This window comes from Blautia sp. 1033sp1_1033st1_G9_1033SCRN_220408 (genome assembly GCF_040929965.1).
In the GTDB taxonomy this organism is placed as follows: domain Bacteria; phylum Bacillota; class Clostridia; order Lachnospirales; family Lachnospiraceae; genus Blautia_A; species Blautia_A ammoniilytica.
The window spans coordinates 1-115,343 of record NZ_JBFKZO010000009.1; the positions used below are offsets into that span (position 1 = coordinate 1).

General features: G+C 43.1%; 94 protein-coding genes, 1 tRNA gene, 1 riboswitch and 1 other annotated feature (1 of these 97 running past the window's edge). Of the genes, 72 read left to right on the forward strand and 23 right to left on the reverse strand.

Translation table 11 applies throughout. The features are described from left to right. The first annotated feature begins 228 nt into the window (after nt 1–228). The 11 genes from AB5916_RS08435 to AB5916_RS08485 all read left to right on the forward strand — a co-directional run bounded on the left by AB5916_RS08435 (nt 229) and on the right by AB5916_RS08485 (nt 15,754). Entirely contained in the window at nt 229–1,710 is a 1,482-nt protein-coding gene (locus AB5916_RS08435; protein WP_368190289.1) for a hypothetical protein, read from the forward strand. A 21-nt stretch (nt 1,711–1,731) separates the two neighbouring features. Continuing rightward, nucleotides 1,732–2,457: a hypothetical protein gene (locus AB5916_RS08440; RefSeq protein ID WP_368190291.1), complete on the forward strand. Its 726-nt coding sequence runs from the start codon at nt 1,732–1,734 to the stop codon at nt 2,455–2,457. 1,159 nt (nt 2,458–3,616) lie between these two features. After that, the gene (locus AB5916_RS08445) at nt 3,617–4,183 is read left to right on the forward strand and encodes a hypothetical protein (protein WP_368190292.1); all 567 of its coding nucleotides are present in this window, start codon (nt 3,617–3,619) and stop codon (nt 4,181–4,183) included. A 137-nt stretch (nt 4,184–4,320) separates the two neighbouring features. Continuing rightward, the gene (locus AB5916_RS08450) at nt 4,321–6,114 is read left to right on the forward strand and encodes a hypothetical protein (protein ID WP_368190294.1); all 1,794 of its coding nucleotides are present in this window, start codon (nt 4,321–4,323) and stop codon (nt 6,112–6,114) included. A gap of 13 nt (nt 6,115–6,127) precedes the next feature. Next, nucleotides 6,128–7,399: an ABC transporter substrate-binding protein gene (locus AB5916_RS08455; RefSeq protein ID WP_158421942.1), complete on the forward strand. Its 1,272-nt coding sequence runs from the start codon at nt 6,128–6,130 to the stop codon at nt 7,397–7,399. A 24-nt stretch (nt 7,400–7,423) separates the two neighbouring features. Then, nucleotides 7,424–8,290 (forward strand): carbohydrate ABC transporter permease, encoded by an 867-nt coding sequence (locus AB5916_RS08460; RefSeq protein ID WP_368190296.1) that lies wholly within the window; start codon nt 7,424–7,426, stop codon nt 8,288–8,290. Next, the gene (locus AB5916_RS08465; RefSeq protein WP_158421943.1) at nt 8,290–9,117 is read left to right on the forward strand and encodes a carbohydrate ABC transporter permease; all 828 of its coding nucleotides are present in this window, start codon (nt 8,290–8,292) and stop codon (nt 9,115–9,117) included. Before AB5916_RS08460 ends, AB5916_RS08465 begins: the two co-directional genes overlap by 1 nt. A gap of 19 nt (nt 9,118–9,136) precedes the next feature. After that, the gene (locus tag AB5916_RS08470) at nt 9,137–9,976 is read left to right on the forward strand and encodes a MerR family transcriptional regulator (protein WP_368190297.1); all 840 of its coding nucleotides are present in this window, start codon (nt 9,137–9,139) and stop codon (nt 9,974–9,976) included. Nucleotides 9,977–10,136: 160 nt separating this feature from the next. Beyond that, nucleotides 10,137–11,486: an MATE family efflux transporter gene (locus AB5916_RS08475; RefSeq protein ID WP_368190299.1), complete on the forward strand. Its 1,350-nt coding sequence runs from the start codon at nt 10,137–10,139 to the stop codon at nt 11,484–11,486. A gap of 127 nt (nt 11,487–11,613) precedes the next feature. Further along, nucleotides 11,614–11,857, forward strand: a binding site (T-box leader). Between the two features lie 81 nt (nt 11,858–11,938). Then, the gene (locus AB5916_RS08480; protein WP_173729060.1) at nt 11,939–12,436 is read left to right on the forward strand and encodes a TRAP transporter small permease; all 498 of its coding nucleotides are present in this window, start codon (nt 11,939–11,941) and stop codon (nt 12,434–12,436) included. Then, nucleotides 12,437–15,754 (forward strand): TRAP transporter large permease subunit, encoded by a 3,318-nt coding sequence (locus AB5916_RS08485; protein WP_368190301.1) that lies wholly within the window; start codon nt 12,437–12,439, stop codon nt 15,752–15,754. It abuts the gene before it with no gap. A 45-nt stretch (nt 15,755–15,799) separates the two neighbouring features. Here the strand turns inward: AB5916_RS08485 and AB5916_RS08490 are convergent, their stop codons facing one another. Then, nucleotides 15,800–16,393: a LysE family transporter gene (locus AB5916_RS08490; protein ID WP_368190303.1), complete on the reverse strand. Its 594-nt coding sequence runs from the start codon at nt 16,391–16,393 to the stop codon at nt 15,800–15,802. 186 nt (nt 16,394–16,579) lie between these two features. On the opposite strand from AB5916_RS08490, the gene AB5916_RS08495 reads away from it, so the two are divergent. Together AB5916_RS08495 and AB5916_RS08500 are read left to right on the forward strand one after the other, a co-directional pair. Then, a complete protein-coding gene (locus AB5916_RS08495; RefSeq protein WP_368190304.1) occupies nt 16,580–17,680 on the forward strand; it encodes a glycerol dehydrogenase in 1,101 nt (366 codons plus the stop codon). A gap of 626 nt (nt 17,681–18,306) precedes the next feature. After that, a complete protein-coding gene (locus AB5916_RS08500; RefSeq protein ID WP_173729056.1) occupies nt 18,307–20,433 on the forward strand; it encodes a sodium-translocating pyrophosphatase in 2,127 nt (708 codons plus the stop codon). Here AB5916_RS08500 and AB5916_RS08505 read toward each other — a convergent pair. After that, complete coding sequence (locus AB5916_RS08505) at nt 20,430–20,633, reverse strand: hypothetical protein (protein WP_368190306.1); 204 nt, start codon at nt 20,631–20,633, stop codon at nt 20,430–20,432. The two genes, AB5916_RS08500 and AB5916_RS08505, sit on opposite strands and share 4 nt — an antisense overlap. A 654-nt stretch (nt 20,634–21,287) precedes the next feature. Between AB5916_RS08505 and rsmH the strand changes: the two genes are divergently transcribed. Beyond that, nucleotides 21,288–22,340: a 16S rRNA (cytosine(1402)-N(4))-methyltransferase RsmH gene (rsmH, locus tag AB5916_RS08510; protein ID WP_368190308.1), complete on the forward strand. Its 1,053-nt coding sequence runs from the start codon at nt 21,288–21,290 to the stop codon at nt 22,338–22,340. A gap of 223 nt (nt 22,341–22,563) precedes the next feature. Then, a complete protein-coding gene (locus AB5916_RS08515; RefSeq protein WP_368190310.1) occupies nt 22,564–23,352 on the forward strand; it encodes a hypothetical protein in 789 nt (262 codons plus the stop codon). 384 nt (nt 23,353–23,736) lie between these two features. On the opposite strand, the gene AB5916_RS08520 is transcribed toward AB5916_RS08515, so the two are convergent. The 7 genes from AB5916_RS08520 to AB5916_RS08550 form a co-directional block, all read right to left on the reverse strand. Further along, nucleotides 23,737–25,326, reverse strand: a complete 1,590-nt coding sequence (locus AB5916_RS08520) for an ABC transporter substrate-binding protein (RefSeq protein WP_368190311.1) — start codon at nt 25,324–25,326, stop codon at nt 23,737–23,739. Then, nucleotides 25,323–26,198 carry a carbohydrate ABC transporter permease gene (locus AB5916_RS08525; protein WP_158421953.1) on the reverse strand — a complete coding sequence of 292 codons (876 nt, stop codon included), beginning with the start codon at nt 26,196–26,198 and terminating at the stop codon, nt 25,323–25,325. The genes AB5916_RS08520 and AB5916_RS08525 overlap by 4 nt, the downstream gene beginning before the upstream one ends. 2 nt (nt 26,199–26,200) lie before the next feature. Next, nucleotides 26,201–27,091 carry a carbohydrate ABC transporter permease gene (locus AB5916_RS08530; protein ID WP_158421954.1) on the reverse strand — a complete coding sequence of 297 codons (891 nt, stop codon included), beginning with the start codon at nt 27,089–27,091 and terminating at the stop codon, nt 26,201–26,203. Between the two features lie 12 nt (nt 27,092–27,103). Further along, entirely contained in the window at nt 27,104–28,207 is a 1,104-nt protein-coding gene (locus AB5916_RS08535; RefSeq protein ID WP_368190314.1) for an ABC transporter ATP-binding protein, read from the reverse strand. A 160-nt stretch (nt 28,208–28,367) separates the two neighbouring features. Next, nucleotides 28,368–28,934: a flavodoxin family protein gene (locus AB5916_RS08540; RefSeq protein WP_368190316.1), complete on the reverse strand. Its 567-nt coding sequence runs from the start codon at nt 28,932–28,934 to the stop codon at nt 28,368–28,370. 53 nt (nt 28,935–28,987) lie between these two features. Next, nucleotides 28,988–29,464, reverse strand: a complete 477-nt coding sequence (locus tag AB5916_RS08545; protein WP_368190318.1) for a COG2426 family protein — start codon at nt 29,462–29,464, stop codon at nt 28,988–28,990. 129 nt (nt 29,465–29,593) lie between these two features. Further along, entirely contained in the window at nt 29,594–30,130 is a 537-nt protein-coding gene (locus AB5916_RS08550) for a TetR/AcrR family transcriptional regulator (RefSeq protein WP_173727689.1), read from the reverse strand. A gap of 303 nt (nt 30,131–30,433) precedes the next feature. On the opposite strand from AB5916_RS08550, the gene AB5916_RS08555 reads away from it, so the two are divergent. Then, the gene (locus AB5916_RS08555; protein WP_368190320.1) at nt 30,434–31,321 is read left to right on the forward strand and encodes a DegV family protein; all 888 of its coding nucleotides are present in this window, start codon (nt 30,434–30,436) and stop codon (nt 31,319–31,321) included. A 92-nt stretch (nt 31,322–31,413) separates the two neighbouring features. Next, nucleotides 31,414–31,604, forward strand: a riboswitch (cobalamin riboswitch). 318 nt (nt 31,605–31,922) lie between these two features. After that, nucleotides 31,923–36,068, forward strand: coding sequence for an Ig-like domain-containing protein (locus tag AB5916_RS08560; RefSeq protein ID WP_368190322.1), 4,146 nt, complete (start codon nt 31,923–31,925; stop codon nt 36,066–36,068). Nucleotides 36,069–36,155: 87 nt separating this feature from the next. On the opposite strand, the gene AB5916_RS08565 is transcribed toward AB5916_RS08560, so the two are convergent. Beyond that, on the reverse strand, nt 36,156–36,740 hold the full coding sequence (locus tag AB5916_RS08565) for a manganese efflux pump MntP family protein (protein WP_368190324.1): 585 nt from the start codon (nt 36,738–36,740) through the stop codon (nt 36,156–36,158). Nucleotides 36,741–37,111: 371 nt separating this feature from the next. Between AB5916_RS08565 and feoB the strand changes: the two genes are divergently transcribed. From feoB to AB5916_RS08640, 15 genes are all read left to right on the forward strand, one after another. Beyond that, a complete protein-coding gene (gene feoB, locus AB5916_RS08570; RefSeq protein ID WP_368190325.1) occupies nt 37,112–39,457 on the forward strand; it encodes a ferrous iron transport protein B in 2,346 nt (781 codons plus the stop codon). 99 nt (nt 39,458–39,556) lie between these two features. Beyond that, entirely contained in the window at nt 39,557–41,641 is a 2,085-nt protein-coding gene (locus AB5916_RS08575; protein ID WP_368190327.1) for an RND family transporter, read from the forward strand. Between the two features lie 353 nt (nt 41,642–41,994). After that, entirely contained in the window at nt 41,995–42,747 is a 753-nt protein-coding gene (larB, locus tag AB5916_RS08580; RefSeq protein ID WP_158421986.1) for a nickel pincer cofactor biosynthesis protein LarB, read from the forward strand. 96 nt (nt 42,748–42,843) lie between these two features. Further along, nucleotides 42,844–43,620, forward strand: coding sequence for an ABC transporter permease (locus AB5916_RS08585; RefSeq protein ID WP_368190329.1), 777 nt, complete (start codon nt 42,844–42,846; stop codon nt 43,618–43,620). A gap of 20 nt (nt 43,621–43,640) precedes the next feature. Continuing rightward, nucleotides 43,641–44,384, forward strand: a complete 744-nt coding sequence (locus tag AB5916_RS08590; RefSeq protein WP_158421967.1) for an ABC transporter ATP-binding protein — start codon at nt 43,641–43,643, stop codon at nt 44,382–44,384. A 39-nt stretch (nt 44,385–44,423) separates the two neighbouring features. After that, nucleotides 44,424–45,518, forward strand: a complete 1,095-nt coding sequence (locus AB5916_RS08595; RefSeq protein ID WP_368190331.1) for an acyltransferase family protein — start codon at nt 44,424–44,426, stop codon at nt 45,516–45,518. Next, a complete protein-coding gene (locus AB5916_RS08600; RefSeq protein ID WP_368190333.1) occupies nt 45,515–46,612 on the forward strand; it encodes a glycosyltransferase family 1 protein in 1,098 nt (365 codons plus the stop codon). The genes AB5916_RS08595 and AB5916_RS08600 overlap by 4 nt, the downstream gene beginning before the upstream one ends. 46 nt (nt 46,613–46,658) lie before the next feature. Continuing rightward, nucleotides 46,659–47,651, forward strand: coding sequence for a stealth family protein (locus tag AB5916_RS08605; protein ID WP_368190335.1), 993 nt, complete (start codon nt 46,659–46,661; stop codon nt 47,649–47,651). A 9-nt stretch (nt 47,652–47,660) separates the two neighbouring features. Further along, nucleotides 47,661–48,941, forward strand: coding sequence for a CDP-glycerol glycerophosphotransferase family protein (locus tag AB5916_RS08610; protein ID WP_173727709.1), 1,281 nt, complete (start codon nt 47,661–47,663; stop codon nt 48,939–48,941). 20 nt (nt 48,942–48,961) lie between these two features. Beyond that, a complete protein-coding gene (locus AB5916_RS08615) occupies nt 48,962–49,378 on the forward strand; it encodes an adenylyltransferase/cytidyltransferase family protein (RefSeq protein WP_173727711.1) in 417 nt (138 codons plus the stop codon). A 54-nt stretch (nt 49,379–49,432) separates the two neighbouring features. After that, complete coding sequence (locus tag AB5916_RS08620) at nt 49,433–50,707, forward strand: CDP-glycerol glycerophosphotransferase family protein (RefSeq protein ID WP_368190336.1); 1,275 nt, start codon at nt 49,433–49,435, stop codon at nt 50,705–50,707. Nucleotides 50,708–50,716: 9 nt separating this feature from the next. Continuing rightward, the gene (locus tag AB5916_RS08625) at nt 50,717–51,907 is read left to right on the forward strand and encodes a glycosyltransferase (protein WP_368190338.1); all 1,191 of its coding nucleotides are present in this window, start codon (nt 50,717–50,719) and stop codon (nt 51,905–51,907) included. 11 nt (nt 51,908–51,918) lie between these two features. Next, nucleotides 51,919–54,198, forward strand: a complete 2,280-nt coding sequence (locus AB5916_RS08630) for a CDP-glycerol glycerophosphotransferase family protein (RefSeq protein ID WP_368190340.1) — start codon at nt 51,919–51,921, stop codon at nt 54,196–54,198. Continuing rightward, nucleotides 54,195–55,868, forward strand: coding sequence for a hypothetical protein (locus tag AB5916_RS08635; protein ID WP_368190341.1), 1,674 nt, complete (start codon nt 54,195–54,197; stop codon nt 55,866–55,868). Before AB5916_RS08630 ends, AB5916_RS08635 begins: the two co-directional genes overlap by 4 nt. Next, nucleotides 55,865–56,830 (forward strand): RluA family pseudouridine synthase, encoded by a 966-nt coding sequence (locus AB5916_RS08640; RefSeq protein WP_368190342.1) that lies wholly within the window; start codon nt 55,865–55,867, stop codon nt 56,828–56,830. The genes AB5916_RS08635 and AB5916_RS08640 overlap by 4 nt, the downstream gene beginning before the upstream one ends. Here the strand turns inward: AB5916_RS08640 and sigG are convergent. Both sigG and AB5916_RS08650 read right to left on the reverse strand, forming a co-directional pair. Then, the gene (gene sigG, locus AB5916_RS08645) at nt 56,818–57,594 is read right to left on the reverse strand and encodes an RNA polymerase sporulation sigma factor SigG (protein WP_368190344.1); all 777 of its coding nucleotides are present in this window, start codon (nt 57,592–57,594) and stop codon (nt 56,818–56,820) included. The two genes, AB5916_RS08640 and sigG, sit on opposite strands and share 13 nt — an antisense overlap. Before the next feature lie 125 nt (nt 57,595–57,719). Continuing rightward, nucleotides 57,720–57,974, reverse strand: coding sequence for a PRC-barrel domain-containing protein (locus AB5916_RS08650; protein WP_368190346.1), 255 nt, complete (start codon nt 57,972–57,974; stop codon nt 57,720–57,722). Nucleotides 57,975–58,177: 203 nt separating this feature from the next. On the opposite strand from AB5916_RS08650, the gene nrdR reads away from it, so the two are divergent. The 8 genes from nrdR (at nt 58,178) to AB5916_RS08690 (ending at nt 64,877) form a co-directional block, all read left to right on the forward strand. Then, complete coding sequence (nrdR, locus tag AB5916_RS08655; protein WP_158421980.1) at nt 58,178–58,627, forward strand: transcriptional regulator NrdR; 450 nt, start codon at nt 58,178–58,180, stop codon at nt 58,625–58,627. 152 nt (nt 58,628–58,779) lie between these two features. Next, nucleotides 58,780–59,751, forward strand: coding sequence for a DUF3878 family protein (locus AB5916_RS08660; RefSeq protein ID WP_368190348.1), 972 nt, complete (start codon nt 58,780–58,782; stop codon nt 59,749–59,751). A gap of 90 nt (nt 59,752–59,841) precedes the next feature. Then, a complete protein-coding gene (locus AB5916_RS08665; protein ID WP_368190349.1) occupies nt 59,842–60,387 on the forward strand; it encodes a hypothetical protein in 546 nt (181 codons plus the stop codon). 240 nt (nt 60,388–60,627) lie between these two features. Next, on the forward strand, nt 60,628–60,768 hold the full coding sequence (locus AB5916_RS08670) for a hypothetical protein (RefSeq protein ID WP_368190351.1): 141 nt from the start codon (nt 60,628–60,630) through the stop codon (nt 60,766–60,768). Between the two features lie 282 nt (nt 60,769–61,050). Next, nucleotides 61,051–61,668, forward strand: a complete 618-nt coding sequence (hisH, locus tag AB5916_RS08675; RefSeq protein ID WP_368190352.1) for an imidazole glycerol phosphate synthase subunit HisH — start codon at nt 61,051–61,053, stop codon at nt 61,666–61,668. 3 nt (nt 61,669–61,671) lie between these two features. After that, the gene (gene hisF / locus AB5916_RS08680) at nt 61,672–62,430 is read left to right on the forward strand and encodes an imidazole glycerol phosphate synthase subunit HisF (RefSeq protein WP_158420231.1); all 759 of its coding nucleotides are present in this window, start codon (nt 61,672–61,674) and stop codon (nt 62,428–62,430) included. 116 nt (nt 62,431–62,546) lie between these two features. After that, a complete protein-coding gene (ung, locus tag AB5916_RS08685) occupies nt 62,547–63,233 on the forward strand; it encodes a uracil-DNA glycosylase (protein ID WP_158420232.1) in 687 nt (228 codons plus the stop codon). 21 nt (nt 63,234–63,254) lie between these two features. Further along, nucleotides 63,255–64,877, forward strand: coding sequence for an oligosaccharide flippase family protein (locus tag AB5916_RS08690; RefSeq protein WP_368190355.1), 1,623 nt, complete (start codon nt 63,255–63,257; stop codon nt 64,875–64,877). An 85-nt stretch (nt 64,878–64,962) separates the two neighbouring features. Here AB5916_RS08690 and AB5916_RS08695 read toward each other — a convergent pair whose 3' ends face one another. Both AB5916_RS08695 and fliB read right to left on the reverse strand, forming a co-directional pair. Continuing rightward, a complete protein-coding gene (locus tag AB5916_RS08695) occupies nt 64,963–69,204 on the reverse strand; it encodes an acyl-CoA dehydratase activase-related protein (protein WP_368190357.1) in 4,242 nt (1,413 codons plus the stop codon). A 211-nt stretch (nt 69,205–69,415) separates the two neighbouring features. Further along, nucleotides 69,416–70,564, reverse strand: a complete 1,149-nt coding sequence (gene fliB, locus AB5916_RS08700; protein WP_368190358.1) for a flagellin lysine-N-methylase — start codon at nt 70,562–70,564, stop codon at nt 69,416–69,418. A 187-nt stretch (nt 70,565–70,751) separates the two neighbouring features. On the opposite strand from fliB, the gene tgt reads away from it, so the two are divergent. The 9 genes from tgt to AB5916_RS08745 all read left to right on the forward strand — a co-directional run bounded on the left by tgt (nt 70,752) and on the right by AB5916_RS08745 (nt 81,071). Next, nucleotides 70,752–71,906: a tRNA guanosine(34) transglycosylase Tgt gene (gene tgt, locus AB5916_RS08705; RefSeq protein WP_368190359.1), complete on the forward strand. Its 1,155-nt coding sequence runs from the start codon at nt 70,752–70,754 to the stop codon at nt 71,904–71,906. 161 nt (nt 71,907–72,067) lie between these two features. Further along, nucleotides 72,068–72,364 carry a preprotein translocase subunit YajC gene (yajC, locus tag AB5916_RS08710; protein ID WP_158420237.1) on the forward strand — a complete coding sequence of 99 codons (297 nt, stop codon included), beginning with the start codon at nt 72,068–72,070 and terminating at the stop codon, nt 72,362–72,364. Between the two features lie 209 nt (nt 72,365–72,573). Continuing rightward, the gene (leuB, locus tag AB5916_RS08715; protein WP_173727740.1) at nt 72,574–73,659 is read left to right on the forward strand and encodes a 3-isopropylmalate dehydrogenase; all 1,086 of its coding nucleotides are present in this window, start codon (nt 72,574–72,576) and stop codon (nt 73,657–73,659) included. A gap of 27 nt (nt 73,660–73,686) precedes the next feature. Then, complete coding sequence (ilvD, locus tag AB5916_RS08720) at nt 73,687–75,360, forward strand: dihydroxy-acid dehydratase (protein WP_368190361.1); 1,674 nt, start codon at nt 73,687–73,689, stop codon at nt 75,358–75,360. A 33-nt stretch (nt 75,361–75,393) separates the two neighbouring features. Continuing rightward, nucleotides 75,394–77,085 carry a biosynthetic-type acetolactate synthase large subunit gene (gene ilvB, locus AB5916_RS08725; protein WP_158420240.1) on the forward strand — a complete coding sequence of 564 codons (1,692 nt, stop codon included), beginning with the start codon at nt 75,394–75,396 and terminating at the stop codon, nt 77,083–77,085. Beyond that, complete coding sequence (serC, locus tag AB5916_RS08730) at nt 77,069–78,151, forward strand: 3-phosphoserine/phosphohydroxythreonine transaminase (protein ID WP_158420241.1); 1,083 nt, start codon at nt 77,069–77,071, stop codon at nt 78,149–78,151. Before ilvB ends, serC begins: the two co-directional genes overlap by 17 nt. After that, on the forward strand, nt 78,151–79,314 hold the full coding sequence (locus AB5916_RS08735) for a phosphoglycerate dehydrogenase (RefSeq protein WP_158420242.1): 1,164 nt from the start codon (nt 78,151–78,153) through the stop codon (nt 79,312–79,314). The genes serC and AB5916_RS08735 overlap by 1 nt, the downstream gene beginning before the upstream one ends. 3 nt (nt 79,315–79,317) lie before the next feature. Continuing rightward, nucleotides 79,318–80,451 carry a M20/M25/M40 family metallo-hydrolase gene (locus AB5916_RS08740; RefSeq protein WP_368190363.1) on the forward strand — a complete coding sequence of 378 codons (1,134 nt, stop codon included), beginning with the start codon at nt 79,318–79,320 and terminating at the stop codon, nt 80,449–80,451. Then, nucleotides 80,448–81,071, forward strand: a complete 624-nt coding sequence (locus tag AB5916_RS08745; protein WP_158420244.1) for a peptidase C39 — start codon at nt 80,448–80,450, stop codon at nt 81,069–81,071. Before AB5916_RS08740 ends, AB5916_RS08745 begins: the two co-directional genes overlap by 4 nt. Nucleotides 81,072–81,164: 93 nt before the next feature. On the opposite strand, the gene AB5916_RS08750 is transcribed toward AB5916_RS08745, so the two are convergent. Beyond that, nucleotides 81,165–82,139, reverse strand: a complete 975-nt coding sequence (locus AB5916_RS08750) for a carbohydrate kinase (protein ID WP_158420245.1) — start codon at nt 82,137–82,139, stop codon at nt 81,165–81,167. A gap of 273 nt (nt 82,140–82,412) precedes the next feature. On the opposite strand from AB5916_RS08750, the gene glgB reads away from it, so the two are divergent. Continuing rightward, nucleotides 82,413–84,644: a 1,4-alpha-glucan branching enzyme gene (glgB, locus tag AB5916_RS08755; protein ID WP_368190364.1), complete on the forward strand. Its 2,232-nt coding sequence runs from the start codon at nt 82,413–82,415 to the stop codon at nt 84,642–84,644. Between the two features lie 237 nt (nt 84,645–84,881). Here glgB and AB5916_RS08760 read toward each other — a convergent pair whose 3' ends face one another. Further along, complete coding sequence (locus AB5916_RS08760; RefSeq protein WP_368190366.1) at nt 84,882–86,003, reverse strand: endonuclease/exonuclease/phosphatase family protein; 1,122 nt, start codon at nt 86,001–86,003, stop codon at nt 84,882–84,884. 338 nt (nt 86,004–86,341) lie between these two features. Between AB5916_RS08760 and AB5916_RS08765 the strand changes: the two genes are divergently transcribed. From AB5916_RS08765 to AB5916_RS08815, 11 genes are all read left to right on the forward strand, one after another. Beyond that, nucleotides 86,342–86,414 (forward strand) — tRNA-Thr (locus AB5916_RS08765). Between the two features lie 172 nt (nt 86,415–86,586). After that, the gene (locus AB5916_RS08770) at nt 86,587–86,802 is read left to right on the forward strand and encodes a hypothetical protein (RefSeq protein WP_173726667.1); all 216 of its coding nucleotides are present in this window, start codon (nt 86,587–86,589) and stop codon (nt 86,800–86,802) included. Between the two features lie 86 nt (nt 86,803–86,888). After that, entirely contained in the window at nt 86,889–87,977 is a 1,089-nt protein-coding gene (locus AB5916_RS08775) for an ABC transporter ATP-binding protein (protein ID WP_158420249.1), read from the forward strand. Continuing rightward, nucleotides 87,964–88,845, forward strand: coding sequence for an ABC transporter permease (locus AB5916_RS08780; protein ID WP_173726665.1), 882 nt, complete (start codon nt 87,964–87,966; stop codon nt 88,843–88,845). The genes AB5916_RS08775 and AB5916_RS08780 overlap by 14 nt, the downstream gene beginning before the upstream one ends. Then, entirely contained in the window at nt 88,842–89,627 is a 786-nt protein-coding gene (locus AB5916_RS08785) for an ABC transporter permease (protein ID WP_368190368.1), read from the forward strand. Before AB5916_RS08780 ends, AB5916_RS08785 begins: the two co-directional genes overlap by 4 nt. A 66-nt stretch (nt 89,628–89,693) precedes the next feature. Beyond that, complete coding sequence (gene potA / locus AB5916_RS08790; RefSeq protein WP_158420251.1) at nt 89,694–90,737, forward strand: spermidine/putrescine ABC transporter ATP-binding protein; 1,044 nt, start codon at nt 89,694–89,696, stop codon at nt 90,735–90,737. Then, nucleotides 90,737–91,555 (forward strand): ABC transporter permease, encoded by an 819-nt coding sequence (locus AB5916_RS08795; RefSeq protein WP_368190370.1) that lies wholly within the window; start codon nt 90,737–90,739, stop codon nt 91,553–91,555. The genes potA and AB5916_RS08795 overlap by 1 nt, the downstream gene beginning before the upstream one ends. Nucleotides 91,556–91,565: 10 nt before the next feature. After that, nucleotides 91,566–93,413: an extracellular solute-binding protein gene (locus tag AB5916_RS08800; protein ID WP_368190372.1), complete on the forward strand. Its 1,848-nt coding sequence runs from the start codon at nt 91,566–91,568 to the stop codon at nt 93,411–93,413. Between the two features lie 74 nt (nt 93,414–93,487). After that, nucleotides 93,488–94,516 (forward strand): PotD/PotF family extracellular solute-binding protein, encoded by a 1,029-nt coding sequence (locus AB5916_RS08805; protein ID WP_173726660.1) that lies wholly within the window; start codon nt 93,488–93,490, stop codon nt 94,514–94,516. A 15-nt stretch (nt 94,517–94,531) separates the two neighbouring features. After that, on the forward strand, nt 94,532–96,154 hold the full coding sequence (gene ptsP / locus AB5916_RS08810) for a phosphoenolpyruvate--protein phosphotransferase (protein ID WP_368190374.1): 1,623 nt from the start codon (nt 94,532–94,534) through the stop codon (nt 96,152–96,154). Between the two features lie 3 nt (nt 96,155–96,157). Continuing rightward, a complete protein-coding gene (locus tag AB5916_RS08815) occupies nt 96,158–97,300 on the forward strand; it encodes a DUF362 domain-containing protein (RefSeq protein ID WP_368190375.1) in 1,143 nt (380 codons plus the stop codon). A gap of 11 nt (nt 97,301–97,311) precedes the next feature. Here the strand turns inward: AB5916_RS08815 and AB5916_RS08820 are convergent, their stop codons facing one another. Beyond that, the gene (locus AB5916_RS08820) at nt 97,312–98,187 is read right to left on the reverse strand and encodes a homocysteine S-methyltransferase family protein (protein ID WP_368190377.1); all 876 of its coding nucleotides are present in this window, start codon (nt 98,185–98,187) and stop codon (nt 97,312–97,314) included. Between the two features lie 208 nt (nt 98,188–98,395). Here AB5916_RS08820 and AB5916_RS08825 point away from each other — a divergent pair, with 208 nt between their 5' ends. Continuing rightward, nucleotides 98,396–100,030, forward strand: a complete 1,635-nt coding sequence (locus AB5916_RS08825; protein ID WP_368190378.1) for an LCP family protein — start codon at nt 98,396–98,398, stop codon at nt 100,028–100,030. A 105-nt stretch (nt 100,031–100,135) separates the two neighbouring features. On the opposite strand, the gene rfbD is transcribed toward AB5916_RS08825, so the two are convergent. The 4 genes from rfbD to AB5916_RS08845 all read right to left on the reverse strand — a co-directional run bounded on the left by rfbD (nt 100,136) and on the right by AB5916_RS08845 (nt 104,328). Beyond that, nucleotides 100,136–101,077 (reverse strand): dTDP-4-dehydrorhamnose reductase, encoded by a 942-nt coding sequence (gene rfbD, locus AB5916_RS08830; RefSeq protein WP_173726656.1) that lies wholly within the window; start codon nt 101,075–101,077, stop codon nt 100,136–100,138. Between the two features lie 24 nt (nt 101,078–101,101). Then, complete coding sequence (rfbB, locus tag AB5916_RS08835; RefSeq protein ID WP_158420260.1) at nt 101,102–102,121, reverse strand: dTDP-glucose 4,6-dehydratase; 1,020 nt, start codon at nt 102,119–102,121, stop codon at nt 101,102–101,104. A 16-nt stretch (nt 102,122–102,137) separates the two neighbouring features. Next, on the reverse strand, nt 102,138–103,034 hold the full coding sequence (gene rfbA, locus AB5916_RS08840) for a glucose-1-phosphate thymidylyltransferase RfbA (protein WP_173726655.1): 897 nt from the start codon (nt 103,032–103,034) through the stop codon (nt 102,138–102,140). A 91-nt stretch (nt 103,035–103,125) separates the two neighbouring features. Next, a complete protein-coding gene (locus AB5916_RS08845; RefSeq protein ID WP_368190381.1) occupies nt 103,126–104,328 on the reverse strand; it encodes a methyltransferase domain-containing protein in 1,203 nt (400 codons plus the stop codon). Nucleotides 104,329–104,525: 197 nt separating this feature from the next. Between AB5916_RS08845 and AB5916_RS08850 the strand changes: the two genes are divergently transcribed. Then, nucleotides 104,526–105,242, forward strand: coding sequence for a hypothetical protein (locus AB5916_RS08850; protein WP_368190382.1), 717 nt, complete (start codon nt 104,526–104,528; stop codon nt 105,240–105,242). A 21-nt stretch (nt 105,243–105,263) separates the two neighbouring features. Here the strand turns inward: AB5916_RS08850 and AB5916_RS08855 are convergent, their stop codons facing one another. Further along, nucleotides 105,264–106,058 (reverse strand): ABC transporter permease, encoded by a 795-nt coding sequence (locus AB5916_RS08855; RefSeq protein WP_158420264.1) that lies wholly within the window; start codon nt 106,056–106,058, stop codon nt 105,264–105,266. Continuing rightward, nucleotides 106,051–106,818 (reverse strand): ABC transporter ATP-binding protein, encoded by a 768-nt coding sequence (locus AB5916_RS08860; RefSeq protein ID WP_173726652.1) that lies wholly within the window; start codon nt 106,816–106,818, stop codon nt 106,051–106,053. Before AB5916_RS08860 ends, AB5916_RS08855 begins: the two co-directional genes overlap by 8 nt. A 98-nt stretch (nt 106,819–106,916) precedes the next feature. Here AB5916_RS08860 and AB5916_RS08865 point away from each other — a divergent pair, with 98 nt between their 5' ends. The 9 genes from AB5916_RS08865 to AB5916_RS08905 all read left to right on the forward strand — a co-directional run. Next, nucleotides 106,917–107,966 carry a lysylphosphatidylglycerol synthase transmembrane domain-containing protein gene (locus AB5916_RS08865; protein WP_158420266.1) on the forward strand — a complete coding sequence of 350 codons (1,050 nt, stop codon included), beginning with the start codon at nt 106,917–106,919 and terminating at the stop codon, nt 107,964–107,966. After that, complete coding sequence (locus AB5916_RS08870) at nt 107,960–108,577, forward strand: phosphatidylcholine/phosphatidylserine synthase (RefSeq protein ID WP_158420267.1); 618 nt, start codon at nt 107,960–107,962, stop codon at nt 108,575–108,577. Before AB5916_RS08865 ends, AB5916_RS08870 begins: the two co-directional genes overlap by 7 nt. Before the next feature lie 104 nt (nt 108,578–108,681). Then, nucleotides 108,682–109,575, forward strand: a complete 894-nt coding sequence (locus AB5916_RS08875) for a phosphatidylserine decarboxylase (protein ID WP_173726651.1) — start codon at nt 108,682–108,684, stop codon at nt 109,573–109,575. After that, on the forward strand, nt 109,532–110,176 hold the full coding sequence (locus tag AB5916_RS08880) for an epoxyqueuosine reductase QueH (protein ID WP_158420269.1): 645 nt from the start codon (nt 109,532–109,534) through the stop codon (nt 110,174–110,176). Before AB5916_RS08875 ends, AB5916_RS08880 begins: the two co-directional genes overlap by 44 nt. A gap of 93 nt (nt 110,177–110,269) precedes the next feature. Then, nucleotides 110,270–111,649 (forward strand): argininosuccinate lyase, encoded by a 1,380-nt coding sequence (gene argH, locus AB5916_RS08885; RefSeq protein WP_368190384.1) that lies wholly within the window; start codon nt 110,270–110,272, stop codon nt 111,647–111,649. A 136-nt stretch (nt 111,650–111,785) separates the two neighbouring features. Then, nucleotides 111,786–112,871, forward strand: coding sequence for an aspartate-semialdehyde dehydrogenase (asd, locus tag AB5916_RS08890; protein ID WP_158420271.1), 1,086 nt, complete (start codon nt 111,786–111,788; stop codon nt 112,869–112,871). Between the two features lie 15 nt (nt 112,872–112,886). Continuing rightward, nucleotides 112,887–113,933, forward strand: a complete 1,047-nt coding sequence (gene selD, locus AB5916_RS08895; protein ID WP_368190386.1) for a selenide, water dikinase SelD — start codon at nt 112,887–112,889, stop codon at nt 113,931–113,933. A 174-nt stretch (nt 113,934–114,107) separates the two neighbouring features. Continuing rightward, a complete protein-coding gene (locus AB5916_RS08900) occupies nt 114,108–114,863 on the forward strand; it encodes a formate/nitrite transporter family protein (RefSeq protein ID WP_158420273.1) in 756 nt (251 codons plus the stop codon). Beyond that, a protein-coding gene (locus AB5916_RS08905; protein WP_368190388.1) for a DNA topoisomerase crosses the window boundary here: on the forward strand, nt 114,863–115,343 show its start. 1,601 nt of this gene lie beyond the right edge of the window; 481 of the gene's 2,082 nt are visible here — the first part of the coding sequence; the start codon lies at nt 114,863–114,865; its stop codon lies off the right edge, out of view. The genes AB5916_RS08900 and AB5916_RS08905 overlap by 1 nt, the downstream gene beginning before the upstream one ends.

A 115,343-nucleotide genomic window follows, 5' to 3' on the forward strand; every position in this document is an offset into this window, starting at 1 on the left:
TGCATCTGCAACTACCATCTGCGGATTCAGTTTAGATATCTTATCGTATAATGCTTTAAAAGTACGACTGTCATGCTTATTACCAGGATGAAGAGACAGCGTCTTTTAGAACTGCTTCAGGAAACAACTAACCATTAGTTAATTGGAGTTTGCAGGAATCCATCATATACTTTATATATGATGGGTTTCTTTATATTTGTGAAAAATAAAAGAACAGGAGGAACGCATATGAAGAGAAAAACATTTACATCAATTATGATCCTTACACTGACCGGAACTGCTTTTGGAGTAATACCATGCAATTTCACATTTGCAGAAGAAACAGAATATGCTCAGGAAGAGAATGATGTGGATTTTGCCAAAATTGCAGGCATATGGCGAAATGAAAATAATTCCGGTGAAGAAATCCTTACGCTGACAGAAGATGGAATGTTTGTATATCAGATGGAAGAAGACACGGTACAGGGATATTTGAAGTATACAGATGAGTATGGGGACGGGAATGGCAGATATGATATGTTTAACAGGGTTGGCATCTGGATCGCCGGATTTTATCTTGATTCCGAAACCAGTCTTCATATGGGAAATGTAGATGGAGCGATTTTTTACAAAGAATCCAATGAAGATGCGGATGCTGCTGAGTCTGAAAGTGAAAATGTATATGAAAATCCTTCTGTTTATGTGCTTATGTCATCTAAAAGGTATACTGGTCTGCAGCCGCTTTATAATGATTCCAACTGGGAAGGCGGTTATTTTTACTCAGATATGACTGCAGACGGAATGACCGTAATTGTCAACTGCAGTGCAAAAAATGATGCTGTTTCAGATAAAGATGAGAAGGAAATCAGGAAGAAGTTTGCGGAACTTGTCAGCGCCTGCGAGATATCAGGTTATAAAGAAAAGAAAAACAAAAAGCTTACAAAAAAATTCAGTTATCCGGTGTATAATCTGAGCTTTAAAACTGGTGCAAATGAAGATACCTGTCTGTGGAAAATGGTTTATATCCAGACGGATGACAGTACCTATGGCTATGCATATAAGATGAATATAGACTGGGCAGACGAAATGCTGGAGGAGTATAAAAATGCAATCAATTCTTTGGAATTGACAGAAATTCTTAATATGGATAATACAGGCAATAACACAGGCACAGGAACGGGCACTGGCACAGAGTATGATCCAAGTGCAGAAGGGCAGAGTCTGGAAGTGTTTATTGCGTATTTTGACAGTTGGTATCAGTATGGAGATCTTAATGCAATGAATCTCAGGCTTTATGGAGAAGGAACCTGGGAAATTTACAATTCCAGAAATACAGATGGAAGCGGAGGATATCTTTTTGACAGTGGAACTTTTGAAACTTCCGGAACTACGGCACTGCAGCTTTTTTCTTTGGATGGAAATCATGTGGCAGATGTCAGTCTTGACGGAAACGGAGATCTTTTTATTTATCCGGTTCAGAAAGGATATGGAAATATCTATGCAGAAGCTGCCTTTTCAAGAGAATCTGATTCGATTGCTTATGAAGCACAGACAGCGGGAGATGATTATGTAGAGAACAGTGATCCGGGAGATGGTGATTACTCGGGAACTCCCTATTACTGGTACGATGGAGAAGGAAATGTAATGTATTTTGACGGTGTGGAAGACTTGTATATGGGAACGGATGATGTGTTTTACATTGATGAGGAAGGACACTTATGTCAGTATTAAAAGTTGAGGAGGGAATCTCAGATGAAAAAAAGAAAGATGTTATCCTTCATTCTGATGGGATTGTTTCTGTTACAGTCAGCATTGCCTGTCGCTGCTTCTGAACCATTGACTGAGGAAGAAAGTCTGATAGCAGAACTGAATCAGGGTGATACTTTGGAATTACTGTTTTTTGGAAAAACCATTTGGAACGATGAGGAAAAATATGAGGATCTGAAAGACATTATTTCTGAAATGCTGCTGGAGTTTCTGATTAATACAGGAGCAGCAGATGAAGAAACACAGTCGGAAGAGATAAAAGACCTGATTGAGTACGCTTATGAAATTGGAATTTCCGAAGATGTTTTCAGCATTGCTGCAGATAGCGTAGGAGTGGATTACCAAAGCTACCAGGATGCAGTGCGGAAGGTTTTTCGAAGTCAGGCTCTGAAAAATCTGGATGAAGAGTTCCTTTTGCTGGAAGCCGGAGGAATTCCGGAACTTACATTAATGTACAAGGATGAATGGTATGGAGAACGGACGGATGACAGCAGAATTGCCCTGGCTTCTTCCATTCTGGAAGTTCTGGAAGGAATGGGACAGGAAACGAAAGGTTATAATGGAAATACACTAGCACAGGCAATCAATGACAGGTATGATGAGGATGCAGGGGACAGTGTGTTGTATCTGGCACTGGATATTTTGCAGGAAGAGGATTACTATTATACCATGATCAGCGGTGTTATGGCTTGTCTTGGAGATATCGAATAGTGTGAAAGCAGATGTTCTGTACCTTCTAATACTGCCTTGAATCATCTTCAATAATGGTGGCGTGCTGTCCTGTGATCTGGGTATAAATCTGTTCAAAAAGAGCTGGAATGTCCACGTCATTATTAAAAGTCATAATAGAAAAACCAGCACCGAAAAAAGTGGCCAGACATGCGAAAATTACTTTGCACCATCTTATAAAATAGACAGTTCTAAGAGAGGGAGGGTGTGACTCATACCGAGTCACACCCTTCCCAAATTTTTTACCATAAAAAGAAAAAAAGATGGCTAACGACAACCATCTTTCTCTCCGTTACATGTTATAAAGTAATGTTATTGACCTCATGAGATGTCACCGACTTGCTCACATGAATTGTCATCAGACTGTTTAACTTCCTGTCGCCAGTCCTTATAGGGCTGCCGCCTGTATTCAGGTGGCGATAAAGTTTATGTAGTCATGGTTCCAAGCATTTCATGTTCTACAACATACTTAATCATATAATCATCAATCAGAGAAAGGCTTCAGATACCACTGCTGCATCAAGGAATTATAGTTGAAGACCAACCAACAGAAGAGGCTGACTCGGATACAGATGATAATGAAAACCAGGGGGATTTTTCAGAAGAAATTGAAGAAGAGAATCCTGAATCTAGTTCACAAAATGAAGATTATCCGGGAGAGGATGTAGTTGAAATCATAAATCTGCAGGGAGAAACAACAACTGTTTATAAGTTAGTGGATGGCCGTTACATGGATCGCACTAATACTGTCTATATTTATGATGGAAAAGACACATAGACAGATACAAATGGTGTGGAGTGGAATCAGGAAGTGAAGTAAAAAAATGTGAGTAGGAGGGGAACTGAATATAGCAGTAGGTTATTAGTGAAGATCTTCCAGAGCATGGAGAAAGAAAGGATAAGGTAACTATAGGGTTTCTTACGTATTTTTTTGCTCCTGTTTTCCGAAAAGTGACAAAAATTTTAAAAAAATGCTTATAATATAGGGCGTATTCAAAATTTGACTATTAAGATTTAGAATGAAAGTGGTTATAATGACGAGGAAAAATAATTTTTAAATATTTTCATTATAGCTATTGACTATATAGCTACTATATACTGTATACTTTGGTTCATGAAGAGAGAAAAACAAATCACATGTATGAAAATCATGGCCGCTGTGGCGGTCTGCGCGGCTGGCGTTGCGCTTTTAGTTCTGGCAGACTGGGGATTGGATCCCTTGACGAATTTTGAATATGCCTTATCCCGGAAACTGCATATTTCGTTGGGGAAAGCCTCGATGCTGTTTGAAGGGCTGACCTTTTTTCTTTTCTTTTTTTCGAATCGGAAGCTGGTAAAATTTGGCTCTTTTGCATTTTGTTTCGGGATAGGTCCCTGTATTGATTTCTGGGGATATGTGTTTGGTTTTCTGGAAGGGCAGGGAGGATTTGCTTTTCGTATGAGCTGCCTCCTTTTAGGAAGCCTTTTGATCATCCTTAGTTTTGCTTACTACATACCGCTGAATTATGGCTTGCAGTCACTGGACATGTATAGTGTGTCGATAGCTTCTCTCTTAAAAAAACAGTATGGAGTGGGTCTGACGATTACATACTGTACATTGATTTTGCTGGCCGCATTGTTGGGCGTCCGACCGGGAGTCGTCACATTTGTGGCTACATTTGCTTATGGAGCTGCGATTGACGGAGTCAGAAAGCTGTTTAAATGGTAAATATAAATTATATTTTAAAATTATATTTTAAGGTAGAACCGTTGGAAAGGAGGACATGAAAAAATACGGATTTGCCGGTTTTATCAGTTTACATATCAGATTGAAACAAAAAATAATAGTGATGTTAGGGAGGAAATATGAAAATCACAGGATTAGATATCAGTAAAGTACCATTTTCAATGAGAAAGTCCTATATGGCAGTAAATTATTTGTTTGAGGATTATTATAGCGGATATACAAGCTGTACAGGTTTTTCGAGTAATCTGGATAAAATGCCATTCGTGTCTACCCCTGGATTGTATCTGCGTTCTGTTTGCACAAAGGGACAGAATAACAATATGGAAATGATTCGTTTCATTCCGCTGTATAATGGGCAAGAGGTTCCCTACGAGATACATGCAGGATATGAGAAAGTGGAACTTATCTGTCAGGAAGGGAAAATAGCATTTTGCTATGCGGATGAAAACAGACTGCTTATCAGAGGTGAAGGTGAAAAACTGGGATTGCGTCTGGATTGCGTTATAGAAGGCCGCTCCAGTTTCCTGGTTCAGATTCCGGTAAAGGGCGGAAGAAGCTATCATAAACTGACAAATCATATTTCATTTGATAATTACGGAATATTTACATCCTTGGGAACTGTAAAAGTTTACCAGGAATGGGAAGCAGATCATCTTTTGAACACCGCATGTCTGTATGATATCACAGCAGAAGACGGTGCATTTCAGTGTATGATCAAGGAATTACGCACATATGTCTGGGCGAATGTGGAAAAAGAAGGCTGTGTTGATTTTGAACAGACGGTACGCAATACAAAAAATGCATTTGATGAGTTTTGCTCAAAGCTGCCGGAGGTTCCCCAAGAGTACAAAGAGGCACAGAAACTGGCTACATATCTCTGTTGGTCTGGTTCTGTAGCTGAACGTGGATATCTGAAACGAGAATCCATTTATATGACAAAAAATATTCTGTGCGCTGTATGGGCATATGAAAGCTGGCTGATAGCGGCTGGTTTGTGTGAGACAGACAGCGAACTTGCATACGATCAGTTAATGACTATGCTGGATAGCCAGGACGAGTTGGGAGGAATTCCTAATTTCAAAGGCGAAGGAATGGAAAGCTATGAGGCCAGTATGCCGCCAAATCTGGGCTGGATCGTGATGAAGATGCTGGATAAAATCCAGTTTACGAAAAATCAGCTGGATGAAATATATGACAAGATGAGAAAATACACTTACTTCTATCTGAATCATATGGATGAACAGGAAAGTGGTGTGTTTGAGTATCATCACGGATATGACGCGTGCGGAGACGATGACACAGTTTTCCGTAAGGAATTGAATATTTTGAGCCCTGATTTGACAACTTTAATGATCTTACAGATGGATTGCCTTGCAATGCTTGCTGAGAAGCTGGATAAGAAGGTTGAGGAGAAACAGTGGAAAGATCTGGCTGACAGGAGTCTGAAAGGACTGATCAATACATTGTTTGACGAAAAGAATCTGCCATTTGCCAGAAATAACATTACAGGCGAAAGAATTTACGCTCAAAGTCCGATCCTTTTTACTCCTTTGATGCTGGGAGAACGTCTTCCTTTGGAAATCAGAACCAGTATTATAAACGAGTTGAAAAATGGAAAGTACATTACAGAATACGGGTTGGCATCTGAAAGCCTTGACAGTAAATATTATCATGCAGACGGATTCTTCCGCGGGCCGATTTGGTTTACCATGACACTTACGCTGATAGAAGGACTGACGAAGTGCGGTGAGCAGGAGATGGCAGATGACCTGACCGTTAAATATTGTAATCTGATACGCAACGGAGGCTGTGCGGAGTGCTATAATGCAGAGACTGGAGCACCATTGAATAACAAGGGGTATACATCTACAGCAGGGACATTTTTGATACTTTTACATTATTATTTGAGATAAAGGAGAAAAGTATATGAAACAGAAAGCTGGAAAATTATCATTTATAATACTTGCCATGACTATGACAATGGGGTTGATGACAGGCTGTTCGGGAAAGAGCAGTGAGAAGAGTGAGAGCAACGATGATAAAATTACATTGAATGCAATCAGCTTTATGGGAGAAGATACGAAAAGAAATGGGTTCAATAAAGTAATAGAAGCTTATGAAAAAGCTAATCCCGGCGTAGAGATTAAAATTCAGAACCTGGATTACGGAACCTTTACTACAACGCTTCAGACTAGAATTGGAGCCAATGACGCACCGGATTTGATTTTCGGAACAGCTATTTTGAATCAGGAGTTGGTAAAATCCGGGCAGATAGAGATTCTGAATGATTATGATATTCTGGATCAGTTTACAGAGGATCAGCTGTCCTGTATGACAATAGAGGGCAATACCTATGGTGTGCCGTTGGACAGAATGGTAATTTGTGCCTTTTACAATAAAGATATGTTTGAAGAATATCATGTGGAAGTGCCTTCAACATTAAGCGAGTTTTACGAAGTGTGTCAGACTTTTGAGGAAGCGGGAGTTACTCCGTTTATCCGTCCTTACAAGGACGCAGCGTATATTCAGTATGATTTAGACACTCAGTTATATCCGATTATTGACAAAATAGATGATGTTGGTTTCTTTACGGATCTGGAATCTGGGAAAACGTCATTTTCTTCTTCAAAGGAAATGAAAGAAGCTTTGGAGTTATTTGCCAAGAGATTGTCTTATTTGTCGGGAGACGATTTAGGAACAGACCCGGCTGTAAGCAGTCAGCTGTTTGCGGCGGGAGAGAGTCCAATGTATATCAATGGAAGTTGGACAGTAGGTGATATTCTGGCAAATAATCCTGATGGAAATTTTGGAATTTTTGCTGTTCCGATTTCAGACAACGAGGATGAAAATAAGATGTATGCGGCGGTTGACGATGCCTGGATGGTAAGTTCTAAGAGTAAGCACAAAGAAAACGCAATTGACTTTTTGAAATTCTTAACATCTAAGGAAGGCCTGCAGATATGGTCGGAAAATGCGAAAGCAATCCCAATTAACGGCATGGAGGTAAAGAGTCTCGATCCGTTGCTTCAGGAGGTTTCGGAATATATCCAGTCGGGAAAGATTGTCAATGTTGATAAATACGTATTCTTTTCCGGAGAGGCTACAGACAAATTTAATAAGAATATGCAGTTGTTTGTAAATGATCCAGATGTGGAAAAAACACTGAAAACACTGGATTCTGAATTCCAGATTCAATAAATCAACAGAATAGGGGGAAACGGAATGATAAGAAATTTAAAAAATTCATCAAAGCGAAAGTTGTGCAATGTTCTCTTCCTGCTTCCGGCCTGTATTGTATTTGCAGTTTTTGTGCTGGTTCCGTTTCTTCAGGGAATTCCGCTGTCACTTTATCAGTGGGACGGATACAGTGATACAAGAACTTTTGTAGGTCTTTCAAACTATTTACAGGTTTTTAAGGATCCGAATATAACGGAGGTTGTGGGGAATACATTGTTCTTTACATTGCTCTATCTGATTGGCTGTAATGTGATAGGGTTGCTTCTGGCACTGCTGGTGAAGAAGACGTCAAAGCTGAATGCAGTGTTGAGAACGATTTTCTTTATGCCTTTTGTACTTAGTATGATTCTTGCGAGTTTTATGTTTACATATATATATTCGGATGTATTTTATGCATTACTTGGAATTAAAAGCTTTTTGGGCAATGTAAACTATGTAAATCCGGCAATTGCGGCGATTGCAATCTGGAAGGATAGCGGTTACTGTATGATTATTTACATTGCTTCATTGCAGATGGTGCCGAATGAGTATTATGAAGCTGCAAGGATAGAAGGGTGCAGTGCAATCAAGTCATTTTTCAATATCACAATGCCGTTGATTGTTCCGGCGTTTACAGCTAATATCACGTTGATTCTTGCTTGGGGAATGCAGGCATTCGACTATCAGATGGCGGCCACCGGAGGAGGGCCAGGTCATGCTTCGGAGACAGTGGGAATGTATATTTATAAAAATATATTCGTTTACCATAATGCGGGATATGGCCAGGCAATTGGAATTCTCTTGACAGCTGGGCTGGCGGTTCTGACCATTCTGCTGACCAGTTATCTGCGAAGAAAGGAGGTCGAGATGTGATGTCAAAAGTAAAGACAAAACAAATCGTCATTAGCATGGTTGCGATTTTATTTGCACTGATTATGCTATCTCCATTTTACATTGGAATCATTTATTCCTTTAAGACAAAACAGGAAATTACACTCACGGGGCTAAGCCTTCCAACACATTTTGATTTTCAGAATTATGTGGCGGTTCTGGAGGATGGAAGTTTTTTTAAAGGAATGCTTAACAGCATTTATACTACGATTCCATCTGTTATCCTGCTTATGATTATATGTCCTATGGCTTCATATGTGTTTGCCAGAAATAAGAAAAGGATTTATAATGTTTTATATTCCTTATTTCTGGTTGCAATGCTGATACCATACCAGTCAGTGTTGCTTCCGATTTATGCAGATATGAGAGACTGGGGAATGTTAAACACATTTGCAGGCAATGTATTTGTGAAGGTAGGGTTTCAGCTCTCCCTGAGTATTTTGATCTGTACAGGATTTGTAAAAGGGATTCCGAGAGACCTGGAAGAAGCAGCTTATATAGATGGGATGGGATATTTCGGAACCTTTTGGCGGATTGTATTTCCATTGATGAAATCTGTGCTGATATCCATTTTGATTATCAATGCATTATTTGCATGGAATGATTTTCAGTTGTCCACAGTAACACTCATCAGCGAGGAAGTACAGACGCTTCCGCAGTTGCTGTACCGATATTTCGGCGTACATTCTGTAGATTTGAACCAGGCATTCGCAGCGTTTAACCTTGCGATGCTTCCACTGATCATTCTCTATCTCTTGTTGCAGAAATATATTACGGACGGAGTAATGGCTGGATCTGTGAAAGGCTAATTCCGGGAAAGGCATAAAAGTGGTTAGAAATTATATAAAGCCAGGAGAATTTGCGAAAATGGTAGGGGTGAATAAGCAGACGTTGCTGTACTATGATAAAATTCATCTGTTTTCACCTGAATATGTAGACGATATGGGATATCGTTATTATACATTCACGCAGCTGGATTGTTTTTATGCCATAATGACTTTGAAGACTATCGGAATGTCACTGGAGGAAATAAAAGAATACTTTGATACAAGGGATGCCGAAAGAACAGCAAAGCTTCTGCAAAAAGGCATTTTGGAAACAAAGAAGAAAGTTGCGGAGCTTGTTACGTTGTCCAAAGAAATGAATAAGAGGATTGAGTTGCTTGAAAAGGCAAATCATGTGACCTGTGGGAAAATATACATAGAGCACCATGAGACGCAATACCTGTATTGCACGAAATATATTTCCATGGATGCAAAGGAAATCGAGAGACAAGAAATCTATGGAAAGATGATCGGGTATCGTGTTTTGCATCAGCTTCACTGTGGACCGGCGATCGGAGGAATGGTGGAAAATAAATTTCTGATGAATCCGGTTGGCAATACTACGCTGTATTGCAGGTATTATACCATAGTAGACGAGCCTTGCGAGGAAGATACTGAGGATGGTGAGTACCTGGAAAAACCGGAGGGGAACTATCTGGTTCTGTATTATAAGGGAGCGTATGATACTACCTATAAGGCGTATTCCCAGATATTGGAATATGGGAGAAAACATCATTTTCGGCTGGGAGAGTTTTCTTATGAGGAAAGCTTTATTGATGAGGTGTCTGAGAATAATCCGGATAATTACGTGACCCAGATTACCGTTCCGTTTCAGTTTGAGTGAGGTAATACTTGTAAAGTTGTTTGTTTTAGAGCAATCGGGGTGCCTGAAGTTTATTCAGACACCCCGATTTAATGCGTTATAGCGCCCATTGGTCTGAAATTATAAGCGCATGATGCAGCGGCAATATAGGGCAGAGGGAAGAGTTTTTATAAAACAAATAATGAAACAAAAAAAGGAATCATTTTATAAACAGTTTTTTTCAATTTATATATTATTAGTTTTGCAAAATGTTATTACTTTAAGTGTGAATTTGACAGATAATGTAATGTTGGGAAGTTATAGTGAAACTGCATTAGCAGGAGCGGCAGCTGTAAATCAGATTCAGTTTATTTTTCAACAGTGTTTAGTTGGACTGGGAGATGGAGTAGTAATTATTTGCAGTCAATATTGGGGTCGAAAAGAAGTAAAAAATATGAAGAAATTTTCAGCGATTGCCATGAGCAGTGCAATTTGTCTCGCTTTTTTATTGTTTGTATTTACCAGCACTGCTCCTGATCATGCGGTTGGCTTTTTTACTTCAGATCATATGATTATTAAAGAGGGAATGGATTATCTTGCTATTATCCGTTTTACATATGTGCTTTTTGCTATAATCCAGATTCTTCTTGCAACTCTTCGTAGTGTTGAAGTTGTAAAAATAGCATTCCGTTTGTCAGTGCTGGCATTTTTTCTTAATTGTGGAATAAATTATTTGCTTATTTTTGGAAAATTTGGCTTTCCAGAGTTGGGAATCAAAGGTGCTGCAGTAGGAACATTGTGTTCACGTATTGTTGAATTTATTGTTCTGCTCATGTTTATATGGAAGAAAGAGACGAAATTAAAGCTTAGGCTTGCAGATTATAAATGTTTAGATAAAAGTTTTTGCAAGGACTATTTCCGTATTACAGGCCCTTTGTTGATCACTCAGGGGCTGTGGGGATTGAATACAGCGTTGCAGACTTTTGTTTTAGGGCATATGAACTCAGCGGCAATTGCAGCAAACAGCGTTTCGTCCACATTATTTCTTTTGATTAAGTCAGCTTCTGTAGGAGCAGCAGCATCAGCAACTGTTATAATCGGAACAATCATCGGAACAGGCGAAATAGAATTGGTAAAACGCTATGCTAAAAAAATGCAGAAGATATTTTTATGCATAGGGTTGTGTTCCGGTTTAGCTCTCTTTTGCTTAAAGGGACCTTTTTTGAGTCTGTATAATTTGCAACCGGAAACAATGAAAATGACAAATACATTTTTAAATATATTATGTATTGTGGTTGTTGGAATGTCTTATCAAATGCCAACAAACAGTGGAATCATCCGCGGAGGCGGCAGTGTGAATTTTGTTGTGAAAATGGATTTGATAAGTATATGGGCGATTGTTATTCCGTTGTCATTTTTTATGGCTTTTGTTGTTAAGGTATCTCCTGTTGTAGTATTTGTCTGTTTAAATTTGGATCAGTTATTTAAATGTGTTCCTGCTTTCTTGAAAGTAAACTACGGAAATTGGATAAAAAAGCTGACAAAGGATTAATAGAATGGCAATGGTTGTTGTTAAAAAACGAAATATATCATGAATAGAAAGGAAAATTTTTCTTGACTTCTGAATATTTTGGTAGTAAAATTACTTCAGTTCGTTAAACAACTAAAACTTCAAAGAAACAAATTCCTTGAAGGGAAAAAGTAGGAGCAGAAAACCTGTCTACAGAGAGCTGCATTTGGTGGAAAGCAGTGTCAGGCCTGTTTTGAAGATCATCCCTGAGAAGAGAAATCGAACGTTATTGTGACAAGTAGATTTCCCCGGCTGTTCCCCGTTATCGGAATCGCGTATGTCAGTACGTTGTCTTTTCGTACTTGTTTCAAAGGAGAAACAGGGTGGTTGCGGCTTATATATCCGTCCCTAGTTTAGGGGCGGATTTTTTTATGTAAATAACGCAATCGTATAAAAGGCTAAAATCCTGACAAGTAGCCAAAGGAGGAAACATCATGAAAGTCTTTAAAAAAATCATGAATGCAGTAGCAGCAGTGGAAAAATTTATTCTTGTAGTATCTACTTTGCTGATACTGATCTTGACTGTAGGAAATGTATTTTCCCGTAAAGTCATCCATCGTTCCTGGTCCTTTACCGAGGAACTTGTGGTTGCAGTCTTTGTACTTGTTACATTGATGGCTGCCGCATTAGCATGTCGGGAAGGGGAATTGGTCAACCTGTCGCTGGTTACAGACCGTCTTCCTGAAAAAATGAAAAAACCGTCAGTGATTCTGAGCACTATCCTGTGTGTGATTTTTACTGCCATTTTATTCAGGTTTGGCATGGATAAGGTCCTCACGCAGCTTGCAAATGGAAAACGTACCTTTGTATTGAACTGGCCGGAGTGGATCTTCTGGTCTTTTGTTCCCATTGGATCTGGATGTATGATTTTACATTTTATAGAATTTTGCATTGATTTTTGTACTGATAAAAATAAAAAGGAGGATAAATAAATGATAAGTGCGGTTTTATTTGTTTCATTTTTTATTTTCCTGATCATGGGCGTGCCTATTGCGATCTGTCTGGGACTGTCTTCTGTGTGTGCAATCCTGTATTCAGGAACATCGCTGACCATAGTAGCGACCAATATGTATGCCGGAATCAGTAAATTCCTGCTTCTGGCTATTCCGTTTTTCGTACTCTCCGGAAATATTATGGCAAAAGCCGGAATTTCCAAAAGACTTGTTAAATTTGTAGATACTTGCGTAGGACATAGAAGAGGCGGTATTGCTATTGTGTGTGTTATTGTTGCCTGCTTTTTCGGAGCAATTTCCGGATCCGGTCCGGCTACGGTAGCAGCACTTGGTGCAGTTCTGATTCCTGCTATGGTGGAAAGAGGCGGCTTTAGTGCTCCCTTTTCTACAGCATTAATGGCAACCGCAAGTTCGATCGCCATTGTTATACCACCAAGCATTGCATTCGTTGTTTATGCTTCTATTACAGGCGTATCCATTGCGGATATGTTTATGGCAGGTATTGTTCCTGGCATCCTGATGGGTTTTGCTCTTGTGATCGTGGTTATGGTAGAAGCCAGAAGAAAGGGCATTCAGCCTGAACAGAAGAAAGCGAGTGCTAAGGAAAGATGGGCAGCCTTTAAAGATGCATTCTGGGGATTCCTGATGCCAGTGATTATCCTTGGTGGTATTTACGGTGGTATTTTTACTCCTACGGAAGCAGCGGCAGTATCCGTTGTATATGGACTTTTCGTTGGTATGGTGATCTACCGGGAAGTGAAGCTGAAGGATCTGTTTGATATTTGTGTGGAATCAGCAAAAACAACCGGCGGAATCATGTTGATTGTTGCATGTGCGTCTCTGTTTTCTTACGTATGCACCAAGTTTGGTATTGCAGATGCAGCTTCCCAGCTTCTTGGCAGTATTGCACATAATCAGTTTACCTTCCTTCTGATCGTAAACATTATTTTCCTGATTGCAGGATGCTTCATTGATGCAAACTCTGCAATGTATATTTTTATCCCGGTAATGCTTCCGGTGTGCAAAGCACTTGGTTATGACCTGGTTGCTTTTGGTGTTATGGCAACTGTCAATTTGGCAATCGGACAGGTAACACCTCCAGTTGGAGTAAACCTGTTTGTGGCGATTGGAATTAAGATCAAAAAAGGTTTGGAAGTTACTCTTCAGCAGATATCCAAAGCAGTTATGCCGATGCTGGCAGCCTGTGTAGCCGTACTTCTGGTAGTAACTTATGTTCCGGCTGTATCTGTGGCTCTTCCAAAAGCCCTTGCAAAAAACGGCTCTTATTCAGGAGATCCGGAATCAGGAGACAGCGGTTCTTCCGCAGCATCAGCAGCAGGAGATGAGGATCATTCTTTTAATGAGATCGGGGATTACAGTGATCTTGGATGGGAAGAAACTACCTGGAACTTTGCTTGCTCCACAACAGAAACATCTACCTGGGCAGACGGTGGCCGTAAGTTTGGCGAACTGATGGAAAAAGCTACAGGCGGAAAGGTGAAAGTTAACGTATATGCAGCAGATCAGCTGACAAACGGCAATCAGTCTGAAGGTATCCAGGCATTGATGAACGGAGACCCGGTACAGATTTCCATGCATTCCAATCTGATCTATTCTGCATTTGACCCAAGATTTAATGTAGTATCTCTGCCGTTTATTTATGATTCTGTAGAAGATGCAGATGCAAAATTTGACGGAGAAGCCGGAGAGAAATTAAAAGAAATCCTTAGCGAGTACGGACTTCATTGCATGGGAATTGCGGAGAATGGTTTCCGTGAGCTGACCAACAGTGTGCGGGAAGTAAAATCTGTAGATGACATGAAAAACCTGAAGATCCGTGTAGCAGGTTCTAACCTTCTTATGGAATGCTATAAGAGATGGGGTGCAGATGCAACCAATATGAACTGGTCTGAGACGTATACCGCACTTCAGCAGAATACGGTAGAAGGACAGGAGAATCCGCTGCCGGCAATTGATGCGGCCAGCGTGCAGGAGGTTCAGCCGTACTGCTCCATGTGGGACGCAATTTATGACTGTCTATTTTTCTGTATCAACCAGGAAATTTATGACGGACTGACTCCACAGCAGCAGGCTGTTGTAGACGAGGCAGGCCAGAAAGCAGTAGAGTATGAGCGTTATATCAACCGTTCCGGCGATGAAGAGATCATGAACCGCTGGGCAGAGAAAAATGGTGTAACCTTTACTGCAAAAGAGGATATGGACATTGATTCCTTTAAAGAAGCTGTGGATGGTGTAGACGAGTGGTTTATTGAAGAACTGAAAGGCCAGGGCTATGATGATGCTGAAGAACTGGTAGAAGCATTTACCGGCATTGGAGATTACAGTGATCTTGGCTGGGAGGAAACTACCTGGAATTTCGCATGCTCCACAACAGAAACTTCTACCTGGGCAGAGGGTGGCCGTAAGTTCGGTGAATTGATGGAAAAAGCTACAGGCGGAAAGGTAAAAGTCAACGTATATGCAGCAGATCAGCTGACAAACGGTAATCAGTCTGAAGGAATCCAGGCATTGATGAATGGAGATCCGGTACAGATTTCCATGCATTCCAATCTGATCTATTCTGCATTTGATCCAAGATTTAATGTGGTATCCTTGCCGTTCATTTATGATTCTGTAGAAGATGCAGATGCCAAATTTGATGGTAAAGCAGGAGAAAAAATGAAGGAAATCCTCAGCGAGTATGGACTTCATTGTATGGGTATTGCGGAGAATGGTTTCCGTGAGCTGACTAACAGTGTACGTGAAGTGAAATCTGTGGATGATATGAAAAATCTGAAGATCCGTGTGGCAGGCTCTAATCTTCTTATGGAATGCTACAAGAGATGGGGTGCAGATGCAACCAATATGAACTGGTCTGAGACATATACTGCGCTTCAGCAGAATACGGTAGAGGGACAGGAAAATCCGCTGCCGGCAATTGATGCAGCCAGTGTGCAGGAGGTTCAGCCATATTGTTCTATGTGGGATGCAATCTATGATTGTCTGTTCTTCTGTATTAACCAGGAAATTTATGATGGACTGACTCCGCAGCAGCAGGAAGTAGTAGATAAAGCCGGAAGAATGGCAGTAGAGTATGAGCGCTACATCAACCGTTCTGGCGATACAGAGATCATGAACCGCTGGGCAGAAAAAAACGGCGTAACATTTACAACAAAAGAAGACATGGATATTGATTCCTTTAAAGAAGCTGTAGATGGCGTAGACGATTGGTTTGTAGAAGAATTGAAGAACCAGGGCTATGAGGATGGTCAGGAGCTGGTGGACGCATTCAAATAAATTTCCGGTTCAGATTAAAAGTAAAATCAGAAATCAGCGAATGACTCAGAAAAGACCGGTGATCCGCAGGGAACACCATACCAGCAGCAGAGCCATAATGTTGTTCATAAGTTTATAATGGCTGCTGTAGAAGTGCTTCAGAATGTTTCCTGCAAAAGCCCAGATCAGGTTTCCGAGGGCACCAAGGAACATCAGATATAAAGCAAAAAGAAACAGCATAAAAACACCGGATTCGTAGGGCAGGATATATGCGGAGAACATAGTCAGCCCATAGATAATGATCTTTATATTAATAAGCTGCAGAAAAAAGCCCATCAGCCATGTGGGCTTTTTTTCGTGGCTGCTTTGCGTCGGCGGCTGTCTTTTGAAGGTCTGCCAGGCAAGGTAAAGCACGTAAGCAGCTCCAAGATATTTCATTACAGGTTGAATCCCAGGAACAATGCTAGACAGAGCAGTACAAAATATTCCGGAAAGACACATTAATGTAAGGGAACCGGTCCAAATGCCGGTCATAAAAGGCAGATTTTTGGAAAAACCATATTTACTGGCAGTGGACAAAAGCAGAATGTTATTGGGACCTGGTGACCATACGGTCAGGATGGCAGAAAGGGTCATTTCAATAAAAATGGATAATGGCATGAAAAAACCTCCTTTTGGAATAATAGTAAAATGATAACACAAATAATGGAATTAATCAAAAATCATATTGCAAAAATTGGTTATAATCAATATAATGAAAGCGGATTCTGAAACAAGAAGGAATCCTGACGCAAAAGCCAGAAGCGGAGTCTGACTTCTAAGCACAAAGAAAAGGAGAATGGGAAAATGGCAAAAATTTTAATTAGCCCTTCAAAATATGTACAGGGCGCAGGCGAAATGAAAAAACTTGGCACCTATGCTGCAAATTGCGGAAAAAAGGCACTGGTTCTGATCAGTGCAGGCGGTTATAAAAGGATTGGAAAGCTGGTAGAAGACAGCTTTGCAAACAACAGCTGTGAAGTGGTTTTTGACTATTTTAACGGAGAATGCTGCAATAGCGAGATTGATCGTCTTGTGCAGGTTGTTAAAAATAATAATTGTGACCTTACCATCGGTATTGGCGGAGGAAAGATCTTTGATACAGCAAAAGCAGTGGCATATTATGCCGGAACTCCTGTATTTATCTGTCCTACTATCGCATCTACAGATGCACCATGCAGTGCTTTATCTGTAATTTATACAGCAGAAGGTGTATTTGAGAAGTACCTGTTCCTTCCGGCGAATCCTAATATGGTTCTGATGGACACAGATATTATTGCAAAATCACCGGTTCGTCTTACAGTAGCCGGTATGGGAGATGCACTTGCAACATATTTTGAGGCAAGGGCATGCAAAAGAAGCGGGGCAACTTCCTGTGCAGGCGGGAAAACAACAGAGGCAGCCATGGCACTGGCAGAGCTTTGTTTTAATACCTTGATGGAAGAAGGCGTAAAGGCAAAACTTGCACTGGAGACGGGTGTATGCACTCCTGCAGTTGAGAAGGTGATTGAAGCGAATACACTTCTTTCAGGGATTGGTTTTGAAAGCGCAGGACTTGCGGGTGCTCACGCTATTCACAATGGATTCACAGTACTGGAAGAGTGCCATCATATGTATCATGGTGAAAAGGTTGCGTTTGGTACTCTCACCCAGCTGGTACTGGAGAATATCCCACAGGAAGAACTGGAGGATATTATTTTGTGGTGTATTGAAGTAGGTCTTCCTGTAACTCTGGCAGAGCTTGGTGCGGATCAGGTGACCGACGAGCAGCTGATGGAGGTTGCCAAAACTGCATGTGCAGAAACAGATACTCTTCATAATATGCCTTTTCAGGTTACACCTGAAACAGTATTTGCTGCGATCAAGGCAGCAGATGCTTATGGCAGATATTATCTGGGGGAAGAGTAATTTTATTAAAAAATGTATAATGATGTATAAAAATACAGCCTTGTCAAAAACAGGGCTGTATTTTTATTTACGCGAGCAACGAGCCAAAGTCCGTGCTTGCACGAGACCTTGGCGACTGCCGCGATAACTTGAGAAACTCGCGGAGCGTGTTTCTCATAGTTGGAACAGTGCGTGGTGGAAGCTGTTTGATGCAGAAGGCAATCTTACTTGTCAGGGTTTCTTTTGAAGGATTTTTAGAAAAGTTTTGTGAGAAAATGATTAATAATTAAAATAGATGACTGTGAAAAATATAACAAAATCGGATCGAGAATATTATGCTGAACTGTGCGAAAACACAAAATATAAAGTTCATGCAAAAAACTATACAGGTAAAAATATACAAGTAAAATAAAAAACTACCTTGCATAATAGGGAAAAATATGATATCCTTATGCTAAATTGGGAAAGAAGTTGAACCTGTTGGATATGACAGTGCTTTTCAGGGGTGTTTGGCATATGGATCCGGCAGGGAGAAGGTATTTTAAAGGGTGCATATATGGTACAGGGAATACGTTTCCTAAGGCTGAGATAGGTGACGCATGACAGCAGTATCATTTGCAAAATATTATATAATGGGGGTGGAACTAATGAATAGTTCACTTATCTGGTACGCAGTATTGGTTGTAGTAGTTGCTGCGTTCGTCTTTGTATTCTTCAATTACGTGAAGGTTAAGAAGCTTGAAGAAGGAACAGACGAGATGGTAGAGATGGCCGGGATCATCCGCAGTGGAGCCGGTACATTTCTGAAAGCGGAGTTTAAGGTGATCGCCATTATCGGGATTATTATTGCTCTGGTATTTAGTTTATTTGTAGAAGCAACAAGTGGTATTACTTTTCTTATGGGTGGTCTGATGAGCAGTCTTGTCTGCATCATTGGTATGAAGAGTGCCACTTATGCAAATGTGCGTACTGCAAATAAAGCACGCGAGTCACTTTCCATCGGTGAGACCGTAAAGGTTGCACTTTGTGGTGGAAGTGTGAGTGGTATCGCAGTTCAGGCTTTTGGTATGTTCGGCCTTCTCCTGGTGCTGATCATCTGGGGGATTGATGCAGATGCTACCGGTCATGGACTTATTGCGAACATGAACTGTAATCCTTCTATTATGAGAGTTACAACATATTCTCTGGGATGCTCCATTGTTGCCATGTTTAACAGGGTTGCAGGCGGTAACTATACCAAGGCTGCAGATATTTCTTCTGATATCCTTGCTAAGATCCGTCATGACATGCCTGAAGATGACAGCCGTGTACCCAACGTAATCGCAGACTTTATTGGTGACAATGTTAATGATATTGCAGGTAACTGCTCTGACCTTCTGGAGAGTTTTGTAGCTACTATCGCTGCCTCCATTATGATTGCTGTCACTCTGTTTGTAAATGATATTGTAACCATTCCGGAAGAAACATTCACACGGATGATTCTTTTCCCAGTGATCCTTGCAGGAGTGGGGCTGATCGGATGCCTGATCGGACTTACCTATGCCTCTGTTCGTAAGATGGGTAATGATCCATCAAGAGAGCTGAATCTTGCTACATGGATTTCTGCGGGACTTACGGTTATTCTCAGCCTGATTGCATCTTATGTATTATTTGGAAATGTTGAACTGTATTCTGAAATGAAAGCCGGATGGGCTTCTCCGTGGATCTCCAGTATCCTGGGCATCATCAGTGGTATTGCCATTGGAAGTATTACAGAATACTATACAAGTGACAAATACAAACCAACCCAGGAACTTGCCAAGATGGCTACAGAGGGCGAGGCATTTGTTATCACCAAAGGTGATGCGATTGGTTCCCGTTCTGCACTGTTCCCAATCCTGATTATTGGTGTTGCATTGTTTGTCTCAGGTAAGATCAGCGGTACATATGGTATTGCTATTTCTGCACTTGGTATGCTTTCTTTCGTAGGTGCTACTGTTTCTATTGATGCATTTGGTCCTATCGCAGATAATGCAGGCGGGCTGGCAGAGTCCTGCCACCTGGAGCATAAGGTCAGGGTGATTACAGATAAGCTTGATTCTGTAGGTAATACTACAGCAGCTATCGGTAAAGGTTTCGCTATCGGTTCTGCTGCATTTGCAACTGTTTCCCTGATCGTTGCCTATGTTGGTAATTATACTGCAAATGGGGAGGAGCCGGTTCTGAATATCGCTTCCTTTATCGTTGTTGCAGGTGGATTGATCGGTGGTGCACTGATCGAGTATTTCTCAGCTATGCTTACTGACAATACCATCGAATCTGCTAAGCTGATGGCAGATGAGGGTGACAAGATGCTGTCTATTCCTGGCGTTTTGGAAGGCAAAGTAAAACCGGATTACAACAAGCTGATCAGTATGGCTGCTAACCAGGCTTTGAAGAAAATGGTAGTGCCATCTATTATGGCTCTTTGCATTCCTGTGATCGGTGGATTTGTTTTCGGTGTACAGTTTGTTGGCGGTATTCTGGTAGGTGCAACTATCGTTGCTATTCCAAGAGCACTGTTTATGGGTAATTCCGGTGGTGCATTTGATAATGCTAAGAAGTATATTGAGAGTGAAGCTCTGCCGGGCCACGGCAAAGGTTCTGCAGCGCATAAGGCAGCTGTTACTGGTGATACAGTTGGTGATACAAGAAAGGACGTTGTAGGTGTTGCTCTGGATATCTTTATTAAGAGTATGTCTACAGTAGCCAATACACTTGCCTCCCTGTTTTCAACCATTACTTTGATCCGCTAAAAGAAAAGAATAGGTGCAGGGGTATCCCTGAAGAAGAGGCCTTCATCCGTCTGGGTGGAGGCCTTTTTGAGGGTGGGGAAATACAGGAAAATAATAATTGACAAATTGAGTATGTTGCTGTTGCAGGTTGCAGAAAAGATATGTTTATATATCAGGGCTTCGTTTTCGGATTTCTCCCGTGCGCTTATTATCTCTGTCATTTGCCAAACTCACGCCTTCGGCGTTCAGACACGGCAAATAACAGAGAAGCTAGCCCGATCGAAATCTGCGAAAGCCTCGCATGATATATAACCAAGATCTTTTCTGCCCTGCAACGAACGATACTCTTTTGTCAGTTGTTGTTTTCCTACTCTTTTTTGGAGACCAATCTCTATAAGCGAAATAAATTGACATTATTTGCAGGTTAGCTTACAATTCATAGTGAATTAGTGGATGAAAATCATGTTTTTTAGAAGAAAAGTAATTTGAGATATGGAATCCCAATCAATTAGGCAGGTGGACGTTGTAGAAAAGCCTAAAAATTTCAAAATCTATAGCGGTAAATACATCAAGAAGCCGCATAAGGAAATTAATGATCAGTGAGTAAAAATAAGGTGGTAAACGATGATTACAGGTGCAATTAAAAACAAGGTGGATAAGATTTGGACAGATATTTGGGCGGGAGGTATTACCAATCCATTGACTGTTATTGAATAGTTGACATACCTGATGTTTATCCGTTCTTTGGTGATGAAGACAATTAAGGATGTAAAAGATAATGCGGTAAGCATAGCAGGGTAAAACTTGAAAAAGAGAATTTTAAAAAGTATGCTGAATAATAAGTTGTGATGCCGCATAGAAAGGAGCATGAAAAAATGACACAGGAATCACAGACACCGCATAAGAGGCGGGTTCGATATAAAGGAAAATACCCAAGGAAATTTGAGGAGAAATATAAGGAGCTGCAGCCGGAAAAATATCAGGATACGGTTCAGCATGTGATCCAGAAAGGAAATACACCGGCAGGGATGCATATTTCTATTATGGTAAATGAGATTCTGGACTTTTTGCAGATCCAGCCCGGGCAGACTGGCTTTGATGCTACATTGGGATATGGAGGTCATACCAAGGCTATGCTTAAGTGCCTGAATGGACAAGGCCATATTTATGCTACAGATGTAGATCATGAAGAGGCTGCAAAAACAAAAAAGAGACTGGAAGAGCAGGGATTTGGAGAAGATCTGCTTACGATACGTTTGCAGAATTTCTGTACGATTGATCAGATTGCAAAGGAAGCAGGCGGTTTTGATTTTATTCTGGCTGACCTGGGTGTGTCTTCCATGCAGATCGATAATCCGAAAAGAGGTTTTTCTTTTAAAACAGATGGTCCGCTGGATCTGCGCCTGAACCAGGAAGCGGGGATCAGTGCAGCACAGCGACTGGATACAATTACAAAAGAAGAACTGGCTGGTATGCTTGAAGAAAATGCAGATGAACCATATTGTGAGGAAATCGCAAAGGCTATTACGGATGAGGTGAGAAAGGGAAATCATATAGATACTACTTTTAAGCTTCGACAGGTAATCGAGAAAACCTTGTCTTTTATTCCTGAGAAGGACAGAAAGGAAACAGTGAAGAAAACCTGTCAGAGGACGTTTCAGGCTTTAAGGATCGATGTTAATAATGAATTTGAAGTTTTATATGAGTTTATGGAAAAGCTTCCCGGTGCGTTAAAGCCAGGCGGAAGGGCTGCGATCCTTACATTCCATTCTGGAGAGGATAAGCTGGTGAAGAGGGCTTTGAAGGAGGGATACAAGGCTGGGATTTATGAGGATTATTCCAGGGATGTGGTGCGTCCATCTGCAAAAGAGTGTGCCGGGAATCCAAGAGCACATTCTACTAAAATGCGCTGGACGGTGAAGCGGTAGTTTTGGCTTTGCCAAGAAAAAATCAGCCTGAGAAGATATCAGCCTGAGAAGAAATAAGTCAGGAAAGTAATGGGCCCTGTATGGAAGAAATGATTGTTGATTTTCCTGGATTATAGGGTATAATAGACACAGGGTCTTTTTGAAAAGACACAGTAACTGCCGGGAAGTAAGACAGTTACAAGACACCAACATATCCGTGTAAAACGGGCCAAAGGAGGATATTATGAAGAGACGTATTGCTGTACTGTTAGCACTTTCATTAACAGCTGCACTGCCGTGTACAGTTATGGCTGAGGACACAGCTGAGGAGGCAACAGAAGCACAGGAAACTGATGCAGAAGCACAGGATGAGGCTGCAGAGGAGAAGTCTGAAGGCGTAATGACTTATCAGGAGTACATGGATGCTGACCTGGATTCAGAGGTTACTGTAGAGACTTATGTTCAGGCAAAGCAGAGCTGGTGGGAAGATAAGGCAACCGTTTATACACAGGACAAAGACGGTGCTTACTTTGTTTACAATATGGCCTGCTCTGAAGAAGATTATGATAAGCTGGTTCCTGGAACAAAGATCAAGGTTACAGGATATAAGGCTGAGTGGTCAGGAGAAGTGGAGATCACAGATGCGACCTTTGAGATCGAGGATGGAGAATATGTGGCAGAAGCTCTTGATGTTACAGATCTTCTTGGAAAAGATGAGCTGATCGACCATCAGAATGAGTATGTATCTTTTAAAGGCATGACAGTAGAGGCTTCTCAGCTTGATGGTGAGGATGTAGCTTTCCTTTACAACTATGATGGATCCGGAAGCCAGGGTGATGACCTGTATTTTAATGTTTCTTACAATGGAGAGACATATACATTTACTGTCGAGTCTTATCTTTGCGACAAGGATTCTGATGTATACAAGGCAGTTGAGGGTCTGAAGATCGGTGACAAGATCGATATGGAAGGCTTCCTGTACTGGTATGAGGGTGTGAATCCACACATCATCTCTGTTACACCTGCAGAATAATTGAGGCGGATGATCTCGCTTATCAGGTGATAGCAGAAGGATAAAAAGATATATCAGCTGGGAGATGACTCCCACCTCTATAGGTGGTGAGCAACAAGCTGGTATCAGTGATGGGAGTCAATCCCCCAGCTGATATAGCCTCCGGCAGGATTGCAGAGGTGCGCAGGAGAAGTATGTCATGCAATTGCATGACGCGCACCTCGCAGCAAGAATGCCGAGGCATTCTTGAATTGTAAAAAGAATCTAACAAACAAGAATTAAGATAATAATAAGAATAGAAATCCCGCAGCTGTGGCAGTTATGTCAGGCTGCGGGATTTTAGTCATTCAGAAAAGGTGCAGGCAGGCTGTTAACGCTGCCTGGTATATGAAATCCCTGTAGGGATTACTTGCTTTTGCAAAAATGGCGGAGCAGCAGATATATAAGAATCAGGATCCAGGCGGCTGCCAGGGAACCAAGAAGCAGCATGGCGGTGCCTGGCAGTGGTCCCAGATCTTTTTTACCTCCGGAAGCGCTATCTGCCTGGTCCAGATGATACAGGGAAGAAACGTCACTGTACAGCTTCTTTATGAAATCATCATTGACTTCCTGCTTCCTGCGGACAGATTTGGTAACAGTTTCGATCAGCTGTCCTGCAGCATCTCTAAGAGAAGCAGAGCCGTTAAATACCGGGGTGATAAAGGTGTTAGCCATGTTGTCAAGAAGCAGCCTGGAGGCCTGGATCTTAATTTTATAGTGGGCGTTATTATCCTCACCAGCTCGGGACAGATAATCCTGGTATTGGTCACTGTTCTGGGCTTTGGATGTAACCGGAACATAACCTTCTGTTTCAGAATAGGCAGTTTGCACATCATTGGTCAGAAGATATTGGGTGAACAGCCAGGAAGCCAGTACCTCCTGGGGATCTTTTTTGTTAAAGATACATATCGAAGGCCCCTGGGAGATCATGGAAGGATGATCAGGGTCAAACTGTGGAATGGTCATTACTTCTGTGTCAAAGTCTACCAGTGCACTGTCGCTGATATCACACAATGGAGCATTGGTACCCATCCAGGTAGAGCCTGCAGTGGAATCCACAGCAAAAATACACTGGCCTGCATTCAGGAAATTGGCTGGGTAGCTGGAAATCTTAAATGTGGAGAAAGCACCTGTTTTGGCATGGGCTGCTATAGTATTTAACAGTTCTTTGGTTGTGTCGTTAAACAGATCGATCTCACCATCAGAAGTGGAATATCCTGCCCCTTTTTGCTTCAGCATCTGGATCATCATATTATCCGTAGACTTGTATATGAAAGGAATCATCACATCCTGTCCGTTGATCAGAAACTTTCCGTCTGAATCCTTTTTCATAGCTGCTTCGGACACTTCCCATACAAAATCCCAGGTCAGAGTTTCGGGAAGAGTATAGCCAAGGGCTTCCACATAGGTCTTATTTACATAGCAGGCTTCTGTGGAGCGCATAAAAGGCAGTGCATAATAATGGCCGTCAAAAGAGCATTCATCCAGGAATTTTGGGATGATCTCATCACTGGATGGAGAATCAAAGGCCAGTTCGCTGCCGCCCAGGCCGTAATTTTGATCTGCGATCAGGTCATCCAGAGGGACTACTGTACCTTGTCCGGTGAGATAAGTGGCAATATGGTCAGGGTAAGTGATACATACATCCGGGGTAGTGTCTGTGGCAATATTGGTGATCACATCATTGTAGATTTTGCCGTAATCTGTATACAGACGGATGTTTACAGTAATATTGGGATACAGCTCCTGAAAATCAGAGATGGCTTTTTTATAAATATCGGTCTGGGTTTTGTTGGTATCATTTTTGGCCCAGAACGTGATCTCATAATCCTTGGAGGTATCAAAGGCTTCCGGTACAGAGAAGGAAGTTTGTTCTTTGGAGCCGTGGCAGCCTGCAAAAAGAAGCAGACAGGCTGTCAGTGTAAGAAGAAGCAGGGGCTTTGTATGTAATTTCATCCTTTGATTCCTCCTTTCGATACACCGGACATGATCTTTTTGCGGAATACAAGGAATAAAAGGATCAAGGGCAGGGAAATGACCACAACCGCCGCCATCATGGCTGGAATATTTTCGCGGCCAAAGCCGTTTTCGCGGATTTCCTGGATCCCGTTGGAAACAAGATAGTAATCCGGATTATCTGTGATCAGTCTGGGCCATACATAGGAATTCCAACACTCGATCACTTTCAGTACCCCAATGGTAACCATAGTAGGCTTGCAGATGGGGATCATGACTTTGCAAAGATATTTCAGATCTGATGTACCATCCACCTTGGCTGCTCTGTACAGCTCGTCCGGAACCTGCTGGAAATTTTCTTTCAGCAGATAAATATAGAATACCGATGTGATAGAGGGCAGGATCAGTCCGGCAAAGGTATTACGCATATCCAGGTTTGTGATCGTAACAAAGTTGGTGATGATCACAAGTTCATTGGGAATCATCATCAGGGAAAGAAACAGGGTGAACATCAGGTTTTTGCCTGGAAAGGACAGTCTGGCAAAAGCAAAGGCCGCCAATGTGATCACGATCATCATGATCCCTGTGGTTACAATTGTGAAAAACAGGGTGTTTCCCAGATACCGTGCCAGTGGAACTGAGGTAAATGCATCTTTATAGTTCTGAAGGGTAGGCGACAGAGTAAAGAAAGCGGGAATATGTTCACTGTTATAGGAATTATAATTTTTTACTGAAGTTAGAAGCATCCAGTAAAATGGAAAAAGTACGATCAGTCCCCAGATGCTAAGCAGTGTATACAGGCATATCTGGCTGAATCTACGTCTGCGCCTGGCAGAAGCTTTGATTTTTATGTAGTCAATCTGATTTTTCATGGTTATATCCTCTTTTTGCTGGAACTTACAAGCAGGTTGATGCAGGTGATGGTGAGCACGATCACAAAAAGGATGATGGCTGCGGCTGAAGCATAGGATGGATAACCGCCTCCATTGCCGTATAGCATGTCATAAACATATCCTACAATGGTATTCATACCTGCTGCGTTCAGATCCGTACCAAACAAGGCAACTGCATCGCTATAGGCCTTAAAAGCACCGATAAATCCGGTGATTACCAGATAAAACACCGTAGGTGAGATCATGGGAAGGGTGATCCTTATAAAAGTACGGAATCTGGAAGTGCCGTCTACCCGAGCTGCATTATAGTAGTTTTTGTCTACAGAAGCCAGGGCGCCTGTCAGGATCAGGACCTTAAAAGGCATAACAACCCAGATGGTGTAAAAGCATAGCACAAACATTTTTGCCCAATAAGGGCCGTCAATGAAATCCACAGGCCCTTTGCCGAACCAGGCCAGCATCAGGTTGATCAGGCCGTCTGTGTAGGCTGTTTTTTTGAAAAGGATCATAAATACAAGTCCCACTGCCAGAGTGTTGGTCACATAAGGCAGGAAATAAACGGTTTGGAACAGGTTTTTCAGTGCCTTGATACTGCTTACTGCCATGGAGATCAGCAGTGACAAAAGCGTGGACAAAGGTACAGTGATGATCACAAGGATAAAGGTGTTTTTCACTGCCTGCAAAAAATAGGTGTCGTGAAGCACGTAGGAATAATTATATAAGCCTGTGCCATAATAGGTCTGGGAGGCAGAGTTATAACCCTCTTCAAAGGAGTAAATAAATACATCGATGAGAGGATATACCATAAAAACGCCAAGGAATAATATGGCAGGCAGAAGGTACAGCCAACCTTTATAATTTCTTTTTTTCATAGCTGCCTCCTGTCATGCCAGATCTGCAGGGATCCGCGCGTCGGTCGCCCGGTCAAACAGAAAGACCTTGCCTGGTTTTAATGCAAAATGAACCACAGAAGAAGAAAGATCCACCTTGTTTTCTGCACTGATAATGGATCGGATGGCCTGATTTTCACAGGCCGGATGTGTGGATACCACACTGATATCTCTGCCCATCACTTCTATTCCCGAAAGCTGGCAGGAGAGAGGTCCATCCTCCCTGAGGGTAAATCCTTCCGGCCGGATCCCTATATATAGCTCCTGATCCGGCAGGTTCTTTGCAGAAAGGATTTTCTGATCATTCAGATAAATGCCTCCGTCTTTGCTGAAGCCCTTAAATACATTGATCTGAGGAGTTCCGAGAAATCTGGCAACAAAAAGATTGCAGGGGTCATCGTATACCTGCTGAGGCTTGCCGGTCTGCTGCACAAGGCCATCTTTCATTACTACGATACAGTCAGAAATGCTCATGGCTTCTTCCTGATCATGGGTAACGAAAACAGTGGTGATCTTTGTAGCCTTCTGGATCTTGCGGATCTCTTCTCTTGTCTGGAGACGGAGACGGGCATCAAGGTTGGAAAGGGGCTCATCTAGAAGAAGGACATGAGGCATTTTTACAAGTGCCCGGGCAATGGCAACCCTTTGCTGCTGCCCACCGGACAGCTCTCCTGGCTTACGGTCCATCAATTCCTGGATCTGTACCAGACGTGCAGCTTCCTGGGCACGATTTAACATTTCCTGCTTGGACAGCTTGTTTTTTCCTTTCAGATTCTGAAGGGGAAAGAGAATATTCTGCAGTACGGTAAGATGTGGGTAAAGGGCATAGTTCTGAAAGACCATGCCTACACCACGGTTTTCAGGAGGCAGGCTGGTCACATCCTGATCTCCGAAAAAAATCTGTCCTTCTGTAGGTGTTTCCAGTCCGCAGATCATATTCAGGGTAGTGCTTTTGCCGCAGCCGGAAGGTCCTAAAAGTCCGATCAGCTGTCCGTCCGGAATCTCAAAGCTGAAATGATCCACAGCAGTAACCGGAGTATGGACGCGGCGTGATCTGGAAGGAAAGGTTTTGGTGATGTTTTTTAAGATAATTTTCATATGGGAACTCTCCTGTAGAAAAATGTGGGTAACTGTCCGGAAAATATAGTAAATGTACAGAACAGTTATAAATATGAAAAGAAAGGGAAGGTTGTGTGCATACAACATTCCCTTTTTTCAAATACCTGGTATATGGATCTTTGCTGATATGCAGATCACATTATCGGATAAAGTTGGTCATTATCTTCTTTTCTGTTTCCGGGTGGTGGATCCCTGCTTTTTTGCCTGCCTCAATACAATTTAAAAGCCAGGTCATATTCTGACCCAGATTACGCATGATCTGAAGACCTTCTGCATCTTTACGTACTTCATCCGGGGTATTGCCGTGAACCATAGGCCAATAATTGGAAGAAACCACTGGCATTTGGTGATAGGAGAAATATTTCAGCAGTACGTCCAGGGTAGCGGTGGTGCCGGCTCTTCTGGCAGATGCAACAGCTGCAGCAGGCTTGAACAGCAGATCTTTGCCTGCAAGGGAGCAAAGCTTATCCATAAACTGGATGATCTGTCCGCTTGGGGAAGCCCAATATACTGGGGAGCCAACTACAAGTCCATCGGATTCTTTTAATTTCTGAGCAGCAGCTTTTACGTTTTCCTGGGAAGGATCTCCAGCCTGGAAAATCTCTGTTTCAATGCCATTTGCATTTAAAACGTCGGCTACTTCACAAAGTGCGGTGTAAGTACAGCCTTCTTTTCTTGGACTGCCATTTAAAAGTAAAACTTTCATTTGTGATACATCCTTTCTTATATATAGTAGCAAAATATTTATAGTCTCTGTTCTTAACTGAAAATAGCACCTGCAGCACCAAACAGACCGGCACTGGCAGCACCCATGATCACACTTGCAATCAATACACCCAGCATAACTGCCAGAATACTGGATTTAAAATCCATGTCAAGAAGACTGGCTGCAAGGGTACCGGTCCATGCACCTGTACCAGGAAGTGGGATGCCTACGAAAAGCATAAGCGCAATAAAAAGTCCTCTTCCAGCTTTTTCCTGAAGCTTTTTCCCGCCTTTTTCACCTTTTTCAAGGCAAAAAGTGAAAAACTTACCGATCACTGGTTTATCCTTTCCCCAGATCAGGATCTTACGGGCAAACAGATAAATAAATGGCACAGGAAGCATGTTCCCGATAATTGCAATGATGTAGGATGGCACAAGAGGAAGACCAAATCCAACAGCATAAGGAATGGCACCTCGAAGCTCGATCAGGGGAAGCATGGAAATCAGAAACACAATAAGATAATTTTTCATGGAAATCTCCTTTTTATAATATTTTCTGCCAAAGATCTGTGTGGCAGCAGTCTTTTCCTTTATGATTATCTGACCGCTATTATACGCCAGGGACAGTGAATTTTCAAGTGAAAAGGGGCAGGATCAGCCTTATGTGTCTGCGAATACAAGGCGAAGTGCCTTTGCCATTTCTTCAGGAGATTCTCTGGCACCACCCAAAGACCAGTGGATGTAGGAATTGTAAAGTGCACCGCTGAAAGCATGAAGTCTGTAAATATGGTCCAGGCTGTCATCCTCTTTCTTCCAGCGATACATCACATATTGATCAATGGCATTCAGGAAAAGGTGACCATATCCGCATTTGAAAAGATTGTCCAGAAATTCATGGTGTTTTTTAACGTAGGTAAAATAATGGGTCAGATTGGATACATCATAGTAATTTCCCTTAATGGGAAGGGCTTGGATATCTTTATCATAGAAGATCAGGGCATCCTCCAGGTAGGCCTCAAAAATATCTTCCTTGGAAGAGTAATTCCGGTAATAGGTCATTCTGGAAACACCAGCTTTCTTGGTAAGTTCGGAAACCGTGATGGAAGAAAAACTCTTTTCTTTCAGAAGCTGACTAAGGGCAGCTGCAATACACTTCCGCGCTAATAAGTTGGATGGGTTCTTTTTATGGATATTCATGAACAAATCTCCTTACATTGTCACAGTTTGAAAAAAAGAATTGAATCTTTATTTGGAAAGTGTTACAATTCGTCACATGTGATTATTTGTAATCAAAAGCCAGCACCGAAGGTGTTTTGGAATGCATTTTCCTGATAGGTAATTGCAAGGTACTGAACGGTTAGGATTATTTTGATTATATCGAATGCAGGAAAATTTGCAAGATGTTAGATGAGAAGTTAAACCTAATGATAACTTACTCCTTAGAGAAGAGTAGTCTTCCTGGTGGAGAGAGCAGAAGGGTTTTGGAAGGGAGCTTAAGGTATGAAAACTGCCGTAATGACAGACAGTAACAGCGGTATCACTAAAGAAGAAGCAGACAGGCTGGGGATATTTTTACTTCCTATGCCGGTGATCATTGACGAACAAACATATTATGAAGGAATCAATCTGGAGCAACGCTTTTTTTATGAAAGTCTTATAGAAGGTCATGATGTATCTACATCCCAGCCTTCCCCTGGTGATGTGATGGATATGTGGAAGCAGATCCTGTCTAAGGGCTATGATGAGATCATCCATATTCCCATGTCCAGTGGTTTAAGCAGTTCCTGTGCTACTGCCATTGGACTTGCAGAGGATTTTCAGGGAAAGGTACAGGTAGCAGATAACCATCGTATTTCTGTTACTATGCGTATTGCTGTAATGGAAGCACTGCATATGGCAAACGAGGGCAGATCTGCCAGAGAGATCCGTGAGGATCTGGAAAAAAGAGCCTATGATTCCAGCATTTTTCTTGCAGTTGATGATCTGAAATATCTGAAAAAGGGAGGCAGGATCACGCCTGCAGCTGCTGCTCTTGGTACTGTGTTTCATATCAAGCCGGTACTTACGATTCAGGGAGAGAAGCTGGATGCCTTTGCCAAAACACGAGGCATGAAGAAGGCAAAAGCCATCATGCTGAAGGCACTGAAAGAGGATCTGGAAAAACGTTTTCCAGGGATCGATCCTAAATATGTAAGGATCGGGGCAGCAGGGTCAGGTCTGAGTCTGGAAGAGTCCAGAGAATGGCAGGCTATGCTCCAGGAGATGTTCCCTGAGGTACAGGTTTATTACGATCATTTGTCCTTCAGTGTAGGTAGCCACACCGGCCCGGGAGTATACGGTATGGGATTCAGCATTGTACAGGATCCATCCATTGTTTACAAAGTGTAAATGTAATTACTTACACTTTAATTGATCATAGATTTATGTATAAAATTTGGTTTTATGACTTGATTTTTGGTTAGAAGTTGCTATCATATGAGATGAATATATATGTTTTCAGTGCCTACGCAGATTAACTGTGAAGGGTAAAAGAGAATCAGGTGGAAATCCTGAGCGATCCGGTCACTGTAAGCAGGGAGCAATGCCAGTAAATCCATTGGACGACAGTCTGAGAAGGGGGCAAAGCGATGAACTGCAAGCCAGGAAACCTGCTGGAAATATCCGATGAAAAGCTTCCGATGAAAGCACTTTCACCCAAATAATCAGATCAAAAGGTGGCAGGGGGATTTTTATGCGCCCTGGTACAAGTATTTTTGTATTGCAATAAATCCCCTATTGCAGCTTAAATACCACAGAGAAAGATTAAGGATTGAAGGAAGTCTGTTTTCAAATGAAAGCAGGCTTTTTTGTGTGTAAGAGGAGATTACTTTGTAATGTTCCTATTTCACTAAAATTCCACGCAAAGCACAGAAACGTGTATATCCGATGTAAGCGGACTCCTGCCTCTACAAGCAGCGAGTACCTAATTTTATCAAAGGAGGAAGTAGCAATGAGGAAAAAGTCAAATGCTCTTTTAGCACTTTTGCTAACAGGAGCAATGACCGTAACATCTATATCTCCTGCATTTGCAGCAGAGGAATTTTCAGCAGATGCAGAGGCACAGAATGTTCTGGATATTCAGGATGTGGACGAGGAGGAATCTGACGCTGATGTTTCAGATGTGCAGGGTCAAGATGACCTGGGCGAAGTGGAGGATGTATTTACCAGCGGTGAAGAACCTTCTGATCCGGATACCGGGGATGCGTCTTTCGAGTTGACAGATGGTAATACAGAGGAATATGTACAGGATGACCTTCTGCTGGCTGCCAGTTCTGCAGAAAAATATCAGGACGGAACCTATACTCCAGAATCCTTTACTTTCCAAGGCGGTTCAGGAAAAGTTACGATTACCTGCCCGAAGGTGACCATTACAAGAGGAAAAGTAACTGCAACAGTGGTTTTTTCCAGCAGCAGCTATAATAAACTGGTTGTAGATGGAGATGAGTATCTGCCGGTTTCAGGTACAGAATATACAGGATCTGTTTTTCAGGTTCCTGCAGTTCTCAACCAGGATATGGAGATCACAGGAACTACTGTGGCAATGACAGCTGCTCATGATATTACTTATACCATTCATATTAAGCTGAATGTGCCTATGGTAACGCCAGCTCCGGACAGACTGGAGGATGGTACCTACCAGGCAGCTGTAAAGGCAGATAGCGGATTTCCGGCAGAAGCCTGCACCCTGCTTGTAAAGGATGGAGAGATTGATGCAGTTGTCACACTGAAAAACGGGGATTATGACAGACTGTATGTGGGGGATGCACTGGATGCAGTCAATGAAAAGGATGATAAGCTGATCGCTTACAGACCATCGGAGGATGGTACAAAGCATATTTTCTGGCCGTTGGCGGTAGATAAACTGGATACCCTGTTCCAGGTAGCTGCCCGAAAAACAGATAAAACCTGGACAGACCATTATGTGAAGATCCTTTCTTCTTCAGTAACCAAGGTAAGCGATGAAGTTCAGGCACCGGACCAGGCTGCTGAGGCTGCAAAATTCCTTTACAGGAATTATGTGGATGATGTGATTTCAACAACAGGCGGAGTTACAAAAGATGGAAGCACCTATCATGTTGCATATTACAATAGCTACAAGAGTGCTGTTTCTGGCATCAGCCTAAAAAGACCAAGTGCAAAAGAGTATAAGAGCGGATGGTTCTTCTCAGACTGGAGCATTTTTAAATCTACTGTTAAACAGCAGCCAGCAAAATCCCAGACGTATTCTCTGGATACATCAAAGAGAACCCAGGAGCAGCAGGTAACTGCCACGCTGAAGCTGTATGACCCTTCTGTGGAGGATGCAGCCATCAATGATAACAGTGCACAGCCTCTGGCTGAGTACACCTACAGGCTTGTGTTTGCAGCAAAACCCGATACCTGTCAGGTGACTTTCCGCGCAGTAAACAGTAAGACTGGTGAGGTGATTCCGGAAGCTCAGATCACAGTCACAAACAATACCACCAAGGAAGAAGTGACAGGTACAGAAGGCATCTATCAGCTGAAATCCGGACAGAAATATACTGTTCAGGCACAAAGCGAAGGCTATATTGCAGCAGGCACAAAGGGGGATGCTGCTGCAAAGCAGACTTCCTTTACTGCTGCCTTTGATGAAACAGTTGATCTTTCCCTGACTGCAGAGGCAGACAGCAAGCATAAGGTTACCTTTAAGATCGTAGATGCAGAAGGCAAGGAAGTTCCGGATGCAGTGCTTACAGTAACAAATGAAACTCCTGCAGAGGATGGAAGCTATACCTTATGGGATAATTGCACTTATTTTTATGGAGTAACTGCAGAAGGCTATCAGGTAGTAAGATCAAAATTTATCAAACCTTTGGAGGATCAGGAGATTGTTGTAACCCTTACAGCACTGAAAAACTACCAGGCTTCTATTAAGATCCGGGCAAAATCCGGACATCTGGCAGTTGTAAATCCAAAGGTTCTGTCTGTTACCTATAAGAAAAACGGAGAGACATTTACTGTGGAGCCATCAGAGGACGGTACCTATCCGATGGTGGAAACTGTGGCATATACTTATACATTTGCTGCTGACAACTATCAGAGTGCAACCGCAAACTGGACGGCAGCCGGAACAGAAGGTCCGGTTGAACTGGAAGGTGTGTTAAGCAAGGAAACTGAAAAAGCCCTTCTTGAGGATGCCATTGCAACTGCAAAGGAGCTTTCTGATGAAATGACAGAAGGGGATGGTGCCGGACAGTGGGCAGCAGGAAGTAAAGAAACACTGGATGCAGCCATTCAAGCGGCTGAAGAAGTATATACAAAGGAAAATGCGGCAGACGATGATTATGAAAATGCAAAGGATGCTCTTCAGTCGGTTGTATCAGGCCTTAGCCAGAATGAAAATGCAGAGAGCATAAATATTACAGTTTTTGTAAATAAGAATCCAGGGGAAGCGCCTGTAAAAATGGCTATGAACGTAACAGCAGATGATGCTTCTAAGGTGACGCCTACCGATTCTAAAAGAAAAGATAATTACAACAAGTCAAGTGATATGGAAAAACGTGCAACCGTGATCGATGCACTGGTTGATCTGCATAAGGAACTGTTTGGAGAGGAATATATTGCAAATCCAACCCAATATCTGATGTGCGGAAGCAGAGGCGCCGGTACAGGCTTCCTTTTGGGACAGAAGAGCTTTAAAAACTTTGTTGGATTCCGTGTAAATGGAAAATATGTGGCAAGTGATCCAAGAATGTGCAGGCTGAAAGAAGGAGATGTGCTTTCCGTTTTTTCAGCAACAACGGTGGCAAATCCAGCATACCTGCAGTTTGAACAGCAGGAGATCACGGTAAACCAGAATGAGGAATTTACTCTTACTCTTACCGGCGATTCCTATTACATGGATAAAGATATCAGCAGAACAGTAGGTAAGAATGAATTTACACCTGCAGAAGGGTATGATATCACACTTGCAAATGCTGAAACAGGCGAAGAAGTAACAGGTGAAGCAAAAACAGATGCACAGGGTAAGGTAAGCTTTAAGATCGGCACACCTGGTACCTATGTGATAAAAACAGTTACAAATGAAAATGTGGAAAGCATTGTGCTGCCTTATGCACAGATCCAGGTTAAGGAAAAAGCACCGGTAATTCTGGAAGACGGTACATACCTTGTAAAGGTGATCAATAACAACAAAATGTTTAATGTGATCAATAATAGCTGTGTCCTTAAAGTGGAAAACGGAAAGATGATAGCAGAGATTTCTCTTCACGGAAAAGGCTATGATTACATGTATGCAGGAACAAAAGAGGAGGCAGCGGCAGCTGGTGAGGCTGCATGGTCTCACTATTATGAAAAAGAAATTGCAGTGAATAACGGAGATAAGGTTGAAATGGGACCATGGTATACCTATTCTCTGGCTGTTTCAGCACTGGATCAGGAAATCGCTTATTCCTCTCATAATACCAGGGACAGCAAATGGTTTGACCGTCAGCTTACTTTCCTTACAGAAGGTATCCAGAAGATCGATACTCCGCAGCCGACTCCAACCGCCACACCAACACCAACAGTAGAGCCTACTGCTGCGCCACAGCCTACTGCAGTACCGCAGCCAACAGAGGCACCAAAGCCTGTAACTGTAGCAGCCAAGAAACTGACGGTCAATACATCCACCATGTATCTGAAAGTCAAGAAATCAGATACCATTGGCGTGATCGTTGCACCATCCAATACAACGGATAAGGTAACATATAAGTCCTCCAAAAAATCTGTTGCAACTGTTGATAAAAACGGAAAAGTAACCGCTAAAAAAGCAGGAAAAGCTGTGATCACAGTAAAAGCAGGAAAGCTTACCAAGAAGGTTACGGTTATTGTTGGAAAATATGCAAAGAAAGTTACAAAGCTGAAATTTGCAAAGAAATCAATGACTTTGAAAAAGGGCAGTATGCAGTTCCTGAAGGTAACTGTGAAACCAAAGAAAGCCACTACAGATCTGAAATGGAAGTCTTCTAATACCAAGGTTGTTACTGTTGATAAGAATGGAAAAGTAACTGCTAAAAAAGCAGGAACTGCCTGGATCACAGTCCGTGGCGATGGGAAGAAAGCATCTATTAAGATTAAAGTAAAATTAAAATAAAATCAAAATAAAAGATCAAAGAAATCATCTGAAATAGTAAAACCCCTGGAGCCTGATATATCCTATCGGCTCCAGGGATTTTACGTTCTAAAACATATTGCTGAGGAAGATCTCCACACCTATGGCGATCAGGATGATGCCGCCAAGTATCTCTGCTTTTCCGGCAAGCTTTGTACCGAATTTCTTACCAAGCTTCAGACCGCCCATACAGATCATGAATGTGACGGCAGCGATGATCAGGGAACAGACCAGTGCCATGACCCAGCCATAATCGGAAATGGTAAAGCCAACAGAAAGTGCATCAATGGAAGTAGCTACACCTTGAACCAGCAAAGCCTTAAGGCCAACTCCGGTATGGGGATGCTCAGAATCATCTGGCCGTATACCACTGATCAGAAGCTGCCCTCCAATGATCACCAGAAGGATCAAAGCAATCCAGGGAATAAATTTACGGAAAGACTGGAAGTAATTGGCAATTGTGTGTACGCAGATCCATCCGGTCATAGGCATCAGAGCCTGAAAGCCTGCGAATACACCGGCTATGGTAAGCATTTTGCCAGGCTTCATGTCCGGCTCTGCCAGACCATTGGCAAGGGAAACAGAAAAGGCATCCATGGCCAGTCCGACTCCCAGCAGTACGCTGTTAAAAACAAATAGTAAATTCCATTCCATATCAGTATCTCCTTTGTTTAATGATAGATTTACTCATAAAAAATCCCATATACAGTGCAAAAGTTGTATATGGGTAAAATAACACTCCCTCACAGGAATTAATTGTATCCATACCATAGCAAAAAAGATGAGAGCTGTCAATTATTTTTATCAATAAAGGACACGCCACGATATGAGCATAAAAATGGGATGTTAATCCCGCAATATGCGAATAGAGGGAAGGATTGTGGGAGTGCAAAGCACGGAACAATCCGTGTAATCATGATTTTGGCAAAAGAAGAAATGGATGTAGTTGACAAATGGTTTGATGGGACTTACACTAAAAACTGCAAATGATAAAAATTATCAAGTATGAAAAGAGGAAATGCAATATGACATTAAAGGACTTACCTATTGGAAAAACAGCTACTGTACAGTCCGTAGGAGGAGATGGGGCTTTACGACAGCATTTTCTGGATATGGGCCTGATACCACAGGCTGACGTTACCATGGTGAAATATGCTCCCATGGGAGATCCTGTGGAATTAAGGATACATAGCTATGAATTAACCTTGCGTCTGGCAGATGCACAGAAGATCATTGTGGAAAATGTACGGGATGCAAAAGCTGCACCGCCTAATAAACGAAAGAAAGCGATTCCTCACCCCGGACTTGGGGAAGGTGGAAAGTTTCACAGCAAAAAAGAAGAAACACCGCTTCCTGAAGGGGAGAAGCTGACCTTTGCCCTTGTGGGTAACCAGAACTGCGGAAAAACAACTTTATTTAATCAGCTGACAGGTTCTAATCAGCATGTGGGCAATTTTCCAGGGGTGACAGTTGACCGTAAGGATGGTGTGATCCGTGGAAATGAGAATACACTTGTGACGGATCTTCCAGGAATTTATTCCATGTCCCCTTATTCCAGTGAGGAGATCGTAACAAGAAATTTTGTGTTGGATGAGCATCCAAAAGGAATCATCAATATTGTAGATGCAACCAACATAGAGCGAAATCTTTATCTTACCATGCAGCTGATGGAGTTAAATATTCCTATGGTGCTTGCACTGAATATGATGGATGAAGTAAGGGAAAATGGGGGTTCCATACTTGTGAACCAGATGGAGGAAATGCTGGGAATTCCGGTAGTGCCCATCTCAGCGGCCAAGAATGAAGGAATCAATGAATTGATCAGCCATGCTATCCATGTGGCAAAGTATCAGGAACGGCCAAGACGGATGGATTTTTGTGATGCAAATGAAGATGGCGGTGCTGTACACAGATGCCTGCATTCAGTCATGCATCTGATCGAAGATCATGCGGAACGGACACAAATCCCCCTTCGTTTTGCAGCAAGCAAGCTGGCTGAGGGAGACCCGATCATACTGGAAAGACTGCAGCTTGATGAAAATGAAAAAGATGCTCTTGAGCATATTGTTTCACAGATGGAAAGTGAAAGAGGGCTGGACAGGGCAGCAGCGATCGCACATATGCGCTTTGACTTTATAGAAAATGTATGTGATGAGACGGTTGTAAGACCCAGGGAGAGTAAAGAACACTTAAGAAGTGAAAAAATAGACAGGATACTTACCGGAAAATATACTGCACTTCCCTGCTTTGCCGGTATCATGGGGCTGGTGTTCTGGCTCACCTTTGGTGTGATCGGCAAAGGACTGTCCGATCTTCTGGATATGGGTATTACCAGTTTAACAACTATGGTAGATCATGGACTTGAGGCATGGAATGTTAATAAGGTGCTTCATTCTTTGATCATTGACGGCATATTTAATGGTGTTGGAAGTGTTTTAAGCTTTCTTCCGATCATTGTCACTTTGTTTTTGTTTTTATCATTGCTTGAAGATAGCGGATATATGGCAAGGGTTGCTTTTGTTATGGATAAGCTTCTTCGTAAGATTGGGCTTTCCGGGCGAAGCATTGTGCCTATGCTGATCGGATTTGGATGTACGGTTCCAGGTGTAATGGCCAGCAGAACACTTCCCTCAGAACGAGACAGGAAGATGACCATATTGCTTACGCCTTTTATGAGTTGTTCTGCAAAGCTTCCGATTTATGCTTTTTTTGCAGCTGCTTTTTTCAAACAGTACGCCGCACTTGTAATGATCCTTTTGTATTTTGGGGGTATTTTTATAGGAATCATTATGGCGCTGCTTTTTGGGAAAACCATGTTCAAAGGAGAAGCGGTTCCTTTTGTAATGGAACTTCCTAACTACCGGATGCCAGGAGCTAAGAATGTAGGCCATCTTCTTTGGGACAAAGCCAAGGATTTTCTTCAGAGAGCTTTCACAGTTATTTTTGTTGCAACCATTGTGATCTGGTTTTTACAGACCTTTGATCTGCACCTGAACCTGGTAACAGACTCCAGAAACAGTATTCTGGCTGTGGTTTCTGGCTATATTGCACCATTGTTTGCACCTCTCGGATTTGGGGACTGGAGGATTTCAACCGCATTGATCACAGGCTTTATGGCAAAGGAAAGTGTGGTATCTACGCTGTCTGTGCTGTTTGGTAAAACAGCATCTCTGGCTGAGATACTGAATCCGCTGGGAGCAGCCAGTCTGCTTGTTTTCTGCCTTTTGTATACGCCATGTGTGGCTGCCATAGCCTCTATTAAAAGGGAATTGGGAACACGATGGGCAGCAGGAGTTGTGGTTGGACAGTGTGTGATCGCATGGATTGTGGCTTTTGTTGTAAGAATGATTGGAATTGCCATTGGATTTTAAAAAAATGACTATTTTTCATTTTTTAAAAAAATAATATTGACTATTGGTCATTTTGCGCTATACTATTCAACGAAGAAAATCGTTAAGGAGATGACATAAATGGTCAAAGTAGGAAAGTGGATAGCCAAACATAAAGTACTTGTTCTGCTGATCGGGCTGTTGCTTGTATTCCCGTCTATGATCGGAATTGCGAAGACAAGGGTCAACTACGACCTGCTCAGTTATCTGCCGGAGACACTGGAGACAGTGAAGGGGCAGGATATCATGGTGGATGAATTCGGAATGGGTGCTTTTTCCATGGTAGTTGTGGAAAACATGGAGATGAAGGATATTCAGAAACTGGAAGATGAATTCAGTCAGGTAGAGCATGTGAAAGATGTTCTCTGGTATGATGATGTGGCAGATATCAGCCTGCCGGTGGAGATGATTCCTCAGGATCTTAGAGAAGCCTTTTTCAAGGGAGACGCAACCATGATGCTGGTGTTGTTTGATAATACCACATCATCGGATGAGGCCATGGATGCACTGACAGAGCTTCGGAAGCTTGCCAATAAGCAGTGCTTTATCAGTGGTATGACAGGTGTTGTTACGGATATTAAGAATATTGCCATGAAGGAACTGCCGATCTACGTGGTGATCGCAGCTGTGCTTAGTTTGGTGGTATTGGAGCTTACATCCGGATCCTTTGTGGTTCCGTTCCTGTTCCTGCTTAGTATCGGGCTTGCTATTTTGTATAACCTGGGAAGCAATATCATTTTTGGAGAAACTTCCTATATTACACAGGCACTGACAGCTGTCCTTCAGCTTGGTGTAACAATGGATTATTCTATTTTCCTTCTAAACAGTTATGAGGAAAATAAAAAGAGATTTCCGGAAGATAAGAATCGTGCCATGGGTCATGCCATTGCCAATACCTTCAAGTCTGTAGCCGGAAGCTCTGTAACTACAGTGGCAGGCTTTATAGCCCTGTGTGTTATGACCTTTGCCCTGGGCCGTGATCTGGGTATTGTTATGGCAAAGGGCGTTGTGATCGGTGTTATCTGCTGTGTGACTATTCTTCCTGCCCTGGTGCTTTTCTTTGATAAGCCAATTGAGAAGACACAGCATAAGCTTTTGCTGGCAAAGATGGATAAGCCGTCTGCATTTATTACAAAGCATTATAAAGCATGGATCCTGGTATTTCTGGTGCTTTTATTACCTGCAATTTACGGAAACAATCATACAAAGATTTATTACAATATTGCTGAATCCCTTCCAGCTACATTGGACAGCAATGTGGCTAACGATGAGCTGAAGAATGTTTTTGACATGAGTAATATCCATATGATCATGATGGATAAGAACATGGATTCCAAAGAAAAACAGAAAATGCTGAATGAAATCGATCAAGTGGATGGTGTGAAGTGGAGCATCAGCATGAATTCCCTGATCGGTCCTACCATACCGGATTCTATGATCCCTGAAGATATTAAGAAAATCTTCAAGGGAAAAGATTATGAGCTTGCATTTATCTGCTCCGAATATGGTTCTGCTACAGATGAGGTAAATGCACAGATCAAAGCCATTGACAAGATCGTGAAAAGTTATGACAAGAGTGGTATGGTGATCGGAGAGGCACCTCTTATGAAAGACCTTCAGGATACTACAGATGCAGACCTGGTAAGGGTAAATGTAATCTCTATTGGAGCTATTTTCCTGATCATTATGTTCCTGTTTAAGTCCATTTCCCTGCCAATCATTTTGGTAGCAGTGATCGAATTTGCTATTATGATCAATATGGCGATTCCGTTCTACCAGGGCGTCAGCCTTCCGTTTGTGGCAAGTATTGTGATCGGTGCGATTCAGCTGGGAGCTACAGTTGACTATGCGATCCTGATGACCACCCGTTATCAGAGGGAACGTCAGCGTGGTAAGGACAAAATGGAATCCATCAGCATCGCTCATAAGACCAGCATGCCGTCTATCATCAGCAGTGGACTGAGCTTCTTTGCTGCCACCTTTGGAGTATCCTGTTATTCTCAGGTTGAGATGATCGGGTCTATCTGCACACTGCTTGCACGTGGAGCCATTATTAGTATGATCGTTGTTCTGTTTGTTCTGCCGGCTATGTTTATGATCTTTGATAAGCTGATCTGCAAAACATCTATCGGATTTCTTGGTGACAGAAAAGCAGCAGTAAAGTAACATCATAATATATACAATTTATATCAGCTGGGAGTCAATCCCCCAGCTGATATAGCCTCCGGCAGGATTGCAGAGGTGCGCAGGAGAAGTATGTCATGCAATTGCATGACGCGCACCTCGCAGCAAGAATGCCTCGGCATTCTTGAAAACCGGGAGCTGTCTGGTAAGATATACTGTGGCAGTTCCCATTTTTTTTATTGAACAACAGACATGGAATATGTATAATGATTACTGTTCACAGGAATTTATAAACTGTTGTTCACAAGCTGATTTATGTGAATAGAAATACGTATCATATGGTTCGTAAGACAGGAAAGCATAAGATTTTGCCGGAACATGAAGGGATAGATAGAATGACATTAACAGAAATACTGAAGCAGGTCCAGGAGGGTACGCTTTCTCTGGAAGATGCCCAGCGGATCTTAAAACAGGATGGATATAAGGAAATGGATTATGCAAAGTTGGACACAGGGCGGAAGGCCCGTACAGGCTTTGCAGAGGTGGTATATTGCAGTAACAAGGCAGATGAACATCTGCTGAACATATACGAAAGACTGTATCAGGAAGAAGGGCAGGTGCTTGGCACACGAGCCAGTGAGAAACAGTATCTGCTGGTAAGGGAAAGGCTTCCTCAGGTACAGTATGACCCGGTTTCCCGGATCCTGAAGATTGAAAAGCCGGATAAGCTTCACGAAGGCCGGGTAGCTGTGTGCACAGCAGGTACTGCTGATATTTCTGTGGCAGAAGAAGCTGCCCAGACCGCAGAGTTTTTCGGAACCTATGTGGATCGGATCTATGATGTAGGGGTCAGTGGGATGCACCGGCTTTTTTCAAAAATGGATATGATACAGAAGGCGAACTGTGTAGTAGCTGTGGCCGGGATGGAAGGGGCACTTGCAAGTGTGATGGGCGGTCTGGTATGCAGACCTGTGATCGCTGTGCCTACCTCTGTAGGATATGGAGCGAATTTCCATGGCCTGTCTGCACTTCTTACTATGATCAATTCCTGCGCTAACGGTATTGCTGTAGTGAATATTGATAATGGATACGGTGCAGGCTATCTGGCAACCCAGATGAACCGGCTTGCCCTGGGAAAGGACAGATAGCCGCTTTTTACAACCGTTGCAACCAGTCTGATAATATGCTACAATACTATGACGGTTCAGGAAACCAAAAAAGACATAAGATGGAGCAAAGTAAAAATGAAGAAATACATCGACAATCTTATACAGTACAAATTTCTGTTAAGTGAGCTTGTAAAAAAAGGAATCAAACTGAAATACCGGCGTTCGTATCTTGGTATTGTGTGGTCTCTTCTGGAGCCGCTGCTTACCATGATCGTTCTGACCATTGTATTTGGTACTCTGTATGGCAATACAGACAAAACCTTCCCTGTTTATATTCTGACAGGGCGTCTGATCTACAGCTATTATTCCACAGCTACCAAGTCAGCACTGAAGTCCATACGTGCCAATTCAGCCATGATCAAGAAGGTATATGTGCCTAAGTACCTGTACCCCTTATCAACAGTTATTTTTAACTATATTATATTCTTGATCTCTTTGATCGTACTGGCTGCAGTAAGCATTGTTCTTGGGATCAAGCCTACTATCTATCTGCTTCAGGCACCTATCGCACTGATTCTGGTTCTGATCCTTTCCTATGGATGCGGTATGATCCTTGCTACCATTGGCGTATTCTTCAGGGATATGGAGTATTTATGGTCTGTTGTGCTGATGATCATCATGTATACCTGTGCCATTTTCTATTATCCTGAGAAGCTTCTGAAGAGCGGATGGTTCTGGATCCTGAAATACAATCCTCTTTACGGGATCATCAAGATCTTCAGGGATTCTGTGTTTGGAAAGCCTATCAATATGCATTATCTGATGTATACAACAGCATTCAGTCTTTTATGCCTGGTGATCGGCCTTGTATGCTTCAAGAAAAAGCAGGACGATTTTATTCTTCATATTTAAGAGGTAAGGAGTAAGAGAAGATGAGTGATAAACCGGCGATCATTGTAGATCACGTAAGCATGAAATTTAACCTTAGCAAAGAAAAAGTAGACAGCCTGAAGGATTATGTAATAAAGATGATCAAAGGCCAGATCCAGTACAATGAATTCTGGGCTTTGAAGGATGTTACCTTTACTGTGAATAAAGGAGACCGGGTAGGGATCCTTGGATTGAACGGAGCAGGGAAAAGTACCCTTTTAAAGGTGATTTCAGGAGTGTTTAAGCCTACAGAAGGGACTGTGACAAAAAATGGGAAGATCGTTCCGCTTCTGGAACTGGGAGCAGGCTTTGATCCTCAGTATACAGGTCAGGAGAATATTTTCCTGTATGGTGCAATGCTGGGATATTCCAAAGCTTTTATCCAGGAAAAATATCAGGAGATCGTAGACTTCTCAGAGCTGAAAAACTTTATGGATGTACCTGTGAAGAATTATTCATCTGGTATGAAATCCAGGCTTGGTTTTGCTATTGCTACAGTGGTATCTCCTAAGATCCTGATCCTGGATGAGGTGCTTTCAGTAGGAGATGCCAAGTTCCGTAAGAAAAGCGAGAATAAGATATTAAGCATGTTTGATTCAGGAGTGACGGTGCTTTTTGTATCCCACTCCCTGGAGCAGGTAAAGCGCCTTTGCAATAAGGCCATTATCCTTGAAAAAGGAAAAGTAGTATCCTATGGAGATATTGATACGATTTCCGAACAGTATGAACAGATGATCGGAGGCTGATCTGAGGTCACTGTTTGATGGTCAAAGTATGGAGGGAATATGGGAGAAGGGTTAAAAAAAGAAGATTCTGCTGCATTAAAGGGGATTGCTATTTTGATGATGGTATTCCATCATTGCTACCGCACAGAGAAGAAGTTTGCAGGATATGAGATCCTTTTTACACCGTTTACAGCAGAGAATGTGATTCATCTGGCCCTTTATATGAAAATCTGCGTCTGTATTTTTGCTTTTGTATCAGGATACGGACTAATGTATGGATATTTAAGAAACCAGAATCCTGATAACCGGATTTCTGACAGTGCCTTTGTAAAAAGGCATCTGTTCAGTACCTGTTCAGGCTACTGGTTTCTTGTTGTTCCTGCCTATCTTGTGTACGGAGTCAGAAATGGCTTTTCCTATGGCAAATGGGGGACTACCCTTTGGGAGAAGACTGCGGGGATCCTGACAGATGCGCTTGGGCTTTCTGAGATTCTTGGTAGCAAAAGTGTAAATGGAGCCTGGTGGTATATGGGAGCAGCCATTACCTTTATCATTTTGGTGCCGGTTCTGGGACAAGTAATCCTGAAAATGGGCGGCCTGACCTGCATTGGTCTTGTTTTTCTTCTGCCAAGACTTCTTAATATTGGCTTTCAGGGAGGCAGATCTCCTTTGTCTTTTTTAATGGCACTGGTTGTGGGAATGGTATGCTGCAAGAAGGACGTGTTTGCCAGGTTTCATAGCTGGGTTCCTTTTGGCAGCAGGTATGCAGGCGGATTTTTGAAGTTTGTGCTGCTTGCAGCACTGGTTTTGTGGGGATATCAAAGCTATCGGCTTCTGCCCTTTTCCTATTGCTGGGAATACCAGTTTGCATTGATCCCATTTATCCTGATCCTTTTCCTTAAGGAATATGTGTTTCGGATCCCCGGTCTTAAAAGGCTGCTTGGCTTCCTTGGCAAGCATTCTTTAAATATCTGGCTTGTACATACCTTTGTGAGAGATTACCTGAAGTCCTATCTGTGGTCTTTAAAGTATTTTGCACTTGTGCCGCTGGCAATCCTATTGATCTCTCTTGTACTTAGTGTGGTGATCAATGCATTGAAGAAATATACCGGCTATGATGGCCTGATCAGGAAAATAAGCAGGAGTTTTGTATGAAAGTATTACAGATAGGCATGGGGAATAACCCAGGCGGAGTGGAAGCCTTTGTAATGAATTATTACCGGCAGCTTTCCTTAAAGGGGATCCGGTTTGACTTCGTTTCCATGTATGGAGAGATTGCCTTTCATCAGGAGATACTATCTTTGGGTGGACAGGTTTTTCTGGTGCCAAATATAAAAAAAGATTATTTCGGCTATGTAAAAGCCATGAAGGAAATCCTTGCAGAGGGCAGATATGACGTGGTGCATGTAAATATGCTTTCCGCGGCCAATATCCTTCCCCTTCGTCTGGCAAAAGAGGCAGGCGTGGGCAAGGTGATCGCACATTCCCATAATGCTTCTGCACCGGGGATGCTGCGCAGGATACTGGATCAGTGGAACAGACCTAAGATCAGCCGGTATGCGGATGTGCTGGCTGCTTGTGGTGAAAAGGCCGGAAGATGGCTGTTTGGAGATCAGGCTTATGAACAGGGACAAGTGGTTTTGCTTTCCAATGCGATTGACGTAGAACGTTTTCTGTTCTCTGAAGAGAAACGAAAAGCAGCCAGGGCAAAACTAGGACTTACAGATGGTTTTGTAATCGGCCATGTAGGGAGATTTCAGCTTCAGAAGAATCATGAAAGGATTCTTGAGATTTTCAGGCAGATTCAGGAAATGGAGCCAGATGTAAGGCTTTTACTGGTGGGAGAAGGAGAGCTTCTTCCAAAGATCCGTGAAAAGGCCAGAGAGTATCAGCTTGAGAAGCAGATTGTCTTTGCAGGCGTGCGGTCAGATGTGGAAGATTGTCTTTGTGCTATGGATGTGTTCCTTTTTCCATCTCTGTTTGAGGGGCTTCCCTTTACTCTTGTGGAAGCACAGGCCAATGGACTGCCCTGTGTGATTTCAGACAGGATTACAAGAGAGGTGGTTCTGGATGAAGAAAGGGTATGCTGTCTTAGCCTTGAGAACAGTGATACAGCCTGGGCAGCAAAAGTGCTGTCTTACAAGGGGTGTGGCAGGGAAGAACCACAAATAACAAAAAAAAGACTGGTGGCTGCTCATTTTGATATACATAATGAAGCAGACAGGCTTTTAGAACTGTATAACCGTTAAAAACAGGCCGTCTTTAATGATTTGTGAACAGGAAGTGAGAGTGCAGATGGATAAAATCGATTTTGTGATCCCATGGGTAGATGGCAATGATCCTGCCTGGATCGCACAGAGAAAGAAATATCAGCCGGATACCAGGGATGATGACGGAGAAAGCCGTTACAGAGACTGGGAGAATCTGCAGTACTGGTTCCGTGGCGTGGAAAAGTTTGCACCATGGGTAAATAAGGTTTACTTTCTTACCTGGGGGCATGTACCGGTCTGGCTGGATACTTCTAATCCTAAGGTGCAGATCGTCAGGCATGAAGATTATATTCCTAAAGATTATCTGCCTACCTTCAGCAGCCATCCGATTGAGATGAATATGCACAGGATCCAGGGATTAAGTGAACATTTTGTATATTTTAATGATGATATGTTTCTGATCCGTAAGGCAGCGCCTGAGGACTTTTTCAAAAATGGGCTGCCCAGGGACTGCTGTATTGAAACAGCACTGGCACAGGACAATATTGATGATCCCTTTGCCCATATTCTTATGAACAATACTGCTTTGATCAATATGCATTTCAACAAAAAAGAAGTGATCCGTAAAAACTGGAAAAAATGGTTCAGCCCTGCATATGGCAAAATGGTGCTTCGTAATGTACTGATGTATCCATATCAGGAGTTTTCCGGATTTAAGTATACCCACATGCCAAGCCCTTTTTTGAAAAGCTATTTTGAGAAGCTTTGGCAGGCAGAGGGAGACAGACTTGATAAGCTGTGCCATAATCGTTTTCGCACAGCTTTTGATGTGAACCAGTATGTGGTCAAGCACTGGCAGTGCATGGAAGGTATGTATGAGCCTCAGTCTCCGGAAATCGGCCGGTTCTGCGTGATGGGCAGAGATAACGAGATGCTTTTTGATACCATGGAGCACCAGTCAGCCAAAATGATCTGTATTAATGATGACGCAAGGCTGGAGGATTTTCCAGGAATGAAACAGAAGGTGATCCAGGCTTTTGACCGGATTCTGCCGGAGAAATCTTCATTTGAAAAATAAGGGGATAGAATGAATCTGAATGCCATAAAAAAGAAGATCAGGGATGAAGGCCTGATGAAAAGTGCAGGATATTATTCTAACCGGGTGATATCCAAGCTGTCTATGCATGTGGTGGGAAGACTTGCGGCCAGGCATGGACAGGCAAAAAAGAATAGGATCGTGTTTAAAAACAGGGAAATGCTGGATTTTACAGATAATCCAAGAGCATTGTTTGAATATTTGGAAGAAAAAGGGTATAATGAAAAATACCAGATTATATATATGGTTTCTGAAAAGAAGAATTTCAGGAGCCGGCATTATAAAAATGTAAAATTTGTTACAGCAGAAAGTCCGGGTGGATTTTCCAGCCCTGCAGCTTTTTATTATGGAGCAACTGCCGGTTATTTCTTTTATTCCCACAATTCCGCTGATCTGAACCGTTTCCACAGAAAAGGCCAGATCACAGTGAATCTGTGGCATGGCTGCGGATATAAAGGGGCGTCTCTGGATAATAAGAATATTCCACATAGTACTACCATGTCAGCCTTTGATTACTGTCTGGTTCCGGGACAGGTTTTTGCCAGGTCAAAGTCTGAGTGTTGGAACTGGCCAAAGGAAAAGATCCTGTGCATGGGATATCCAAGATATGACTGGATGCTGGATCCGGGAAATGACCGGAAGGAAATCCTGGAAAGACTGGGATTTCATGTGGAACCGGATACCAAGGTGGTGGTCTGGATGCCTACTTTCCGTAAAAGTGTGCTTACTGGTTATGGTGAGAATGAGATTTCTCTGCCTTACCAGCTTCCAGGAATAGAGGATCCTGCTCAGATGGCACAGCTGGATCGGCACTGTGGCAAAGAGAAGATTCTGCTGCTGATCAAGAAGCATCCTCTTCAGACGGGATGGGAGCAGGAGAATTGTTATAAGAATATTCGGTATGTAACAGATGAAATGTTTGCAACTGCAGATGTTGTGCTGTATCGTCTTCTTGGAGTATGTGATGGACTGATTTCAGATTATTCTTCAGTTGCAGTGGATTATATGCTGCTGGATCGTCCTATGGCATTTGTACTTACAGACCTGCCTGCTTATGGACAGCTGCGTGGTTTTGTATTTAAGGATCCACTTGCTTACATGCCAGGAGAAAAGGTGTATGATTTCGGGCAGCTTCTTACTTTCCTCACTCATGTAAGAGAAGGAAAGGATCTGTTCGCCAAGGAGCGGCAGCTGCTTCTTTTGGAGATGCATAATCCCTGTAAGGATTACAGGGGAAGGCTGCTGGACTTTTTAAATATCAGATGTATGTAAAATATAAGTTGGAGAGAAAAATGGGAAAATTAATCGGTTATACACAGGGCACCTATGATATGTTCCATATTGGGCACCTGAATCTGATCAAGAATGCTAAAAGACGGTGTGATTATCTGATCGTTGGGGTAAATACAGATGAATTGGTTGAAAGCTACAAGCATAAAAGACCTATCATCCCACTTGCTGAAAGGGCTGAGATCGTAAGGGCGATCCGGTATGTGGATGAAGTGCTGATCACAGATACCCTGGACAAAAAAGCAATATGGGATAAGATACGTTTTGATGAGATCTATATTGGTGATGACTGGAAGGGGAATGAACGTTGGGAGAAGACCGGTAAAGAGATGGAAGCCCTTGGGGCAAAGCTGGTATATCTGCCATATACGAAGGATACTTCCTCTACTATGCTTCGTGAAAAGCTGAAAGACTATTAAGTAAGAAACTAGGGAAGGAAAGGAGCCGTTCGTCGGCAAAACGGTTTTGATAAGATGAGTATTGTCACAAAGATAAAGAATGTAACAGGAAAATTTAATAAAATCCGGAAGGAACAGGGAACCAGGGCTGCTTTTGACGAAGTCTGGGCGCTGGGTACTTATGTGATCTATGACAGATGGAAGATCCGCCGTCTGAAGAAATTTCCGCCGGCACTTCATCCAAACCGGATGCTGTTTGAAACAAATGATGATTTTACAGACAATGGACGTGCTTTATTCGATTATCTGGTAGAGAATGGATACAATCAGAAATATGAGCTGGTATGGCTTGTCCATGATCCGAAGAAATATGAAAAGTACCAGGCTCCCAATGTAAAGTTTGTTCAAAGCTTTAAGAAAGGCTCTACGATCCGAAGGGCAATTGCCTATCGTTATGCCCTTACTTCAGGTTATATTTTTTATACCCAGGCATTTAACTGGATCGGTATGTCAAGAAAGAATCAGCTGTTTATCGATCTGTGGCATGGCTGCGGTTATAAGGCAAATAAGAATAATCGAAAAGTGTTTTTTGATTATTGTCTCGTTCCGGGAGACGTTTTTATTGAGACCAAGAAAGAGTTCTTTGCCTGCAGTTCCAAAAAGATCCTGCCCCTTGGGTATCCCCGGTATGATCTGATGCTGAAAGGAAGTGCTAGGGCAGACAGATTTAAAGAGAGACTTTTGAAGGACTCCGGAAGTGATAAACTGGTGCTGTGGATGCCTACCTATCGTCATGCCACCAGCGAGAGACTGAATGAAGAAACATTGAACAATGAATTTAATATTCCTATTATTGATGACAGAGAGAAGCTTCTGGATCTGAATAAGTTCTGTAAGGAGAACCATATCCTGGTGGTGATCAAGCGTCATTATCTTCAAATCCCTTATGATTTCGGGGAAAATGTGCTTACCAATATTGTATATCTGGAGAACAGTGACCTGGAAAAAGAAGGCCTTCAGCTTTATGAATTTATCCATTGTGCAGATGCATTGGTATCTGATTATTCATCGGTTGCCATTGATTATCTGCTCCTTGACCGGCCGCTTGGCTTTACACTGGATGATTATAAAGAATATACACAATCAAGAGGCTGGGTTTTTGAGGATCCTCTGGAGTATATGCCAGGAGAGCATATTTATGATGTAAAGCAGTTTGAGCAGTTCCTTCTGGATGTGAAGGATGGCAGAGATGAATATGCTGCAAAAAGAAAGGCAGTACGAGAGAAGACTCATAATATGTGTGATAATTACTGTCAGCGTGTACTGGATTATTTCCATATCACAAAATAGGAGGGGTAAATGAAGATCTGTATCTGGGTGACAAAAATTTTTGATCTGGGAGGCACCAAGCGTGTAGTTACGCTTCTTGCCAATGAGCTTGTAAAGGAACATGACGTGACGATTATGGTTTATCAGGACCGCTTCAGAGAAGACCGCACCATGTACCATATGAGCGAAGACATTAAAGTGGATTTTATTGACAATGATGCTTTTGTGGACAGACACTGGACCCCTGCATTTGGTGCCAGGTTTGTGATCAAGAAATTAAACGAGAATTACGGTATTTTTAATAAAAAATGCTTCAATCATATTCTGGGAGATGCACTTTTTCCCAAAAAAACAAGGGATAGATGGGTAGAATACTTAAACCAGCAGGATTATGACATCATTATCACCACTGCTGCATTAAGTCTCCGTTTGGGGATGATCGCGCCAAGGCTGAACGCAAAGACCATTGGCTGGCAGCACAATTGCTACAGCGGATATGTGGATGTACCGAAGGTTGTTTTCTGGAAACAGGAGTGCTTGCTTCAGGAATATCTGCCACAGCTTGACCGTTATATTGTGCTTAGCGACTATGATAAACGGGATTACCAGAAATTCCTTGGGATCGATACAGAAGTTAAGATCAATCCAAGAAGCTTTGTCAGCGAAAAGAAATGTAATCCGGATGCCAAGCGTTTTCTGATGGCTACCCGTTTTGTATATGCAAAAGGGCTTGATCTGATGATGCAGTCTTTTGAAGAATTCTGTAAGCAGGATGATGAATGGGAGCTGGATATTATCGGAGATGGGGAGCTGTGGGATGAGATCCTGGCAGAGGCCAGGAAACGCCATGTAGATAAAAGGGTTCATTTTATCGGCTATACCAATGAGCCGGAGAAATACTATCTGAATTCTTCTGTATTTCTGCTTCCATCCAGATGGGAAGGCTGGCCTATGGTGATCATGGAAGCCTTTGAATTTGGTCTTCCTGTGATCGCTTATCATATGGGGGCAATGGATCTGATCATTGATGACCAGAAGACAGGCTTTCTTCCGGAAGCCTTTGATACCCACAAGTTTACAGAGGCAATGCTGAAGCTGGCTCATGATGATGAACTGCGCCATCAGATGCATAGGAATGCTATTGAAAAATCCGCAGATTTTAATATTGATAAAGCTGTGGCAGCATGGAACGATCTGTTTAACCGGTTGATGAAAGAGTAGGAGCGTAGCAGATGAAGGGGTTTGGACAATTAAAGAAACTGTTAGGCTTTGGGAAAAACAGTGTTAAAGAAGCAAAGAAAGAGGATAAAACATCAGGGCTTGAGCAGGCGATCGAAGATGCAAGGGAAGAGGGCAGGCTGAACCTGAACGAGGAAATGCGTGCAGTTTATGTGGATTTTTGGCAAAACAGCCCGATCAAAGAAAAATGTATTTTATATGAGGCATTTGGGGGCAGGGGCATGACCTGCAGCCCTTATGCTTTGTTTCGGTATTTATTGACCCAGGCGGACTTATCAGAGTATGTCCATGTCTGGGTCATTGACGATTTTCAGGATAATCAGTACCAGATGGAGCTTTACAAAGAGTATGAAAATGTAAAATTCATTTCCCGCCAGTCTGTAGAATACAGAGAATATCTGGCAACTGCCAAATATCTGATCAATAATGTAAGCTTTCCTGGATTTTTTACAAAAAGAGAAGGACAGATCTACCTTGATACCTGGCATGGGATCCCGTTAAAGACTCTTGGCTTTGACATACCTGCAGGTAAGGTAAGCGCAGGGAATACAGCCAGGAATCTGCTGGCAGCGGATTATCTGATCTCACCCAATCCATTTATGACTCAGATCTATCAGCAGGCTTTCAAGATGGAAGGGCTTTATCAGGGAAAGATCCTGGAAGAGGGACAGCCCAGAAATGACCGCTTTTTCCATACAGACCGTAAGACCATTATGGACAAATTGTCAAAAAGCGGTGTAAAGATCGATCCATCCAAAAAGCTGATCTTGTATGCACCTACCTGGAAGGGGAGCAAATACAGCAGTCCGGATACCAGTCTGGATGCTTATTTTGAACTGATCCATACAGTAGAGGCAAATATTGATACCAGTAAATATCAGGTGCTAGTAAAGCCTCATCAGATCGTATATTACCATATTAAGAAAAACCAGGGGATCACCGGGCAGTTTATCCCGGCAACCATTGACACCAATGAACTGTTATCAGCAGTGGATATTCTGATCTCTGATTATTCCAGTATTTATTTTGATTTTCTTGTTTCCGGACGTCCTGTGCTTTTCTTTATCCCGGATCTGGATGAGTATTTGGGCTATCGGGGCCTTTATTTTGGGATTGACAAACTGCCGGGCCCGATTGCAAGGAATCACAGGCAGCTGGGGGAAATGATCCATGATGTGGACAAGGCGATGGAGCCTTATATGGATAAGTACCGAAGGGAAGCTGCATGGGCATGTCCAAGGGATGACGGGGATGTGTGCAGCCGTATTGTGGATGTGGTATTTCGGGGAAAAAGCTCTGCGCATGCCATTTCCTGCGGGAAAATTAATAAAAAACGGCTGTTGCTTTACCCGGGAGAGATGGAGGAAAATCATGATACATTTTCCTTTATGGAGCTATTGCAGCTTCTGGATTACAACAAATATGATGTAACCGTGCTTACCGGAGGTTCCGGAGATGAGCCGGAACAGCGGATCTGCAGTCTGGATCAAAGAGTCCGTGTGTTATATCGGGGACAACCGGAAAACGGAACCTGTGAAGAGAAAGGTCTTTATGCTTTTTCTAAAGGAAAGGATCCTTCTCTTGCTGCCTTTTATAAAAGGGAGGAAAAACGGCTTTTTGGAGATGCCAGGTTTGATTATGTGATCAATTTATCCAGTGAAAAAAATGTGATCACTGCAATGCTTCCGTTTGTAGAGCATGCAGTTTACGCAGAATATGGGACAAGCTTTGTGGACATTACCAGGATCAGCCAGGATCTTGGAAAACAACAGCAGATCCATTACCAGGGCCAGGACTTTTATATAGCAGAAAGACAAAAGACCGGGGAGGCAGGACCGGCTTTAAAATTGCTTCTGGTACCGGATCCTGGGAAAAAGAATTATGCTGCTATGGGGAGTCTGAAAAAAGAGCAGGATTTTCAGGGACTGATCCGTAATTTTAAAGCGTATGTCCATGAAAATGAAAATAGTCATCTTTATATCCTGGGTGATGGTAACGAAAGAAAGGATTTGGAAAAGCTGCTTCTGGAAGAGGGGCTTACCAAGTGTGTTACCATGACCGGCTATGTGGCGGAGCCATTTGGATTTCTGAAGTTGTGCACAGCTTTTGTGCATACACATACACAGGGGGCTGATTCACTTCCTGTCCTGGAGGCAAAGGCTTTAAAGCTTCCCATGCTGGATGGGAATTTCAGGGAAGAAGCTTATTCAGAGTTTGAGCCGCAGGCATATAATCAGAATGTTTACGCAGAGTTTGAGAGGGCGATCCTATGAGAGAGATGGATAGATATCTGAAAGAAAATATAGAGGATTATGAATCTGTAAAAAGGTCTGCCCTGAAATATATTAAGGAAAACGGGGAAGAACTGAAAAAACGTTATCCTTACAGCAAAGAACTGGAAAAGGATATACAGGAAAACCGAATTCTTTTTGTGTGGGACAGTAAGGCAAGCAGATCAGGAGAACTGCCTTATAAGATGTTTCAATATGTGGAGCGCACATACGGAAAGCAGTATGACTGCATTTGCTGTCAGAAAGGCTCCATGAAGCTTACTTCCGGGGGGAATAGTGTAAAACATGATTCTCCTGGATTCTGGGAAGCGGCAGCCAGTGCCGCATATATCGTAAGCAGCATTCCATTTCCTGTTGCTTTTGTAAAAAGAAAAGGACAGAAATATTTTTATACAGGCTCCCAGCTTTGGGAAAAGGATAACCGGATGGATGTGGAAGGGGTATCTATGCTTGCAAGGGAAATATTAAAAGCAGATTATATCCTTGCACAGGATGAAAAAACAGCTGTAAAAGGGCTGAAAGAGGATACCAGGCTTGCAGGTATTTATGAAGGAAAAGTTCTGGTCTGCCAGGATCCGGAACATGCAGTAGGAGAACTGACAGAGCTTTTGCTTGGAAAAGAAGATGGCTCACAGAAAGTGTCTGTGCTGTCTCTTCGTGAAAGAGCGAGAAAAAAGCTTCTGGTGCTTACCAGCTGGAAGGATAGCAGAGAACATAAATTTATAACCAGACAATTGCTTAATAGGCTTCAGGAAAAAGATATGGATACTGTGATCCTTTCTTCTTGGACAGCAGACGAAGAAGAATTCAGGGATTTTGTTTCCGGAGAAGATGCCCTTGTCCGGGTGATGTACAGAGGCCGTATGACCATGGACGAAGAGGATTTCCTTTTTTACCGATGTATGGAAAAGAATCCGGATGTGTACAAAAGCTGTGCTCCTGCGAAGGAACATATGGATCTGCTGATGGAACGGGAATGGCACAGGATCTGGGGAAGCCAGACCTTTGATACCTGCCTGGTACTGGGAAGTCAGGGATATCAGCAGTATTATATGGCAATGACCTGCCCTGCAAAAGAAAAGATCCTGGTGGATCTGGATTTTCTGCCTGTATTAAAAGAAAAGGATTCAGGCAAATGGATCAAAGGCCTGTCTTTATTTGACCAGATTTTTTATCCGGCTGTCATTCCAGGCACAGGCGGTTATGGAATGGAGAATCAGGGAAAGGTAAGGCCTCTTCCTGTAATGATCCAACAGCAGCAGACAAATGGAGAGCTGGTAGAACTGGATGGCAGGAAATATCTGGTATGTGACAGTGTGAAAGATAAGAATAACAGTATGGATGTTAAGCTTATGCTTTACCCGGAAGATGGAAGCATCTTGGTGAATGCAGATCTTGCTCCGGATGAAGCGGTAAAAGAGAAGCTTAACAAAGTAAAGGGCAGGATCTATCTTTTTGGTCCCTGTGCACAAAGCTATCGATTATTTTTGAAGGATGCAATTGTTCTGGATGAATATGTACGTAATATCCTGTATCTTCTGCCTGTAGCAGGATTTTATTGGAAGCAGTTCAAGGCATATGTGCCTGCAGCAGATACAAAGTCAGATCCGCTGGGGGAGATCTGCCGCCTGTTTGGGGTAGAAACCCTTTGAGCGGATGGTCTTATGTGCTTACGGAAGGGGATGCCGGGAAAAGTGCAGGTCAGCTTTTAAAAGAAGCAGGCTTTACAAAGAAGCAGATCAGCAGACAGAAGTTCCTGCCATCCGGGATCTGCCTGGATGGAGAAAAGTGCCGTGTTACGGATTCGGGTAAGCCGGGGCAGCTTCTGGAGGTAAATTTCAGGGAAGCACACAGTCCGGAACAGGCTTCAGCAGGAGAAGAAGCTGCAAGAGAAATTGTTGCAGCAGAACCCTTTGAGAAAGAACGGAATAAGGAATTTATGGATTTTCCGGATTTGGAGATCCTTTATGAGGATGAATATCTGCTGGCAGTGAACAAACCGTCAGGGCTTGCCTGCCACAAGGGCAGGGGACATTATACGGATCATCTGGGAAATCAGGTGGTTCGGTATTTTCTTCAAAAAGGAAGAAATATTACTGTGCGTCAGATCGGCAGACTGGATCTGGATACTTCCGGGATCGTTCTTTTTGCCCTTGATCCTGTAACTGCCCAGAGACTTTGGAAGCAAAGGCAGGAAGGGCAGCTGGTAAAGACTTATTATGCTCTTGTGCACGGCAGGATGGAACAGGAATCAGGACAGATTACTTTGCCTTTAGGAAAGAAACCAGGCTGCAAAAATCAGATGTGTGTACTTCCAAAAGGGGAAGGGCTGTCAGCAGAAACCTTATATTCCCTGCTCTGGGAGAAAAAGCTTTCAGAAGAATATATCTCTTGTGTAAGCTGTCATCTGAAAACAGGACGCACCCACCAGATCCGTGTGCATTTTTCTGCAACAGCACATCCGCTGCTTGGCGATAAAGTTTATGGTAAAGAAGATGGGGCCAAGCGGCTGATGCTTCATGCAGGAGAGCTATGCTTCATACACCCCTATACAAGACAGATCGTAAAACTGCAGGCCCGGATACCCTGGAAATGCATATTTTATCTTAAATAATTTCTCATCATTTTTAAGGCACTTTTTTCCAGGCGGCTGACCTGCGCCTGGGAAATGCCCACTTCTTCAGCTACCTCCATCTGGGTTTTTCCTTCAAAAAAACGAAGGTTGATAATATGCCGTTCTCTAGTTCCCAGATGATCCATGGCTTCCTGAAGAGCCAGATTTTCTACCCAGTGCTCTTCTTTATTCTTTTTATCACTGATCTGATCCATAACGTAAAGAGTATCTCCGCCTTCCGTATAAACAGGCTCAAACAGGCTTACCGGATTCTGGATGGCATCCAGCGCATAGACAATGGTTTCTTTATCTATTCCGATCTCTTTGGCGATTTCTGTAATGGTAGGCTCCTTCAAATTCTGTTTCACATAATTTTCTTTGGCATAGATAGCCTTGTAGGCAATATCACGAAGGGAACGGCTGACCCGGATGCTGTTGTTATCACGAAGATATCTGCGGATTTCCCCTACGATCATAGGCACTGCATAAGTGGAGAATTTTACCTGCAGGGAGGTGTCAAAGTTGTCAATGGCTTTGATCAGACCAATGCAGCCAATCTGAAAAAGGTCATCAGGATTTTCGTTGCTGTTCTGGAATCTGCGGATCACACTGAGTACAAGGCGCAGGTTGCCTTTGATGTAACGATCTCTGGCAGCAGCATCCCCATCCTTGATCCGATGAAAAAGCTCTTCTTTTTCTTCTGACGTAAGTACCGGAAGCTTCGCTGTATTGACCCCGCAAATTTCTACTTTGTTAAGTGCCATTTATGCATCCTCCTTATTGTCTTTGGTTACTACAGATGATTCCACCAAGGAGGATAAATATACTTTTTCCGGAAAAATATAAAAAATATAAGACCTTGACAAAAGAGGGCAAGGCAGAGTAAGAATTACTGTTTACGCAGGCATTTGTCCTCCTGTATTTCCACCAGGATAATGTCTTCGCCAATCTGGCGGATACATTCCCAGGGGATCACATATTCGCTTTCATGACCAAAAAAACTACAGAATCTGCAGGGACCAGGCACTACAAGTGCAGTCAGCCGGCTGCAGCAGCAGTCAAATTCCACATCTGTGGCACAGCCCAGGCTTTTACAGGTACAGGTGTTGATGATCTCCTTTTGCTTTAATTCACAGATACGCATATAAAATCACTTTTTCTTACAATATATGCATAAATGAAAGGGTTATGAACCTAATCATCAGGTACGGATATATATTGACAGAATTCTTGAAAATAAAGTATAATTCAGGAAAGAACAGAAAAAAGTGTTATTGTTTAATATGTACGTAATATATGTAAATAACGAAAGAAAATTACATATCAGAGGAGAGAGGGGGAGCACCTGTGAGATGTCCATATTGTAATCAGGATAATACCAGAGTAGTTGATTCCAGACCTGTAGAGGATATTAATGGCATTCGCCGCCGCCGTCTTTGTGATTCCTGCGGCAGAAGATTCACCACCTATGAAAAGGTGGAGAATATACCACTGACTGTGATCAAGAAGGATCAGAACAGGGAGCAGTACAGCAGAGCCAAGATCCAGGGAGGGGTATTACGTGCCTGTTATAAGCGGCCCATCCCTATTGGCAAGATAGAAGCTATGATGGATTCCATTGAGGCTGCTATTTTTAATACAGAGGATAAGGAGATTTCCAGTACCAGGATCGGTGAGATCGTTATGGAGCATTTGAAGGATCTGGATGCAGTAGCATACGTGCGTTTTGCTTCTGTATACAGGGAATTTAAGGATGTAAGTACCTTCCTGGATGAACTTAAGAAGTTTATGAATTAATGTAGCTGTTTAGCAGGCAGTATGTGAGGAGAGCCTGAACAGTTATGGACTCAAGGCGGTCGGCATAATTGAATGCTGGCCGCTTTTATGACGGGGCATTCTTGTGTAAATCTACAGGAATTTCCTCATGAAAAAAGGGGAAGGCGATATTTATGAAGGATACAATTGAATTGCTTCAGGATCTGTTGGAACAGCATCAATTCGAACTTCTGATTCCGGAAAATGAAAATACAGATCGGCTTCGGCTGGTTTACCTGATGAATGATGCAGTAGAAAGCTTTCTTGTTTTTGTGAATGCAGGAATTACAGGCTTATATCAGAAAGACTATGAAGGAGAACTGGATTATTCTCTGAGCAGGGAAGGCCAGGGATATGTATTGTCAGTATGGCAGGGAAAGAACGTAGTTACCCTGTTTTTCCGTAAGCTGGAACTGGAAGTACATTTGTATGATTACGGAGAGATTGGGCATTTCTGGGTGAAGGGATATGAATATCTCAGGCAGCTGGAGTACAGGATTGCCATTATCAGGGATAAGCTGGAGTATCTGGGAGAAGAATTTTGCACAGAGGAAGAAATCTGTCTGGCACATCTGGCCAACTTCCCTCCTTTGAATTATTGCTGCTATCCAGCTGTACCGGAGCAATACATTGTTCCGGGAGAAAATCCCTGGATGCCATCAGAGGCTGCATTTAAAGTGATGGATAACCTGTCAAAGGAAACACAGGATGCCTCCCTGCTCAGGCTTCTCAAGTTGTATAAACGCTTGCCTTATCCTTTTATGGCCAGGATGGTAGCTGGGGCGCTTCATAAAAGAAAGCATCAGGCAGTGGTACGGCTTCTTACAGAGAAAATAAAGCATGCGGCCGGTACTTATCCTGACCGCTCTTTTGGGGTAGAGGCAGATAATAAACTAAAAGAATTGCTGGAAAAAGCTGAACAAATAAAAAGGAATATGAGCATCAGGGATCAGGATATCCAGGTGGATATATTGCGGGAAGAGCCATTTACTACTGCCCAGGATGATGTGGATTTCCATGTTTACCTGATGATCTGGGACACGAAAGGGATCAATTGCAGGGTTAAAATACTCAGGATACCAGGAGCAAAGGAATTTGTATTGTAAACAATGTAACTATTCAGAAGATAACTGTGAAGGTACGAAACAGCTGCTAAACAATTACATATTCACATGGAGAAGGAAGAGGATAAGTATATGGACAAATATGCACGATCCCTTGCAGGACAGGGGCAGAAAATCTCGCCGGAGGATAGCGATTACAAAGAGAAACTGATTCATGTTGTACAGTCCTTCAGAACTTTTGATGTGGCTTTGGATGATTTTATTTTACATCATGGTTATACAGGGGGACTTTCGGATATAGATGGGAAAATCAGATTTATAAAAAGAAAATTTAAGCTGGGTTCCAAAGATCTGACTTCTCTTACAAGTGGATATTGGATGTTACGTTATAACAAGATCCCCAAAAAAGGCAAAGTGAAAGTTCAGATTCAGACAATGAAGAATTATAAGATTGATTCTATCACTGTTACTTATAGAAAAGGTGATAAATATACATCTAAAAAGATTAAGAATGGGGCAAAAGTTTCTCTGAAAAATGCCATGTCATTGAATGTAGATTATCATACTACCGTGAAACCAAAGTATTATCGGAAACCAAGCTCTGATTATGTGGGATATTTCTTTGGCGGATATGTTGAGAGTCCGCTTTATGAGAGCTTTTCATTAGTTATGATGTAAATATAACCGTTTGACTGTAGTGATACAGGGTATCGTTCGATCATTTGATTTGATGATTGGGCGATGCCCTTTTTTATTGAGCCGGAGACATATGGACGAATACTACGGAATGTGTATAGATACTGGAATATGAATCCACAGGTGATGTTGCAATCAAAAATCCAAATGTGAAAAAGGGTGATATATACTGAGGATGTTCAACAAAGGAGGGATGAAGTTTATCGGCTGATTATTGAAACAATGGAAGAGTTTGGGGACATTTGGACAGTGGAACAGGTGAAGGACGTGTATAGCAAAAAGACCCTGGAAGAAGCTATTGCAGATCGGCAGTCTTCCCATGCAAAGTTTGCAGACATTATCAGAACTGTTATTAACCGATAATCTTACAGTAAGATATGGAATCATTTGAAATTACTACATATATATAGTTTTTTATTTGTTGCAGATACCTTTCGCCAAGAATTCACCGAAATTAATTGCACAGCTGGTACAATATCTAAGTATTTGCATTGCGTGGATAATATCGACAAAGTGTTTTTCATGTGTTATGATATTTAACGAATAAATGGTTCTTATAGCTGTGAAGATACGGAACAGTTAATTTTTTGATAATAACCGACGGTGGCTTGTAACAGAATTGACTGAAATCGAGGAGAAAATATTATGATTGGTATTATTGATTATGACGCTGGCAACATACGCAGCGTAGAAAAAGCACTGCATTATCTGGGACAGGAAACGGTGGTATCCAGAGATCCGGATACATTATTGAATGCTGATAAAGTGATACTGCCAGGAGTGGGCAGCTTTGGAGATGCAATGGAGAATCTTAACCGTTATGAACTAGTTCCTGTGATCCGACAGATTGTACAGGAGAAGACCCCTTTCCTTGGAATCTGTCTTGGACTGCAGCTTCTATTTGAAAGCAGTGAGGAGACACCGGGGGTGCCAGGTCTTGGGATCCTGAAAGGGAAGATTCTACATATCCCACCATGTCCGGGACTGAAGATCCCGCACATGGGATGGAATTCCCTTCATCTTCAGCATGAAGGACGGCTTTTTAAAGGAATCCCGGAGGATACATACGTATACTTTGTTCATTCCTATTATCTGCAGGCTGATGAGCCGGAGATTGTAAAGGCTGTAACGGATTACAGTACCTGTATCCATGCTTCTGTAGAGAAGGATAATGTATTTGCATGCCAGTTCCATCCGGAGAAAAGCAGCCGCTTTGGACTGGAGATCCTTAAGAATTTTGCACAGATTGGAAGGGAGGACTGACGTATGTTTACAAAAAGAATTATTCCCTGTCTGGATGTAAATAAAGGCCGTGTTGTAAAAGGAGTAAATTTTGTAGATCTTCGGGATGCAGGAGATCCGGTGGAGATTGCAAAAGCCTATGATGCGGCAGGAGCAGATGAATTGGTATTTCTTGATATTACAGCCTCCTGTGAGGATCGTGATACAGTGGTAGACATGGTACGTCAGGTAGCAGCAAGCGTATTTATTCCTTTTACTGTAGGAGGCGGTATTCGTACAGTTGAGGATTTTCGGAAGCTTCTTCGGGAAGGCGCAGATAAGATTTCAGTTAATTCCGCTGCCATTGACCGTCCGGAACTGATCCGGGAAGCAGCACAGAAGTTTGGCAGCCAGTGTGTAGTGCTTGCCATAGATGCAAAGCGCCGTCCGGATGGAGGATGGAATATTTATAAGCATGGCGGCAGGCTGGATACAGGGATCGATGCTGTATGGTGGGCGAAAAAAGCTCAGGAACTGGGAGCAGGGGAGATTCTTCTTACCAGCATGGATTGTGATGGTACAAAGGCAGGATACGATATAGAGCTTACAAAAGCTATATCACAGGCCGTATCTATCCCTGTGATTGCATCAGGTGGTGCAGGTACACTGGAGCATTTTTATGATGCTTTAACTGAAGGCGGTGCAGACGCAGCACTTGCTGCTTCGCTGTTCCATTATAAAGAACTGGAGATCCGTCAGGTAAAGGATTATCTGGCAGATCGTGGGATTTCCGTGAGACGGTAAACAGACAGAAGGAAAAAAGACGAATTAAATAAACAGTTAAATAAACGAATTAAATAAACATGAACAAACTTATAGAAAAAGATTTTTGTGAAAAACTATGAGAGAGAGGTAGGAAAATGGGGGCAATTTCAGGCGCATGGCTGGAAGCACTGAAAGATGAATTTCATCAGCCGTATTATGCTAAACTGTATAAGACTGTAATGAATGAATATCAGACAAGAAAAATATTTCCACCGCCGCAGGATATGTTTAATGCTTTTGACTTTACACCACTGGATCAGGTAAAGGTGGTGATCCTGGGACAGGATCCATATCATAATGATGGTCAGGCCAATGGCCTTTGTTTTTCTGTGCGTAAGGACGTAGATATCCCTCCGTCTCTGGTCAACATTTATAAAGAACTGCACAACGACTGCGGATGCTATATTCCGGATAATGGATGTTTGGAAAAATGGGCCAGACAAGGGGTGTTGCTTTTGAACACAGTACTTACAGTACGCGCTCATCAGGCTAATTCCCACAGAGGGATCGGATGGGAGCAATTTACGGATGCGGTGATCCGTACACTGAATGAGCAGGACAGACCCATTGTGTACCTGTTATGGGGCAGACCTGCACAGACCAAGCAGTCTATGCTTGACAATCCAAAGCAGCTGGTTTTGACTGCTCCCCATCCCAGTCCTCTGTCTGCATCCAGAGGCTTTTTCGGGTGCGGCCATTTCAGCAAGACAAATGAATTTCTTGAGAAAAACGGACTTCCCCCCATTGACTGGCAGATCGAGAACGTTTCTGCCGGGGAATAAATTTAAAGGAATATAGATACTATGAGTAAAAAGAACGATAATACACTTGTAAAAAATGCATCTTTTCTTATGGTGGCAGCGCTGATCTCCAAGATTATTGGAATGCTGTATAAAAGCCCTTTGTCCAGTACTCTGGGAAGCAACAGCTATGCAATGTTTTCCTATGCACAGAATATTTATTTTATTCTGCTGATGATTGCATCTTTTAGCATTCCGCAGGCTGTATCAAAGATCATGGCTGAAAAGATCGCATTTAAACGATACAGGGATGCACAGAAGGTATTTAAATGTGCTTTGATCTATGTATCTTTGGCCGGCGGAGCGGTTGCACTATTATGTTACTTTGGGGCACCTATACTGGTGCCGGATTCCATGTCCGGTGCAAGACTTCCTCTTCGCATGCTGGCGCCGACTATTTTCCTGTCCGGGATCCTTGGAGTATTCAGAGGATATTTCCAGGCCTACCGAAATATGATGCCTACCTCCCTTTCACAGATCATTGAACAGATTTTTGTGGCTGTGATGGCGCTTGCGATGTCAAGAGTTATGATCAGCCATTTCAGCGGACAAAGTGAGGCGGTTGTTCAGTCCTGGGGAGCTGCAGGCGCTACAATGGGTACAGGTGCAGGTGTGCTTTCTGCACTGATTTTTATGCTTCTTGTTTATCAGCTTAATCGGAGAACCATCAACAAAAGGATCCAGAAGGATCATGTTTCTGAAAGCAGCAGCACAGGGGATGTGATGCGGAATATTATCCTTGTGGTAATGCCTATTGTGCTCAGTGCGTTTATTTACAATGTAAACGGAACCATTAACAGTTATATGTATTCTGGTATTGAAGGACTGAAGGGATTGGACGACCATACTATTCAGACTATGTATGCAGAGTACAGCTTTTACATGACTTTGATCAATATTCCTCTTACTCTGGCAAGTACAGCACCGACTTCCATGATCCCTGAGGTATCCGCTCATTATGCAATGCGTGATATGAATGGAGCAAGAGAGAAGATTGATAAGGCCACCTGGCTGAGTATGTTTATTTCTATTCCCTGTTCTGTTGGGCTGGCAGTGCTTGCAGGGCCTATCACAAGACTTTTGTTCCCAAGAACCAATGGTGTGGCTGGGGAGTTGATGATCCTTGGCGTGATCACAATCATCCTGAATGGCAATTCCAATATTTCCAATGGCGTGCTTCAGGGAATCGGAAAGCCGAATATTCCTATGTTCCATGCAGCCATTGCTCTTGTGGCAGATGTGATCGTGATGGCTGTGCTGATGTTTGTTACAAATCTTGGTGTATATACCATTGTGATCGCAATGATCGTGTATGCCATTGTAATGTGTATTTTAAATGAACGGGCGATGAAGCAGTACATGGGTTATAAGAATCCATGGAGAAAAGCCTATCTGTATCCGCTGCTGGCAAGCGTACCTATGGCAGTCACAGCCGGTGGGGTTTACTATCTGGTATATGCAGTAGTTCATTCTAATGTGATCAGTCTTGGGCTGGGCGTGCTTGCAGGTATGGCAGTGTATTTTGTATTCTATCTGAAAGTAAGTCATCCTTCTGATGCAGAGTTTGCCATGATGCCGGGAGGACGTTATCTGAAAAAGATGGCTGTGAAATTCAGACTGGTATAAAAGAAACAAGATAAAGAAAGACAGGCAATAAAGAATAGCAGAAAAAACCAGGAATCACCTGCAGGGCGATTCCTGGTTTTTTGCTTCAGGCTTCTTTATCCTGTTGTTTTTTCAGGTTTTTCTGGGCTGTGGAAAGCATCAGCTTGATACGGTTCAGCTGGTTTACTTCGCTGGCTCCAGGATCATAGTCAATGGCAACAATATTTGCTTCCGGATGTTCCCTACGGATCTCTTTAATGACACCCTTTCCTACGATATGGTTAGGCAGACAGCCGAAAGGCTGGATGCAGACAATATTTGGAACATCACCGTGGATCAACTCCATCATCTCTCCTGTAAGGAACCAGCCTTCACCGGTCTGGTTACCGGCAGAAACGATAGGCTCTGCCATCCGGGCAAGATCACGGATATCTGCGGTAGGATGGAAGTGCCGGCTCTGGGCAAGGGCTTCATTAGCGGCTTTACGCATCCAGTCGATAGCCTTTATTCCTACATTGCCCCAGAAAGCTTTGGATTTCTTAAAGCCAAGGTTGTCTGCTTTGAAATTCTGGTTATAGAAGCAGTAGCTCATAAAGTCGATCAGATCCGGAACAACCGGCTCCGCACCTTCAGACTCCAGAAGGTCTGCCAGATGATTATTGGCAGCAGGAAGGAATTTAACCAGAATCTCGCCTACAATACCTACTCTTGGTTTCTTTTCATCACTGATAGGGATGGTATCAAAATCATGAACCATTTCCCTGCACATTTTCTTGAACTGACTGTGACTTAAAGAACTTCCGGATACAAAGGCAATCACTCTCTGCTCCCAGATTTTGTGCTTTCTGTTTACGATTCCCTTTTCAAGCTCATATGGACGCATCCTGTAAATGCATTTCATCAGGATATCACCAAATACAGCTGCATAAACGACGGCTTTTACAAGGGGATATGTAAGCTTAAAGCCAGGATTGCTTTCCAGACCGCTTAAGTTCAGGGAAATAACCGGAATCTGTTCCATGCCGGCTTTTTTCAGTGCCCTGCGGATGAAGGCAATGTAATTGGAAGCACGGCAGCCACCACCGGTCTGAGTCATGACTACGGCTGTTTTATTCAGGTCATATTTACCGGAAAGAAGGGCATCCATGATCTGGCCTACTACGATCAGGGAAGGGTAGCAGGCATCATTATTTACATATTTCAGGCCTACATCTACAGCATGCTTATTGTCATTCGGAAGGATCTCCAGATGATAGCCGTTAGCATTAAAGGCAGCCTGAAGAAGTGAAAAATGTACCGGTGACATCTGCGGGCAAAGAATGGTGTAATCCTTGCGCATTTCTTTTGTAAATACTACCTTTTCGATAGAGGAAGGCTGAATCTGGCGAGGTTTTTTCTGTGCATCCTTTGCACGAAGTGCTGCCAGAAGAGAGCGGACACGGATCCTTGCTGCTCCCAGATTATTGACCTCATCGATCTTCAGACAGGTGTAGATCTTGTCATTCTTATCAAGAATCTCATATACTTCATCAGTGGTAACTGCATCCAGTCCGCACCCAAAGGAATTCAGCTGGATCAGATCCAGGTCATCTCTTGTCTTAACAAAGTTGGCAGCTGCATACAGACGTGAGTGATACATCCACTGGTCGTTCACACGGATAGGACGTTCTACAGGAACCAGGTGGGATACAGAGTCTTCCGTCAGTACAGCTACACCATAGCTGTTGATCAGATCCGGGATGCCATGGTGGATCTCCGGGTCGATATGGTATGGACGGCCTGCAAGAACAATGCCTCTGTGGCCTGTTTCTTCCATATATTTCAGTGTTTCTTCCCCTTTGCGGCGTACATCTTCACGGACAGCAGCCATTTCCGCCCAGGCTGCATGGGCTGCGGCTTTTATTTCATTTGCAGGAATATCCTTGAAGATCTCTGTCAGACGTTTGGTAACGATCTCTTCAGAGGTTAGGGAAAGGAACGGGTTCATGAACTTAATGGAAGGATCATGAAGCTCATCCACATTGTTTTTGATATTTTCTGCGTAAGAGGTAACGATGGGACAGTTGTAGTGGTTGACTGCATCCGGGAATTCGTTCCTCTCGTAGGGGATACATGGGTAGAAAATGAATTTCACGCCATTTTTCAGTAACCAGCTTACGTGACCATGAGCTAACTTGGCTGGATAGCATTCTGATTCACTAGGGATAGATTCGATACCAAGCTCATAAATCTTACGCGTGGAAGTTGGAGAAAGCACTACCTGGTACTTCAGCTGTGTAAAGAAGGTAAACCAGAAAGGATAATTCTCAAACATATTCAGCACACGGGGAATACCTACCTGGCCACGCTCTGCCTTGTCTGCAGATAATGGCGCATAGGAAAAGATCCGTTTGTATTTATATTCATAAAGGTTTGGAATGTGGTCCTTGTTCTTTTCTTTGCCGATACCACGTTCACAGCGGTTGCCGCTTACGAACTGACGGCCACCACTGAATTTGTTGATAGTAAGTCGGCAGTTGTTGGTACACCCATGGCAGTTAGCCATAGCTGTAGTATATTTTAATTCGTTGATCTTCTGGATGGAAAGCATGGTGGTTTCTTTGCCTTCCTGATAACGTTCCCTGGCAATAAGGGCAGCACCAAAGGCACCCATAATACCAGCGATATCCGGTCGGATAGCTTCACAGTCTGCAATACGTTCAAAGCTGCGAAGTACTGCATCGTTATAGAAGGTACCTCCCTGTACTACGATATGGCGTCCAAGTTCTGTTGCATCGGAAACCTTGATAACCTTATAAAGGGCGTTTTTGATAACAGAGTAGGCAAGACCTGCGGAAATATCAGCAACAGATGCCCCTTCCTTCTGAGCCTGTTTTACTTTTGAATTCATGAAAACAGTACATCTTGTACCAAGGTCAATGGGATGTTCTGCAAAAAGAGCGGCTTTTGCAAAATCCTGTACAGAATAGTTTAGGGATTTGGCAAAGGTTTCAATAAAAGAGCCGCAGCCTGAGGAGCATGCTTCATTCAACTGTACGCTGTCCACAGTATGGTTGCGGATCTTGATACATTTCATGTCCTGCCCGCCGATATCCAAGATACAGTCAACATCTGGATCAAAGAAAGCAGCTGCATAATAATGGGAAACAGTTTCTACTTCACCTTCATCCAGAATCAGGGCTGCCTTAATAAGTGCTTCACCATAACCGGTGGAGCAGGAGTAGGCAATGTGTGCATCCTTTGGCAAAAGAGAATAAATCTCCTGGATAGAGCGTATGGCTGTTTTTAACGGGCTGCCGTTATTATTGCTGTAGAAAGAATAAAGAAGGGTGCCATCCTCGCCTACAAGTGCAGTCTTAGTGGTGGTAGATCCTGCATCAATGCCCAGGTAACAATTGCCTTTGTAAGAGGACAGATCGCTTTTTTTGACCTGATAAGCACTTTGACGCTGATTGAAGGTATCATAGTCATTCTGTGTGGCAAAAAGAGGCTCCATACGTTCTACCTCAAAGTCCATATGTATGGATCCGTGGAGCCGGTCCTTTAACTGGGTAAGGGATACGGAAGTCTCTTCCTTTGCATTCATGGCAGATCCCATGGCTGCGAAAAGGTGGGAGTTCTCAGGCAGGATGGCATGTTCATCATCCAGCTTCAGAGTACGGATAAAGGCCGCCCGCAGTTCGGAAAGAAAATGGAGAGGGCCGCCAAGGAAAGCTACATGTCCACGGATCGGCTTTCCGCAGGCCAGGCCGGAAATGGTCTGGTTTACCACTGCCTGAAAAATGGAAGCAGAAAGGTCTTCTTTGGTAGCACCTTCGTTGATCAGCGGCTGGATGTCTGTTTTTGCAAAAACTCCGCATCTGGCAGCGATAGGATAGAGGGCTTTGTAATTCTTAGCATATTCATTCAGGCCTGTAGCATCTGTCTGCAGAAGGGAAGCCATTTGGTCAATAAAGGAGCCTGTACCTCCTGCACAGATCCCGTTCATACGCTGTTCAATATTGCCACCTTCAAAATAAATGATCTTGGCATCCTCGCCGCCAAGCTCAATGGCAACATCTGTCTGAGGCGCAATCTTCTGAAGAGCAGTGGAAACTGCAATGACCTCCTGGACAAATGGAATCTCCAGATGGTTGGCCAGTGTGAGACCGCCGGAACCAGTGATCACCGGATGGAGAGTCAGCTCTCCAAGTTTGTCATAAGCCTTCTGTAAAAGGTCTGCAAGTGTTTCCTGGATATTGGCAAAATGACGTTCATAATCTGCAAATAACAAGGTTTCGTTTTCATCAAGGATCGCAATCTTGACAGTGGTAGATCCAATGTCAATTCCCAAGGTGTATTTACTCATAAAATTAATATAAGCCTCCTCGTTTTTCGTAAAAAATATCAAAGGCTGATGAACGGGATATCCCTCATCAGCGGAATCTGTGTGATCATACGTTTGCTTTGTAAAAATGCGTTTCATATTATTATACGATATGGGTAAAAAATACGCAACGGACAACTTTCACAAAAACAGTGGCAGGGAAAGGTGGAAATATGGTAATGGAAATCATGGATCAGCAAAGAATTTTTAAAAGTTTTCCAAAGGAAAAAGCAGGGTGCTGGTCCAAAAGTTCTTCCATTTTGTTCAGGTTTGGGTCTGAATGCTCCAGTTCTCTGGAAAAAAGATAACAAATCCGGATCTGATCCTTAAGAGCAAGGGGCTGCCTGGATTTCTGGTACATACCTACACTTAAGTCCTGGATCATCAGAGTACACACAAGGGCAAGCTTTACTTTGGCAAAAATCTGGTCATCGTATACTGCACCACAAAAATAGGTATATAGCCAGTAAAGTACCAGCTGTTCAGCCTGAATCTGCCATTTTGGCATGGTTTTCTTAAAATCCTTATATAATTGCAGGATTTCCTGGTCATTGTATTTTGTATGAAAGATCAGGTTTTCTTTTAAAAAGCTGTGCCAGGAAGGTGACAGAACTTCCATCTCAGGTATCAGAATGCTCCAGAAATCACGGATCAGTTCCGGGGTGGATTTGCTATCGTCTGACCACTGTTTAACTTTTTCCAGAAAATCTGGACCGGTTCCGGTTTGGATATGCTTTCTGCGTATGTCTTCCCAGCGGTACAATTCATTTCTATCAAGGCATAGCTGAAAATCATGTCCCATGGCCAGAAGCTTCAGAAGGCGGGCATTCAAAGATATACTTCTGTCCTGCAAAATGGATAACATCTGCTCACGGGTATCCATCAGCTCAGTAAAGAGAAGATAATCAAAAGAATCATAAGTTTCTTCTGAAGATGGTTTTTCTTTTGTGATAAAGGCTATAGGCTCCTGCCTGGAAAGAAGCAGCCTGGCGGCCTCTGGACAGGAGAGGGAAAGAGATAATTCACGAAGCCCTTCAAATTCTTCGATATGTCTGGGATACTTGCGGCAGGTATCACACAGCATGTGCGGACCCGCTTCGGCGTAAATGTCACACAGGTTTTCTTCATTTAAAAAAGCACATCTGTGATGGTATTGGCGGAAGACCTGTTCGTTCCAGTTAATATCATTTTTCAACCGGTTTGCGAAGGGACCTTTATGGTGGGAATACCGTTTCAGGCTTTTTTTATCAATCACAATCTGCCATCCGGCACAACAGGTAGCCGGACATTCTCCTGCGATACAGGAAAACTTCTTATAAAAATCAGGTGCTGTAATCTGCATATATCTGACCTCTTTTTTGGTAAATTTTCTGCAGGCTATTATACCTTTTTGAAAGGCCAGGTGCAAGCAATTACAGAACAGGCTGGAGGAAAATAAGTAATTCTTGTTTTTTTTATGTATTCAGGATATAATTGCCAGATAGGTGGGACTTTTGTCCCTAACAATATTAGAAAAAAGGGAGCAGCATATGGCTGAATACAAAATCTTAAAAACAGAAGGCCGGGCTAAGAGAGCAGAATTTAAAACTGTTCATGGTACCATCCAGACGCCGGTCTTTATGAATGTAGGTACGGTAGGGGCGATCAAAGGGGCTGTATCCACCATGGACCTGAAAGAGATCGGCACACAGGTAGAGCTGTCCAATACTTATCACCTTCATGTACGTACAGGAGACAAGCTGATCAAAGAATTTGGAGGCCTTCATAAGTTTATGGTCTGGGATCGGCCTATCCTTACAGACTCCGGTGGATTCCAGGTGTTTTCCCTGGCAGGACTGCGTAAGATCAAAGAAGAAGGGGTATATTTCCAGTCTCATATTGACGGACATAAGATTTTTATGGGACCTGAAGAAAGCATGCAGATCCAGTCCAATCTGGGGTCTACTATTGCCATGGCCTTTGACGAGTGTCCAAGCAGCGTAGCAGACAGAGGTTATGTACAGCGTTCTGTAGACCGGACCACCAGATGGCTTGCAAGATGCAAAGAAGAAATGCAGCGTTTGAACAGTCTTGAGGACACGATCAATAAAGAACAGCTGTTATTTGGTATCAACCAGGGTGCTATTTATGAAGATATCCGTAAGAATCATGCAGATGCCATTTCACAGATGAATCTGGACGGTTATGCAGTAGGCGGACTGGCCGTAGGAGAAACCCATGAGCAGATGTATCATATTCTGGACGAAGTGGTTCCCCATCTTCCACAGGATAAGCCTACTTATCTTATGGGCGTAGGAACGCCTGCCAATATCTTGGAGGGCGTGGAAAGAGGCATTGATTTCTTTGACTGTGTATATCCCAGCAGGAACGGCCGTCATGGTCATGTATATACCAACCATGGCAAGATGAATATGTTTAATTCAAAATACGAGATGGATCCACGGCCAATTGAAGAAGGATGTCAGTGTCCGGCCTGCCGTCATTACAGCAGAGCTTATATCCGCCATCTTCTGAAAGCAAAAGAGATGCTTGGCATGCGGCTTTGCGTACTGCACAATCTTTATTTTTATAACCATCTCATGGAAGAAATCAGGGACGCACTGGATGCCGGAAACTTTGCAGAATATAAGAAAATGCGTCTGGAAGGCTTTGAAGAGGGCAGGATCAACTGTAAAAGAGGATGATTTAGTTATTTTTAAAGGATGATTTAGTTATATTAAAAAAATAACTTGATGAAATTATGTATTTTGTGTATGATATACTTTAGGCTTCGGTATGAATAAAGAAGAAGCAGGGTGCCGGGGTTTGGGACCCGTTATAACAAACGCACAGGAGGTATTTTTAAATGGACCAGAGCAGTGGAATGGGACTTGGTTTTACTATCGTATGGCTGGTAGTCCTTTTCGGAATTATGTATTTTCTGATGGTAAGACCACAGAAAAAGGAGCAGAAGAGAATCCAGGCTATGCTCAATGACATGGCAGTAGGAGACAGTGTGGTAACAACTGGTGGCTTTTATGGCGTGATCATTGATATGACAGACGAGGATGTGATCGTAGAATTCGGTAATAACAAGAACTGTCGTATTCCAATGAGAAAGCAGGCTATTGCTGAGGTTGAAAAGGCCGAGCAGGCAGAATAAGTATGAAATTAGAAGGCGGCAGCTCCTGGTGAGTCTGTCGCCTTTTGTTCTACAACACTCTGTTGCGTTTTAGATATTTGAGTCGGTTGACTTTTACACTTTAACAGTCTGTTGTCTTTTATGCTTTAATAGGTTGAAATCTGTTGAAAAGTGCGTTATTATAATGACAATTACCTGTCCAAGGCAGGAGAGTAAGAGAGGAAATTATTATGAATTATAACATTTCGCTGATTCCGGGAGATGGGATAGGACCGGAAATCGTCTCTGAGGCAAGAAAAGTTCTGGACAAAGTATGCGAAGTTTACGGACATACTTTTTCGTATTCCAAGGTGCTTCTTGGGGGAGCATCCATTGATGTACATGGTGTGCCTCTTACAGAAGAAGCCATTGCAACAGCAAAAGCATCAGACGCAGTACTTATGGGTTCTATTGGCGGAGATGCAAAAACATCACCCTGGTACAAACTCGAACCATCCAAACGGCCGGAGGCCGGACTTCTGGCTATCCGTAAGGCACTGAATCTGTTTGCCAATTTAAGACCTGCATATCTTTACAATGAATTAAAAGATGCCTGCCCACTTAAAGAGCAGATCATCGGGGACGGATTTGATATGATCATTGTAAGGGAACTGACAGGAGGCCTTTATTTTGGAGCAAGAAAAACTACCGAAGAAAATGGGGTAAAGACAGCAGTAGATACTCTTTCCTACAATGAAAATGAGATCCGCAGGATTGCTATCAAAGCTTTTGATATTGCTATGAAACGCCGCAAAAAAGTAACAAGCGTAGATAAGGCAAATGTACTGGATTCTTCCAGATTGTGGAGAAGTGTTGTGGAGGAGGTTGCCAGGGATTATCCGGAGGTAACGCTGGAGCATATGCTGGTAGACAACTGTGCAATGCAGCTGGTACGTGATCCTAAGCAGTTTGATGTGATCCTTACAGAGAATATGTTTGGAGATATCCTTTCAGATGAAGCCAGTATGGTGACAGGCTCCATCGGAATGCTTTCTTCAGCCAGCTTAAATGAGACAAAGTTTGGTCTTTATGAGCCCAGCCATGGTTCAGCGCCTGACATTGCAGGCCAAAATAAAGCCAATCCTATTGCAACGATCCTGTCTGCAGCTATGATGCTGCGCTATTCCCTGGATCTGGACAAAGAAGCAGATGCAGTAGAGGCGGCAGTACAGAAGGTACTTACAGACGGATATCGTACAGGAGATATTATGTCAAAGGGCTGTACCCTTGTTGGAACAAAAGAAATGGGCAACCTGATCGCAAAAGAGATCCGGTGATCCGTTAAGATAAAGGAGAGAACAGATATGAGAAGCGATGCAGTAAAGAAGGGGTCCCAGCAGGCACCTCACCGTTCACTGTTTAATGCACTTGGAATGACTAAGGAAGAAATGGAAAGACCATTGGTAGGTATTGTTAGTTCCTACAATGAGATCGTTCCGGGACATATGAATCTTGATAAGATCGTAGCTGCTGTAAAGCAGGGAGTAGCAATGGCTGGCGGTACACCGGTTGTTTTCCCGGCAATTGCTGTCTGTGATGGGATTGCTATGGGACATATAGGGATGAAATATTCCCTTGTGACAAGGGACCTGATCGCAGATTCTACAGAGTCCATGGCTCTTGCACATCAGTTTGATGCACTGGTTATGGTGCCTAACTGTGATAAGAATGTACCGGGACTTCTCATGGCAGCAGCCAGGATCAATGTTCCTACTGTATTTGTCAGCGGAGGGCCTATGCTGGCCGGTCATATCAATGGACACAAAACAAGCCTTTCCAGCATGTTTGAGGCTGTAGGCGCATATGCAGCAGGCAAGCTGGACGAGGAAGGCCTTACAGAATATGAGAACAAAACATGTCCTACCTGTGGTTCCTGTTCCGGTATGTATACTGCCAACAGCATGAACTGCCTGACAGAGGTTCTTGGCATGGGACTTAAGGGCAACGGTACCATCCCTGCTGTATATTCTGAGCGTATCCGTCTTGCAAAGCATGCTGGTATGCAGGTTATGGAAATGTACAGGAAAAATATCCGCCCCAGAGATATTATGACAAAAGAGGCATTACTGAATGCTTTGACTGTAGATATGGCACTGGGATGCTCTACAAACAGCATGCTGCATCTGCCAGCTATTGCCCATGAGATTGGTTGGGATTTTGATATCAGTTTTGCAAATGAGATCAGTGAAAAAACTCCAAACCTGTGCCATCTGGCTCCTGCAGGTCCCACCTATATGGAAGACCTGAATGAAGCTGGCGGCGTATATGCTGTGATGAACGAACTGAATAAAAAAGGACTTCTCCACACAGAATGTATGACTGTTACAGGAAAGACGGTAGGGGAAAATATTAAGGACTGCATCAATCTGAATCCGCAGGTGATCCGCCCAATTGACAATCCTTACAGTCAGACCGGAGGACTTGCTGTACTAAAGGGAAATCTTGCACCGGATGGCAGTGTTGTAAAGCGTTCTGCAGTTGCACCCGAGATGATGGTACACGAAGGTCCGGCAAGAGTATTTGACTGTGAAGAAGATGCTATTGTTGCTATCAAAGGCGGAAAGATCAATGCAGGTGATGTGGTTGTGATCCGTTATGAAGGACCAAAAGGCGGTCCGGGCATGCGTGAGATGCTGAATCCTACTTCTGCAATTGCAGGTATGGGACTTGGCTCATCTGTAGCACTTATTACAGACGGACGGTTCAGCGGTGCGTCAAGAGGTGCATCTATTGGACATGTATCACCGGAAGCAGCAGTAGGCGGACCGATTGCTCTTGTAGAAGAGGGTGATATGATCTCCATCAATATTCCGGAGCTTTCCCTGAGTCTGAAAGTATCAGAGGAGGAACTGGAAGCAAGAAAAGCAAAATGGCAGCCAAGAGAGCCAAAGGTTACAACCGGATATCTTGCAAGATATGCAGCAATGGTAACATCCGGCAACAGAGGAGCCATTCTGGAAGTGCCAAAGGCAAAATAAAAGAAATACGATAAGGCAGCAGGAGGAACAAACATGCAGCTTACAGGTGCTGAGATCATTATAGAATGTCTTTTGGAACAGGGTGTGGACACTGTGTTCGGTTATCCGGGCGGAGCCATCCTGAATGTATATGACGCCTTGTACAAATACAGCCATAAGATCAGACACGTACTTACCTCCCATGAGCAGGGAGCGTCCCATGCAGCAGATGGTTATGCCCGTGCTACCGGCAAGGTAGGTGTATGCCTGGCTACATCCGGACCAGGAGCTACCAATCTTGTGACAGGTATTGCAACTGCGCAGATGGATTCTGTGCCGGTGGTAGCCATTACATGCAACGTAGGGACAGCCCTCCTTGGAAAGGATTCTTTCCAGGAGGTGGATATAGCCGGGATTGTTATGCCGGTAACAAAACACAGCTACATTGTCAAAGATGTGACAAAACTTGCGGATACCATCCGTAAAGCTTTTGTGATTGCAGGCAGCGGGCGTCCGGGACCTGTCCTTGTGGACGTTCCAAAGGATGTAACAGCAGCATCCTGCGAATATATCCAGCATAAGATCACAAAACCGGAACCAGTGACAGATACCATTCGCAAAGAGGATGTAGAGCAGGCCGTTCAGATGATCAGCCAGTCTAAGAAGCCATTTCTATTTGTTGGCGGCGGTGCTGTGATCTCTGATGCATGGCAGGAAGTAAGAGAGCTTGCCCACAGGATCCAGGCACCTGTATGCGATAGTCTGATGGGAAAGGGTGCTTTTTCAGGCGAGGACGATCTTTACACAGGACCAGTTGGAATGCATGGCACCAAAACATCCAATTATGCTATGTGTGAATGCGATCTTTTGATTGCTCTTGGCACAAGATTCAGTGATCGTGTAACCGGAAATACACAGACCTTTGCACCAAATGCAAAGATCCTTCAGATCGATATTGATGCAGCAGAGATCAACAAGAATGTTCAGGTGGATGCCTGTGTAACAGGAGACCTGAAAATGGTTCTTAAGCAGATCCTTGAAAAGCAGGAAAAAATGGATCATTCCCAGTGGGTGGCACATATCATGGAAATGAAAGAAAAGTATCCGCTGAATTATGATCATACCCAGCTGACAGGCCCTTATGTGATTCAGAAGCTTTACGAGCTGACTGGTGGAGATGCAATTATTTCCACTGATGTTGGACAGCATCAGATGTGGGCAGCACAATATTTCAAGTTTAAAGAGCCAAGGACATTCCTTACATCCGGAGGCCTTGGGACTATGGGCTATGGCCTTGGGGCAGCCATTGGTGCCCGTATGGGATGTCCGGATAAAACTGTTGTGAATATTGCGGGAGATGGATGCTTCCGCATGAATATGAATGAGATTGCCACAGCTGTACGGTGCAAAAAGCCACTGGTACAGATTGTGTTAAATAACCATGTTCTTGGAATGGTGCGCCAGTGGCAGACACTGTTTTATGGACAAAGATATTCCCAGACCATTCTGGATGATGCGGTGGATTTCGTAAAGCTTTCAGAAGCAATGGGGGCAAAGGCAATCAGGGTTACCAGGACAGAAGAAGTGGAACCGGCACTTAAAGAAGCTCTTTCCAGCAAGGGAACAGTGGTTCTTGACTGCTGGATCGACCAGAATTTAAGTGTATATCCAATGGTTCCCGCAGGTGCAAGCCTGGATGATGTATTTGACGAGGAGGATATGAAAGAAAATGAGCAGAGTATTTAATTTTTCAGCTGGTCCGGCAGTTCTTCCAGAAGAGGTTCTGAAAGAAGTTGCTGATGAGATGTTAGACTATAATGGAACTGGCATGTCCGTTATGGAAATGAGTCACAGGAGTGCTGCCTTTCAGGAGATCATTGATACAGCAGAAAAAGACTTACGGGATTTGATGAATATTCCTGATAATTATAAGGTGCTGTTTCTTCAGGGAGGTGCTTCCCAGCAGTTTGCCATGATTCCTATGAACCTGATGAAAAACAAAGTAGCAGATTATATTGTTACAGGACAGTGGGCTAAAAAAGCATATCAGGAAGCACAGAAATATGGAAAGGCCAATAAGATTGCATCTTCCGAGGATAAAACCTTTTCCTACATCCCGGATTGTAGTGATCTTCCTATCAGTCCGGATGCAGATTATGTATATATTTGCGAAAACAATACCATCTATGGAACAAAATACAAAAAGCTTCCAAATACAAAAGGGAAAACACTGGTGGCAGATGTTTCCTCCTGCTTCTTGTCAGAGCCGGTAGATGTAAGCAAATACGGACTGATCTATGGTGGTGTACAGAAAAATATCGGACCTGCAGGCATGGTGATCGTGATCATCCGTGAGGATCTGATCTCAGAGGATGTACTTCCGGGAACACCTACCATGCTTACATACAAAACACATGCAGATGCAGGCTCTTTATATAATACTCCTAATGCTTACTGCATTTATGTATGCGGAAAAGTATTCAAATGGTTGAAATCCATGGGCGGACTTGAGGAAATGAAGAGACGTAACGAGGAAAAAGCAAAGATCCTTTATGACTTCCTTGACAGCAGTTCTCTGTTTAAAGGCACAGTTGTGCCAGAGGACCGTTCCCTTATGAATGTTCCTTTTGTTACCGGAGATAAGGAAATGGATGCAAAATTTGTAAAAGAGGCTACAGCCGCAGGCCTGGTAAACTTAAAAGGCCACAGAACCGTAGGCGGTATGCGTGCCAGCATTTATAATGCAATGCCTAAGGCTGGGGTAGAGGCTCTGGTTGCGTTCATGAAGAAGTTTGAGGAGGAAAATAAATAATGTATCAGTTTCATTGTCTGAATCCGATTGCCAGTAAAGGTCTGGATATTTTTGATGAGAATTACCGTAAATCCGATACAATGGAGGACTGCAATGCAATTCTGGTCCGCAGTGCCAAAATGCATGATATGCAGCTTCCTTCCACAGTTTCCGTGATCGCAAGAGCCGGAGCCGGAGTTAATAATATCCCGGTAAAGGAATGTGCAGAAAAAGGAATCGTTGTTTTCAATACACCAGGCGCCAATGCAAACGGTGTAAAAGAACTGGTTCTGGCAGGTATGCTGCTTGCATCCCGTGACATTGTAGGCGGTATTGAGTGGGTTCAGAAGGAAAAAGATAAAGAAGATATCGATAAGCTGGCTGAGAAGCAGAAAAAACAGTTTGCAGGCTGTGAGATCATGGGCAAAAAGCTGGGTATCATAGGACTTGGAGCGATTGGCAGCATGGTTGCAAATGCAGCCACAGGTCTTGGCATGGAGGTTTATGGATATGATCCTTATCTGTCTATTGATGCAGCTTGGAATCTGTCCAGAACCATTCATCACAGCAAAACACTGGATGAGATCTACAGCCAGTGTGATTATATTACCATTCATGTTCCACTTCTGGATGCAACTACCAGAATGATCAACCAGGAAGCACTTGCAAAGATGAAAGACGGAGTTGTGATCCTGAACTTTGCAAGAGACCTGTTAGTAGATGAGGATGCATTGATCGCAGCTCTTGACAGTGGAAAAGTAAAGAAATATGTGACAGACTTTGCAAATCATACAGTAGCAGGCCACGAAGGCATCCTGGTTACTCCTCACCTGGGAGCTTCCACAGAGGAGTCCGAGGAGAACTGTGCAGTGATGGCAGTGAAGGAAGTGCGTGATTTCCTTGAAAACGGAAACATCAAAAACTCTGTGAACTTCCCCAATTGTGATATGGGCACCTGTGTGGCAGTTGGCAGAATTGCGATTACCCATAAAAATATCCCAAATATGATCAGTCAGGTAACTAAGATCCTTGGAAGTGAAGGATTGAATATTGCAGATATGACCAATAAGAGCAAAGGTGAGTATGCATACACTCTCATCGATCTGGAAAGTGCAGCTTCCCAGGAATCACTGGAAGCACTGGAAAGTATTGAAGGTGTTTCAAAAGTAAGGGTTGTAAAATAATCCATGAATACAAAAGAATGCAGATCCCGGATAGTAGATGAATTTATTGAACTCACTCAGATTGATGCAGTCAGCTACCGGGAAAGAAAAATCGCAGATGTACTGAAAGAAAAGCTGCTGCAGCTTGGGTTTGAAGTACAGGAGGATCAGGCCGGTACTGCTTATGGAAGCAGTACCGGGAATTTATATGGATTTTTAAAGGGGAGTCTGCCTGGTGGGGCGATTCTCCTTTGTGCGCACATGGATACTGTGGAACCAGGACTTGGAAAGCATGCTGTATTTCATGAGAATGGCAAGATCACTTCTTCCGGAGACACCATTCTGGGGGCAGATGATGTATGCGGACTTGTGGAGATCCTGGAAGCTGTGCGGATCCTTAAGGAAAAACAGATTCCTCACAGGGATATAGAGGTGGTTTTTCCTATTGCTGAAGAGGTATTCATTAAGGGAACCGATCTGCTTGATTTTACAAAGTTAAGGGCAAAAGAGGCTTATGTGCTGGATTTAAGCGGCGCCCCTGGAGCAGCAGCCCTGCGTGCCCCTTCCCTTATTTCTTTTTCTGTTACAGTAAAGGGAAAAGCAGCACATGCAGGTTTTAATCCGGAAAAAGGAATACATGCCATTCAGATCATGAGCCAGGTGATCGCTGGTCTTCCTATGGGACATGTTGGAGATGATACCACTTTTAACATTGGTACAGTAGCAGGTGGAAAACTTGTGAATATTGTGCCTGAGGAATGTACCTGTAAAGGGGAGATCCGCAGTTACAGCCATCAAAAAGCCTTGGAATTGTTGGAAAAGATAAGGGCTTCCTTTGAAAAAGCAGTCAGGGAAAAGGGAGGAAGCTTTTCTATGGAGCATGAAGTAAACCTTCATGCTTATGAAACTGACAGAGAAGCGCCGGTTGTGAAACGGTTTGAAAGAGCCTGCGAAAGGCTGTCTCTGCCGTGCACATTGACCGAAACCTTTGGCGGCAGCGACAATAATAATTTTGCTTTACACGGAATTTCGGGGATTGTGATTTCCTGTGGCATGTACCAGTGTCATTCCACTTTGGAATATACGTATGAGAAAGATCTTAAGACGGGTGCTGCACTGGTAGCTGCCCTTGTGTCAGAAAGGGAAACAGAGTTATGAAAACACCTCTTCGTTATCAAATGACTGAATATGATTGCGGGCCAACCACAATGATGAATGCCATCAGCTGTCTTTTTGACAGAGAGGATATTCCGCCGGAAATCGCAAGAAATATTATGCTGTATTGTCTGGATTGTTATGGAGAAGGAGGTGAACCTGGGAAAAGCGGTACCTCTAGGATGGCTATGCTTTTTTTAAGCAATTGGATCTGCCAGTTCGGACGGATCGGGAATCTTTCCATCCGTACCAGATACCTTTCCGGCAGCTGTGTTTATATCGGACCGGAAAGCAGAATCAATGATGCCCTTCACAGAGGAGGGGTAGTAGTATTGCGTTTGTTTTATGAAGTGGAGCATTACGTACTTCTTACAGGAGAAAAAGACGGTCTGATCTATATGTTTGATCCTTATTATGAGGATGAAAATACATATGAAGAGGATGATATCCTGATGGTGGATGATCATCCTTGTGAATATAACCGTTTGGTACCAGCAAAGTACTTTAATTGTCAGGGATGTTCTACCTATGCACTGGGTCCGAAAGCTGACAGGGAGGCAGTTCTTCTTTTTAATTCAGAAACAGAGCTTACACCTGAAAAAACCATTGAATATTTTATTTGATGAATATCAGGACAGGATTTAAAATAAGGGCGTGTGAAAATGAGATACCATTTTCACGCGCCCTTTTGACGGCTATAATTGGAATTTAAAAGCTTAACGGCCTGATGAAGCAATAAATTCCAGCACTTCTTCACGGCTGGGCATCACTCTTAAAGCTCCTTTTTTGGTGGTAATGAGAGATGCTGCTCCGTTGGCAAAGGTAAGCATTTCCGTAAGATTCTCTTCTGTAAGGTCTGTAAGTCCATGATCCAGCACGTAATTCAGCATACTTGCACAGAAAGTATCTCCGGCACCTGTAGTCTCAATGGTGTTCTCCTGAAGGAAAGGAGCCACTTCTACACGAAGGTCTTTGTAATAAACACGGCTGCCTTCCTTGCCAAGGGTGATACATACAAGAGGAATATTGTATTTCTCACGGATCAGGGCTGCACCTTTGTCATAATCGGTAGTGCCAAAAAGAAATTCAACTTCATTATCAGAAATCTTCAGCACATCGCACTTGGTCAGACCATACTCGATCTCACGCTTTGCATCATCCAGGGATTTCCACAGAGGTGGACGCAGGTTAGGGTCAAAAGAAATGATACAGCCAGCTTTTTTTGCAAGATCGATGGCATATCGTGTGGCTTCCCTTACACCTTCATGAGTGGAGGAAAGGGTGCCAAAATGAAAAATACGGGAGTTTGCGATCAGATCACTGGAAATCTCCTCTTTTTTCAACATCATGTCTGCACCTGGATTACGGTAAAAAGAGAAATCCCTGTCTCCATCCGGATAGGTGTGAACAAATGCCAGTGTGGTATGTACTTCTTCATCGGTTATAAGATTATCAGTATTAATGCCAACTTCTTCCACGGCCTTGCGAAGCTGGTCACCAAACATGTCTTTTCCTACTTTTCCAATGAAGGCTGTTTTCTTGCCAAGGCGTTCCAGCATGGCAAGTACATTACAGGGAGCACCACCTGGGTTGGCTTCCAGAAGAGGATTCCCCTGGGGGCTGATGCCGTTTTCTGTGAAATCGATCAGCAGCTCTCCTAAAGATGTTACATCATAAAGTCTGTTTTCCATAAAGGACCTCCTAAGTTCAAAATAGTCAGTTTCAGCCATTTGGGAAACTGTAGTAACTGCTCAATAGAAAGTATCCCACAAGGGTACTGAACAGTTACAAGCTGTAAACAGTGTATCCCAGAGGTGTTTTTTTGTCAAATAAATTCCTTCTTTTTTCTTCCTTTATTTTTAGTGATAAAGATGGTAAAATTATGTACAGAAACAGATTTTCGTGCAGGGAGATATCCCTGTAGAATAATACACAGAAAAGAATACAGCGAAGGAGCGAAAAATATGAACGAGAAAGCATATAGTTATATGGACTGGCCCAGGATCGAGGCGATTGTATATGCAGAGGAGGCATCCCCAAAGGATGTGATGAGTCCAAGACTTACACCGGATGGAATACTTATCCAGGGCTTTTTCCCGGGGGCAGAGGAAGCCGCCGTTCTTGTTGGAAATAAAGAATATCCTATGGAACAAGAGGATGAGGCAGGATATTTTGCTGCAATGATCCCAGGACGGAAGATCCCTGCTTATCAGTTCCGTGTAAAGACAGGGGGAAAAACAGAAGTTTTCTATGATGCGTATGCTTTTCCAGGAATGCTTACAGAAGAGGACGAAAAGGCTTTTGTAGCAGGCGTATATTACAATGCTTATGAGAAATTAGGAGCGCATCCGGTGATAAAGGATGGCATAGAGGGCACCAGCTTTGCAGTATGGGCACCTAATGCTGTGCGTGTCAGCGTAGTAGGAGATTTTAATCAATGGGATGGCCGCAGGCTTCCTATGCACAGGATGCCCATGTCTGGTATTTTTGAATTGTTTGTTCCAGGAGTTCAGCCCGGAGATATCTATAAATATGAGATTCTGGTAAAGGGTAAAGGGACACATTTGAAGGCAGATCCATATGCCAACAGGGCAGAACAGCCAAGAGCCTGCGGATCTGTGGTAGCAAAAGTAGATGATTTTGTATGGAATGATCAGGCATGGATGGCAGACAGAAAGAAATATGCAGATCGTGATCAGCCGGTTTCTATTTATGAGACAAGCCTGACCAAATGGAAAACAGCTGGAGAGCTGGTGGATTTTGTATCAGATCTTGGCTATACCCATGTAGAACTTCATCCGGTTATGGAATATATGGAGGATCAGACAGACGGGTATTCAACCTCTTCCTATTTTGCACCTACTTCCAGGTTTGGCACTCCTGAGGATTTCCAGAAGCTGGTGGATGCTTTGCATCAGAAAGGCATTGGTGTGATCCTGGACTGGACTCCTGCCCAGTTCCCCAGATATGAGGGCGGACTGGAGAATTTTGATGGCACACCTCTTTACGAATTAAAGGATCCTGCTGCAGCAGTCCATCCTATATGGGGCACGCTGCTTTACAATTACGAAAGCCCTATGGTGAAGGATTTCCTGATCTCCAATGCATGCTTCTGGATGGAAGTTTATCATGTGGATGGGCTTCGCCTGGACGATGTGGACGCTATGCTGTATCTGGATTTTGGCCGGAAGGCAGGAGAGTGGCAGCCGAATATGTATGGTTCTAATGAGAACCTGGCTGCAATTGAGTTTCTGAAGCATTTGAATTCTATTACAAGAAAGAGAAATCCGGGTGTGCTGCTTATTGCCCAGGAGGACGGATTATGGCCTGAGCTGACGGACAGTGTGGAGAATGACCATCTTGGATTTGATTATAAATGGAGCGGTGGATGGACAAGGGATTTCCTGTATTATCTGGCTGTACCGCCGGTAGGCAGGAAGAACTGTCATGATCAGCTGACCCTTTCCAGTGTTTATGCATATTCTGAGCATTATATCCTTACTCTTGGCCTGCGGGATGTGGGAGATCTGGAGGAATTTAAGAACCGTTTGCCAGGGTCTGACCAGGAGAAGGAAGCACAGGTCCGAGAGGCCTATGCTTATATGATGCTTCATCCGGGATGCAAGATGAATGCTCCGGATCCGGATATGTCATCTGCACTTCAGGCATGTGTCAGGGATCTGAATCAGGTTTATACACAGCATCCTGCTCTGTATCGTATGGACAATGATTATGATGGATTTGAGTGGATCCAGCTGATGAAATATGATGAGAATGTGATCACCTTTATCCGCAAAACTGACAAGCCGGAGGAAACATTGCTGGCTGTATGCAATTTTGCAGGAATCCCATATAAGGATTATCAGACAGGTGTTCCCTTTGCCGGAAAATATAAAGAGATCTTTAACAGCGATGACAAGAAGTACGGTGGAGAGGGCAAAACAAATCCTAGGATGAAACGTGCCAAAAAAGAGGAATGTGATGAAAGGGATTATTCTATCAAGCTTACCCTTCCAGCCCTTGGTGTAGTGATCATGACCTGCACGCCTGAAGAAGAAAAGAAGCCTGTGAAAGCAACTCAAGCAAAGAAGGCAGCTGTAAAGAAAACTGCGGTAAAGAAAATTGCGGTAAAGAAAACTGCAACAAAGACTACGGCTGCAAAGAAGACAACAGCAATAAAGAAAAAATTATCATAAGGGATTTATAAGTTAAAATACAGAAGGCATTACAGTTACAGGTTTTGTAATTGTAATGCCTTTTTTATGACGCTGTTTTACGATAGCCGGAAGCTATAATGTGAATATATATTTTTAAATGCATATCCAAAAGGAGCAGGAATCTACAGCAGGGTTTCTTAAATGGGGAAGAAGATTTTTCTGGTTTTCACTTTTGATCCTTATAATAGCGGGGGTGTTGCTGTTAAAACCGGAAAATTAATTCAGTGAAAATTCCATATAAACAGGATCATGGTCAGAATAGGAATAACCTGTATTCAGATCCTCATAAGAGCCCATGGTGATATTATCTGAGAAAATAAACCCATCCAGAGTAACTGTATAGCTGGCATCCGGGTCGTATGGAATGTCCGTGTTTCTGGAAGTGTTCCACAGGTCAGCTTTTTCCTGCTGAGATAAAAGATCCATACCAAAGGTAAAATGCTCCGGCAGTTCTTTTCTTGGGAAAGGGTAGGCCCAGGAATGGTGCTCACTTGTATCGTCCTCTGAGGCTTTCAGGTCATGATTGAAATCCCCGCCGCATAGTACATAATTGCCGGCCTGATATTCTTTTTCCATGTCCTGGCACAGCATCCGGATCTGTCCCTGACGGATCTGGTCGTCGTTTCCATAGGCAGACATGTGCAGGTTGAAGACCACCAGTTCCTTGTCATTGTCTACCGGAACCCTGGAAATGCTGTAGCACCTGTCAAGATCAAAAAATTTTTTAAAGGTTGTAGCAATGGGAAAGCTTCTTCTTAAAGAGGAAGTCACCGGGTATCTGGAAAACAGGGTGATACCGGATCGGCTTTTGCCATGGGGCTGAGTCAGCGGGTAAAAAAGAAAGGGTGAATCATAATTCTGGGCGAACACGGAATAATAATCAGCAAATGTGTCTTTCAGGATATCATATTGGTTTACATGATAGCTTCTTGTAGAATTAAGATCTACTTCCTGGAAGAGGATAAAGTCAGGATTTTGGGATGCGGCAAAATTTCCGGCACCGTTGATGTTTGACTGGACATTTTCTTTGCTTTTAGCCCAGGAGGACTTACCGCCATCCATAAAAAAGCTGAAGTCAGGGGAATAAGCTCCAAAGCCAACATTGTAGGTAAGGGCAGAATAGGTCTGGTCTGTGGTCAGAGATGCTGTCTGTGCCTGTTCTGTTGGGGCTTCAACAGCCAGTTCCTGGTTGTCAGGGATCCTGTGGTAGGCTGCGTAAAGATAGATCACATAAGCCAGAAGAATGACCAGGATCGCAGCCAGGATGCCAAGAGGGATCTTGACCCATTTGGACAGTTTCTTTTTAGAAGCGTGGGGTATTGATGATTTCTTTTTCATAAGGTACCTCGTTGTTTGATTAATTTGGTGGTGAATATTTCATGGTATTGTCAAACAATATGCATGATATTCTGTAATTGGATTATATTGAGAATAAAGAAAAAAGTCAACTGTGTGTGCAAAGCACGGAACAAAGTTTGGAACATTCCGCGTAATCAGGATTTCGGTGCTTTAACATCAAAATTATTTCTGTCCGCTTCCTTATAATAAAAAAACAACTTGACAAACAAGACAAAAGCATTTAAACTAAACAACAGTTTGGGATGAAAGTTATAGTATGCTGGAACACAGCATATATACTGGAATCCCAGTAATTACAAGAGTTCTAAGAACAACATGCTGGAATAGCTCAGTCGGTAGAGCACTTCACTCGTAATGAAGGGGTCGTGAGTTCGAGTCTCATTTCCAGCTTATAGGAAGATCCTGCGTCGATGATGACGATGCAGGATTTTTTTATAAAACATATTCCCAAAAAGATAAAACTGTGATAGTTTTATGAAAATTACGCAGCATGTGCCGGTTAAGAACAAAAGGCACAGGTTACACATGAGCAGTTACGCCGCAATGAAAGGTGATAAAAGAGATGAATCAGTACGCAGCAGGATACGCTTTTTATTATGACGAGAGAACCGCAGCAAAAGCAGCGGCTTTTTTGCGTACCCTGGAATCTGCAATTGATACATGTCTTGGAAGCACTGGCGTACGTGCAGACTGGATGGAGCAGGACGGACCTGCTCTCGCTTGGCATACAATTAAATATAGATGCAGAAAGTATACGGATACCATAGCTGTTTCATAACTGGCAGCAGGTGCCGTATCTTTTTTTGTCTAAAAAGACTTGTCTGCAAAGATGGACAGCTTACTATATGAGAAAGGAAGAGTTACATGTCAGTTTATTCTCTGGAATTAAAAAATATTACCAAAAGCTTCGGCAAGGACGAAGATGTGTTAAGAGGGATCAGCCTTTCCATTGAAAAAGGTGAGTTTATCACACTACTTGGAGCATCTGGATGTGGAAAGACTACCACATTAAGGATCATAGCAGGACTGGAAGCGCCGGATAGCGGAAATGTATATCTGGATGGCAAAGATGTTACAGACCTGGAACCAAACCAGAGAGGTGTAAACACCATTTTCCAGAACTATGCCCTATTTCCTCACATGACTGTAGCAGATAATGTAGGCTATGGACTGAAACTGAAAAAAGTACCAAAGCAGGAAATAAAGAAACGAGTATCAGAAATGCTGGAGCTGGTACAGCTTTCCGGATTTGAAAAACGAAAACCGGATCAGCTTTCCGGCGGGCAGAGACAAAGGGTGGCAATCGCCAGGGCGCTGATCAATAATCCCCAGGTACTGCTTTTGGATGAGCCTTTAGGGGCATTGGATCTGAAGCTTCGTCGGGCTATGCAGACAGAACTGAAGCGTCTTCAGAAAAAGCTGGGTATAACGTTTATCTATATTACCCATGACCAGGAAGAGGCTATTAACATGTCTGACCGGATCGCTGTGATGCGTGAAGGACACTTTGAGCAGATCGGTACACCGGATCAGATCTATAATCATCCCAAAACCAGTTATGTAGCAGATTTTGTAGGAAACGCCAATATCCTAGAAGGGATTTGCCAGGGAATGGAAGGAACACAGGCGGTTCTTCTTACAGGAGAACAGAAACTGCTGGTGGCAGCAGAAGGCATATCCCTGGAAAAAGGCGAAAAGGTTACATTTGCACTTCGCAGCGAAAGTATTCATGTGGATGAAAGCGGCACAGGAAGCCTGACAGCTACTGTGAAAGAAAAGTCTTTTGCTGGCGGTCAGCTGCGTATGCTTTTGGAATTGCCAGATGGCAGTGAGATAACAGCCAGCAGATACGGGATTGATGCAAATGTTAAGATCGGCCAGAAGGTTGGCTGGAGCTTTGAACCTGGAGACGGAGTGATCGTAGACAGGGAGGATCAGGATGAGCAATTATAATACTGAGAAAAAGAAACACAAGGTGAAAAGCCACTCTGTAGGCATGATCCTGCCATTATATATTTTTACCATCCTGTTTGTAGCATGTCCCTTGATCTATATGGTTGCGCTAAGCTTTGCTACACCTGGAGCCGTACATGGGGTAGAATGGATATTTACCCTTGATAATTATAAAAAGATCCTGGAACCGGTATATCTGAATACCTTTGTACAGTCTTTTAAGCTGGCTGTGACAAGTACTCTGATCATTGGACTGGTAGGCTATCCCTTTGGTTATTTTATGGCAAAGCTGCCTGCAGGAAAAAAGAAAAAGGCCATGCTGATCCTGATGCTTCCTTTCTGGGTGAATTCTTTGATCCGTCTGTACGGATGGATCATTATCCTTCAGAAAAAAGGAATTTTGAATTTTGTACTGAAAAAGCTGGGGATCATTGATAAGTCATTAAAGCTGCTGTACAGTTATCCCGCCATTGTAGTAGGTATGGTATACGTGCTTCTTCCTTTTATGATCCTGTCTGTGTATTCCAGTGCAGAAAAGATGGATTGGTCATTGGTAGAGGCAGCCAGAGATCTGGGCGCAGGAAGGATCAAAGCATTCTGGACGATCACCTGGAGGCTTACCCTGCCAGGCCTGTTATCCGGTGTGATCCTTACTTTCGTGCCGTCCATGGGACTGTTCTTTATAGCAGACATTTTGGGTGGAAATAAGATCGTGCTTGTAGGAAGCCTGATCCAGGATCAGATGACAAGAGGGAATAACTGGCCGTTTGCAGCAACACTGGCAGTAGTCATGATGATTCTTACAACTTTGATGATCTGGCTATACCGAAAGCTTACAAATGCAAAGGATTTGGAGGGAGTAGGATGAAAAAGAATTCAAAATTTGCAAATCTTTATCTTGTTATTATATTTTTGCTGATGTATCTGCCTATTGGGGTAGTGATCGTTTTTTCATTTAATGAGGCAAAGCTTCCGGTAAGATTTACCGGATTCTCCCTGAAGTGGTATCAGGAACTGATGGGGGACAGTGCCATGCTTCAGGCGCTTGTGAACAGCTTGATCCTTGGTGCGGCCAGCTGTTTTGTATCTGCAGTGATCGGTACATTTGGGGCTGTGGGGCTGTCCAGACTGCATCTGAAGTCAAAAGGCATTCTGGAATACATTTCCATTTTGCCGCTGATGATCCCTGAGATCATTCTTGGTATGGTCCTGATGGCATTCTTTTACATGCTGAACCTGCCATTTGGCATGCTTACCCTTTTGATCGGCCATACTGTATTTTGCGTGCCTTATATACTAATGGAGGTGAAAGCAAGGCTTGTGGGGATGGATCCGTCCCTTGAAGAGGCTGCCAGGGATCTGGGGGCATCCTCCATGCGTGCATTCTTTGATATTACACTGCCTTTGATCATGCCGGCAGTCGTATCCGGATCTTTGCTTGCATTTGCCATGTCCATGGATGATGTAGTTATCAGTATTTTTATTAATGGTCCTAAGCTGTCTACTTTGCCTATCAAGGTGTATACCCAGATAAAAACAGGGGTTACACCAGAGATAAATGCCCTTTGTACCATTATGCTTGCTTTTACTGTGATCGTGCTGCTTCTGTACAGCCTGATCCGCAGCATACGTAGGAAAAAGAACCGGTAAAAAATTTTTTCAGCAGGAATTCCTGCTATGGAACCAAGTATTTACATTTACTGAGGAGAAAAGAGTATGAACAAACTGATCCAGCTTAAGAATCTTACGAAAAATTTTGATGACCAGCAGGTACTGCGAGGCATCAACCTGGATATTTATGAAAATGAGTTTCTCACCCTTTTAGGACCCAGCGGGTGTGGAAAAACAACCACTTTGCGTATCATAGCAGGGTTTGAGGAACCAAGTGGAGGGGAAGTACTGTTTGACGGAATTGAGATTTCCAAGCTTCCGCCCTACAAAAGGGAGGTAAATACAGTTTTCCAGAAGTATGCCCTGTTTCCCCATCTCAATGTAGCTGAAAATATAGCCTTTGGATTAAACCTGAAAAAGGTGGAAAAATCCGTGATCGATCAGAAAGTAGGCAAAATGCTGAAAATGGTAGGTCTGGAAGGATTTGAAAAAAGGGATGTAACCCTTCTGTCCGGCGGTCAGCAGCAAAGGGTGGCCATTGCCAGGGCACTGGTAAATGAACCTAAGGTGCTGCTTCTGGATGAGCCCTTAGGTGCTCTTGATGCGAAGATCCGCAAGCAGATGCAGATCGAGCTGAAAAAGATCCAGCAGGAAGTAGGGATTACTTTTATCTATGTCACCCATGATCAGGAAGAGGCTCTTTCTATGTCAGATACAGTGGTAGTTATGAATAATGGAGAGATCCAGCAGATCGGCTCTCCTACAGACATTTACAATGAGCCGGAAAACCGTTTCGTTGCAGGCTTTATTGGTGAATCAAACATTATTGAAGGAATTATGATCCGTGATTATCTGGTGGAATTTGATGGATTCCAGTTTGAGTGTGTAGATAAAGGGTTTGAAGACAATGAAGAGATCGAAGTAGTCCTTCGTCCGGAGGATCTGGATATTGTGGAACCACAGGATGCAAAGATCACAGGAGTAGTGAAAAATATTACATTTAAAGGTGTGCATTATGAGATTCTGGTAGAAACTGAGAATAGGATCTACAAGGTGCAGACAACTGATTACGCAGAAGCAGGACGGGAAGTAGGGCTGAAATTCGGTCCTGAGGATATTCATGTCATGTACAGGATGGGGGCATACTGATGAAACAGTTTAAAAGATTGATCATACCGTATTTTATCTGGGCAGTGGTCATTTTGCTGATACCGCTTTTTTTGATTGCCCTGTACGCTGTCACAAAAGAAGGAAATGAAGTCCTTACTGTTACTTTTACCTGGGGAAACTTTGCAAAATTTCTGGAAGCAACATACCTGAATGTGATCCTGAAATCCTTCTGGCTTGGTTTACTAACTACAGTTATTTGCCTGGTGCTGGGATATCCACTGGCTTATATGATTTCAAAATTCCCGGAAAAAGTACAGAGTATGCTGATCCTCCTTGTAACCATTCCTATGTGGATCAATATGCTTCTTCGCACCTATGCATGGATGAATCTGCTTTCCGACAACGGGATCATCAATCATCTGCTTTCTATGATAGGGCTTGGGCCGGTGTCTATGATGTACACAGATTTTTCCGTTATGGTAGGTCTGGTATGTAACTTTATGCCATTTATGATCATTCCTATCCATACATCTCTGACCAAAATGGATAAATCACTGATCGAGGCTGCTTATGATCTGGGCGCCAACAAGATTCAGACTTTCTGGAAAGTAATCTGGAAGCTTTCCCTTCCAGGCGTGGTAAATGGGATCATGATGGTATTTCTTCTGGCTATTTCCTCTTTCGTTATTCCAAAGCTTCTTGGAGGAGGACAGTATATGCTGATCGGTAATCTGATCGAATCCCAGTTTATCTCTGTAGGGGACTGGAATTTCGGAAGTGCGATTTCACTGATTCTTGCTGTGATCATCCTGATATTTATGGGACTGATGAAGCGTATGGATAAACAGGATGAATAGGAGGGGACAGATGAAAAGAAAAAACGGAATATTTTCAAGATTTTACATTGCATTATGCCTGATCTTCTTTTACCTGCCCATTCTTGTCACTATGATTTTTTCCTTTAATTCATCAAAATCACTGACAAAGTTTACTGGCTTTTCTCTTAGGTGGTATGGTGAACTTTTACACAATGGGGAAGTGATAAAGGCGGTATATGTTTCTCTGACCATTGCAATTTTGGCCACTGTGATCTCTACCGTTCTAGGTACGATCACAGCCATTGGGCTTTCAAAGTCAAGGAAAGTGGTAAAAGAACTGCTTTTAAATATTAATAATCTGCCGATTCTGAATCCGGATATTGTAACAGCTATCGGACTGATGCTTTTGTTTTCGTCCCTTGGCTTTCGGAAGGGTTATCTGACCATGCTGCTGGCACACATTGCTTTTTGTACTCCCTACGTGATCACCAGCGTATATCCCAAAGTCAGAAGCCTTGACCCAAATCTGGCCAATGCGGCTATGGATCTGGGGGCAACGCCGGCACAGGCACTTATTAAGGTAATCGTTCCGATGATAAAGGATGGGATTTTTGCAGGTGTGCTTCTTGCATTTACCATGTCCTTTGATGATTTTGTGATTTCGTATTTTGTGTCCGGAAATGGTGTGAAAAATATTTCTATTGTTGTATATAATATGACAAAGAGGATCAATCCTACGATTAATGCCTTGTCTGCCATTGTGATCGCAGTGATTGCAGTGGTACTGATTGGGGGAAGACATATTCCTAAATTGCTGGAAAAGTTTCAGGGAAAGCGCAGCAGGAAGGTTGTACGGCTGGTCACTGTGCTGGTTGCATTGGCTCTTTTTGCCGGATTGGTCCGTATGGGACAGACGGCAGGAGGAACTCATGTACTGAAGGTATATAATGCTGGAGAGTACATGGATCTGGAGCTGCTTCAGGAATTTGAAAAAGAGTATAACTGTACAGTGGTATACGAAACCTTTGAATCCAATGAGATGATGTATACCAAGCTTTCAGGCGGTGAATCTTATGATGTACTGATTCCTTCAGATTATATGATCGAACGTCTGATCAAGGAGGAGTACCTTCAGTATCTTGACTGGGATCTGATCCCAAATGGGAAAAACCTTCTGACAGAAGTCAAGAACAGAAGTTATGATCCGGGAAACCGGTATTCCTGTCCTTATTTCTGGGGAACGGTAGGAATTCTTTATAATAAAAATGTAGTATCCAAGGAAGATTTGCAAGAAGGCTGGGAACTGCTTCGGAATCCGAAATATAAAGGAAACCTGTATATGTATGATTCAGAAAGGGATTCCTTTATGATTGCACTGAAAGCGCTTGGTTATTCCATGAACACAACAGAGGATGCACAGATCCAGGAGGCATTCCAGTGGCTGATCGATCAGAGAAATACCATGGAACCAATCTATGCAGGCGATGATGTGATCGACAATATGATTTCGGGAAATAAAGCTTTGGCTGTGGTATATTCTGGTGATGCTTCGTATATTATCAGTGAAAATCCGGAACTGGATTATTTTACACCGGATCAGGGTACCAACCTGTGGTATGATGCAATGGTGATCACCAAAGACTGTAATGAGGTAGAGCTGGCACATCAGTTTATTAATTTTATGCTGGATGATGAATCTGCTCTTTCCAATACTGAGGAAGTAGGTTATACTTCTTCTGTAAAGAGTGCATATGACGAAATGATCCAGGGTACATATGAAGGGATTTCTTCTTATATTCCGGATATTGATAATCCGGATAATGAGATCTTCCGTTATCAGAAGCCAAAGATCAAACAAAAGTATGCAGAGCTTTGGACAAAGATCAAGGCCGAGTAGGCCGGTACAACATGGTAGTTATCGAAGATAAAAGGCTTCGGTGATTATAAATAAGTAGAAGAGGAGAAACTATTATGAAAAAAAAGATTTTTGCAGCTGTTTTATGTGCAGCATCTGTTGCAGCATCTGTTACTCCTGCTTATGCAGATGATTCCGAGCTTGTGCTTTATACCTGGCAGGGCATGTTTCCACAGGAAGTACTGGATGATTTTGAAAGTGAGACAGGGATTAAGATCACATATTCCAACTTTGATACAGACGAGACCATGCTGGAGAAGGTTTCCATGGCAAAGGGCGGAGACTATGATGTGGTGATCGCAGATGACTATATTCTGGAAAAAGTGATCCAGGAAGGCCTTGCTGAAAAACTTGATAAAGATAAGCTTTCTAATTTTGAAAATATCAATTCTCTGTATCAGGGACAGTTCTACGATCCTACAGATGAGTATACCGTACCTTATGGTGCAGGTATTCCGCTGATCGTCTATGATCCGGACGAAGTGGACATTGACATTGAAGGCTATAATGACCTTTGGGATCCGTCTCTGGAAGACAGTATTGCCTTGACAGCCAACTACAGGGTTATCAATGGTATCACAAACCTTGCACTTGGAAAGAGCATGAATGAAGAGGATGTGGATTCTATTAAAGAAACCGGAAAGAAACTTCTGGAACTGGCTCCCAATGTACGTATGATCCAGGATGATAATACCCAGGATGCACTTCTTAATGGGGAAGCATCCGTAGCATTCCTTTATACTTCACAGGTTACTTCTGTACTTGCAGAAAATCCGGATCTGAAGGTAGTATATCCGAAAGAGGGTCTTGGATTTGGTATTATGGGTATGTTTATTCCAAGTGAAGCACCGGACAAGGATGCAGCTTATCAGTTTGTAAACTATATCCTGCAGCCGGAAGTATCTGCTAAGTGCTTTGACTATATCGGTTACTACTGCACCAATAAAGCAGCAGATGAGTTTGTAGATCCTAACCTGGTAGTACCGGAGGATGTAACAAAGGGCGAGATTATTCAGAATGTAAGCGCAGAGGCTGACGAGCAGTACAATAAGAATTGGACGGAGTTTAAAGCAGCCTGCGATTAAGGGGATCATTTTATTATGGAAATTTATAAAGGCATGTCTACATTTGCAGGGATCGCCATTGGGAAGATCTTTTATTATAACCGGGCAGAGTATCAGCTAAGCCAGTATCTGATCAATAATGTAAAGTATGAATTGACCAGATTTGAACAGGCAAAAGACCAGGTTTTAAAAGACCTGCAACATCAGCTTAAGATGGCAGATCAGGAAGAACAAAAAGAAGATCTTCAGCATCAGATCAGCGTACTTTCCATGGGAAGCTTTGAAAAAGCAGTGGAAAGTATGATAAAAGCGGAAAAAGTCAGTGCAGTTTATGCTGTGATGACTACAAAAGAGGAATTGTCAGCCACCTTCGCCAGTCTGGAAGATCCAGCTGTGAAGGAGCAGATCCGATGTGTCCGTCAAAATGCTGACCATCTGATCACAGTTCTTGGCGGAGTACTTCCCAGGATCGATCTGGGAAAGGAACCGGTGATCCTTGTATCAGACAGCCTTTCCCCAACAGAGATCATGGAAATGGATAAGGGACAGCTGCTTGCGGTTGTGACCCAGCAGGGATCGCAGGTATCCCACGCTGCGATCTTGGCCCGCACCATGGCAGTCCCTTCTCTGGTGGGGATTTCTCCCAAAGAAGAGTGGAATGGATCAAATGCCATTGTCGATGGATATACAGGTACATTGTATATCCAGCCGGACGGAGAATTTTTGAAAGAATATGAGATTCGCAGGATCGCAGATATAGAAGAACGGGAAGACCTTCTGAAACTAAGGCATCAGAAGGACGAAACAGTAGATGGACGTATAGTGCCGATCTATGCCAATATTGGCAATTTAGATGACCTAAACAGTGTGCTTTATTATGAGGCGGCCGGTATTGGTCTTTTACGAAGTGAATTTCAGTATCTGGGAAGAGAGAATTATCCCAGCGAAGAGGAATTATTTGCTGCTTACAAAAGAGTAGCCCAGACGATGGGCAGGAAAAGGGCAGTGATCCGTACAGTAGACCTGGGAGCTGATAAACAGGCGAAATACTTGAAGATCCCCGAGGAAATCAATCCTATCATGGGGAATCGGGGAATTCGTCTCTGCCTTGACAGAAGGGAAATGTTTAAGGTTCAGCTGCGTGCTATTTACCGTGCTTCCGCGTATGGCCGTCTGGCACTGATGTATCCAATGATCGATTCCATGGAGGAGATGGATGCTATAGAGCAGATTCTTGCTGAAGTAAGAGCAGAGTTGGACGAAAAAAGACAGCCATACCAGGAGATTCCAAAGGCTATTATGATCGAGACACCGGCTGCAGTAATGATTAGTGAAGAATTGGCTAAAAGAGTGGATTTCTTAAGCCTTGGCACCAATGATCTGACCCAGTATACCCTTGCCATGGACAGGCAGAATCCTTTACTTCGTAACAAGTATAATGATCATCATCCGGCTGTATTGAAGATGATCCAGATGGTGGTGGATGCAGGACATAAAAATGGACGTAAAGTATACATCTGTGGCGAGATAGCTGCAGATACAAAGCTTACACATACATTTATACAAATGGGAGTAGATGGCCTGTCTGTAGTTCCTGCCTGTATCCTTCCGGTACGCCGGGCAGTGAGAAATACAGATCTTACAGAAGGGAAGGACTGATTTATGGAGCAAAAAAGTAGAGTGATTCTTCTTCCTTGTAAGGAATATGAGGAAGAAGAAATTTATTCTCTTCTTAAAAAAGGGCTTGCACTGCTTGGAGGTGTTGAAAGCCTGATCGGAAAAGAAGAACAAATCCTTTTAAAACCAAATCTTCTGAAAAAAGCAGAAATAGAAAAGGCTGTGATCACTCATCCTATTGTGGTCGGTGCGCTGGCAAGGATCCTGCGGGAAGAAGGTTATAACCGGATCATGCTGGCAGATTCTTGCGGAAATGGAACTACCAGTAAGGTGATACAAGGAACAGGGATGGATGCTTATTTGGAAAAGTATCACATCCCTGCTGTTGATTATAAAGAACCAGTAATGGTTTCCTATCCTCAGGGGATCCAGGCAAAGGAATTTATATTGCCTAAGGAGCTTACAGAGGCGGATTGTGTGATTTCTGTGTCAAAAATGAAAACACATGCACTGGAGCGGATCACAGGGGCAGTAAAAAACAGTTATGGATTTATATATGGAAGACAAAAAGCCATTGGACATACCAGGTATCCCAGTGCGGATAGCTTTGCCAGAATGCTGGTTGATTTGAACAAGATGGTAAAGCCCAGGCTGTATCTGATGGACGGCATTGTTGCCATGGAGGGCAATGGTCCGGGAGCAGGTGATCCTGTGCCTATGAATGTACTGCTTATGTCCACAGATCCTGTGGCCCTTGATAGTATGTTTGCAAGACTTGTCTATCTGGATCCTGCATTGGTTCCGACAAATTATCATGGAGAAAAGATGGGGCTTGGTACATGGAAGGAAGAGGAAATCTTAGTTCTCCTTCCTGAAGGAAAAGAGATTTCCATTTCAGATGCTGTGAAACTGTTTGGCAAACCAGATTTTCATGTGGATCGGAAAAAACTCCGGCAGAACCTGTGGACCAGGATGGCTAAAGCATTGAATCTGTTCCAGAAAAAGCCCTATATTCAGGCGGATTTGTGTGTTAAATGTGGTATCTGTGTGAATAGCTGTCCTGTGCCGGAAAAGGCGGTGGACTTCCGTAAGGGGAAAGACCAGCCGCCTGTTTATGATTATAAAAAATGTATCCGGTGTTTTTGCTGTCAGGAAATGTGTCCTAAAAAGGCAATTAAAGTAAGATAACAGAAGGGGAATCAAAGGCTGCGGATCAGTTGTGCGGTCTGACGGATAAATTCCGGTGTGGTGCCGCAGCAGCCTCCTATCACAGAGGCACCATTTTCTATCAGTACTTTCATATGTCTGGCAAAATCTTCTGCGGTCATATTGTATACAGCATGTCCCTGGTCATCAATGGAAGGCATACCTGCATTGGGCTTGACAACTACAGGTATGGATACGTTTTCGTGTATATTCCGTATCACAGATACCAACTGATCTGGTCCCACAGAGCAGTTCACTCCTACAGCTGATGCACCGGCTGCCTCCAAGGCAAGTGCTGCTTCAACTGCATTGCCGCCGCTGAAAATACTGCCATCTGCTTCTACAGTCATGGTGCAAAGGATAGGAAGATCGCATATACTGGAGACAGCATCTACAGCTGCCAGTGTTTCTTCGATATTGATCATGGTTTCTGCTGCAAAAAGATCCACACCGGCATCTACCAGGTATCCAGCCTGTTCTTTGTACATTTCATAGGCGTTTTCATACGTCATTTCGCCTGCCGGAACCATCATCTTGCCGGAGGTGGTAATATCACCGGCTACATAAGCCCTGCCCTTGGCAATCTCTTTCGAATAGCTGACTAGTGTATGATTGATCTGGCTGGCTTGATCCTGAAGATTGTGCAGGCTAAGACTGCACCGATTGCCGCCAAAGGTAGGAGCGTAGATGATCTGGCTTCCTGCTTCGATATATTCTTTCTGCAGTTTCTGAATCACATCTTTGTGGCTGAGCACCCATTCTTCGGTGCATACGCCTCTTGGCATTCCTGCTGCCATCAGATTGGAGCCTGTGGCGCCGTCAAGAAGCAGGATTTGGTCTGCAAGCTGTAAAAAAGTATCTTTGGTCATGTATAATGCCTCCTATAATGTGAGATTTTCCGCAATTTGGTTAGAATTATAGCATACACGTTGAAAAATATCCATTTTAATCCCATAATTTATAAAAAGAATCTTAAATTTAAGCTGTATAAGGATTCTCCTCTTGATTTTCATGTATCCAGCGTATAAAATATGGGGTGATTTTGAATACATATGTGATGAAAAGGAGAATGCAAGGATGAATTGGAAGAAAAAGTTTGACAGGGTGCCAGGTCTGGTGATCACTGTGCTTTTACTGGTGGTTTCCGTGATCTTTATGGTTATGCTTGCCAGAACAAAGATGATTCCAGATACCTACATGATTGTTGCCGGTGTGATCCTGTTTTTGTTCGTGGTCCTCACTGCAGCCCTTGTATGGCGAATGAGCAATAAGATCCGGTTTACTGTCGGGGCTTTGCTTGGTTTTGTATTTATTGCAATTCTTGCCATTGGCGGTGCTTACGTGAATCAGACAAGGAAAGCCATCACCAGGATTTCCGGAGAAAAGACTGAGATCACCAAGATATCTGTTTATGTAAAGACTGAGGATACAGCAGATTCTGTGGACGCCACCAAGGGGGACACTTATGGTATCCTTCAGGCTCTTGACCGTACCAACACAGACGGAGCTGTTGCCCATCTGAAAAGCCAGTTTGATACAGATGTGAATACAGTAGAGTTCCCAGGGCTTACAGAACTGGCAGATGGTCTTCTGAACGGTCAGGTACAGGCACTGATCCTGAACCAGGCTTATGTGGAAGTCTTGTCCGAGATGGAAGGATATACAGATATCCAGTCAAAGATCAAAGAAGTTGGTACAGTAGATGTGGAGAATGTGATCGCCGAGAAGGATGAAGAGCCGGTGAAGCCGGTAGAGACTGCTGGCGGCGGCAAGATCTATACCATTTATATTAGCGGTATTGATACAAGAGGCGAGATGACTGCTTCCAGCCGAAGTGATGTGAATATCGTGGCCACCATCAATACAGAGACAAAGCAGATCCTGCTTGTGTCCACACCACGAGATTATTTTGTTCCTCTTTCTATTTCCAATGGAGCAAAGGATAAGCTGACCCATGCCGGTATCTATGGTATTGATGTATGTATGGATACATTGGGTATGCTTTACGATGAAGATATTCATTATTATTTCCGCGTGAACTTTGGAGGATTTACAAAGATCATTGATGCACTTGGCGGCATTGATGTGGATTCTGATTATGAATTTGATTCCAGAAACATTCTGGGATGGCATTACAACAAAGGCGTCAATCATCTGGATGGAGAGTCTGCTCTTGTATTTGCAAGAGAGAGATATGCATTTTCTGAAGGTGACAGACAGAGGGGCAAGAACCAGATGGCTGTGATCAAAGCAGTGATCGCAAAGGCAATGTCTCCGGACATCCTGAAGAATTATTCCAGTGTGATCGAAGGCCTGGATGGCTGCTTTGGCACGAATATTACTTATGAGGAGATTGCAGAGATCCTCCAGGATCAGCTGAAGAATGGGGGCACCTGGAATGTGGTTACTTACAGCGTGAATGGTACTGGTGCAAAGGAAAAGCCATACTCCTTAAGTCAGCCTGCTTACGTTATGATCCCGGATGAGACTACAGTAGATAAGGCCAAAGAGCTGATGGCAAAGGTACGTGACGGACAGACCATCACTCAGGATGAGGCTGCTTCTGATACATCTACCCAGGATATGGGAATCCCGGAGGACGGTCCTATCACTCCATCCCCTGTTCCGGGGCAGGAGGGCAGTTCAGATGCACAGGAAGGTACAGCTGCAGATACTGCAGCAGACACTACAACAGCAGATAGTGCTGCATAAATTTGGGTAAAACGAATATGTTAAAAAAGACCTGCAAAAGTATTTTTCGTACTTTGCAGGTCTTTTGCTGTCAGGGATAAACCAACCTGAAATTGTTTTTAATTATCAGAAATCCAGTTCTTTTAAGTATCTAGCAAGTGCATCCTGCCAGGTGGGAAGAGGAGTAAATCCGCATTTGGCCAACTTGCTTTTATCCAGACGGCTGTTAAATGGTCTTGCTGCTTTTGAAGCACCATATTCAGCAGTAGTCACCGGATATACGTGGCAGTGATCAGGAGCATATTCTGGATGTCCAAGGGCTTCCGCCTGACGGAAGATCTCCTTTGTGAAGTCATACCAGCTGATGTAGCCCCCCTCATTGGTAGCATGATAATATCCGTATTTGTCGGTCAAAATCATATCTACCATCAGACGGGCCAGGTCAAAGGTGTAGGTAGGGGTGCCAATCTGGTCATTTACCACACGAAGGGTATCGTGTGTTTTACCAAGACTTAGCATGGTTTTGATAAAATTCTTTCCGTTTTTTCCAAACACCCAGGCAATACGGATAATGAAGAATTTGGAAACAAGACCGGAAACAGCAAGTTCACCGTCCAGTTTGGTCTGTCCGTAAACATTTAATGGCTTGTAATCCTTGCAGTCCGGATCCCAAGGCGACTCTCCTTGTCCGTCAAATACATAGTCGGTAGAAAGGTACATCATTTTAATGTCCAGCTTCTGGCATACCTTTGCAATATTTTCTGTGCCTGTTACGTTTACCAGGCGAACCTTTTCCTGTTTATCCTCATCTTCGGCAGCATCAACAGCTGTCCATGCAGCACAATGGATCACAGCATCCGGTTTGATCTGTGTCAGGATATTTTCTACGGCCCTGGCATCTGTAATGTCCATGGAAACATAAGGCATTTCAGTAACCGGGGAATGATCCTGTATACCGCTGTAGACCGGTGCAATATCAGACCCAACGCCTTCAAAGCCCCGCTTGTGCAGCTCATTCATCACATCATGGCCAAGCTGTCCTGCCACACCTGTTACAAAAAACTTCATAGCGTCCTCCTTACGATCCTTATATCAGCGATTGCCGTACATTTTTTCGTAGTAATTCTGATACTCACCGGAAATAATGGTTTCCCACCATTCCTTATTGTCAAGATACCAGCGGATGGTTTTTTTGATTCCGTCTGCGAATTTTGTTTCCGGAAGCCAGCCAAGCTCATTATGGATCTTGGTAGGATCGATGGCATAACGCATGTCATGCCCCTTACGGTCTGCTACATAAGTAATAAGGCTTTCCGGTTTGCCTAGTTCTTTACAGATGATTTTTACAATATCGATGTTCTTCATCTCGTTATGTCCGCCGATGTTGTAAACTTCGCCTACGCGGCCTTTATGAATGATCAGGTCGATTGCCTTGCAGTGATCTTCTACATACAACCAGTCACGTACATTTTCGCCCTTTCCATAAACCGGAAGAGGCTTGTCATTCAGCGCATTTGCGATCATAAGAGGAATCAGCTTCTCAGGGAAGTGGTATGGACCATAGTTGTTGGAGCAACGGCTGATGGTTACAGGCAGGCCGTAAGTTCTGTGGTAAGCAAGTACCAGAAGGTCAGCGCCTGCTTTGGAAGAACTGTAAGGGCTGCTTGTATGGATGGGAGTTTCCTCAGTAAAGAACAGGTCCGGGCGGTCCAGAGGCAGATCTCCATAAACTTCGTCAGTGGAAACCTGATGGTAACGCTGGATTCCGTATTTGCGGCATGCATCCATCAGAACAGCAGTGCCGATAATATTGGTGTTCAGGAAAACCTCAGGGTTTTCGATAGAACGGTCTACATGGCTTTCTGCTGCAAAGTTTACAACCATATCCGGATGCTCTTCTTCAAAAAGTTTGTATACAGCTTCTCTATCTGTAATGCTTTCTTTTACAAAACGGAAATTTGGATTGTCCATTACAGGTGCAAGAGTGGAAAGATTACCTGCATATGTCAGGCAGTCCAGACAGATGATCCGGTAATCCGGATATTTTTTTAACATGTGAAAAATAAAGTTGCTTCCGATAAATCCGGCACCGCCGGTAACAATGATCTTCATTTTATATATTCTCCTTTCAGTGCAGAACATCCAGATATTTACCATCCAGAACGTCTTTTAAATACTGTCCATACTGATTCTTTTTCAGAACTTCGTATACCTTTAAAACGTCTTCCTTTGTGATCCAGCCATTTAAGTAGGCAATCTCCTCCAGGCAGGCGATCTTTCTGTGCTGATGGCTTTCCATAGTTTTTACAAAGTTGGTTGCCTCCACCAGACTTTCATGTGTACCGGTATCCAGCCAGGTAAAGCCCTGTCCCAGAAGCTCTACATTTAATGTATTATTCTCAAGGTAGATACGGTTCAGATCTGTGATTTCCAGCTCTCCTCTGGCACTTGGCTTCAGGTTTTTGGCATATTCAACCACCCGGTTGTCATAGAAATAAAGGCCTGTTACACAGTAGTTGCTCTTTGGATGCTCTGGCTTTTCCTCGATGGAAACTGCTTTTCCGTCTTTGTCGAACTCTACGATACCGAAACGCTCCGGATCATCTACATAGTAACCGAAAACAGTGGCTCCTTTGCCGGATTCTGCGTTTTCAACAGCTGCTTTTAACCTTTTTTTCAGGCCATGTCCAGCGAAAATATTATCACCAAGAACCATTGCAACGGTATCATTGCCGATAAAGTCGGCACCAATGATAAAGGCCTGTGCAAGTCCGTCCGGGCTTGGCTGTACAGCATAGGTAAGATGTACACCGAACTGATGTCCATCCCCCAGAAGCTCATGGAATCTTGGGGTATCCTGAGGTGTGGAAATGATCAGGATATCACGGATCCCTGCGTTCATCAATACGGACATGGGATAGTAGATCATAGGTTTGTCATAAATCGGTAACAGCTGTTTGGATGTTACCATGGTAAGCGGATAAAGACGGGTACCGGAGCCTCCGGCAAGAATAATTCCCTTCATAGTAATATCTTCTCCTTTGTTTTGTAAATGGTGCGTTATTTATGATAATTTCAGTATAAAAGATAACGTAAGGTCACTTTCAAGGACTTTTTTACAATTTTTTTAAATTTGTTACTTTTTCACAAAGAAAAAGTCCTGCATCTTTAGTAATGTGAAACCCATGCTCTGTTTTTTTCTCCACAAAGGAGCGGAATTCCTTGTAATGATCCAGAATATATTGATTCTGATTGCCGTGGCAGGAAAGGATATAGGAGATCAGAGGCTGGGCATCAGGAACCACAAGGTGATCAGGATAGGATTCCCAGGTTACTGAGGAAAAATACCTGGACAGAATCCCGGCTCCGTTTTCTCTGCCAAATTTCTCATAAAGCTTTTCTGCGGAAAGAACGATCCGGTCATCAAAATCCTGAACAAGCTGACTTACCTCTCGCATATGGCTGCTGCTGTATGTGGAACACAGGAACAAACCGCCAGGCTTTAATACACGGCTTACTTCCTGACATACATCCCCGATTCTGTCACAGTAAAAAAGTACGTGGCCTGCGATCACCAGGTCAAAGCTTTCATCTGGGAAAGGTATCTGATGGCAGTCAAAGGCAGTATAGGAAAAACGGGGATCCACTCCTCCTATGGCTCTTCGGGCATCACGGAGAATACCGCTTGAAGTGTCGGAAAGGGTTACGGAAATATTCCTGGGAAGGCAGGAAAGATTCTCTGTCCATAAAGTACCGTCGCCACATCCAATCTCAAGCACTTTCATACCATCTGTCAGATGACAATGCTGGTAAAACCAGGGGAACCATCCCTGGTGGTTCACAGAATAAAGGCTGTGCAGATTGATTCTGGCAGAAATATTGGAGGCATCCTGGTATTGGTTCTTCAGGCTGTTTTCCATGCCTGTAAGATGAATCAGGTTCAGCATCTGGCTCCAGTTTACTGTGTGCTCCTTTCGGATCATGTCTGCAGTATCCAGTATAGCCTGTTCTACCATTTCCATTTGTTCAATCCGGTCCCGTACAAGCTTTAGCTGCACATCCAGGGAATTAAGCATGAAGTGATAATCTGAATCATCAATGGTCATTTTACGGATATCGTCCAGAGAAAAACCTAAGTATTTTAAAAGAAGGATCTGCTGCAGACGGGCAAAATCCTCATCTGTATAAAAACGTGCTCCTGCAGGGGATACATATGAGGGTTTCAGGATGTCCTGTTTATCGTAATAACGGATGGTGCGAAGGGTAACGTGGGCCATCCTTGCAAATTCACCGGAAGAATAGTAGCCGTTTTTTTTCATGGGAAAAGTGCCTCCTTATATTCAGGGCGTGTCTTAAGGCATTCCCCCACATATGGCTGGCACAGATGGGCTCAGACCTTTTGACGCTGTAATCATATTATAAATGGAATTCTGTGACAGAACAAGAATATGTATGTTTATTTCTGAGAAAGTATGGTATCATATATAAATATTATGAAATGAAAATGAGGGATTTTATGAGAATTGAACTGGAAGATGAAAATAAAAAAAAACAGCAGGAGGAACATACCTGTCAGCAGCTGAGTCAGAAACATGAATCAGATCTTACTAAAAAAGAAAAAAGGCTTCTGGAAAAAGAAAAATTAAAAGTAATGGATTGGAAAGGAAAACTGCAGTATATCTGGATGTATTATAAGGTATGGATTTTTGCGGCAATAGGGATAGTGTTCCTGGCTTTTGGAATACGAAGCTGGATAGAAAATGCCAGGATCAAAACTTCCTTATCCATTGCTGTGGTAGATTCTGCAGGTGCTGATTATGAAACTGTCCAAGAAAACCTGAAAGAATTATTGGGGATTGACCAGGACCCATACCAGAAGGTTGATATTACAGAAACATTGGTATCAAATGAAGATGGTACCCAGTTGGATACATACAGCCAGGTGGCTTTTGTGACAAAGGTTCAGGCGCAGGCTTTCGATGTGGTATTAATGCCGGAAACACTTTGCAGTTCCTTTGAAAAGGAAGGTTATTTTATGGATCTTGATCAGCTGTTAGATCAGGATACCCTTCAGGCAGCAGGACAAAAGGTACAGGGAAATCACATTCTGGTTTTAAATCAAAATCTGAAAGAACAGTTTGGAGTTGAATATGAGCCGGTATGTGTGGCCGTGCTTGTAAATGCCCAGAATACGGAAGCGGCTTCAAAGTGGCTGAAGCAGCTGCTTATGTAGGCCGGAGAAAGACTCCGACAATTAGTGCTTTCTCACTTTTCTTTCAATAAGATTCAGGATTCCATATAAAAGCATGGCAATGATCATCAGGATCACAATGGACATCAGTACCCAGGTAAGCTTAAAGGTCTGGCTTCCATAGATGATCAGGTATCCCAGTCCTTGTCTGGCACCAATGAATTCCCCAATGATCACGCCAACCAGACAAAGACCTATGTTTACCTTCATGTTGCTTAGTATGGTAGGTACAGAAGAGGGAAGGACGATCTTAAATAATTCATCTATCCTGCCACCCCCAAGGGTTCGTATCAGTTTCAGCTTTTCCTGGCTGATTTCGGTAAAGCCTGTATACAGGTTGAGAATACAGCCGAAGATGGCGACGGATATGCCGGATACAATAATAGTTTTCTCGCTGGCACCCAGCCAGACAATAAGAAGTGGAGCAAGTGCGGATTTTGGCAGGCTGTTCAGAACCACCAGGTAGGGCTCCAGGATTCTGGAGATTTTTGGGAAAAGCCATAGGATCACTGCACTTAAGATACCAAGACTCATTACAAGAAAAAAGCTGATCAGGGTTTCTGACAGTGTGATGCGGATATGCAAGGTAAGAGATTGTTCTTTCAGCATTTTTACAAAGGTTTCCAGGACCAGGGAAGGACTGGAAAAAATAAAGGAATCGATCCATTGTTTCCTGGAAGCGGTTTCCCAGAAAAACAGGAAAAAAGCTAGAAGCAGGAGCCTGAATGCATGGATCAGGATTCTGTCTCTTTTTAACCTGAAAAGATATTGCTGTTGTCTGAAAGAGTGATTATTCATTCTGATTTAGCTCCTTCCATATTAGATTAAAATAATATTTAAAAAGCGAGGCATTTCTGGAGGACATAGGTGTTCTGTCTTTTAGGCCAAGCTCAATGGGGACGATCTTTTTCACAACAGCAGGACGTTTTGACAGGATCACTACACGGTCAGCCATACTAATGGCTTCTCCGATATCATGAGTCACCAGAATTGCAGGTTTATTTTCTTTCTTCAGGATTTTTCCAATATCATCGCTTACATTCAGACGTGTCTGATAATCAAGGGCAGAAAAGGGCTCATCAAGGAGTAGAAGCTCCGGCTTCAGCAGCAGGGTACGGATTAGGGCAGCACGCTGCCGCATGCCTCCAGACAACTGGGACGGTCTGGCATTTCTGAATTTATCCAGACCATAAGTGGCCAGCATCTGATCTGCCAGCTCTTTTTTGGCGGGAGTAAGCTGATGACGGATCTCCAGCCCCAGGATAATATTTCTGTATATGGATCTCCATTCCAGCAGATGGTCTTTCTGCAGCATATATCCTATACGTGTGTTTGGGGTTCCTACAGGCTGATCTCCCATATAGATGGAGCCTTTTTCAGGAGTTAAAAGTCCGCTGATCAGGTTCAGGAGCGTAGACTTCCCACATCCGGATGGACCGGCAATGGCAAGAAACTCGCCAGGCATCAGGTCAAAGGATATATTAGAAAGGGCTGGTGTTTCCCCGGAAAGGCTGTGGTAGGAGAGGCTTACATCTCTGACTTCCAGTAGTGGCTTCATATATTTTGCCTCCAATTTAATATATTTTATCATATGCTTTTGTAAGAAATTATGATATAATGCTGAGAAAAGGAATTTTAAATGAAAGAGATAATCCAATGTCAAGCAAAAGAAAAACGATTTTTAATCTAGTATTTCTGGTTGTTGTTTTTGTACTGACCATCCATTTTGTATTTCGAGGAGAGGATATCGGTGATATTCTTCAGGCAGTGAGGGATGCTGACTGGCGGTATCTGCTGCTGGGATTGGTCTGTGTGATACTTTTTATTTTGGGAGAATCAACGATCATTTTCTATATGATGCGTACTTTGGGAGCAAAGGTAAAGATGGGACACTGCGCCCTGTATTCCTTTGTAGGCTTTTTTTTTAGCTGCATTACTCCATCTGCGTCCGGAGGACAGCCAATGCAGATCTATTTCATGAAAAAGGACAAGATGCCTGTCCCTGTGACCACGCTGGTATTGATGATCGTTACCATTACATATAAGGCTGTGCTTGTACTGATCGGTGTGGTAGCAGCTATATTTGGCAGTGGTTTTCTCAGAGGATATCTTGGAGATTACATGTGGGTCTTTTATCTGGGATTGGGACTTAATATTTTTTGCGTTACCCTGATGCTGACTCTGGTATTTGCTCCTGGTCTTGCAAAATGGCTGATGGTAAAGGGACTGAAGCTTCTGGAGCATGTAAAGTTCCTGAAGAAAAAGGAAAGCCGTTTGAAAAAGCTGGAAGAGTCTATGGATCAGTACCATGCCACTGCAGCTTTTTGGGCAGGCCATAAAAGGATCATCCTGAATGTATTTCTTATTACTCTGGTTCAACGATGTATTTTGTTCACCATCACCTATTGGGTGTACCGTTCGCTGGGACTTCATTCAGTGGGCTTTTTTGCCATTACACTGCTGCAGTCCATGATTTCCGTATCAGTGGATATGCTTCCGCTGCCTGGCGGTATGGGTATCAGTGAGACTCTTTACATCCGCATGTTTGAGCCGGTGTTTGGCGATCTGCTTCTGCCGTCCATGCTTCTTAGCAGAGGATTGTCTTATTATGGACAGATGCTGATCAGTGCCATAATGACCTGTGTTGCATATTTTGTGATACGGGATGATACACAAACAGAAAAAAAGGAGAAAAGCGTATGTTAGGTTTTTATGATTATACAGTTGTTTTGACTTATATAAGTCTGGGGTTTTCCATTGTGGGTATGACACGGGCATTGGAAGGGGATTTTCGGGTAGCTATTCTGTGTCTTGCCCTGTCCGGGCTTTGCGATATGTTTGACGGGAAGATCGCCCGTACCAAGAAGAATCGTACAGAAGATGAGAAGAGATTCGGCATTCAGATCGATTCCTTGTGTGATGTGGTCTGTTTTGGAGTTTTTCCCATTATGATCTGCTATTGCCTGGGGATGCGGGGAGCATTCAGTGTGTTCATCCTTGCTCTTTACGGAATGGCCTCTGTGATCCGTCTTGCTTTTTTTAATGTAATGGAAGAAAAGCGTCAGAATGAAACTGCAGAAACCAGGAAATATTATCAGGGGCTGCCCATCACATCCATGGCGATCATTTTACCTTTCCTGTATCTGTTAAGAAAATATTGTGGCAGGTACTTCCTTTTTGTGATCAATGTGGCAGTGGTGGTTGTAGGAGTACTGTTTATCAGCGACATTAAAGTAAAGAAACCACAGAATCCAATGATCATTCTGCTGGTTGCACTGGTAGGCATTGCACTTGCATTTATGTTCCATTTGTTATAAAGATAAAATCCGCAGGTATCACAGCCCAAACCTTTTGATCCTGGTATCATTATTTTTATTTTGGCTCTGGTACCATCATTTTATTATAAAGGTGTTGAATACAAATGAACTATATAGACAGAAAAGGAAATATCACAATTGAAGAAAACGGACAGGACAAGCTTCTCCACTTTCTGTACAATGACCGGGGAGGAAGACTTTGCCTGAAACTGCTGGTACGTCCATTTGTCTCAAAGGCAGCCGGTGTTTTCCTGAATAGCCCGCTATCAGCAGGGATGGTTCCTGGTTTTGTGAAAAAAAATCAGATTGACCTGTCTGTGTATACAAAGCAGAGATTTCGCTCTTACAATGATTTTTTTACCAGAAGGATCAGACCCGGGGAACGTATGATTGCCCAGGGAGAGAATCTGCTGATCAGTCCCTGTGACGGTAAGGCTACTGTATGCAGGATCGGGGCAGATACCAGGTTCTATATAAAGGACACTTTGTATACTGCTGCACAGCTCCTTAGAAACGAAAGACTGGCAGACCATTATAAGGGTGGATATGCTGTGATCCTTCGCCTGACGGTGGATGATTACCATCATTACTGTTATGTGGCAGATGGACAGAAATCAAAAAATGTTACGCTGCCCGGGATCTATCATACTGTTAATCCGGCAGCTAATGATGCGTTTCCTATTTACCGTGAGAATGCAAGAGAATATACTTTGATCCGTACAGAGAAGTTTGGCACCATAATGATGATGGAAGTAGGTGCCATGATGGTTGGAAAGATCACAAACCTGGAAAAGGATTCCTGCCATGTGAAAAAGGGAGCAGAAAAAGGCTATTTTGAATTTGGAGGCTCCACGATTATTCTGTTTTTACAGCATGGAAAGGTGCGGCTGGACAGTGACCTGCTGGAGAATACAGAAGCTGGATATGAGACGATTGTAAGGATGGGCGAGAGAATTGGCGAATGTAAATTATCAAAAAGAACTGGAAAATCTGATTAAAAAAGAACAGGAGCAGGGGCATGTACCAAGGCTTTTTTTACATGCCTGCTGTGCTCCATGCAGCAGTTATGTGCTGGAATACCTTTCACAGTATTTCAGGATCACAGTTTTTTTCTATAATCCTAATATAGCACCTGCAGAAGAGTATGCCAAACGTGTGGCAGAGATTCGCAGGTTGATACAAGAGATGAAATTTGAACATCCTGTGGATCTTCTCGAAGGAGAATATTGTCCGCAGGATTTTTATGATATGGCGAAAGGACTTGAGAATGTTCCTGAAGGAGGAGAACGGTGTTTTGGCTGCTATCGGCTTCGGATGGAGCAGGCAGCCCGCCTGGCCAAAGAAGGCGGGTATGATTACTTTACAACTACGTTGTCGATCAGTCCCCTGAAAAATGCGGTAAAGATCAATGAGATCGGAGAAGAACTAGGAGAGATTTATCAGGTATCTCATCTGCCGTCAGACTTTAAGAAAAAGGATGGATATAAGCGGTCTATCCAGCTTTCCAGGGAATATGGACTGTACAGGCAGAATTACTGCGGATGTGTGTTTTCCAGGAGAGACAGGAAGGAAGAACTTTCCAAACTGGATAATCTGTGATAAACTGTCATAGAAAAATGTAATGGTGCAGCAGACTTTAAGGATATGGCTGCTGAACTGTTTGCAAAAAAATAAAAGAAATGAGGAAGAAACATGGCACAGCTTTGGGGCGGACGTTTCACAAAAGAAACAGATAAACTTGTATACAATTTTAATGCATCAATTTCTTTTGACCAGAAGTTTTACGAGCAGGACATCAGAGGCAGTATGGCCCATGTGGAGATGCTGGCAAAGCAGGGGATTCTTACAGCGGAAGAAAAGGACAAGATCATGGAAGGGCTTGGCAGCATTATGGAGGATGTAAAGGAAGGAAGACTTGCCATAACTTCCGAGTATGAAGACATCCACAGCTTTGTGGAGGCCAACCTGATCCAACGTGTAGGCGATGCAGGTAAGAAGCTGCATACCGGCAGGAGCCGTAATGATCAGGTAGCCCTGGATATGAAGCTTTATGTGCGTGATGAGATTGATGCGATTGACGGTGAGGTAAAGGATCTTCTGAAGGCTCTTCTTAAGATCATGGAAGGCAATGTACAGACCTGGATGCCTGGTTTTACCCATCTTCAGAAAGCACAGCCGGTTACACTTGCCCATCATATTGGTGCATATTTTGAGATGTTCCGAAGAGACAGAGGGCGTCTTATGGATATCCGCAAAAGGATGAATACTTGTCCTTTGGGAGCCGGTGCACTTGCAGGTACTACATATCCGCTGGACAGGGCGTATACAGCACAGCTTCTGGGATTTGATGAGCCTACCAGGAACAGTATGGATTCTGTTTCTGACAGAGATTATGTGATCGAACTTTTATCAGCCCTTTCTACGATCATGATGCATCTCAGCCGTTTTTCTGAGGAAATCATTATGTGGAATTCCAATGAATACCAGTTTGTGGAGATTGATGATGCCTACAGTACAGGCAGCAGTATTATGCCACAGAAGAAGAATCCGGATATTGCAGAGCTGGTACGTGGTAAGACTGGTCGTGTATATGGTGCTCTTATGTCTATTCTTACAACTATGAAGGGGATTCCACTGGCATATAATAAAGACATGCAGGAAGATAAGGAACTAACCTTTGATGCCATCGATACAGTTAAAGGCTGCTTGGCATTATTTACAGGTATGGTATCTACCATGGAGTTTAAGAAGGACAATATGGAAGCCAGTGCAAAGAATGGCTTTACCAATGCTACAGATGCGGCAGATTATCTGGTGAACCATGGTGTGCCTTTCAGGGATGCCCACGGGATCGTAGGCCAGCTTGTATTGAAGTGTATTGAACTTGGTACTTCCCTGGATCATCTTCCTCTTGCCGAATATCAGGCGATCAGCCCCGTTTTCCAGGAAGATATTTACCAGGCTGTAAGTATGAAGACTTGTGTGGAAAAGCGTACTACTTACGGAGCTCCGGGACCGGAGGTTATGCGTCAGGTGATCCAGGAAAACAAAAAATATCTGGAAGAGAATTAATAACAGCATAAATAACAAAAAAAGGCTTGCTTTTTTGGTAAGATTGTTATAGTATTTGATGAAAAGACAAATGTACGTGAAATAAAGACATGCTAATAGGATGTATGCGTGCAAAAAACACTGAGGAGATCATATTATGAGTGAAAAATTAAAAGTTGGTATTTTAGGAGCAACCGGCATGGTAGGTCAGAGATTTATTTCTCTGCTTGAGAATCATCCATGGTTTCAGGTAGTAACAGTAGCTGCAAGCCCAAGAAGCGCAGGAAAGACATACCAGGAGGCCGTTGGCGGCCGTTGGAAAATGGATACTCCTATGCCGGAGGCTGTAAAGGACCTGATCGTTATGAATGTTAATGAGGTTGAGAAGGTTGCTTCTACTGTAGACTTTGTATTTTCTGCTGTTGATATGACAAAAGAAGAGATCAAGGCAATCGAAGAAGAATATGCAAAGACAGAGACACCAGTTGTTTCCAATAACAGTGCACACAGATGGACACCGGATGTTCCCATGGTTATTCCGGAGATCAATCCTGAGCATTTTGAAGTGATCAAACATCAGAAAGAACGTCTTGGCACAAAGAGAGGATTTATTGCAGTTAAACCGAACTGTTCTATTCAGAGCTATGCACCTGTTCTCACTGCATGGAAGGAATTTGAGCCATATGAAGTAGTTGCTACTACTTATCAGGCTATTTCCGGTGCAGGCAAGACCTTCAAAGACTGGCCGGAGATGGAACACAATATTATTCCATATATCGGCGGTGAGGAGGAGAAGAGTGAGAAAGAGCCTCTTCGTATCTGGGGCACGATCCAGAATGGTGAGATCGTACCTGCAAAAGAGCCGGTTATTACCTGTCAGTGTGTACGTGTGCCGATCCTGAATGGACATACAGCAGCTGTTTTTGTAAAATTCAGAAAGAAACCAACCAAAGAGCAGCTGGTTAATGCATTAAGAGAGTTTAAAGGCATTCCCCAGGAGCTTCAGCTTCCAAGTGCGCCGAAGCAGTTTATCCAGTATCTGGAAGAGGACAATCGTCCACAGGTTACAGCAGATGTTGATTTTGAACATGGTATGGGCGTTTCTGTAGGACGTCTTCGTGAGGATACGGTATATGACTGGAAGTTTATCGGACTGTCCCATAATACAGTAAGAGGTGCAGCTGGCGGTGCTGTTCTTTGTGCTGAGACTTTGAAAGCAAAGGGTTATATCCAGGCGAAATAAAAAGGAGGTGGCGATTTGGACCAGAGAGAGAAGATCCGGCTGACCACTCTTTCCCATACATCCGGGTGAGCGGCCAAATTAGGTCCGGGGACCCTTGCTCAGGTTCTGAGCAAGCTGCCAAAATTTTACGATTCAAATCTTCTGGTAGGCACAGAAACATCAGATGATGCTGCTGTCTACCAGATCAACCAGGATCTGGCCATGATACAGACTGTAGATTTTTTTACACCTGTCGTGGACGATCCTTATACCTTTGGACAGATCGCTGCAGCCAATGCATTAAGCGATGTGTATGCCATGGGTGGAGAGCCGAAGCTGGCTTTGAATATTGCTGCTTTTCCAAACTGCCTTTCTCCGGATATCCTTGGGGATATTATGAGGGGAGGAGCAGACAAGGTAAAAGAAGCAGGCGCCGTTCTTGCAGGCGGACATACGATCCAGGATGATGAGCCTAAGTACGGATTATGTGTTACCGGTTTTGTACATCCGGATCATCTATGGAAAAATATAGGGGCTTTGCCAGGGGATCGTCTGATCCTTACGAAACCTGTTGGTACAGGGATTTTGACTACCGCCCTGAAGGCTGATTTCTTAAGCAGGGATGAGGGGCAGGAAGTGATCCGGGTAATGAGCTGGCTGAACAAATATGCCAGGGATGCGGTGGCAGATCTGGAGATCCATGCATGTACGGATATTACCGGATTTGGTCTTGCAGGTCATTGTCTTGAAATGGCCCAGGGCAGTGGTGTGAGTCTGTGCATCGATCCGCTTTCAGTGCCTATACAGAAAGGAGCCCTGGAATATGCTTCCATGGGAATGGTACCTGCCGGTGCCTACAGGAATAAAGAGTTTACCGAGGACAAATGCAGCTGGGGAGATACTGCTCCTGAGCTTATAGATGTGCTTTGCGATCCCCAAACATCCGGTGGACTTCTTCTTGCAGTATCTGAGAAGGATTCTTTGGAAGCTGTGAAAAGATTATCAACTCTTCAATTCCCAGGCACGATAATTGGCAAGGCAATTCCCAGGAAAGATGCTGATTTGCTGTTTATGAGAGAATAATAACAGGTATTATTATAAACTATAAAAGCCCTGAATAGGTTATTGGCAATTATTTCTCAAAGTCTATTGTGAAAAAAACATCAAAGTGTTATAATATACCGGTAGTAAAAATTAGCGACTGTAAAAATACTGTTGCAGTTGCACAAATTTCATAAACCAGCGGAGGTGTTTTTTATGAACTACGAGGATGTACAGAAACTTGCTAACGCCGCAAAAGCCAAGATCGGTCTTTTAAACGGCAATTTCCTGAAATACTTTCTTCGGGCTGTCATGGCAGGATTTTTTATTGACATGGCCATGATCTACAGTAATGTGGTGGGAAATGTATTTTCAGCGAATGCACCTGAATGGGGGAAATTTCTGGGGGCTTTGGTTTTCTCTATTGCAGTGCTTTTGATCTGCCTGGTAGGTGGAGAGTTATTTACCGGCAATAATATGGTCATGGCATTTGGCGCTTATGATAAGAGCGTGTCATGGAAGGATGCCGGAAAGGTATGGCTGGTAAGCTATATCGGTAATTTTGTAGGATGTCTGATCCTGGCTCTGATCTTTGTATGGGCAGGGGCATCCGGTACAGCAGATTATTTCGGAGGATTTATCAACAACAAGCTGACAATGCCAGCAGGCCAGATGTTCTTCAGGGCAGTGCTTTGTAACTTCTTTGTATGCCTTGGCGTGCTTTGCGGAATTAAGTTAAAAAGCGAAACAGGAAAATTCCTGATGATCGTTATGTGTATTTCAGGATTTGTTGTAAGCGGATTTGAGCACAGCATTGCCAATATGGGAATTTTTGTTACTTCCTATTGTCTGGTAGATGGGCTTTCCATCGGACTGATGCTGAAGAATCTTCTGATTGTAACACTTGGAAATATGGTAGGCGGTGCTTTGCTGCTTGCATGGCCGCTGAGAAAGATGAGTGCAGATAAATAATGTCAAAAGCTTTATACATAGCCGAGAAGCCCAGTGTGGCTCAGGAATTTGCAAAAGCTTTAAAGATCAACGGACAAAGAAGGGATGGTTATCTGGAGTCTGATACTTCTGTAGTGACCTGGTGTGTAGGGCACCTGGTCACTATGAGCTATCCTGAAAAATATGATATGAAATACAAAAGGTGGAGTTTTGATACCCTGCCTTTTTTGCCCCGTGACTTTAAATACGAAGTGATTCCAGGCGTTCAGAAACAGTTTCAGATTGTAAAGGGCCTTTTAAACAGGCCGGATATAGAGACCATCTATGTGTGTACGGACTCTGGACGGGAGGGAGAATATATCTATCGGCTGGTGGCACAGATGGCTGGTGTAAAAGGAAAAAAAGAAAAAAGAGTTTGGATTGATTCTCAGACAGAAGAAGAAATTATGCGAGGGATCCGTGAAGCAAAGGATATTTCAGAATATGACAATCTTGCAGCTT

What these genes read in the sequence shown, in the direction of transcription:
- AB5916_RS08435 (WP_368190289.1), top strand. Translation starts at nt 229, where the DNA reads ATGAAGAGAAAAACATTTACATCAATTATGATCCTTACACTGACCGGA.
- AB5916_RS08440 (WP_368190291.1), top strand. Translation starts at nt 1,732, where the DNA reads ATGAAAAAAAGAAAGATGTTATCCTTCATTCTGATGGGATTGTTTCTG.
- AB5916_RS08445 (WP_368190292.1), top strand. Translation starts at nt 3,617, where the DNA reads ATGAAAATCATGGCCGCTGTGGCGGTCTGCGCGGCTGGCGTTGCGCTT.
- AB5916_RS08450 (WP_368190294.1), top strand. Translation starts at nt 4,321, where the DNA reads ATGAAAATCACAGGATTAGATATCAGTAAAGTACCATTTTCAATGAGA.
- AB5916_RS08455 (WP_158421942.1), top strand. Translation starts at nt 6,128, where the DNA reads ATGAAACAGAAAGCTGGAAAATTATCATTTATAATACTTGCCATGACT.
- AB5916_RS08460 (WP_368190296.1), top strand. Translation starts at nt 7,424, where the DNA reads ATGATAAGAAATTTAAAAAATTCATCAAAGCGAAAGTTGTGCAATGTT.
- AB5916_RS08465 (WP_158421943.1), top strand. Translation starts at nt 8,290, where the DNA reads ATGTCAAAAGTAAAGACAAAACAAATCGTCATTAGCATGGTTGCGATT.
- AB5916_RS08475 (WP_368190299.1), top strand. Translation starts at nt 10,137, where the DNA reads ATGAAACAAAAAAAGGAATCATTTTATAAACAGTTTTTTTCAATTTAT.
- AB5916_RS08480 (WP_173729060.1), top strand. Translation starts at nt 11,939, where the DNA reads ATGAAAGTCTTTAAAAAAATCATGAATGCAGTAGCAGCAGTGGAAAAA.
- AB5916_RS08485 (WP_368190301.1), top strand. Translation starts at nt 12,437, where the DNA reads ATGATAAGTGCGGTTTTATTTGTTTCATTTTTTATTTTCCTGATCATG.
- AB5916_RS08490 (WP_368190303.1), bottom strand. Translation starts at nt 16,393, where the DNA reads ATGCCATTATCCATTTTTATTGAAATGACCCTTTCTGCCATCCTGACC.
- AB5916_RS08495 (WP_368190304.1), top strand. Translation starts at nt 16,580, where the DNA reads ATGGCAAAAATTTTAATTAGCCCTTCAAAATATGTACAGGGCGCAGGC.
- AB5916_RS08500 (WP_173729056.1), top strand. Translation starts at nt 18,307, where the DNA reads ATGAATAGTTCACTTATCTGGTACGCAGTATTGGTTGTAGTAGTTGCT.
- AB5916_RS08505 (WP_368190306.1), bottom strand. Translation starts at nt 20,633, where the DNA reads ATGACAGAGATAATAAGCGCACGGGAGAAATCCGAAAACGAAGCCCTG.
- rsmH (WP_368190308.1), top strand. Translation starts at nt 21,288, where the DNA reads ATGACACAGGAATCACAGACACCGCATAAGAGGCGGGTTCGATATAAA.
- AB5916_RS08515 (WP_368190310.1), top strand. Translation starts at nt 22,564, where the DNA reads ATGAAGAGACGTATTGCTGTACTGTTAGCACTTTCATTAACAGCTGCA.
- AB5916_RS08520 (WP_368190311.1), bottom strand. Translation starts at nt 25,326, where the DNA reads ATGAAATTACATACAAAGCCCCTGCTTCTTCTTACACTGACAGCCTGT.
- AB5916_RS08525 (WP_158421953.1), bottom strand. Translation starts at nt 26,198, where the DNA reads ATGAAAAATCAGATTGACTACATAAAAATCAAAGCTTCTGCCAGGCGC.
- AB5916_RS08530 (WP_158421954.1), bottom strand. Translation starts at nt 27,091, where the DNA reads ATGAAAAAAAGAAATTATAAAGGTTGGCTGTACCTTCTGCCTGCCATA.
- AB5916_RS08535 (WP_368190314.1), bottom strand. Translation starts at nt 28,207, where the DNA reads ATGAAAATTATCTTAAAAAACATCACCAAAACCTTTCCTTCCAGATCA.
- AB5916_RS08540 (WP_368190316.1), bottom strand. Translation starts at nt 28,934, where the DNA reads ATGAAAGTTTTACTTTTAAATGGCAGTCCAAGAAAAGAAGGCTGTACT.
- AB5916_RS08545 (WP_368190318.1), bottom strand. Translation starts at nt 29,464, where the DNA reads ATGAAAAATTATCTTATTGTGTTTCTGATTTCCATGCTTCCCCTGATC.
- AB5916_RS08550 (WP_173727689.1), bottom strand. Translation starts at nt 30,130, where the DNA reads ATGAATATCCATAAAAAGAACCCATCCAACTTATTAGCGCGGAAGTGT.
- AB5916_RS08555 (WP_368190320.1), top strand. Translation starts at nt 30,434, where the DNA reads ATGAAAACTGCCGTAATGACAGACAGTAACAGCGGTATCACTAAAGAA.
- AB5916_RS08560 (WP_368190322.1), top strand. Translation starts at nt 31,923, where the DNA reads ATGAGGAAAAAGTCAAATGCTCTTTTAGCACTTTTGCTAACAGGAGCA.
- AB5916_RS08565 (WP_368190324.1), bottom strand. Translation starts at nt 36,740, where the DNA reads ATGGAATGGAATTTACTATTTGTTTTTAACAGCGTACTGCTGGGAGTC.
- feoB (WP_368190325.1), top strand. Translation starts at nt 37,112, where the DNA reads ATGACATTAAAGGACTTACCTATTGGAAAAACAGCTACTGTACAGTCC.
- AB5916_RS08575 (WP_368190327.1), top strand. Translation starts at nt 39,557, where the DNA reads ATGGTCAAAGTAGGAAAGTGGATAGCCAAACATAAAGTACTTGTTCTG.
- larB (WP_158421986.1), top strand. Translation starts at nt 41,995, where the DNA reads ATGACATTAACAGAAATACTGAAGCAGGTCCAGGAGGGTACGCTTTCT.
- AB5916_RS08585 (WP_368190329.1), top strand. Translation starts at nt 42,844, where the DNA reads ATGAAGAAATACATCGACAATCTTATACAGTACAAATTTCTGTTAAGT.
- AB5916_RS08590 (WP_158421967.1), top strand. Translation starts at nt 43,641, where the DNA reads ATGAGTGATAAACCGGCGATCATTGTAGATCACGTAAGCATGAAATTT.
- AB5916_RS08595 (WP_368190331.1), top strand. Translation starts at nt 44,424, where the DNA reads ATGGGAGAAGGGTTAAAAAAAGAAGATTCTGCTGCATTAAAGGGGATT.
- AB5916_RS08600 (WP_368190333.1), top strand. Translation starts at nt 45,515, where the DNA reads ATGAAAGTATTACAGATAGGCATGGGGAATAACCCAGGCGGAGTGGAA.
- AB5916_RS08605 (WP_368190335.1), top strand. Translation starts at nt 46,659, where the DNA reads ATGGATAAAATCGATTTTGTGATCCCATGGGTAGATGGCAATGATCCT.
- AB5916_RS08610 (WP_173727709.1), top strand. Translation starts at nt 47,661, where the DNA reads ATGAATCTGAATGCCATAAAAAAGAAGATCAGGGATGAAGGCCTGATG.
- AB5916_RS08615 (WP_173727711.1), top strand. Translation starts at nt 48,962, where the DNA reads ATGGGAAAATTAATCGGTTATACACAGGGCACCTATGATATGTTCCAT.
- AB5916_RS08620 (WP_368190336.1), top strand. Translation starts at nt 49,433, where the DNA reads ATGAGTATTGTCACAAAGATAAAGAATGTAACAGGAAAATTTAATAAA.
- AB5916_RS08625 (WP_368190338.1), top strand. Translation starts at nt 50,717, where the DNA reads ATGAAGATCTGTATCTGGGTGACAAAAATTTTTGATCTGGGAGGCACC.
- AB5916_RS08630 (WP_368190340.1), top strand. Translation starts at nt 51,919, where the DNA reads ATGAAGGGGTTTGGACAATTAAAGAAACTGTTAGGCTTTGGGAAAAAC.
- AB5916_RS08635 (WP_368190341.1), top strand. Translation starts at nt 54,195, where the DNA reads ATGAGAGAGATGGATAGATATCTGAAAGAAAATATAGAGGATTATGAA.
- sigG (WP_368190344.1), bottom strand. Translation starts at nt 57,594, where the DNA reads ATGGCACTTAACAAAGTAGAAATTTGCGGGGTCAATACAGCGAAGCTT.
- AB5916_RS08650 (WP_368190346.1), bottom strand. Translation starts at nt 57,974, where the DNA reads ATGCGTATCTGTGAATTAAAGCAAAAGGAGATCATCAACACCTGTACC.
- AB5916_RS08660 (WP_368190348.1), top strand. Translation starts at nt 58,780, where the DNA reads ATGAAGGATACAATTGAATTGCTTCAGGATCTGTTGGAACAGCATCAA.
- AB5916_RS08665 (WP_368190349.1), top strand. Translation starts at nt 59,842, where the DNA reads ATGGACAAATATGCACGATCCCTTGCAGGACAGGGGCAGAAAATCTCG.
- AB5916_RS08670 (WP_368190351.1), top strand. Translation starts at nt 60,628, where the DNA reads ATGGAAGAGTTTGGGGACATTTGGACAGTGGAACAGGTGAAGGACGTG.
- hisH (WP_368190352.1), top strand. Translation starts at nt 61,051, where the DNA reads ATGATTGGTATTATTGATTATGACGCTGGCAACATACGCAGCGTAGAA.
- hisF (WP_158420231.1), top strand. Translation starts at nt 61,672, where the DNA reads ATGTTTACAAAAAGAATTATTCCCTGTCTGGATGTAAATAAAGGCCGT.
- ung (WP_158420232.1), top strand. Translation starts at nt 62,547, where the DNA reads ATGGGGGCAATTTCAGGCGCATGGCTGGAAGCACTGAAAGATGAATTT.
- AB5916_RS08690 (WP_368190355.1), top strand. Translation starts at nt 63,255, where the DNA reads ATGAGTAAAAAGAACGATAATACACTTGTAAAAAATGCATCTTTTCTT.
- AB5916_RS08695 (WP_368190357.1), bottom strand. Translation starts at nt 69,204, where the DNA reads ATGAGTAAATACACCTTGGGAATTGACATTGGATCTACCACTGTCAAG.
- fliB (WP_368190358.1), bottom strand. Translation starts at nt 70,564, where the DNA reads ATGCAGATTACAGCACCTGATTTTTATAAGAAGTTTTCCTGTATCGCA.
- tgt (WP_368190359.1), top strand. Translation starts at nt 70,752, where the DNA reads ATGGCTGAATACAAAATCTTAAAAACAGAAGGCCGGGCTAAGAGAGCA.
- yajC (WP_158420237.1), top strand. Translation starts at nt 72,068, where the DNA reads ATGGACCAGAGCAGTGGAATGGGACTTGGTTTTACTATCGTATGGCTG.
- leuB (WP_173727740.1), top strand. Translation starts at nt 72,574, where the DNA reads ATGAATTATAACATTTCGCTGATTCCGGGAGATGGGATAGGACCGGAA.
- ilvD (WP_368190361.1), top strand. Translation starts at nt 73,687, where the DNA reads ATGAGAAGCGATGCAGTAAAGAAGGGGTCCCAGCAGGCACCTCACCGT.
- ilvB (WP_158420240.1), top strand. Translation starts at nt 75,394, where the DNA reads ATGCAGCTTACAGGTGCTGAGATCATTATAGAATGTCTTTTGGAACAG.
- serC (WP_158420241.1), top strand. Translation starts at nt 77,069, where the DNA reads ATGAGCAGAGTATTTAATTTTTCAGCTGGTCCGGCAGTTCTTCCAGAA.
- AB5916_RS08735 (WP_158420242.1), top strand. Translation starts at nt 78,151, where the DNA reads ATGTATCAGTTTCATTGTCTGAATCCGATTGCCAGTAAAGGTCTGGAT.
- AB5916_RS08740 (WP_368190363.1), top strand. Translation starts at nt 79,318, where the DNA reads ATGAATACAAAAGAATGCAGATCCCGGATAGTAGATGAATTTATTGAA.
- AB5916_RS08745 (WP_158420244.1), top strand. Translation starts at nt 80,448, where the DNA reads ATGAAAACACCTCTTCGTTATCAAATGACTGAATATGATTGCGGGCCA.
- AB5916_RS08750 (WP_158420245.1), bottom strand. Translation starts at nt 82,139, where the DNA reads ATGGAAAACAGACTTTATGATGTAACATCTTTAGGAGAGCTGCTGATC.
- glgB (WP_368190364.1), top strand. Translation starts at nt 82,413, where the DNA reads ATGAACGAGAAAGCATATAGTTATATGGACTGGCCCAGGATCGAGGCG.
- AB5916_RS08760 (WP_368190366.1), bottom strand. Translation starts at nt 86,003, where the DNA reads ATGAAAAAGAAATCATCAATACCCCACGCTTCTAAAAAGAAACTGTCC.
- AB5916_RS08770 (WP_173726667.1), top strand. Translation starts at nt 86,587, where the DNA reads ATGAATCAGTACGCAGCAGGATACGCTTTTTATTATGACGAGAGAACC.
- AB5916_RS08775 (WP_158420249.1), top strand. Translation starts at nt 86,889, where the DNA reads ATGTCAGTTTATTCTCTGGAATTAAAAAATATTACCAAAAGCTTCGGC.
- AB5916_RS08780 (WP_173726665.1), top strand. Translation starts at nt 87,964, where the DNA reads ATGAGCAATTATAATACTGAGAAAAAGAAACACAAGGTGAAAAGCCAC.
- AB5916_RS08785 (WP_368190368.1), top strand. Translation starts at nt 88,842, where the DNA reads ATGAAAAAGAATTCAAAATTTGCAAATCTTTATCTTGTTATTATATTT.
- potA (WP_158420251.1), top strand. Translation starts at nt 89,694, where the DNA reads ATGAACAAACTGATCCAGCTTAAGAATCTTACGAAAAATTTTGATGAC.
- AB5916_RS08795 (WP_368190370.1), top strand. Translation starts at nt 90,737, where the DNA reads ATGAAACAGTTTAAAAGATTGATCATACCGTATTTTATCTGGGCAGTG.
- AB5916_RS08800 (WP_368190372.1), top strand. Translation starts at nt 91,566, where the DNA reads ATGAAAAGAAAAAACGGAATATTTTCAAGATTTTACATTGCATTATGC.
- AB5916_RS08805 (WP_173726660.1), top strand. Translation starts at nt 93,488, where the DNA reads ATGAAAAAAAAGATTTTTGCAGCTGTTTTATGTGCAGCATCTGTTGCA.
- ptsP (WP_368190374.1), top strand. Translation starts at nt 94,532, where the DNA reads ATGGAAATTTATAAAGGCATGTCTACATTTGCAGGGATCGCCATTGGG.
- AB5916_RS08815 (WP_368190375.1), top strand. Translation starts at nt 96,158, where the DNA reads ATGGAGCAAAAAAGTAGAGTGATTCTTCTTCCTTGTAAGGAATATGAG.
- AB5916_RS08820 (WP_368190377.1), bottom strand. Translation starts at nt 98,187, where the DNA reads ATGACCAAAGATACTTTTTTACAGCTTGCAGACCAAATCCTGCTTCTT.
- AB5916_RS08825 (WP_368190378.1), top strand. Translation starts at nt 98,396, where the DNA reads ATGAATTGGAAGAAAAAGTTTGACAGGGTGCCAGGTCTGGTGATCACT.
- rfbD (WP_173726656.1), bottom strand. Translation starts at nt 101,077, where the DNA reads ATGAAGTTTTTTGTAACAGGTGTGGCAGGACAGCTTGGCCATGATGTG.
- rfbB (WP_158420260.1), bottom strand. Translation starts at nt 102,121, where the DNA reads ATGAAGATCATTGTTACCGGCGGTGCCGGATTTATCGGAAGCAACTTT.
- rfbA (WP_173726655.1), bottom strand. Translation starts at nt 103,034, where the DNA reads ATGAAGGGAATTATTCTTGCCGGAGGCTCCGGTACCCGTCTTTATCCG.
- AB5916_RS08845 (WP_368190381.1), bottom strand. Translation starts at nt 104,328, where the DNA reads ATGAAAAAAAACGGCTACTATTCTTCCGGTGAATTTGCAAGGATGGCC.
- AB5916_RS08850 (WP_368190382.1), top strand. Translation starts at nt 104,526, where the DNA reads ATGAGAATTGAACTGGAAGATGAAAATAAAAAAAAACAGCAGGAGGAA.
- AB5916_RS08855 (WP_158420264.1), bottom strand. Translation starts at nt 106,058, where the DNA reads ATGAATAATCACTCTTTCAGACAACAGCAATATCTTTTCAGGTTAAAA.
- AB5916_RS08860 (WP_173726652.1), bottom strand. Translation starts at nt 106,818, where the DNA reads ATGAAGCCACTACTGGAAGTCAGAGATGTAAGCCTCTCCTACCACAGC.
- AB5916_RS08865 (WP_158420266.1), top strand. Translation starts at nt 106,917, where the DNA reads ATGTCAAGCAAAAGAAAAACGATTTTTAATCTAGTATTTCTGGTTGTT.
- AB5916_RS08870 (WP_158420267.1), top strand. Translation starts at nt 107,960, where the DNA reads ATGTTAGGTTTTTATGATTATACAGTTGTTTTGACTTATATAAGTCTG.
- AB5916_RS08875 (WP_173726651.1), top strand. Translation starts at nt 108,682, where the DNA reads ATGAACTATATAGACAGAAAAGGAAATATCACAATTGAAGAAAACGGA.
- argH (WP_368190384.1), top strand. Translation starts at nt 110,270, where the DNA reads ATGGCACAGCTTTGGGGCGGACGTTTCACAAAAGAAACAGATAAACTT.
- asd (WP_158420271.1), top strand. Translation starts at nt 111,786, where the DNA reads ATGAGTGAAAAATTAAAAGTTGGTATTTTAGGAGCAACCGGCATGGTA.
- AB5916_RS08900 (WP_158420273.1), top strand. Translation starts at nt 114,108, where the DNA reads ATGAACTACGAGGATGTACAGAAACTTGCTAACGCCGCAAAAGCCAAG.